The 115,343-nt window shown below is 60.2% G+C and carries 92 protein-coding genes and 8 pseudogenes (2 of these 100 cut by a window edge); 55 read left to right on the top strand and 45 right to left on the bottom strand.

The window, feature by feature from the left end:
* Together DWB23_RS14505 and DWB23_RS23050 are read right to left on the bottom strand one after the other, a co-directional pair.
* Positions 1 to 703, bottom strand: the 5' portion of a protein-coding gene (locus DWB23_RS14505) for a ParA family protein (RefSeq protein WP_238717451.1). It extends 188 nt beyond the left edge of the window; the window shows 703 of its 891 coding nt (coding positions 1–703); the start codon lies at positions 701 to 703; the stop codon falls past the left edge of the window.
* An 84-nt stretch (positions 704 to 787) separates the two neighbouring features.
* Positions 788 to 1,393, bottom strand: a complete 606-nt coding sequence (locus tag DWB23_RS23050; protein WP_162989835.1) for a hypothetical protein — start codon at positions 1,391 to 1,393, stop codon at positions 788 to 790.
* A gap of 40 nt (positions 1,394 to 1,433) precedes the next feature.
* On the opposite strand from DWB23_RS23050, the gene DWB23_RS14500 reads away from it, so the two are divergent.
* Entirely contained in the window at positions 1,434 to 1,805 is a 372-nt protein-coding gene (locus tag DWB23_RS14500; RefSeq protein WP_238717450.1) for a hypothetical protein, read from the top strand.
* A gap of 120 nt (positions 1,806 to 1,925) precedes the next feature.
* On the opposite strand, the pseudogene DWB23_RS14495 reads toward DWB23_RS14500, so the two are convergent.
* From DWB23_RS14495 to DWB23_RS14460, 9 genes and pseudogenes are all read right to left on the bottom strand, one after another.
* Positions 1,926 to 2,153: pseudogene (locus DWB23_RS14495) on the bottom strand (DNA glycosylase AlkZ-like family protein); the annotation flags it as partial.
* 17 nt (positions 2,154 to 2,170) lie between these two features.
* Positions 2,171 to 2,449 (bottom strand): annotated as a pseudogene (gene tnpA, locus DWB23_RS14490) (IS200/IS605 family transposase); the annotation flags it as partial.
* Positions 2,450 to 2,644: 195 nt separating this feature from the next.
* Complete coding sequence (locus DWB23_RS14485; RefSeq protein ID WP_121743685.1) at positions 2,645 to 3,082, bottom strand: DUF6653 family protein; 438 nt, start codon at positions 3,080 to 3,082, stop codon at positions 2,645 to 2,647.
* 314 nt (positions 3,083 to 3,396) lie between these two features.
* Positions 3,397 to 3,822, bottom strand: coding sequence for an EamA family transporter (locus DWB23_RS14480; protein WP_121743684.1), 426 nt, complete (start codon positions 3,820 to 3,822; stop codon positions 3,397 to 3,399).
* A gap of 344 nt (positions 3,823 to 4,166) precedes the next feature.
* Positions 4,167 to 4,811, bottom strand: a complete 645-nt coding sequence (locus DWB23_RS14475) for a dihydrofolate reductase family protein (RefSeq protein ID WP_121743516.1) — start codon at positions 4,809 to 4,811, stop codon at positions 4,167 to 4,169.
* A complete protein-coding gene (locus DWB23_RS14470) occupies positions 4,808 to 5,317 on the bottom strand; it encodes an SRPBCC family protein (protein WP_121743515.1) in 510 nt (169 codons plus the stop codon). The genes DWB23_RS14475 and DWB23_RS14470 overlap by 4 nt, the downstream gene beginning before the upstream one ends.
* A complete protein-coding gene (locus DWB23_RS14465) occupies positions 5,314 to 5,652 on the bottom strand; it encodes an ArsR/SmtB family transcription factor (RefSeq protein WP_121743514.1) in 339 nt (112 codons plus the stop codon). The genes DWB23_RS14470 and DWB23_RS14465 overlap by 4 nt, the downstream gene beginning before the upstream one ends.
* A gap of 410 nt (positions 5,653 to 6,062) precedes the next feature.
* Positions 6,063 to 6,251 (bottom strand): helix-turn-helix domain-containing protein, encoded by a 189-nt coding sequence (locus DWB23_RS23515; protein ID WP_238717448.1) that lies wholly within the window; start codon positions 6,249 to 6,251, stop codon positions 6,063 to 6,065.
* A 12-nt stretch (positions 6,252 to 6,263) separates the two neighbouring features.
* Positions 6,264 to 6,698 (bottom strand): bacterio-opsin activator domain-containing protein, encoded by a 435-nt coding sequence (locus DWB23_RS14460; RefSeq protein ID WP_238717447.1) that lies wholly within the window; start codon positions 6,696 to 6,698, stop codon positions 6,264 to 6,266.
* Positions 6,699 to 6,874: 176 nt separating this feature from the next.
* Between DWB23_RS14460 and DWB23_RS14455 the strand changes: the two genes are divergently transcribed.
* The 6 genes and pseudogenes from DWB23_RS14455 (at position 6,875) to DWB23_RS14430 (ending at position 11,479) form a co-directional block, all read left to right on the top strand.
* Positions 6,875 to 7,648 (top strand): SDR family NAD(P)-dependent oxidoreductase, encoded by a 774-nt coding sequence (locus DWB23_RS14455; RefSeq protein ID WP_121743513.1) that lies wholly within the window; start codon positions 6,875 to 6,877, stop codon positions 7,646 to 7,648.
* A gap of 201 nt (positions 7,649 to 7,849) precedes the next feature.
* Complete coding sequence (locus tag DWB23_RS14450) at positions 7,850 to 8,056, top strand: hypothetical protein (RefSeq protein WP_121743512.1); 207 nt, start codon at positions 7,850 to 7,852, stop codon at positions 8,054 to 8,056.
* A gap of 272 nt (positions 8,057 to 8,328) precedes the next feature.
* Complete coding sequence (locus tag DWB23_RS23045; protein WP_162989834.1) at positions 8,329 to 8,772, top strand: hypothetical protein; 444 nt, start codon at positions 8,329 to 8,331, stop codon at positions 8,770 to 8,772.
* Positions 8,773 to 8,855: 83 nt separating this feature from the next.
* Positions 8,856 to 9,034, top strand: a pseudogene (locus DWB23_RS23510) (transposase); the annotation flags it as partial.
* A gap of 469 nt (positions 9,035 to 9,503) precedes the next feature.
* Positions 9,504 to 10,646, top strand: coding sequence for an ATP-binding cassette domain-containing protein (locus DWB23_RS14435; RefSeq protein WP_238717446.1), 1,143 nt, complete (start codon positions 9,504 to 9,506; stop codon positions 10,644 to 10,646).
* A complete protein-coding gene (locus DWB23_RS14430) occupies positions 10,643 to 11,479 on the top strand; it encodes an ABC transporter permease (protein WP_162989833.1) in 837 nt (278 codons plus the stop codon). The genes DWB23_RS14435 and DWB23_RS14430 overlap by 4 nt, the downstream gene beginning before the upstream one ends.
* A 181-nt stretch (positions 11,480 to 11,660) precedes the next feature.
* Here the strand turns inward: DWB23_RS14430 and DWB23_RS14425 are convergent, their stop codons facing one another.
* The 4 genes from DWB23_RS14425 to DWB23_RS14410 all read right to left on the bottom strand — a co-directional run bounded on the left by DWB23_RS14425 (position 11,661) and on the right by DWB23_RS14410 (position 15,087).
* Positions 11,661 to 12,683, bottom strand: a complete 1,023-nt coding sequence (locus DWB23_RS14425) for a lysylphosphatidylglycerol synthase domain-containing protein (protein WP_121743510.1) — start codon at positions 12,681 to 12,683, stop codon at positions 11,661 to 11,663.
* A gap of 96 nt (positions 12,684 to 12,779) precedes the next feature.
* The gene (locus DWB23_RS14420; protein WP_121743509.1) at positions 12,780 to 13,043 is read right to left on the bottom strand and encodes a lipoyl domain-containing protein; all 264 of its coding nucleotides are present in this window, start codon (positions 13,041 to 13,043) and stop codon (positions 12,780 to 12,782) included.
* On the bottom strand, positions 13,040 to 14,074 hold the full coding sequence (locus DWB23_RS14415) for an alpha-ketoacid dehydrogenase subunit beta (RefSeq protein ID WP_121743508.1): 1,035 nt from the start codon (positions 14,072 to 14,074) through the stop codon (positions 13,040 to 13,042). The genes DWB23_RS14420 and DWB23_RS14415 overlap by 4 nt, the downstream gene beginning before the upstream one ends.
* Positions 14,074 to 15,087, bottom strand: a complete 1,014-nt coding sequence (locus DWB23_RS14410) for a thiamine pyrophosphate-dependent dehydrogenase E1 component subunit alpha (RefSeq protein ID WP_121743507.1) — start codon at positions 15,085 to 15,087, stop codon at positions 14,074 to 14,076. The genes DWB23_RS14415 and DWB23_RS14410 overlap by 1 nt, the downstream gene beginning before the upstream one ends.
* A 613-nt stretch (positions 15,088 to 15,700) precedes the next feature.
* Between DWB23_RS14410 and DWB23_RS14405 the strand changes: the two genes are divergently transcribed.
* Positions 15,701 to 16,120 (top strand): hypothetical protein, encoded by a 420-nt coding sequence (locus DWB23_RS14405; RefSeq protein WP_121743506.1) that lies wholly within the window; start codon positions 15,701 to 15,703, stop codon positions 16,118 to 16,120.
* A gap of 107 nt (positions 16,121 to 16,227) precedes the next feature.
* Here the strand turns inward: DWB23_RS14405 and DWB23_RS14400 are convergent, their stop codons facing one another.
* A complete protein-coding gene (locus tag DWB23_RS14400) occupies positions 16,228 to 16,521 on the bottom strand; it encodes a PadR family transcriptional regulator (protein WP_121743505.1) in 294 nt (97 codons plus the stop codon).
* A gap of 624 nt (positions 16,522 to 17,145) precedes the next feature.
* On the opposite strand from DWB23_RS14400, the gene DWB23_RS14395 reads away from it, so the two are divergent.
* From DWB23_RS14395 to DWB23_RS14380, 4 genes are all read left to right on the top strand, one after another.
* A complete protein-coding gene (locus DWB23_RS14395; protein ID WP_121743504.1) occupies positions 17,146 to 18,921 on the top strand; it encodes a multicopper oxidase family protein in 1,776 nt (591 codons plus the stop codon).
* Between the two features lie 399 nt (positions 18,922 to 19,320).
* Entirely contained in the window at positions 19,321 to 19,686 is a 366-nt protein-coding gene (locus DWB23_RS14390) for a hypothetical protein (protein WP_162989832.1), read from the top strand.
* Between the two features lie 127 nt (positions 19,687 to 19,813).
* A complete protein-coding gene (locus tag DWB23_RS14385) occupies positions 19,814 to 20,266 on the top strand; it encodes an ester cyclase (RefSeq protein ID WP_121743502.1) in 453 nt (150 codons plus the stop codon).
* A 4-nt stretch (positions 20,267 to 20,270) separates the two neighbouring features.
* Entirely contained in the window at positions 20,271 to 20,900 is a 630-nt protein-coding gene (locus tag DWB23_RS14380; RefSeq protein WP_121743501.1) for a dihydrofolate reductase family protein, read from the top strand.
* Positions 20,901 to 21,335: 435 nt separating this feature from the next.
* Here the strand turns inward: DWB23_RS14380 and DWB23_RS14375 are convergent, their stop codons facing one another.
* Positions 21,336 to 21,986, bottom strand: coding sequence for a helix-turn-helix domain-containing protein (locus DWB23_RS14375; RefSeq protein ID WP_121743500.1), 651 nt, complete (start codon positions 21,984 to 21,986; stop codon positions 21,336 to 21,338).
* Between the two features lie 145 nt (positions 21,987 to 22,131).
* On the opposite strand from DWB23_RS14375, the gene DWB23_RS14370 reads away from it, so the two are divergent.
* Positions 22,132 to 22,575, top strand: coding sequence for an ester cyclase (locus DWB23_RS14370; protein ID WP_121743499.1), 444 nt, complete (start codon positions 22,132 to 22,134; stop codon positions 22,573 to 22,575).
* A gap of 432 nt (positions 22,576 to 23,007) precedes the next feature.
* On the opposite strand, the gene DWB23_RS14365 is transcribed toward DWB23_RS14370, so the two are convergent.
* Positions 23,008 to 24,378 (bottom strand): DUF389 domain-containing protein, encoded by a 1,371-nt coding sequence (locus DWB23_RS14365; protein WP_162989831.1) that lies wholly within the window; start codon positions 24,376 to 24,378, stop codon positions 23,008 to 23,010.
* Positions 24,379 to 24,654: 276 nt separating this feature from the next.
* Here DWB23_RS14365 and DWB23_RS14360 point away from each other — a divergent pair, with 276 nt between their 5' ends.
* The 3 genes from DWB23_RS14360 to DWB23_RS14350 all read left to right on the top strand — a co-directional run bounded on the left by DWB23_RS14360 (position 24,655) and on the right by DWB23_RS14350 (position 26,163).
* The gene (locus tag DWB23_RS14360; RefSeq protein WP_121743497.1) at positions 24,655 to 24,933 is read left to right on the top strand and encodes an amphi-Trp domain-containing protein; all 279 of its coding nucleotides are present in this window, start codon (positions 24,655 to 24,657) and stop codon (positions 24,931 to 24,933) included.
* Positions 24,934 to 25,172: 239 nt separating this feature from the next.
* On the top strand, positions 25,173 to 25,415 hold the full coding sequence (locus tag DWB23_RS14355; RefSeq protein ID WP_121743496.1) for a hypothetical protein: 243 nt from the start codon (positions 25,173 to 25,175) through the stop codon (positions 25,413 to 25,415).
* A gap of 295 nt (positions 25,416 to 25,710) precedes the next feature.
* A complete protein-coding gene (locus tag DWB23_RS14350) occupies positions 25,711 to 26,163 on the top strand; it encodes a pyridoxamine 5'-phosphate oxidase family protein (protein WP_121743495.1) in 453 nt (150 codons plus the stop codon).
* A gap of 710 nt (positions 26,164 to 26,873) precedes the next feature.
* Here the strand turns inward: DWB23_RS14350 and DWB23_RS14345 are convergent.
* Positions 26,874 to 27,317 carry an ester cyclase gene (locus tag DWB23_RS14345; RefSeq protein WP_162989830.1) on the bottom strand — a complete coding sequence of 148 codons (444 nt, stop codon included), beginning with the start codon at positions 27,315 to 27,317 and terminating at the stop codon, positions 26,874 to 26,876.
* Positions 27,318 to 28,677: 1,360 nt separating this feature from the next.
* Between DWB23_RS14345 and DWB23_RS14340 the strand changes: the two genes are divergently transcribed.
* From DWB23_RS14340 to DWB23_RS14320, 5 genes are all read left to right on the top strand, one after another.
* Complete coding sequence (locus tag DWB23_RS14340) at positions 28,678 to 31,314, top strand: glycosyl hydrolase (protein ID WP_121743493.1); 2,637 nt, start codon at positions 28,678 to 28,680, stop codon at positions 31,312 to 31,314.
* A gap of 171 nt (positions 31,315 to 31,485) precedes the next feature.
* Complete coding sequence (locus DWB23_RS14335) at positions 31,486 to 32,619, top strand: TrmB family transcriptional regulator (protein ID WP_121743492.1); 1,134 nt, start codon at positions 31,486 to 31,488, stop codon at positions 32,617 to 32,619.
* A 144-nt stretch (positions 32,620 to 32,763) separates the two neighbouring features.
* On the top strand, positions 32,764 to 33,003 hold the full coding sequence (locus DWB23_RS14330) for a hypothetical protein (protein ID WP_121743491.1): 240 nt from the start codon (positions 32,764 to 32,766) through the stop codon (positions 33,001 to 33,003).
* A 324-nt stretch (positions 33,004 to 33,327) separates the two neighbouring features.
* On the top strand, positions 33,328 to 34,641 hold the full coding sequence (locus tag DWB23_RS14325; RefSeq protein ID WP_238717444.1) for a malectin domain-containing carbohydrate-binding protein: 1,314 nt from the start codon (positions 33,328 to 33,330) through the stop codon (positions 34,639 to 34,641).
* Between the two features lie 266 nt (positions 34,642 to 34,907).
* Entirely contained in the window at positions 34,908 to 37,742 is a 2,835-nt protein-coding gene (locus tag DWB23_RS14320; protein WP_121743489.1) for a malectin domain-containing carbohydrate-binding protein, read from the top strand.
* 153 nt (positions 37,743 to 37,895) lie between these two features.
* Here the strand turns inward: DWB23_RS14320 and DWB23_RS23895 are convergent, their stop codons facing one another.
* Genes DWB23_RS23895 through DWB23_RS14295 form a run of 5 tightly spaced genes read right to left on the bottom strand, consistent with a single transcriptional unit; the run spans position 37,896 to position 43,901 of the window.
* Positions 37,896 to 38,978: an oligopeptide/dipeptide ABC transporter ATP-binding protein gene (locus tag DWB23_RS23895; protein ID WP_121743488.1), complete on the bottom strand. Its 1,083-nt coding sequence runs from the start codon at positions 38,976 to 38,978 to the stop codon at positions 37,896 to 37,898.
* Positions 38,975 to 40,030, bottom strand: a complete 1,056-nt coding sequence (locus DWB23_RS23890) for an oligopeptide/dipeptide ABC transporter ATP-binding protein (RefSeq protein WP_121743487.1) — start codon at positions 40,028 to 40,030, stop codon at positions 38,975 to 38,977. Before DWB23_RS23890 ends, DWB23_RS23895 begins: the two co-directional genes overlap by 4 nt.
* The gene (locus DWB23_RS14305) at positions 40,027 to 41,067 is read right to left on the bottom strand and encodes an ABC transporter permease (protein ID WP_121743486.1); all 1,041 of its coding nucleotides are present in this window, start codon (positions 41,065 to 41,067) and stop codon (positions 40,027 to 40,029) included. The genes DWB23_RS23890 and DWB23_RS14305 overlap by 4 nt, the downstream gene beginning before the upstream one ends.
* Entirely contained in the window at positions 41,064 to 42,092 is a 1,029-nt protein-coding gene (locus tag DWB23_RS14300) for an ABC transporter permease (protein WP_121743485.1), read from the bottom strand. The genes DWB23_RS14305 and DWB23_RS14300 overlap by 4 nt, the downstream gene beginning before the upstream one ends.
* 21 nt (positions 42,093 to 42,113) lie before the next feature.
* Entirely contained in the window at positions 42,114 to 43,901 is a 1,788-nt protein-coding gene (locus tag DWB23_RS14295) for an ABC transporter substrate-binding protein (RefSeq protein WP_121743484.1), read from the bottom strand.
* 198 nt (positions 43,902 to 44,099) lie between these two features.
* Between DWB23_RS14295 and DWB23_RS14290 the strand changes: the two genes are divergently transcribed.
* Complete coding sequence (locus DWB23_RS14290) at positions 44,100 to 46,340, top strand: glycoside hydrolase family 3 N-terminal domain-containing protein (protein ID WP_121743483.1); 2,241 nt, start codon at positions 44,100 to 44,102, stop codon at positions 46,338 to 46,340.
* Between the two features lie 970 nt (positions 46,341 to 47,310).
* On the opposite strand, the gene DWB23_RS14285 is transcribed toward DWB23_RS14290, so the two are convergent.
* On the bottom strand, positions 47,311 to 48,111 hold the full coding sequence (locus DWB23_RS14285) for an IclR family transcriptional regulator (RefSeq protein ID WP_121743482.1): 801 nt from the start codon (positions 48,109 to 48,111) through the stop codon (positions 47,311 to 47,313).
* 416 nt (positions 48,112 to 48,527) lie between these two features.
* Here DWB23_RS14285 and DWB23_RS14280 point away from each other — a divergent pair, with 416 nt between their 5' ends.
* From DWB23_RS14280 to DWB23_RS14255, 6 genes are all read left to right on the top strand, one after another.
* On the top strand, positions 48,528 to 49,778 hold the full coding sequence (locus DWB23_RS14280; protein WP_121743481.1) for a M20 family metallo-hydrolase: 1,251 nt from the start codon (positions 48,528 to 48,530) through the stop codon (positions 49,776 to 49,778).
* Between the two features lie 182 nt (positions 49,779 to 49,960).
* Positions 49,961 to 51,529, top strand: coding sequence for an ABC transporter substrate-binding protein (locus tag DWB23_RS14275; RefSeq protein ID WP_121743480.1), 1,569 nt, complete (start codon positions 49,961 to 49,963; stop codon positions 51,527 to 51,529).
* 68 nt (positions 51,530 to 51,597) lie between these two features.
* The gene (locus tag DWB23_RS14270) at positions 51,598 to 52,557 is read left to right on the top strand and encodes an ABC transporter permease (RefSeq protein ID WP_121743479.1); all 960 of its coding nucleotides are present in this window, start codon (positions 51,598 to 51,600) and stop codon (positions 52,555 to 52,557) included.
* Complete coding sequence (locus tag DWB23_RS14265; RefSeq protein WP_121743478.1) at positions 52,557 to 53,480, top strand: ABC transporter permease; 924 nt, start codon at positions 52,557 to 52,559, stop codon at positions 53,478 to 53,480. Before DWB23_RS14270 ends, DWB23_RS14265 begins: the two co-directional genes overlap by 1 nt.
* The gene (locus tag DWB23_RS14260; RefSeq protein ID WP_121743477.1) at positions 53,477 to 55,609 is read left to right on the top strand and encodes an ABC transporter ATP-binding protein; all 2,133 of its coding nucleotides are present in this window, start codon (positions 53,477 to 53,479) and stop codon (positions 55,607 to 55,609) included. Before DWB23_RS14265 ends, DWB23_RS14260 begins: the two co-directional genes overlap by 4 nt.
* On the top strand, positions 55,606 to 56,265 hold the full coding sequence (locus tag DWB23_RS14255) for a DUF1028 domain-containing protein (RefSeq protein WP_121743476.1): 660 nt from the start codon (positions 55,606 to 55,608) through the stop codon (positions 56,263 to 56,265). Before DWB23_RS14260 ends, DWB23_RS14255 begins: the two co-directional genes overlap by 4 nt.
* Positions 56,266 to 56,828: 563 nt before the next feature.
* Here the strand turns inward: DWB23_RS14255 and DWB23_RS14250 are convergent.
* Both DWB23_RS14250 and DWB23_RS14245 read right to left on the bottom strand, forming a co-directional pair.
* A pseudogene (locus DWB23_RS14250) lies at positions 56,829 to 57,029 on the bottom strand (hypothetical protein); the annotation flags it as partial.
* Positions 57,030 to 57,144: 115 nt separating this feature from the next.
* Complete coding sequence (locus DWB23_RS14245; RefSeq protein ID WP_121743475.1) at positions 57,145 to 58,140, bottom strand: DMT family transporter; 996 nt, start codon at positions 58,138 to 58,140, stop codon at positions 57,145 to 57,147.
* Positions 58,141 to 58,472: 332 nt separating this feature from the next.
* Between DWB23_RS14245 and DWB23_RS14240 the strand changes: the two genes are divergently transcribed.
* The 7 genes and pseudogenes from DWB23_RS14240 (at position 58,473) to DWB23_RS14210 (ending at position 63,849) form a co-directional block, all read left to right on the top strand.
* Positions 58,473 to 59,675 carry a hypothetical protein gene (locus tag DWB23_RS14240; protein WP_121743474.1) on the top strand — a complete coding sequence of 401 codons (1,203 nt, stop codon included), beginning with the start codon at positions 58,473 to 58,475 and terminating at the stop codon, positions 59,673 to 59,675.
* 441 nt (positions 59,676 to 60,116) lie between these two features.
* A pseudogene (locus tag DWB23_RS14235) lies at positions 60,117 to 60,452 on the top strand (zinc ribbon domain-containing protein); the annotation flags it as partial.
* 178 nt (positions 60,453 to 60,630) lie between these two features.
* Positions 60,631 to 61,410: an endonuclease/exonuclease/phosphatase family protein gene (locus DWB23_RS14230; protein WP_121743473.1), complete on the top strand. Its 780-nt coding sequence runs from the start codon at positions 60,631 to 60,633 to the stop codon at positions 61,408 to 61,410.
* Between the two features lie 66 nt (positions 61,411 to 61,476).
* Positions 61,477 to 62,133 carry a phospholipase D family protein gene (locus DWB23_RS14225; RefSeq protein ID WP_121743472.1) on the top strand — a complete coding sequence of 219 codons (657 nt, stop codon included), beginning with the start codon at positions 61,477 to 61,479 and terminating at the stop codon, positions 62,131 to 62,133.
* Positions 62,134 to 62,286: 153 nt separating this feature from the next.
* Positions 62,287 to 62,934, top strand: coding sequence for a helix-turn-helix domain-containing protein (locus DWB23_RS14220; RefSeq protein WP_121743471.1), 648 nt, complete (start codon positions 62,287 to 62,289; stop codon positions 62,932 to 62,934).
* Between the two features lie 88 nt (positions 62,935 to 63,022).
* Positions 63,023 to 63,382, top strand: a complete 360-nt coding sequence (locus DWB23_RS14215) for a DUF7344 domain-containing protein (RefSeq protein WP_121743470.1) — start codon at positions 63,023 to 63,025, stop codon at positions 63,380 to 63,382.
* Between the two features lie 65 nt (positions 63,383 to 63,447).
* Complete coding sequence (locus tag DWB23_RS14210) at positions 63,448 to 63,849, top strand: DUF7344 domain-containing protein (protein ID WP_121743469.1); 402 nt, start codon at positions 63,448 to 63,450, stop codon at positions 63,847 to 63,849.
* A 642-nt stretch (positions 63,850 to 64,491) separates the two neighbouring features.
* Here the strand turns inward: DWB23_RS14210 and DWB23_RS14200 are convergent.
* Positions 64,492 to 66,174: a sensor histidine kinase gene (locus tag DWB23_RS14200; protein WP_121743682.1), complete on the bottom strand. Its 1,683-nt coding sequence runs from the start codon at positions 66,172 to 66,174 to the stop codon at positions 64,492 to 64,494.
* Between the two features lie 1,625 nt (positions 66,175 to 67,799).
* On the opposite strand from DWB23_RS14200, the gene DWB23_RS14195 reads away from it, so the two are divergent.
* A complete protein-coding gene (locus tag DWB23_RS14195) occupies positions 67,800 to 69,164 on the top strand; it encodes an aspartate aminotransferase family protein (RefSeq protein ID WP_121743468.1) in 1,365 nt (454 codons plus the stop codon).
* A 66-nt stretch (positions 69,165 to 69,230) separates the two neighbouring features.
* Here the strand turns inward: DWB23_RS14195 and DWB23_RS14190 are convergent, their stop codons facing one another.
* The 6 genes from DWB23_RS14190 to DWB23_RS14165 form a co-directional block, all read right to left on the bottom strand.
* Entirely contained in the window at positions 69,231 to 69,743 is a 513-nt protein-coding gene (locus DWB23_RS14190; RefSeq protein WP_121743467.1) for an Lrp/AsnC family transcriptional regulator, read from the bottom strand.
* Positions 69,744 to 69,907: 164 nt separating this feature from the next.
* Positions 69,908 to 70,378 carry a GNAT family N-acetyltransferase gene (locus tag DWB23_RS14185; protein WP_121743466.1) on the bottom strand — a complete coding sequence of 157 codons (471 nt, stop codon included), beginning with the start codon at positions 70,376 to 70,378 and terminating at the stop codon, positions 69,908 to 69,910.
* 690 nt (positions 70,379 to 71,068) lie between these two features.
* A complete protein-coding gene (locus DWB23_RS14180; protein ID WP_121743465.1) occupies positions 71,069 to 73,039 on the bottom strand; it encodes a hydantoinase B/oxoprolinase family protein in 1,971 nt (656 codons plus the stop codon).
* Positions 73,040 to 73,041: 2 nt separating this feature from the next.
* Entirely contained in the window at positions 73,042 to 75,066 is a 2,025-nt protein-coding gene (locus DWB23_RS14175) for a hydantoinase/oxoprolinase family protein (RefSeq protein WP_121743464.1), read from the bottom strand.
* A 776-nt stretch (positions 75,067 to 75,842) separates the two neighbouring features.
* Positions 75,843 to 76,979 carry an NAD(P)/FAD-dependent oxidoreductase gene (locus tag DWB23_RS14170; protein WP_121743463.1) on the bottom strand — a complete coding sequence of 379 codons (1,137 nt, stop codon included), beginning with the start codon at positions 76,977 to 76,979 and terminating at the stop codon, positions 75,843 to 75,845.
* Positions 76,980 to 77,102: 123 nt separating this feature from the next.
* Positions 77,103 to 77,960 carry a VOC family protein gene (locus tag DWB23_RS14165; RefSeq protein ID WP_121743462.1) on the bottom strand — a complete coding sequence of 286 codons (858 nt, stop codon included), beginning with the start codon at positions 77,958 to 77,960 and terminating at the stop codon, positions 77,103 to 77,105.
* Between the two features lie 115 nt (positions 77,961 to 78,075).
* On the opposite strand from DWB23_RS14165, the gene DWB23_RS14160 reads away from it, so the two are divergent.
* Both DWB23_RS14160 and DWB23_RS14155 read left to right on the top strand, forming a co-directional pair.
* Complete coding sequence (locus DWB23_RS14160; protein WP_121743461.1) at positions 78,076 to 79,167, top strand: phosphotriesterase family protein; 1,092 nt, start codon at positions 78,076 to 78,078, stop codon at positions 79,165 to 79,167.
* A 151-nt stretch (positions 79,168 to 79,318) separates the two neighbouring features.
* The gene (locus DWB23_RS14155; RefSeq protein WP_121743460.1) at positions 79,319 to 80,143 is read left to right on the top strand and encodes a polysaccharide deacetylase family protein; all 825 of its coding nucleotides are present in this window, start codon (positions 79,319 to 79,321) and stop codon (positions 80,141 to 80,143) included.
* A 47-nt stretch (positions 80,144 to 80,190) separates the two neighbouring features.
* Here DWB23_RS14155 and DWB23_RS14150 read toward each other — a convergent pair whose 3' ends face one another.
* From DWB23_RS14150 to DWB23_RS14130, 5 genes are read right to left on the bottom strand one after another with little or no spacing between them, the layout of a single operon-like run.
* Positions 80,191 to 81,546 (bottom strand): ABC transporter ATP-binding protein, encoded by a 1,356-nt coding sequence (locus tag DWB23_RS14150; RefSeq protein WP_121743459.1) that lies wholly within the window; start codon positions 81,544 to 81,546, stop codon positions 80,191 to 80,193.
* Positions 81,546 to 82,661: an ABC transporter ATP-binding protein gene (locus tag DWB23_RS14145; protein ID WP_121743458.1), complete on the bottom strand. Its 1,116-nt coding sequence runs from the start codon at positions 82,659 to 82,661 to the stop codon at positions 81,546 to 81,548. The genes DWB23_RS14150 and DWB23_RS14145 overlap by 1 nt, the downstream gene beginning before the upstream one ends.
* Positions 82,662 to 82,663: 2 nt before the next feature.
* On the bottom strand, positions 82,664 to 83,647 hold the full coding sequence (locus DWB23_RS14140; protein WP_121743457.1) for an ABC transporter permease: 984 nt from the start codon (positions 83,645 to 83,647) through the stop codon (positions 82,664 to 82,666).
* On the bottom strand, positions 83,647 to 84,651 hold the full coding sequence (locus tag DWB23_RS14135; RefSeq protein ID WP_170972410.1) for an ABC transporter permease: 1,005 nt from the start codon (positions 84,649 to 84,651) through the stop codon (positions 83,647 to 83,649). The genes DWB23_RS14140 and DWB23_RS14135 overlap by 1 nt, the downstream gene beginning before the upstream one ends.
* Positions 84,652 to 84,672: 21 nt before the next feature.
* Positions 84,673 to 86,244: an ABC transporter substrate-binding protein gene (locus DWB23_RS14130; protein ID WP_121743456.1), complete on the bottom strand. Its 1,572-nt coding sequence runs from the start codon at positions 86,242 to 86,244 to the stop codon at positions 84,673 to 84,675.
* A gap of 255 nt (positions 86,245 to 86,499) precedes the next feature.
* On the opposite strand from DWB23_RS14130, the gene DWB23_RS14125 reads away from it, so the two are divergent.
* Together DWB23_RS14125 and DWB23_RS14120 are read left to right on the top strand one after the other, a co-directional pair.
* Entirely contained in the window at positions 86,500 to 87,273 is a 774-nt protein-coding gene (locus DWB23_RS14125; RefSeq protein ID WP_121743455.1) for a creatininase family protein, read from the top strand.
* A 399-nt stretch (positions 87,274 to 87,672) separates the two neighbouring features.
* Entirely contained in the window at positions 87,673 to 88,425 is a 753-nt protein-coding gene (locus DWB23_RS14120; RefSeq protein WP_121743454.1) for an IclR family transcriptional regulator, read from the top strand.
* 75 nt (positions 88,426 to 88,500) lie between these two features.
* On the opposite strand, the gene DWB23_RS14115 is transcribed toward DWB23_RS14120, so the two are convergent.
* Entirely contained in the window at positions 88,501 to 89,784 is a 1,284-nt protein-coding gene (locus DWB23_RS14115; RefSeq protein ID WP_162989829.1) for an amidohydrolase, read from the bottom strand.
* 336 nt (positions 89,785 to 90,120) lie between these two features.
* Entirely contained in the window at positions 90,121 to 90,879 is a 759-nt protein-coding gene (locus tag DWB23_RS14110) for an IclR family transcriptional regulator (RefSeq protein WP_121743453.1), read from the bottom strand.
* A gap of 481 nt (positions 90,880 to 91,360) precedes the next feature.
* Between DWB23_RS14110 and ilvA the strand changes: the two genes are divergently transcribed.
* The 12 genes from ilvA (at position 91,361) to DWB23_RS14045 (ending at position 107,772) form a co-directional block, all read left to right on the top strand.
* On the top strand, positions 91,361 to 92,578 hold the full coding sequence (gene ilvA / locus DWB23_RS14105) for a threonine ammonia-lyase (protein ID WP_121743452.1): 1,218 nt from the start codon (positions 91,361 to 91,363) through the stop codon (positions 92,576 to 92,578).
* Positions 92,579 to 92,664: 86 nt separating this feature from the next.
* Complete coding sequence (gcvT, locus tag DWB23_RS14100; protein ID WP_121743451.1) at positions 92,665 to 93,777, top strand: glycine cleavage system aminomethyltransferase GcvT; 1,113 nt, start codon at positions 92,665 to 92,667, stop codon at positions 93,775 to 93,777.
* A gap of 1 nt (position 93,778) precedes the next feature.
* Complete coding sequence (gene gcvH / locus DWB23_RS14095) at positions 93,779 to 94,153, top strand: glycine cleavage system protein GcvH (RefSeq protein ID WP_121743450.1); 375 nt, start codon at positions 93,779 to 93,781, stop codon at positions 94,151 to 94,153.
* Between the two features lie 6 nt (positions 94,154 to 94,159).
* Positions 94,160 to 95,536 (top strand): aminomethyl-transferring glycine dehydrogenase subunit GcvPA, encoded by a 1,377-nt coding sequence (gene gcvPA, locus DWB23_RS14090; protein ID WP_121743449.1) that lies wholly within the window; start codon positions 94,160 to 94,162, stop codon positions 95,534 to 95,536.
* Positions 95,536 to 96,966, top strand: coding sequence for an aminomethyl-transferring glycine dehydrogenase subunit GcvPB (gene gcvPB, locus DWB23_RS14085; RefSeq protein ID WP_121743448.1), 1,431 nt, complete (start codon positions 95,536 to 95,538; stop codon positions 96,964 to 96,966). Before gcvPA ends, gcvPB begins: the two co-directional genes overlap by 1 nt.
* Before the next feature lie 1,211 nt (positions 96,967 to 98,177).
* Positions 98,178 to 98,945 (top strand): IclR family transcriptional regulator, encoded by a 768-nt coding sequence (locus DWB23_RS14075; protein WP_162989828.1) that lies wholly within the window; start codon positions 98,178 to 98,180, stop codon positions 98,943 to 98,945.
* A gap of 560 nt (positions 98,946 to 99,505) precedes the next feature.
* A complete protein-coding gene (locus DWB23_RS14070) occupies positions 99,506 to 100,798 on the top strand; it encodes a GntT/GntP/DsdX family permease (protein WP_121743445.1) in 1,293 nt (430 codons plus the stop codon).
* A 44-nt stretch (positions 100,799 to 100,842) separates the two neighbouring features.
* Complete coding sequence (locus DWB23_RS14065; RefSeq protein WP_121743444.1) at positions 100,843 to 102,987, top strand: hydantoinase/oxoprolinase family protein; 2,145 nt, start codon at positions 100,843 to 100,845, stop codon at positions 102,985 to 102,987.
* Positions 102,987 to 103,511: a hypothetical protein gene (locus DWB23_RS14060; protein ID WP_121743443.1), complete on the top strand. Its 525-nt coding sequence runs from the start codon at positions 102,987 to 102,989 to the stop codon at positions 103,509 to 103,511. Before DWB23_RS14065 ends, DWB23_RS14060 begins: the two co-directional genes overlap by 1 nt.
* A gap of 382 nt (positions 103,512 to 103,893) precedes the next feature.
* Positions 103,894 to 105,846, top strand: coding sequence for an FAD-dependent oxidoreductase (locus DWB23_RS14055; protein WP_121743442.1), 1,953 nt, complete (start codon positions 103,894 to 103,896; stop codon positions 105,844 to 105,846).
* A 56-nt stretch (positions 105,847 to 105,902) separates the two neighbouring features.
* Positions 105,903 to 106,847, top strand: a complete 945-nt coding sequence (locus DWB23_RS14050) for a mannonate dehydratase (RefSeq protein WP_238717441.1) — start codon at positions 105,903 to 105,905, stop codon at positions 106,845 to 106,847.
* Positions 106,848 to 106,872: 25 nt separating this feature from the next.
* A complete protein-coding gene (locus DWB23_RS14045; RefSeq protein WP_121743440.1) occupies positions 106,873 to 107,772 on the top strand; it encodes an NAD-dependent epimerase/dehydratase family protein in 900 nt (299 codons plus the stop codon).
* Here the strand turns inward: DWB23_RS14045 and DWB23_RS23040 are convergent.
* Positions 107,769 to 109,028, bottom strand: coding sequence for an RNA-guided endonuclease InsQ/TnpB family protein (locus DWB23_RS23040; protein ID WP_162989827.1), 1,260 nt, complete (start codon positions 109,026 to 109,028; stop codon positions 107,769 to 107,771). The genes DWB23_RS14045 and DWB23_RS23040 overlap by 4 nt on opposite strands.
* A gap of 1,073 nt (positions 109,029 to 110,101) precedes the next feature.
* Positions 110,102 to 110,775: pseudogene (locus DWB23_RS24015) on the bottom strand (transposase); the annotation flags it as partial.
* 159 nt (positions 110,776 to 110,934) lie between these two features.
* Between DWB23_RS24015 and DWB23_RS14025 the strand changes: the two are divergent.
* Both DWB23_RS14025 and DWB23_RS14020 read left to right on the top strand, forming a co-directional pair.
* Positions 110,935 to 111,152 (top strand): annotated as a pseudogene (locus DWB23_RS14025) (aminotransferase class III-fold pyridoxal phosphate-dependent enzyme); the annotation flags it as partial.
* A gap of 379 nt (positions 111,153 to 111,531) precedes the next feature.
* A complete protein-coding gene (locus tag DWB23_RS14020; protein WP_121743438.1) occupies positions 111,532 to 113,154 on the top strand; it encodes a Na+/H+ antiporter NhaC family protein in 1,623 nt (540 codons plus the stop codon).
* Between the two features lie 53 nt (positions 113,155 to 113,207).
* Here DWB23_RS14020 and DWB23_RS14015 read toward each other — a convergent pair.
* Together DWB23_RS14015 and DWB23_RS14010 are read right to left on the bottom strand one after the other, a co-directional pair.
* A pseudogene (locus DWB23_RS14015) lies at positions 113,208 to 113,856 on the bottom strand (IS6 family transposase); the annotation flags it as partial.
* Positions 113,857 to 113,922: 66 nt separating this feature from the next.
* A complete protein-coding gene (locus DWB23_RS14010; protein WP_121743437.1) occupies positions 113,923 to 114,339 on the bottom strand; it encodes a CopG family ribbon-helix-helix protein in 417 nt (138 codons plus the stop codon).
* Between the two features lie 175 nt (positions 114,340 to 114,514).
* Between DWB23_RS14010 and nikB the strand changes: the two genes are divergently transcribed.
* Positions 114,515 to 115,343: the 5' portion of a nickel ABC transporter permease gene (nikB, locus tag DWB23_RS14005; protein ID WP_121743678.1), read on the top strand. Its footprint extends 113 nt past the window's final position; only the first 829 of its 942 coding nucleotides appear in the window; it begins with the start codon at positions 114,515 to 114,517; its stop codon lies beyond the right edge, outside the window.

The raw sequence follows: 115,343 nt of genomic DNA, 5'->3' as shown, positions 1-115,343 counted from the left end.
CCGTAATCCGAGCGAAGTCCGGAACCGCTTCCTGCAGCGGTTGGCCGGGGTTTACCTCGTAGGTCGCCGTGTTCAGGTTCTCGAGCAGTTCCCGATCCTCCGTCTGTTGATCGATTCGGTCGGCGAGTTTGTTCGGAACGACCGCGAGGACGTCGACGTCGATGTACTCCCGCGCCGGTTCGATCAGTCGTTCCATCGTTCGCTTGTAGCCGCCGATCGCGCTCGATCCCGGTTCGATCGGGATGATAACGTTCCCCGTCGCGACGAGGGCGTTGTTGTTGAGCATCCCCGGGTACGCCGGGCAATCGAAAACCAGGTACTCGTATTCGGTTCCGAGCAGCGGATCGACGATTTTCGTTTTGATCCGCGCCGACCCCTGCATCGCGCCGGCGAGATCTTTTTCGACGTCCTCGAGCGTATCCGACGACGGAAGCAGATCGAATCCGTGCTCGGTCGTCCGAATGAGATCGTGGGGCGTTGCGTCGCCCTCGAGGATGACGTCCCCGAGATTGATGTCGCCCTGGTACGCCGCTTCGAAACCGAGCCCGTTCGTCGCGTGACCGTTCGGGTCGAGGTCGGCGTAGAGGGTCTCACCGCGCTCGGCGAGCTGGCGCGCGAGATTCATCGAGGTTGTTGATTTACCGACACCGCCTTTCAAGATGACCACGCTAACGGCACGTGGTTCGGTTGTTGTGGCTTCCATTGGTGAGCTTCACCCGATCCGGGCAAGGTACGATAGGCACCTATTGTTCCGATATCTTCTATTTCAGCTGTCAAAGACTACATCTTATTCTATCGTCTTAGTTCTACCTACTGGAGCTGTAATAGGTCGAGTAGGTACAATAGGTAAGTAGCGTGGGCCAGGTGTGGTGGATGAGGCGCCTATTGCACCTATCGCACCTATTTCACCTATCGCACCTATTGCACCCATCTCACCTATTCCATCTATTACACCTATAGCATCTATTTTAGCTATACCATCTATTGGTCCTACCCACCCCACAGAACCTATCACAACTGCCCCGTCTGAAACGTCGCGTATAGCTATTCTACCTATTGTGCCTGAGCTACCTGTTACAGTTATTCGTCCTATTCGAGCCATACCACCTATTGTACCTTCTCCAACTATTTCCCCTAACGCGTTTACTTTGGCTACTTCATCTATTTGATCGCCTACTTCGGCGAATCCTCTCCAATCGATTGTACTTATTGCACCTATCCTACCTATTTCAAACGTTGTACCTATTGTAGTCGGGGCCCTCTCCGATAGACGGCGCGCGTTCAGAGCCCCGGTACACGTTACTGGTGCTTGCTTCCTCGGTTCGCAGCCGAGTTGGACGCGAACGAGGCGACGGCGAACCGGACTTTCTCCCGAGCCGTGTTCATCGAACATAGCTATATCGGCTGGCTCGGTGTCCTTCCTCTCGAGAAAGATGTCACAGACCGATACGTTCAATGGCGTTCCGAGGTGGAAACGGCGTGTGGCGTCCGGGCTGTTAGTACTTACCGCACTCGGCGCGGTACTCTCGTTCGCGGCCGCCGCAGCATCCATCCAATCGACCAGGGCGGACGCCGCCGTCGCTGCTACCTGGCAGATGTTCGGGTTTCTGGTTTTCGCCGGGCTCTTCGTGTTGCTCGCGTATCGACCGCACCAGTATCCCGGCGTCTGGGAGCTGGTAATCTTTCACAAAGCCGCGACTGCGCTCTACCTCGCCATCTTCGCGAGCGACGCAGCGGGAGCGACGGTGACGGTCGCCGTCGACGCGCACTCACGATCGCCCTCGTCGTCGCCTACCTGCTCGTGAGAGGGTATACGAGTTGGGATCAACTTCGACGAACGACCGGCACGGCTCAGAACTGACCTCGAGACAGTACAAGGTCGTCCCTCGATACGATTCCCGACAAAGTACGTCGGGGACGGACGGTCACGTCAGGTCGGAGAATTCGACGCCCTCTGTTTCCACGTCGCCAGCGACGAAGGGGAGCAGTCGGCTTCCCTCCTCGGCCAGAGCGATACGGTCCTCGTCGGACAGCGATTCGAACGGCTCGACGACCAGCGCGGCGCGACCGCGCTCCTCGTGGACGCTCCAGAATCCGGCGAGGAAGCCGTCGACCAGCACGCTCCTCGTGGCGAAGCGCTCGTCGATAAACCGCTGACGGTACTCGGCGGGTTCGGGGCGAGAGTTGGGTCGCCCGTAATGAACAAGTGTACGTGATCGGGGCGAATCGCCAACTCCAAGATTTCGAGGTTGAGTTCATCGACTTTCGCCTCGATGAGTTCTTCCAGACGGTCACGTACCTCGCCTTCGAGTACCGACTTGCGGTACTGAGCGGGATCGAAGATCCCGCGAGGTACGCAAAGCTACGCTTTGCTTGACTTCGGGCACCAGATGAAGTGGTACTGGAGTTTGTCGACATTTGTACGTTCCCTGTCGAACCCACGAGGCATTGTCAGTATATAGAAACGATCCACCTAAAGATGTTACGCAATCATCAACCACCAGCCGTGGCTACGAACGTGGATAGATTCCCAGTTGTCGGCTTCATCCCACACGTAAACGGGTGGCTTTCGCCACGCTACCGCTGTAAGACGCCCGTGCAAGATACAGAGGGTGTAGTCAGCAAGTCTCTTCGAAGGTATTCATCAGTTTTTGTTCTCGGCTTCATACTCGCGCACAAGTTCGGCTACGTACCAGAATTTTAGGAACATAGACGCCCCTCCAGCAAGTGCTAACTGAACTGGTTTCTTGCGGTATGCCGCTACGATTGCGTAGATTGTCGTTGGAATGTTCACTACAGTAAGAACGTTTGGATACGAAAGACCTATGAATCCATGACCTTCTTTCTTCCACCATTGCTCAGCGAGGACAACACGAGTCATCCACGCGTCGTTGTCCTTAGGGGGATCGAACAGTAGTGGATTAATTACGGTGAATATCACGGCTGCTATCGCTACCTTCCAACTGCGATGATAAATCGCGTATAGGATGGCTGGGAGTAGTATGGTCCGACTCCATCCGCTCTTTGGATTCGAATGACGCTTCCAGAACGTTTCCTCAAATCCGGTTACTCGTGATGACATACCAGTCATAATAGAGGCGAACTGGTATAAACACTGACTCTGTACCGGTCGATGATACCGACGATATCTCGTGCGAGATACGCGCCCAGGATCTCATACGCCGTTCAAAACATCATTTCGAACTGATAGGGATCTCGTCGGTCAATGAGCATACGCAGTTGCCGCGGAAGTCAACAAAAAACCACTTTGAAAATACCTTCACTACTAAGAACAACGTTTTGAGGGGAACTCGTTTATTCTTCCGAACGGAAGGCACGCCTTGACTCACGTTTTTGGGAGTACTATCCCATGCCCAACAATTGCGTCGGGCAGATCTATCGGGTAACCAAGACGACCCCAATAACTGCGAACGCTATCCCGGCAAGTCTCGTTATCGTAACGTCGTCTCCGAGGACGACCATACCGATGATGGCCGCGATAACAAAGTACATCGCACCGAGAGTAGAGACGATTGTTGTTGACCCTCCGGAGAGGCCGACGTACATCGAAATAAGTCCTATTCCGGTGAACAATCCGGCCGTGCCAGCGAGCAGTCCTCCCCTCGCAGTAACGGCGAGCGATGCGTCTGAAACGAGGATGAATCCGAGCGCGAGAGGTCCCGCAACGAGATAGGAGATCGCGGCGGCCGTCCTCGGGTCGATGGACTCCGACGCAGCGTTGCCCAAGACTACCCAGATACCCCACGTGACCATTGTAACCGTACCAAAGAAAACAGCCGAATCTGTCTCGGGGAAACCCATCAGTGTACAATTTGCATCACCACTGAAAAACATCTCTCTTCATTACCTGTGATTCTTAAATAGCCTCTATTCAAGAAGAGAGCGCGCTAGCGCGCTGTATATGCAGCACGGCTCAACGAACATCATCGATAACTGATAGAGATTCCGCCGTTCACTTCTCACGTATAGTGAGCGTGTGTTTCACGCTAAAACACAGCCGAAGAATAGGATTTCAATAACGCCGTTGGGTGGTGCCTCGAGCACGCGACTCGCGGTCGTACGTCGCTCGTCGTGGTGTCCGTCACCGGCTCCACCCCTCGGTCGGCGTTTCTATCGATCACCTTCGTCGTACTGCGTTCATGCTATTACTCCGTGATTCGGTACCGGAGGTGGGTGACGTTCGGGGACTCGACTACCCTCGTGCGTTCCAGTTCTCGTTGCTCGCCATCCGATCGTTCGAACAGGCGGATTCCGTCGCCCAGTAACACGGGTACTAGGTGTAGCTGTAGCTCGTCGAGCAACCCCGCCTCGAGAGTCTGCTGGATGGTGCGTGCCCCACCCGCCACCGAGACGTCCCGGTCGCCCGCAGCCTCCATCGCGTGCGCTACGGCGCTCTCGATACCGTCGGTTACGAAGGTAAACGTGGTTCCGCCGTCCATCTCGAGCGGCTCTCGAGCGTGGTGAGTGAGGACGAACACCGGCACGCCGAAGGGCGGATCCTCGCCCCAGTGCCCCTCGAACGGGTCGTCACCCCACGGACCGTCGTCGTTGCTGAACATCCGCCGCCCCATCACGACGGCACCCACGTTTTCGGTCGACTCCTCGAGTATCTCGTCATCCCGACCGGATTCGCCGCCGTCGAGATCGTGGACCTCGCGCCAACTCTCGAGGCCGTAGACCCACTCGTGGAGTCGCTCTCCGGCGTCTCCAAGCGGATTCTCGGGACCGTCGTTCGGTCCGGCGACGTAGCCGTCCAGCGACGTCGAGATGTTCGCCGTGATGGCCGTCACTTCGCATCACTCGCCGACTGGCCGACGTACGCCTCGAGCTTGTCTAGGCTCTCGCTCCATCCCTGCTCCATCCCGTCGATCGCCTCGGCCACTTCGGGCGTGGCCGTGAGGACCTCCGCCTCGAGTGTGAGTTCCGTCGCGCCGTCGCGGTCAGCGAAGGTGACAGTCTGGCGAACCTCGAGCTGGAAGTCGCCGTCGTCGTCCTCGAATGCGCGGCTGGTGACGACGAGTCGCTCGGGTTCGTCGACCTCGTGGAAGACCCCTTCGTCCGGGTAGATGGTCCCGTCGGGGGCTTCCATGTCGATACTGAAGGATCCGCCCGGCCGCACGTCCATCTCGCAGTTGGGTACGGTGAACCCCTTCGGACCCCACCACTGAGCCACCTGCTCGGGGTCGGTCCAAGCCTCCCAGACGCGCTCGCGCGGCGCGTCGAACGTTCGCTCGATGGTCAGGTCGTACTCGCTCGGTTCGAACTCGGTTTCGTCGGCCGTCTCGTGGTCTGTCATTGGTCTTCGTCCTCCAGATGGTCTGCGAGCGCGTCGAATCGATCCTCCCAGAACACGCGGTACCGGGTCAGCCAGTCGAAGGCGTCGGAAAGCGGCGCGCCGTCCAGGTGACAGCGGCGTACGCGACCGTCCTTCTCGACCTCGATGAGGTTCGCGTCCTCGAGCACTTGCAGGTGCTTCGACACCGCCGCCAAGGACATGTCGTGAGGCTCGGCTAGATCGCCGACGCTCTCGGGACCGCCGGCCAGTTGCTCGATGAGCGCCCGTCGAGTCGGGTGGGCCAGCGCCCCGAAAATCGCGTCGAGGTCCGGATCGTTCGGTAGTCGTTCAACCATCCGGTTGAATGTATGTCGCTATCTTATTTAACCCTTTAGTCAAACATACGCGAATGACCGCATAGCTGCCTGAAAGGAGTGTCTCGGTACAGTTTCGGTTCGATCGCCTGCTGGATTTTCGATGGACCGTCGAGTTCCGGCATCGATCGGAACAAAGGTGCGAGCGTCAGCCGAACCGGTGGACCTGACTGTTACCGATCTCGAGGCGCTCGACTGATCGCCTCCCACGCCCGAGAGATCAGCTGTTCGGCCGGCGTTCACCGATCACCACGGGCCCCGCGTTGTCGACCGACTTTATCGAATTCGAGCGCCAAGTTCTGGCCCCTACCCGGTCGACGACGGGCTGTTCGTTCTGATGGCAGGAGAGGCGAGGGACGGCGATTCGACTTTGGCGTCGTGGGTTGTCCGAGCTACGGGGCCGCCTCGGTGACGAACTTCTTGACGAGGCGGCGTTCGGCCCGCTGGAGCAATTTGCTCACCGCCGATTTATCGACGTCGAACGTCTCCGCGAGCTCGGCGAGCGTACACTCCCGAGGAGTGTCGTAGTACCCGCGCGCAACCGCTTCGGTAACGACCTGCCATTGACGCTCCGTGAGCACTTCACTCGAGTCTTACGAGTGGACCAACGACACGATCTCGTACGGAATACCGATCTCCGAGAGCGTCTCGACGTACTCCGACAGCTGCTCTTGCGAAGCCGTCAGTTGAGCGGAAAACCACCCGTCTTGAAGAGCCACGGGGTACTGCGGGACGGTTTCCGATGTGAGAAGCACCTCGTATGACTCCGTCATTTCGCTCCTGAATTGGAATAAGACCACCTGATCGTCGGCGTGAATCACTTCGCAGGAGTGCACCTGCGGTGTCTCTTCGATGGAGCGAACGAGGGATTCGCCATCCGGCGTCCGTACTTCGACGATCCCGAGCAGATCCTCGTTCGTCGGAACGGTCGCCAAGACGTTAAACGTGGTTTCCGAAAGCGTAGCCGAGAGATCGGCCAACCAGTCCGTCGACGCCGAAGCGTCGAGTTTCAATTGGACGTGAGCCATATCACGTCGACGTTGGCTGCGGAGCGGCTTAAATGCGGAAACCGGTTTCCGCGCGTCGTTATCCCGTTTGCAGGACTACTACGGACACCGACAATGAAGCCGAAAAACGAGGCGTATGAGGGGGCGAGAACCCGCCGACGTATCGTCCCTATCAGATCGGATACGGAGGGGCGTAGATGAGCCGACGATCCAGCGTCGACGGGACGACTGCCGTCGTCACGGGAGCTTCGAGTGGAATCGGTGAAGTGATCGCTACTCGGTTCGCCGACGACGGGGCGAACGTCGTAGTCTGCTCCCGCGACCGGACGAACGTCGATCCCGTCGCCGAGCGAATCGAGGAATCGGGCGGCACCGCACTCGCCGTCGAGTGTGACGTGACCGATCGCGAGGCCGTCGACGAACTCGTCACGGCGACGGCCGGAGCGTTCGGCTCGATCGATACGCTGGTAAACAACGCGGGCACGAGGTTCATAACGGAGTTCGATGACATCCCGGAGGAGGAGTGGAAGGCGGTCATCGACGTCAACCTCCACGGCACGTACCACTGTACGCAAGCCGCCGGCGATCTCCTCAAGGAGGGCGGTGGAACGGTGATCAACCTCGGACTCTCGAGCGCCGCAAACCGGCGGGGAACGCCGCAGCTGAGCCACTACAGCGCCGCGAAGGCGGCCGTGATCAACCTCACGACGACGCTCGCCGACGAGTGGGCGAGCGACGATGTCCGGGTCAACTGCATCGCTCCGGGGTTCGTCGCCGTACCAGCCGTCGAGTCCTACCTGGGCGTCTCCGCGGCGGAGATCGACCGCGATTTGGTCGATCGCTCGATCGCGCACCCGTCGGAGATCGCCGACGTCGCGCAGTTCCTCGCGAGCCCCTCCTCGTCGCACATCGTTGGCGAAACGATCATCGTCGATGGCGTGCCTCGGATCGAGGAGACGCCCGGAATCTGACCGTATACCCGAGACAGTGTGTATCTCGGGGCCGAGGGGTGCTCGAGATGGTCGCGTTCAGACTCATCCAATGACTCCGTTGAAGCCCCATTTTTCAGATGTGTTTTTGCGTGAAAACCACGTTCACTACGGCTGCTTATCGTCTGCTTCAATAGTTCTACAAGCAGAAGTTCTATTTATCATCAATGCGTTATGTGAAGTGTGGCTGACATTGGTAACCCGTTCGGGTTCGACGTTGCAACAGTTCTCACCGGGTCGGGGCTGACACTCTTGGTATCTGCGGGGATAATGAGATATGGCGATCAACTCGAGTACACCTCGGGAGAGCTCTATGGGATAAGCGGTGGTGTGTTTATCATACTCGGTATCCTCTATGGACTCTTCCTCATCGTCGGTGGATACCGGTGAGCGCCCAAGCCAACACGTAGAACTCTGTGCCAGCCGATCTTTCTATTCCTTGTACTTCCGGACGAACTCTCCTCATTAGAATGGGGTATTAATCTCCAGGATACCAGTTATCGGCCCCCAACATCACAGGATGAAGCTTACGGAGTCAAGATGAACATCGATATATCTAAAAGAACTTCAGAATGTTTTTGGTTCGCACGAAATCCCATTTCTCGCATGGTACATCTGTACTGACGAGAATTATATTTACGTGGACACGCCAACAAACGATTATGATACGTGCCATATTACAGCGGGCTCCTAAGAAGATCATATTACGACGCCAATATCTCAAGATAAGCGGGATAAGCGTTGCTGGATCGCTTAGTGGCTGTTTAGATATCATCCAAAATAGGGATACTGGCGTCGATATTACTGTTATTAATCGAACAGACGCTAAGCAAAATGTAGAGATCATAGTAGAATCTGATGGAGAATCTGTATTTGGGCAAGACTTTGAACTATCTGCGCCTCAAGAGGGGTCTGTAACGTCGATCACTGAAGAAGACGCTCTCAACCCAGGAGAGTACTCTGTAACGGCTTCAAATGAGGCAATAGAGCAAGAATATCGTTACAAGAATACTTGCAGTTCGGTCTCAGAGATGGAAGATGAAATATATATTACCATGCGTGGTAAAGATATGATTGAAATTAGCAGTACTTATTGCGGAAAATGAGTGTTCGTTGACTAAGATCGCGTGACCACTCAGATATATCTTGTGTGATTGACATTTCGGCGTATCGAACCAACGTGGAGAGATCGTTGGATCGTGTGGGTGGCTATGAGATGCACGAAAACGCCTACTGGGACTTACAGACAGATCTCGGACCTCACAAAATCTGGCTGTTAACGAGGGCGCTCGCAGCTTCATTCACGCGTCGGTCCGTGACCGGACACCGTTGGGTCACGCCTACTACGAGCATCTTCGTGACCTCTCGAGAGCTCAATCGTAACGCGGCTGAAGTCGATATTCATCTTGCAGACAAGAGATACAATGATCAGCGGATTTGGGTAGAGGCCCGTGAGAACGGGATTCGTCCGTTCATCAAACACCGTGCGGAGAATGACATCCGCTGACACCCCGAACTCCGCCTCGCGTATCGAGCGAGTCGAGACCACGATACCGACGAGCGCGCGGGGATGGTCGGACGCACTGACCGCCGGTCGCGAGCCGTTTACCGACGGTGAGTGAAAGTGGCTCGAGAGGTCCCGTACCGAGTTATTTCGGCTGTCTCGAGGCACCAGTTGACCACTTTCACTCCGGGTGTGGATCGAGTATATACGCTCTGGAAGCGTATGAAACAATGAGGAGAGAACGATGATCAACTGTACCCCAATCGAGACGCTGACGGCGTGTCATCCCGCTTGCGACCGGCCGCGATCCACACCCGTGGAGGCGAGCGCACGATGAGCTCCCCGCTCTCGAGAAACGTCAGCGGTTTCGACGGGCTATCGAGACTTTCGGAGCCGTTCTCGAGAGAGACGAGTCGCCGGGATCCCCCGGCAGTCGGTGGCGATCGCGATCGAACCGACGGAACGGTAATCGACGAGAGCGGCGACACCGAACCGATGCTCGCCATCGAAACCGAAGGACTCGTCAAACACTTCGGAGACACGAAAGCCGTCGACGGGGTCGATCTGACGATCCCGGCGGGCGGCATCTACGGCCTCCTCGGACCGAACGGTGCCGGGAAGACCACCACCATCCGCATGCTCGCGACGCTGTTGCGTCCCGACGCGGGCTCGGCACGGGTACTCGGCCACGACGTGGTGAGCGACGCCGACGAGGTGCGAAGCCGGATGAGCATGACCGGCCAGTTCGCGTCGGTTGACGAGGACCTCACCGGACGCGAGAACCTCGTCTTGCTGGCCCGGTTGCTCGGCTACTCGCGAACGCAGGCCAAAGCGCGCACGAACGAACTCCTCGAGGCCTTCGGCCTGACGGAGGCGGGGACGCGGCAGGTGAAGACGTACTCGGGCGGAATGCGACGCCGACTCGATATCGCGGCGAGCATCGTCGTCACGCCGGAGCTCCTGTTCCTCGACGAGCCGACCACCGGGCTCGATCCGCGGAACCGATCCCAGGTCTGGGACATCATCCGAGCCCTCGTCGCCGACGGAACGACGGTGCTCCTGACCACGCAGTACCTGGACGAGGCCGACCACCTAGCCGACCGGATCGCCGTCATCGACGACGGGCGGATCATCGCCGAGGGAACGCCGAGCGAACTCAAATCCTCGGTCGGTTCGGGTGTCCTGAACGTTCGAGTTCGCGATCCCGAGCAGCGCGAGGAGGCCAGACGGGCGCTGACCCGGATACTCGACGTGCCCGTAGATCTCGAGTCCGACCCGGTGGCGCTGTCGGCTCGAGTCGCCGAGACCGATCGCATCGCTCACGCGTTCGTGGAACTGTCTCGAGCCGATATCGCGATCACCGATTTCGCACTCGGACAGCCGAGTCTCGACGAGGTCTTCCTCGCGCTGACCGATCATCCGGCTCACGACGACGGCGGCGGCTCCGAGAGCGACCGATGGGAGGAGACGCCATGACTACCGAGAGTTTACCCGACGAGCCCGACGTCGAAACCCTGCGTTCGGCGGTCGCGACCGGCGATCGGCCGACCCCTCCGAGCGCCCTGTCCGCGTCGCTCACGTTCGGCTGGCGGGCGCTGCTGAAGATCAAGCACGTCCCCGAACAGCTGTTCGACGTTACCGTCTTTCCGATCATGTTCCTGGTGATGTTCACCTACCTGTTCGGCGGTGCCCTCGCCGGCTCGACGGGAGAGTATCTGCAGGCGCTCTTACCCGGCATCCTGGCGATGACCGTCGTGTTCATCACCATCTACACCGGCGTCACGTTGAACAACGACATCGACAAGGGCGTCTTCGACCGCTTCCGAACGGTTCCGGTGTGGCAACCGTCGGTCATCGTCGGCGCGCTGCTCGGCGACGCCGTCCGATACACGATCGCCTCGACGATCGTCATCGTGCTCGGCCTGATACTCGGATTCCGTCCGGACGGCGGGATCGCCGGAGTACTGGCCGCGGTCGCGCTCCTGTTGGTGTTCTCGTTTAGCCTGTCGTGGGTCTGGACCGCGCTCGGATTCGTCATGCGAACGCCCGAATCGCTCATGGCCGCGAGCATGATGGTCCTGTTTCCGCTCACGTTCGTCAGCAACGTCTTCGTCGATCCGCGGACGATGCCCGGCTGGCTCGAGGCGTTCGTCGATATCAACCCGGTCAGTCACCTCGTCACCGCGATGCGCGGACTGATGCATGGCACCGCGACGGTCGGCGACGTCGGCGTCGTGTTGCTCATGTCTGCGGTGCTCGTCGTCGTGTTCGGGCCCGTGACGATGTATCTCTTCCGCGCGCAGCAGTAGCGGATGCGGCGAGGATTTGCCGATCGAGATCGGCCCGACTCGAGGACGAATCCCGCCGTATCGGTGCCGACGACGCTCTCAAAACGGGCGGAGTACGAGAGCGTCCGTGACGGATTCGTGGCCGATTTCTTCTTCTCGCTCGATAAGCTTGGTTTTCCGACGGGCCGAACGGGAGCGCCGCTCAGGTTTCGAGTGCGCTATCGGTCGGCCGCCAACCGCGCAGGTACGCGACGCAGATACCGCCGGCGATCGCGCCGAACGGAAGGGTGACCGTTCGAACGACCAGAACCGCCGCAGTAGCGGCGGTCGCCGCGGCCCCGGTCACCAGAACGAGCGCACCACCGAGCAACACATCGTACGCTCCGAGGCTTCCCGGAATGGGAACGACGCTGGCGATCTGTGGAAGCGGCACGATGACGAGGATCGGCAGGAACGCGGCATCGACTCCGACGCCGGTGAGCGCCACCCAGAGGGCAGCCCCCGTGAGGACTTGCTCGAGGACACCGCCGAGCGCGATGAGGAGGACTAACTCCGGGGTCTCGCGAAAGCCGACGACTCGTTCCCAGTATCGGTTGACGGCCGCCACCACGACGGAACGGTCGTAGGGCTGTTCTCGGTACAGGCCGGAAACCCGGGTCACGATCGGTGCGAACACCGCGACGATACCGTGGGAAACGTAGCTCCGTGACGCCAAAACGACGCCGCCGAACACCACCAGGCCGGCGATCGACAATCCAAGCGTCGAGAGCAACGCGGTGGCGTCCGGCGCTCCGAAGAGGACGACGAGGCCGAGCACGCCGGCGAGACTCAGCTGCGCCCCGGACTTTACGTACTTCGCCACCGAGCGGACGCCGAGCGCGTCCGAGTACCCCGTGTCCGTCGAAACGCTGATGAACCGGGCCATGATCGGCTCCGAGCTTACGGGACCGGCCGGGCTGAGGATGTCGAAAAAGTCGCCGGCGAGCGCGAACTGAACGCTCTGTTGGCCCGATACGCCGCCGTTCAGCGGCGATAGCGAGGCCCAGACGCCGATCGAATCCGCGACCCCCTCCAGCACCACGAGCGCGACCACGACGCCGAACGCCCACGGCGCGATCGCGGTCGCTCGAGCGAGAACGGTATCGGCTCCGACCGTGTACAGGTAGCCCGCAAAGACGGCCGTCCCGGCCGCGACGCCCGCGAAGAACCGAAGCGATCGTCTCACAGTCTGCGGTTCAGTTCGACCGAGCAAAAGCGTGCCGAAGGACGGTCGCCGTAGACGCCTGGTGGAGGGTCTGATGCGTTGGCGGTCGGGAGGCGTCTAGTCCGAACGAATCCAGGCGAGCGTGTCCCCGCGCTCGAACTCGTCGTCTTCCTCGAGCACGATTTCGTCGAGCGTTCCCGTTACCGGGGCCGGAACGTCGACGCTCACCTTTTCGACCTGGAACTCACAGATCGAGTCGCCGTCCTCGAGGTGACCGCCCTCGCTCATGAACCAGTTGACGACGACTCCGGCGTCCTCGTCGGCGTCCTCGGGCCACGCGTCGGCCGTGGTGACGGCGACGCGATCATCGTCCGAACTCATTCGTTCGATCGAACGTTCCGCACGGCGGCCGCGATATCCGCCGCGTCCGGAATCACTTCGGTTTCCATCGCCCGCGCGTACGGGATCGGGACGTCCGGAACCGCAACCCGCTCGACGGCCTCGAGATCGGCGAGTCCGTCTTCGGCCACCCGAGCGATGATCTCGCCGGTAACGCCGTACGAGCGGTAGTCCTCGTCGACGACGACGAGCCGTCCGGTCTTCGCCACCGATTCGCGAACGGTGTCGATGTCGAGCGGAACGAGCGTCCGGAGGTCGATGACCTCCGCGTCGATGCCGTCGTCGGCGAGCGACTCGGCGGCCTCGAGCGCGCGGTGGACGTGGAGGCCGAGCGTAACGACGGTCGCGTCAGCGCCCTCGCGCTTGACGTCGGCCTCGCCGAACGGAATCGTATACGGCTCTTCGGGAACGCCCGTTTTCGGGCCGTCCGGCGCGGGCAGCCAGCCGATTCCCATCAACCGCTTGTGGAACAGGTAGACGACCGGATCGTCGTCGCGAATCGCGCTGTGCATCAGCCCCTTCGCGTCGTAGGCGGTCGACGGGACGACCACCTTCATGCCCGGAAGATGGGCGAACGTACCGTAGAGGGTCTGGGAATGCTGGGCGGCGTCGTTGTACGTCCCGCCGACGGCGGCGGTGAGCACCATCGGGACGCTCACGTTCCCGCCGCTCATGTAGGTGTTCTTCGCCATCTGGTTGTAGATCTGATCCATTCCGACTCCGAAGAAGTCGACGAACATGAGCTCCGCAATCGGTCGCATTCCCGCCTGCGCCGCCCCGACAGCGGCGCCAATGTACGCCGTTTCGCTGATCGGAACGTCCATGATGCGGTCGTGACCGAACTCCTCGAGGAGACCCGCCGTGCTGTCGAAGATACCGCCGTAGTCCGCGACGTCTTCGCCCATGTAGAAGACATCGTCGTCCTCGCGCATCTCGTGGGCGATCGCTTCGACTATCGCCCGACTCATCGTTAGCGATCGATCCGTCTGTCGTTCTCGCTCCTGTTGCGCCATTAGTCATCACCCCCCGTCTCCGCAACCGAGCGGTCGCCCTCGGTCGCTCCGGACGGCGGGTCCGAAAACACGTCCTCGTAGGCGTCCGCCGGATCGGGTTCGGGTTGCTCTTTGGCCCACTCGATAGCTGCTTCAACGCGCTCGTGGGCGCGAGACCGGAGTTCCTCGATGGTCTCGTCGTCGACATCGTGCGCGCGAAGGTCCGCCGCGAGTCGCTCGATCGAATCCCGTTTCGCGGCCGCGTTCTTGTCCGCGTCGGGACGATATCCCTCGGCGTCGCCCATGAAGTGTCCCATCCGCCGGTGGACCTGCACTTCCAGGAGCGTCGGTCCGTTTCCGTCGCGGGCGCGCCTGACGGCTTCCCCGGCGGCGTCGTAGATCGCGATGGCGTCGTCGGCATCCACGCGAGCGCCCGGAAGGTCGAAGCCGTCCGCGCGTTGTGCGCCGTTTTCGACATCGGTGACGCGCTCTTTTGGCATACTGATCGCCCAGTCGTTGTCCTCGATGACGAAGACGACGGGGAGGTTCTGGACGCTCGCCAGGTTGAGCGATTCGAGGAACGCGCCCTGATCGATCGCACCTTCTCCGAGGAAGGCGACGGCGACGGCGTCGCTGTGGCGTTTCTTTGCGGCCAGTCCGGCACCGACCGCGGGGGGACAGCCTTCAGCGATAATCCCGCTACAGGCGAAGTTGACGTCAGGATCGAAGAGGTGCATGTGACCGCCTTTTCCGCCGCTAAGGCCGGTTTCCCGGCCGAATATCTCGGCCGTCATTCGCTCGAGGTCGACGCCCTTCGCGATAGCGATGTGGTGGGGGCGGTGCGGAGCCGTGACCGTATCGTCGTCCCGTAAGTGCTGACAGACGCCCGCGCCGGACGCCTCGTGGCCCGCGGCGAGGTGCAACTCGCCGGGAATGGGCCCGGCGGAGATATCGAACGCCGGCTGTTTTCCCTCGAGGTACTCCTCCTGCAGGCGCTCCTCGTAGTGACGCGCTGTCACCATATTCTCATACATCTCTTGTAATTTGCTAACAGCCACCATGGTTGTCTGTAAACGTAACGTCACGAGCGGATAAATAGCTATGTGCGCGAGGGGGCATCAGATTCTTCGCACGCCGTCGTAACCGTCCGTTCCGGGACGTCTCCACGTTCGTAGTCGGCGAGTGGAATGAGGCTACGAAGGTACTCCGGAAATTCACTGGCAAACGACCGCTGGAATCCGACTGACAAGCCGACGTTGGACCGAACACGCCGACGGCTACGCCCATGGACACTCAGTTCACATGCTGGGGATGGAGAGTCGTCGTCGGCCTCGCCTGCGCTAGCGCAGCAACTCTTTCGCCGGCGGCGTGTGCTTCGGCAGCGGTTGCGTCAGGCGCGTTCAATCTGTAGGCAGGTGCGTCAGTGTCAGTCTTCTGGCCGTGCATCGTCTCGAACGCAGGCACGCAGAGTTGTACCATCGGAACTGCACTATCTGTCCCAGTGTCTCGGCGATTGTAACTTCTTGGTGTAAGGGTATCGGGACTCTATTTTATAACTGACTGCCACGTATATACATCTAACCAAAAATGGCAGCGAGAATAACAGGGATCAGGAACGGTGCAGCGTTCGGAAAGCTAGCTGGCCGCGTGACTGCAGTCGCCCTCGCGCTGTACGTCGTCAGTCTCGTCTATCGGTCGAACGAGGAACTGGCAGCGGTCGCACTCGGAGGCGTCGTCGCGCTGTACGCGGTCGCGTCGCTCGTTCGGGACGTTCAGTACGGCTACTCTCCATGGGATCCCGTCAGTTGGACGACGGTCGCGCCTCGCGAGCTCGGTGCGGAAGCGCGTCAGCGTGCGTTCCGCTGGACGATCACGCTGAAGCTCATCCTCGTCGTCGGGGCCGTCAGTGGCTTCGCCGTCGTCTTCGCTGCCGGCCTCGAGACGCTGGGATACGTACTGCTCATCGGTGGTCTCCCCGCCCTCGTCGTCAAGCTGTACAAACACTATTCGGGCGGAACGAGACCGTGGTACCCGTCCGTGCCGTCCCAACTGGAACCTGAACGATAACTGACGCCAACCGAATCAGGCGAGTGTGTTATTGAGTTCCCGCCCAACGGGCTCAACCGCCTCGAGCGCCTGTGAACCCACAACTCGACGGTTGACTCCGGCGAGGCTCACTCGGAGTCCGACAACATCTCGCCGACGTACTGATCTTCCCACTCGCGCCGGGCCTCGAGTTCACGCTTCCCGCGAGCCGTGATCGTGTAGTAGTTGGTCCGGCGGTCGACTTCCCCTTTCTCGACGAGACCCTTGTCGACGATTTCGTCGAGGTTCGGGTACAGTCGTCCGTGGTGGATCTCTTTCTCGTAGTAGTCCTCGAGTTCCTCTTTGATCGCGAGTCCGTGTGGTTCGTCTTGTCCGGCGATCGTGTACAGGAGATCACGCTGGAATCCCGTGAGATCGTACATATTGGTGCTTCAGTCCATCGCTGTATAAAGATTCCGAGAGCAGTTGAGAGAAAGGATATAGCGTATGGTACGTACGTCCGGTGACGACTCCGACGATTTTACTCGTGTGCCTTCTCCCGATTAGACGGCGTCACTGTTATCGGGGACTTCGTTGCTAACGACAGTATTCGGACATGCCAGCCATCGTGTGTTGACGCACTTGTAATCAGCACCCACGTTCTGAGTGCGGTCGCACGCGCTCTCGCGCGTCTCGTTATACCATTCTCGAACTTCTCGACAGTTCTTACTGAACCGCTTGTAGATACTATACCTATTGAGCCTATTATACCTATTGCAAATATCGTATCTACTGTATATATTGTGGATCTTGTACCCACTACGTCCGTTGTAGCACCTCCCTACAGCACCGGCAACTCAGCACGTATCATTCTCGAGGACGATTCCGAAATACGTGAGGAGAGTATCCCAATGCGGACACGAAATGGGGTGAAAAGAGAGACGTCCCCCACGAAGTAGCGGGTGCACAGATATAGGGCTGGTCGCGAACACGTTCACTCCGCTTCCCACGCGCTAAGAACCGGCTTGACCCGCTATCTGCCGGGAGTTCGTACGCTCACGTGTACTATGGGAGACCACGTTGAGACGCTCAAAACGGGTGTATCGCGCCGAGAGGTTCTCCTGGCAACCGGTGCCACGGGTATCTCGGTTCTCGCAGGTTGTTCAGCGGGTCGTACGACCTCCGGGCTCGAGAAGTGGGTCGACGAGGTCCCGCGTCCGAATGTCATGGACCCGACCGGAACGAAGGACGGACAACCCTATTACGAGATGGAGATACGTGAGGTCGAGCAGAAGATACACCGCGACCTCCCGGCGACGACCGTCTGGGGGTACGACGGCCAGTATCCCGGCCCGACGATCGAAGCCGAGCAGGGTGAACCGATCTACGTTCGGTGGCAAAACGAACTGCCGGACGACCACCTCCTCCCCGAGGACACGACGGTTCACAGCGATCTGGTTCCGTACGATGCGCCGGGCGTGCGGGTCGTACCTCACCTTCACGGAGGGAACGTCGAAGCCGAGAGCGACGGCAAGGCCCAGGCTTGGTTCACCCGGAACTTCCAGGAAACGGGGCCTGCGTTCGAGAAAAAGGACTACTACTACGTGAACGACCAGCCGCCGGCGACCCTGTGGTACCACGACCACTCGCTCGGTATCACGCGGCTAAACGTGTACGCTGGCCTCGCGGGCTTCTATCTCCTTCGGAACGACCACGAACGGAATCTCGACCTGCCCGAAGGCGAGTACGAGATCCCGCTCGTCCTTCAGGACCGAAGCTTCAACGAGGACGGGTCGTTGTTCTACCCGACGGCCGTCCCGGAGGAGCAAGGCGGTGACGACAGTTCACACCCCGAACCGAGCATCGTTCCGCAGTTCTACGGGGATACGTCGGTCGTCAACGGGAAAGCCTGGCCTCGGCTATCCGTCGAGCCGCGGAAATACCGGTTCCGGCTCCTCAACGGTGCCAACAGCCGCTTTTACAACCTCAAGCTGCTCGAGTACGACGAGTCGTCGGGCGAGACCGGCAGTGACGGCCCACCGTTCGTCCAGATCGGAACCGACGGCGGTCTGCTCTCGGAACCGGTCGAGATCGACGACCGCCTCGAGCTCGGCTCGAGTCACCGTGCCGACGTCGTCGTCGATTTCGACGACTACGCGGGCGAGACGTTGCTCCTCCACAACGACGCGCCGACGATGTATCGCGGGACGGTCGGGGAGGATGAGACGGATACCGAACCGCTTCCCGAGATCATGCTCGTGGACGTGAGTGGCTCGGGAGACGAACGGGACGCCAGTCGACTTCCGGGCGACCTGACCCAGGTTCCGGAGATCCCCGTCGATTCGGTCGATACCGAGCGGTATCTCACGCTCGTTCCAGGGGTCGACGACTACGGACGGATGTTACATCTGCTCGGAACCGAGGAATCGCAGTCCGGCCTCAGGTTGGACGATCCCGTCACCGAGGAGCCCACGCTCGGCGATACCGAGATCTGGAGTTTCGCCAACCTCACCTCGATGTCCCATCCGATGCACATCCACCTCGTGCACTTTCAGGTGCTGGGGCGACAACCGGTCAGCGACTACAATCCGGCTGAGGACGATATCGAACTGGACGCGCTCGAGCCCCCGAAGCCGTACGAACTGGGGTGGAACGACGTGGTCGCCGTCCACCCAGCCGAAGTCGTCCACGTGATCGTCCACTTTGGAGAGTACGACGGGCTATTCAACGATCAGACGGGCGAGTACATGTGGCACTGCCACATGATCGAGCACGAAGACCACGATATGATGCGTCCCTTCAACGTGCTACCGAATTCCGATGACGACGACGGCGCTGAATAGCAGGACTCCGCTGGTATTCGCGTGGCGTCCGTCCAGCCCGCGATCGTTCAATTTTTGACGCTATTGAAATCCCACTTTTCAGATGTCGTTGCGTAAAACACACGTTCACTACAGCTGTCGGTCTTTTTCATCGAAGTTTTTGCGCCGAGTGGTTCGTCGGAGACGAACCCGAGGCGGAAAAAGTTCGTTCTCTGTACTTATCGAATAACACTCTAAACTCATCACTATCAGAGGGTTTTAACAGAGCCGTCGTATAGTAATTCGAGGCGCTGTTGAGATCCTATTCTTCAGCCGTATTTTAGCGTGAAACACACGCTCACTACACGTCGAACAGAACGGTGGGCACAGCACGACGCCAATAGTAAGATTATTTAACAAGAAACGTTGTCATCTCAAGGTATGGCTGCCCAAACAAATCTCTCTGTGGGAGTCCTCAATTCAGTTGAATCCATCGCTGCATGGACCGATAGGTGGTGGTATCTTCCAGCGTTATCTGGTGTGAGTGCCGCTGTTCTTATCTTTCTGGTTTATTTCACGGCTACTCCAGAATGGGCACTGGAGACAGTTGCTGTACTATCTGTGCTTCCAGCAACGGTTCTTGCCGGCCCGGCTATTGTGTTCGATATACTCAACAAATACGATGATACCTTGCCGCCCGGGTTGTTCATATACCCGCCCGCCCTGTTAGTCGCGATGATCGTCGGGATGATTCCACTGATCACGGTCGTCACTGTTTATCTCATAACGTGGGTTATTCGAGTATAATGACTAGTTGGACTGCCCACCGAGTCGGTATCGAGACGGAAAGTCAGGGGACTCGGATAGCATACTATTCGTTATAAGCAACTGCTGGTGTTGTTCTCTAACGCCCAGTATCGGGTACGTGAGCAGCATGAGCACACAAGAAGACACCGAGGCGATCGCCCGGCAGATTTTCGAAGAAATATGGCAAAACCATAACTACGACATCATCGACGAACTCGTCGCCGAGGACTACGTCCTCCACGATCCGTCCATGCCGGAAGAGACTGAGTGGCCCGCCGGCCGCGATGGCTATCGCCAGATGGCCGAGATGGGTTCCGAGATTATCGACGGACCGCTCGAGATCGAACAGCTACTTCCAGCGGGCGACCACGTGGTGATCCGCTGGAAGCAGACGGGCACGCACGTCGGGGAGATGGAGGAGATCGATCCCACGAACGAGGAGGTGACCGTCACGGGTATCGAAATCGACCGCTTCGAGAACGGACAACTCGTCGAAACGTGGCAGGAGGTCGGTATGATCCCGATGCTCACACAAATCGGGATACTCTCGGAGGACCTGTTCTCCCCGGAGGCATCGTGAGGCCATGAGCGATCTCGTCGTTGGAACGTTCCTCACGGCCGATGGCGTGATGCAGGCACCGGGTGGTCCAGACGAGGACCGCGACGCTGGTTTCGAGCACGGCGGGTGGACGGTCACCTACTGGGACGAGGGGATGGGCGAGATCATGGACGACCAGTTCGACGAGGCCGACGCGCTGTTGCTCGGCCGGAGGACGTACGAGATTTTCGCCGCGCACTGGCCCCACGTCGATGGGGAGGACGATCCCGTGGCGGCGAAGCTGAACAGCATGCCCAAGTACGTCGCCTCGAGATCCCTCGACGCGGTGGAATGGAACAATTCGACGCTCCTCTCGGGGGATGTCGCAGCGGCCGTCGAGGACCTCAAGAACGAGCGCGGGGACGCGATCATGGTGCAGGGGAGCCACGATCTGATCCAGACGTTGCTCGCACACGACCTCGTCGACGAGTTCTGGCTCTGGGTCTTCCCCCTGGTCCTGGGGGAGGGGAAGCGGCTGTTTGGCGACGGTACGATTCCCGCGGCCCTCGAATTGACGGCTGTCGAGACGTCGAGTACGGGAGTCCAAATGCTCCGATACGAGCGGGCGGGGGAGATCGAGTACGGGTCGTTCGCGTTGGATGATGCGGGGGAGTAAGTAGCGACACTCTCGCATCTGTAGCGTGCAGCCGTTCCGCCAGAACGGCCGTCCGAAAAGGCGAATTTCGACAGGGCCGGTTTTTTCGACGGTCAGTACGGAAACTGACCGTGGCCCACTACGACGCGCTGGGTGGGACTGCATCGTCGGTTCTGGCGAACCAGCAGACGCGACGGCCGCGCGGCGCTTTCGGCTACCTCTTCAAAGGCACAGGACGATTTCGAGCGACTGGGAATCGGGTAGAAGTTGATAACAGTTGCGCCAGATGTGTTACTTGTCGCGCGACCCACCGTGCGCGACAGACCGCAACCCAAATCAGCCCCACTGACACCCTACCGTGGTCTCCGGCGGCGAGGCTGCCCCTCTCGTCGTCGGACCTGTCGCTTTTCGATTTTCGAAAGCCACCGTCTTACACGAATTCGAGCACCCACGATTTCACTCGCGAGCGTCGCCACTCACTCCGTCGTCGACGAACGCCCTGATGATCCTGCTCTCGGCGCGATGGAGCAATCTGCTCGCCGCCGATTTGTGGATCCCCAGGAGCGCTGATAGCTCCGTGACCGTACAGCTCCGAGGCGTCTCGTAATAGCCGCATTCGACCGCCCTGGAGATGATCTCCGATTGACGATCCGTCAGAAGTTCGCTCGAGTCGTACGATTGGGCCAGCGACAGAACTCGATACGGAATTTCGGCCGCGGCTAACTCGTCCGTGTACTTCGACAGCCGTTCGTGTGACGCGATCAACGTCACGGTAAACCAACCGTCCCGAAGCGTAGTCGGGTACACCGAGATGTTCTTCGACCTGGAGAGCGGGTCAAACGATTTCGTACTCGAAGTTGAAAACCGGATCAGCACCATCCGATCATCGCTGTGTAGTCTCTCGAACGAGTCCACTTCGGGCGTGCTCTCGAATCGAGCGGCGAGGTCACCGGGCGACGATGTCCTCGCTTCGAGGATGACAAGCGCGTCCACGTCGCGTACCTGAGTCGCCAAAATTCTGAGTTCGGAGTCCGGAAACTCGGTGGAGATCTCCGCTAACCATCCGTCTACTGCCATCCCGTTGAGTTTCACCGTGATCTGTGGCATCCGTTCGGAGCGTTGGCTTCGAGTCGACTTATACGTAGAAACATGTTGCTGTGTGAACTCACGGCGATCAATCGCCTCCGTTCTACACGGTTGCAATGAATCCACGAACCGACGCGTCGACCGACACCAGGGGAGTATATCACGCATGACTGACGCATCACTCACGCCACAGGAGGAGCGAAACAAGCAACTTGCCCGGCGTATCCCGGAGGACGTCTTCGGGGACGGGAACCTCGACCTGCTCGAAGAACTGTACGCGGCGGACGCCGTCGACCGTAACGCGTTTGGCGATCAGCAGGGTCGACGGGCGATCAGAGCGTCGTATGAAGCCTTTCTCGATGCGTTTCCCGACGTTTCCCAGACCGTCGTGGACATCATCGTGGAAGGCGATACAGTTGCTATGTTTCTCGTGAGTCGCGGGACGCACACGGGAGAGCTCTGGGGGATCGAACCGACCGGAAGGGAGATCGAGGTCCAACAGATGGCCTTCGTCCGCATCGAAGACGGGATGATCGCCGAGCGGTGGTTCCTCCCGGATAACCTAAGTCTTCTCCACCAAATCGGGGTCATCGAGTTCCCGCCGGCGTAGCCTCCCCGACTCGACTCGGCCACGACAGAACAGAAGTATCCGCCCTCTCAGAACGACCTCCTACGGGGTTGCTACCGAGCCGAAGCGGTGTCTCTTCCCGAACTTCGAACAGCGCCACCTCGTCAGTGGCAGTCAGTACCTCGAACAACGGTTCGACCCTGCTCGACCCCCTTCCTGGCGTTCAGGTCACCTCGAGTCACAGACACTCGTGGCTCCTATCGAGATCCGAAGCGGGATTGATATCGATGCACACCGTCGCATCCTGTCCCGTCATTTCAGACACTGTCTGACTTTGTGCAACGAGAGATAAACGAATGGAGCCCCATCGAATTGCGCGTTGAACGGTGCAACAGCGCTCGAGCGCGTCAGTGAGGTTCAATCCACGTCCGGTGGTCGCCTACCGTCGAAAGACGACCGTCACGCGGACCCGCCTCATCCGAACGCGATCGGAGCGCTGGCTCCTGCCGGCGTCGATGCCGTCGTTTCCTGATACTCGAAGAATCGGACGCGGACGGTGACCGAGCGATCGGATCGGGTCTCGATCTCAGCCGCAATTTCGCCGGCGAGGTCCGACGGCGGCGCTTCGCCGGGGGCGGTATCGCTAAGCACCACCGTGACCGTTTGGGGCCCGGTGAACGGTGAGGGATCGGCGTACTCGCTGCGGACCGCTACGGCCGTTAGGTTTTCGTGCTCGGAATCGTCGATGACGTCGTGAACTGCGCCGTTGGCGTTTTGCTCGAACGCGATCTGTTGTGCCGAGGCACCGACGGTCCCGGCAACGATCACCGCAAGGACGGCAAGCGCCGCACAAACGAGCGCCGCCTCTCGCAGGGACTGGAACGCGAGGACGCCACCGTCCGTGAAAGGATTCGGGCGGTAAATCGCCCACAGCGCCGCGAAGCAGGCGATGTTGATCACGACTATCGTGACGAGCAACAGGGCGAGCGTTCCGATCCAGACGAGCGGGCGATTCCAGATCACTCCAATCCCGGCGGCAGCAGCGGTTGGGATCAGTGCCGCGGCGACCATGACCCCGATCAGCGACATCGGTCCTTTCGTCGTCAACCCGATTCCGCCCGCTGCTCCCGCAGCCAGGCCGACGATCAGCGCGAGCATGTTCGGTGCAAGTCGCACGCCGATCAGTTCGATCGTACTCAGGTCGAGTACCGGCGGCACGAACTGAAACGTTTGCAAGACGAGGCCGAACGCCATCGCGGCGAGCACCGCAACCGCGAGCCCGAACGCCTGCATTCGGAGGCTGTCGATTACCATTCGCCGGTCGTCGGTGATCGCACCGACGCTCGTTGTCAACACCGGTCCGACCACCGGTGCGATCACCATCGATCCGACGACGATCGCCGGCGAGTCCGCGAGCAGCCCGGCGGTTGCGATCAGCGCGCTGAGGACCATCAGCGCGTAGTACGAGCCGGGATCCTGACTGAGGTTCATCGACTTCGATCGAAGTTCGGGAAACGTGAGGGGGTCGAAATCTCTCGCGTATCGCTTCAACAGTGTGTCCCACGTCGATGTCATCGCGGTTTCGCCGCTGGAGATGATCGTGTACTCTCGAGTATCGACGCCAGCGTCTTCGAGAGCGTCCAGCACCGGTCCGACGGCGTCGGCTGGAAGCGGAATCTGAAGCAGAACCGTCTCGTCGTCCGACCCAGCAACTGACTCGACCGCGTCGGGGATATTTGCCAACGATCCAGTACCTAGTACTGCATACTCGATGTCCAGTTCGGTAAGCGCCACGAGCGCCTCATCGCGACAGCGTTCCGGAACTCGCACATAGAGAGTCCTCACACAGGGACGACCACGACCAACCCAAAATACGCTCGGGTTCGTACACGACGGGGGTCGTCGCGGTCGGTTATCCGGTAGGAACCGATCCGTCGCAGTTCGCCCACGAGATCCAGGAACGTGAGAGCGTCCACGCCGAGTCGGCGATCCACCTGCCAACCGGGCCGCTCGTCGAATCTCACCGTGCCGAAGTGATCGTGTCTTACACCGAAAGAGGATAGTCGCGACTGCTTACGGCTGCCTGATCCAATTATCACTCTCGTCGTCGTCTCGATCGGTATGGGAGCATTCGAGACGAAAGCGCAACGATCACGGGCGAAAATAGCCGACGATCTTCGGAAACTGGCCGACCAACTCGGCGGTGGCGGCGACGTGACGCTCGAGCTCGGCGGGAAGGAAGTGCTGTTGAACCCGTCCGATCCCGTCACCTTCACACTGGAGGCCGAATCCGATTGGTCCGACGGGGATACAAAAGCGAAACAGCGCATCGAATTCGAACTGGTCTGGCGGCGCGAGGCACGGACCGCCGAGGATGCCGCGTTATCCATCCGGGAGTGAATCGCAGCGGATTCTCGAACAGCAGTCGTTAGCCGCGCTTGACTACTTGAAATCGAGGACACCCATATAATATATCTGCCATATTTGAGTGTCCATAGTATTGCACCAACAGAACAACTACGGGACAGTAGTACGGTTTTTCTTCGGAACTTCCTGCGAAACTCGCGGGATGTACAGAGCGTGCAGTGTGAACATCATCTCACGGAACGGTTAAGTTCAGATACAGGAACGCCCACCCAATGGAATCGCTTCTCATCTCGGTCGGGATTGGTCTGCTGTGGGGTGGGTTATTGCTCGCCGTCAATCGAGTGCTCGGAGACCGACATGCTCGGGCGTTCATTCTGCTTCTCATCGTGGTTCACGTACTACTGACGATGGGAGCGGTGTATGCGCCCCTCTCGACCGACGCCTCGCTCGTGCCAGTCGCTGTAACGACGATGAGTATACTTGCACTTGACCACCTCTCAAACGAACTGGACTGACGACCTAATCCGGTCACCTGTCCTCCACGGTCGGTACGTTCGCATCTGCAGTTACCAAATCGGACAGATCAGTTTCGCGTCCGAGTCTGAATGAAGAAGTCGTATTACCGGCTTTGTTGAAATCCTCAACGGTTGATACAAACAGCGTGCTGAATACACAGCTCGAATACAACATTCTCCGAAGGTCGATTAGCGAAGGCTGGTGATCGGTCAGTGCAGAGGTGTATGTCTCGCTGGTGGTCAGTGTTTCATGCCCCAAGCGATTCATGCATTGGCGTTGTATCCTACGGGAGAGATGCCACCAGAAAGCCTTGCTGAACTCCAGGGAATTCAGATGGATGAACAAGAAATTGACGATTTCTTGCGTAATCAAGGGTTTGGAGTTCTTTCACTAACCGACGGGGAGGAAGCGTACGGAGTCCCAGTTTCATTTGGCTATGATGGGGAATCACGGCTGTTCTTCGTGTTTCTGCGCGTTGGTGAGCAGAGTAAAAAGGAGAAGTTCGCTAAGAAAACCGAGAAGGCCAGTTTCACCACCTATAACGTAGTTTCAAAGCATAACTGGCAAAGCGTCATTGCGACGGGGACGCTTCGACAGGTTGCTGAGGATGAATGGACTGACGTGGTCGATGCGATTGGGGACAATGCATGGTATCCAAGCCTGTTCTCTGAGGCTGAACCGATGCAGGACATTCAAGGGTGGGAACTTCAAATTGAGGAAATATCGGGCCAGCTGAGCGAACAATAAGCACATTCTCTTCCGGATAGTTCAAGAATAGAAAGACAACTATCGTGCTGAACTCATGCTCTGTATTCAGCACGACTTCGAATACCTATCATCGATTGAGGATTTCAACAGAGCAATCGAGATAGGTTCTGTATCCTCTGTGGTCAGTATAGGTAAGTTTCCATTGTATCAGTGAACGAAGTCAGCAGTCTGATTGCGAACATCGTATCCGAGAATCGTCAGGTTGTTGTGTTGGATTTTCTCGTTTTTGGTAAGAGACACCGGATGGGTGCCTCCCTTGTTGAATATACTTGATGTAGACGATAGCGTATGGAAGACGAGCCTAAAACTCGCATCGACAACCCGGAATAACTCTGCGATACGATAGTTGAAATTGTAGACGTACTTGAAGCGAGTGAGACGATTGGAGAAGAGCAAACATCTAAATTACGATCGAAGATCTACCGCTCGATCGACATTCCTGAAGAATAGGTCGAATAAAAAGGTCACTTCGGTTCTGTTGAAATGCACGCGGAATGATATATTCAGCACCCTCTGCGGTAAGTATAGCACGTAGACAGAGCACCAGCTTCAGTTCAACCTGACCGGAACAGATGCCGCTTTCACAGCTAGCGTGCAGTCGCTTCACCACGACATCCTCGCTCTCGCCATATCTTTCAGGATAAACGGAAGCGGGCACGAACCAGTTCGCTATGGTGCCCGCTCGTCGTCTATTCAGATTGTTCGTCAGGGACGACGCCGAGCTGTCGAAATAGACTATAGGAGTCGAACAGTTCCTGTACTTCGGTGAATTTGCCGTCTTCGAGGCGATTAAATTCCATCCCTTCGACGGTGACGCGAGCCCCCGTTGGTTTGATTCCTGCTAATTTACCCTCGTGCGTCCCGGTCACCGTCCACCGGGCGCTGACGCGATCCTCGTTCACGACGACATCTTCGACCTCGAGGTGAAGGTCAGGGAAAGCGCCACGGTACGTCTGAATATACGCTTTCAGCCCGTCTTGCCCTTGGATCGGTTCTGATTCGCCTGCGACAGACATGACGAACTCATCGGCGACGAGTTCGTCGATGGTCTCCATCTTCCCCTCATTTACTGCCTCTTCCATGAGACGGCGATAGCGCTCCTCGCTGTCAGTACGGTGTTCAGTTGCGGCCACAATTATTCACCATCTATAATTACGTTTCAGAACAATATATAGATGATCTCTCGATTCACGGTGTGTCAGATATATCGATAGGTGTTCAGTTCGCACGTAAGTGAGCGTGTGTTTCACGCTAAAACATCTCTGAAAAACACCATTTCAACAAAGCCGTATTACCAACTACTGCAATAGCCACGGCGGCAAAGGGACTTCACCGTCACTGTATTTGGACGACTGGCACCGGTCCAGTCGTTACGTTTCTGTATTAACTGACCGAGAAACGCGGTTTTAGAGCCCATGTTTCTCGAGAACGCCCGTGTCTATCTGATCGCCCTCGCTCGAGCAAGATCGTGCTGCCAACTTGACACGCGAGAAAAATCCGATCGGACAGTGGTTCCCATCCACAAGAGACGAGTCGATCCCTTCCAGAATTCGGAGGTCGTGGCCGGAAAAATGCCAGGTCGTATTGTGAATATCGCACATTGGCATATTCAATGTTATTTGACGGCTACATCTACATTCGAGATTTCTAAACACCCAAATGCTCGACCCAGCCCTCGTTCTCGAGTCGCTTCGGTAACGCTCACGCAGAATCTGCCGATCAGTAGCTCCGTTCGTCCGCCTCGCATCGAACCGTCCGCGGATCACCTCTCGAGAGTGCGCGTTTTACAATAATATGGTTGTAAAACAAGGGCGGCGCGCTGCGTCCAGTGTGACGCTCCGGCCGGAATCGTTCGTCGTCCGAGCCGTTAGCTATCAGAAATCTGTTTTTTGTACCAGTATATGAAAGAATATTGCCACTAGAAGGCTGTTTCCGGCTGTCGTTTCCCACGCTATCGATCGGAAATAATGAATCACCACTTTCGGATAATGAACGACGAGAGCGTATCATTGGGGTGGATCGAGAACCGCATCATTTGGACGCCGCTACCAGTAGACCGCTGAATGTCACCGCGCACCCGATCGCACAACTTTCGTGTGATCGGTGTGTGGCTAGTTGCTGCCCGAATTCTCGAGGTCCGTCTCCGGCCGGGTCAGTCGGGCTTTCCGCCCCTCGAGGTATCCGATCGGGCTCAGGAAGGCGGAACGAGGGGTCATCGAGTAGTCGGCTCAAACCGCGCTATCTGATTCGCACACTCATTCATCAGTTCTATTCTAATCTGTGTAGCTCGAACTATAGCTATACTGGTAAAAAACTATAATAGATGGTGCCGATAACATTCTGGTGGTAGCGTGCAATAACGTGACAATCGCTTCGGCAACGCCACGACCTCAGGGGCGTCCGGAACGCGACGCGGCGGTAACTGAAACAAATCGGCCGAAGAGACCGTCTTGCCGCCGCGGAGACATCACGCTCGCGCTATCGGTAGCAATCATGAGTGACGAACGACCTTCGAACGACGACAAAATCGACAGTAACGCGCGCTCGAGCGACGTCTCGCGCAGGAACTACTGCAAACTGCTTGGCGCTGCATCGGCAGTCGGGACGGTCGGTGCGGTCGGCACTGCCAGCGCGAGCGACCACGTACCCGTCGGCAACGGTAGTTACACGACGGCGTTACCGGCGGGTGCGGAAGCGCCCCAGGACGCCATCTGGACGACCACCGGGTTCGGCGACGGACCGGTTCCGACCAACGACTGGTGGTCGAGTCTGGTCTGGAACGCGTTCTCGGAGAACATGTTCTCCCAACCGCTGATGCTCCGGGCGGAGAGCGGCGGACTCCTCGTCAAGAACCCGACCGAATGGGTCGACGGCTCGACGACGGTCATGGACAACAGCGGTCGTGACCTGACCATCGGGCATGCGGGAGCGGACAGTTTCGCCGATGCGCGCCTGGACGACCACGGCGACTGGTCGGTCGAGGCGCTCTGGGGCGAGGGAAGCGCCACGACGCTTCGCACGACGTTCGCACAGGGATCACCCTTCGTCTTCTGCGAGTACGAGGGCGGCGGTGCCGAGATCGGCTTCGACGACGCTCCGGAAGTCTGGGCCGAGGAGGGGAACGTCCTCGGTATCACCGTCGACGGACACCACTACGGACTGTTCGCTCCGTCCGGAACGACCTGGGCGGGCGTCGGCACCGACACGCTCACCAACGACCTCAGCGGTGCCGGATACTGTTCGATAGCCGCTCTCCCCGAGACCGCCTTCCTCGATACGTTCGAGGACTACGCGTACAACTTCGTCACCGACACCCGGATCGACTGGGAGTACGATCAGGCTGACGCCGCGGTCCACACCACGTACAACTTCGAGACGAACGACAGGCCCGAAAGCGCGGCCGCGGGGACGATTACCGCCTTACACCCACACCAGTGGAAGTACAGCGATGACGGCACGCTGGGAACGACCTACACGTCGCCGCGCGGAGAGATGCGCGTCGTCGCCGGCCCGTCGTTCTCGACGACCTACGACTACGGCGGCATGCTTCCGTTCCTGCCCGACGAAGGCGGGTACGACACCGCGGAGCTTCAGGGGTACATCGACGAGATCGACACCTCGATCGAAGGGCCCGACACGTACAACGTCGGCAAGGACTACGGCCGACTGGTCGAGAGCAAAGCGCTGGCCGAGCAGTTCGGCCTAACCGGCAAGCGCGACGATATCGTCGGCTCGTTGCGGGATCACATAGAGCGGTGGCTCCAGGCCGAGAGCGGTTCGGAGGAACTGTTCTACTACGACGATAACTGGGGGTCGCTGCTGGGATATCCCGAGAGCCACGGCTCGGCATCGGCGCTGTCCGATCACCACTTCCACTACGGCTACTACGTGCGCGCCGCCGCCGAAATCGCACGCACCGACCCCGGGTGGGGCGCTCAAGATCATTGGGGCGGCATGATCGAACACCTGATCCGCGACTACGCCAACCCCGAACGCGGGGACGACATGTTCCCGTTCGCACGCAACTTCAGCCCGTACTGCGGGCACTCCTGGGCGGAGGGCGGCGGCGCCGAGTTCGCCGACGGCAACAATCAGGAATCGTCTTCCGAGGCGCTCAACGCGTACGCGGCGATCATCGAGTGGGGCGAGTACACGGACAACGAGGAACTGCGCGATTTCGGCGTCTTCCTGTACACGACCGAACTCCACGCGGTCCACGAGTACTGGTTCGACGCCGACGACGAGAATCACCCCGACTCGTGGGACTACGGGACCGCCGGAATGGTGTGGGGCAACGGGTACGCCTACGCCACCTGGTGGACCGACGACGAAGAGGCGATCCACGGCATCAACTGGCTGCCCCTGGCCGGCTACTCGCTGCACCTCGGCTGGGACGACGCGGTGCCGGAAGTGAACTACGACGAACTCGTCGCGAACAAGGGCACCGACGAGTTCGACTACTGGCCCGATCTCATGTGGATGTACCGGGCGTTCTCCGACGGACAGGACGCCGTCGACAAGTTCGAGGCGCGGAAAGACAGCTATGAGGTCGAGGCCGGCCACACTCGCGCTCAGACGTATCACTGGATCTACAATCTCCACGAGATGGGTGCACCCGACGGCGACGTCACCGCCGACACGCCGTTCTACCAGGTGTTCAGCGACGGCAGCCAGCGAACCTACGTGGCTTACAACGCCGGCGACTCCGCCGCGACCGTGACGTTCTCCGACGGCACGCAACTCGACGTCCCCGCGAACTCGCTGGCCACGTCCACCGGCGAGGACACCGGTGACGGCGGTGATGACGGCGGCGATGGAGGAGACGGCGGAGACGGTGGCGATGGCGGTAACGGCGAGAACACCTATTCCGGTGACGGCTGGACTGCAACCGTCACCGACGACGGCGACGCCAGCCACTGGGAGTTCGATCCGGACAACGACGCCGACTGGGCCGACATCCAGTTCGACGGCGGTGGCGGCTGGATAGGCTACCGCATGGAGTCCGACGGAGGGACTCACACTCACACGCGCGACGCCTCCGGCGACGGCGCCTCGATCGACGTCCGCTTCGTCTGGGGCGACGGCGCCGACGGACAGTACGTCTCCGACGCGTTCACTCACGAGTACTGACCGGGACCCGCGGACCGTCCCGGCTGAGCCGTTCGAGTCCCGACGGACGGTGCTGTCGATCACGGCGAGGGACTCGCGTCTGGCTCGGGTACGAGCGAAAACGTCGACGAACGGAAGCGCTCCGCCCCGGTTTTGCAAAAGACTGATTACTGGTTGTTGTCGTTATGGTGCATGGACAGGGACCCTCTCCGAGACGCGCTCCAGAACGCGGGGTTGACCTCGTATCAGGCCGACGCCTACATCACGCTGCTCGAGCGAGGAATGCTGCCGGCAGTGGAGGTCGCAAACCAGTGTTCCGTCCCGGTGTCCCAGATCTACGACGTGCTTCGCGCTCTCGAGCGAACGGACTATGTCGAGACGTTCGACCAGGACCAACTCCACGCCCGTCCCAAGGAGCCGATCGGCGTCCTCCGCGACCTTCGATCCCGGGGACAGCTGATGAACGAGGCGGCCGACGCGATTGAGGACCGGTGGGAGCGGCCGGCGGTCAGCGATCACACGGTCAGCGTCGTCAAGCACGAGGAGACGGTCATCGACCGGACGCGGGACCTGATCCGAGACGCGGAGAGCTTCATCGAACTGTCCGCGACCGTCGATCAGTTTCGAGCGCTGACGAACGCGCTCGAGGACGCCCACGATCGCGGCGTCGTCTCGAAGGTGGCCGTCTACGGCGAGGATCTGGAGGACCGACTCGCGGACATCGACCTCGCGGGGACGGTGACGGAGCTTCGCGCCTGCCGGATTCCGGGGCCGTTCCTGTTCGTGGCGGACCGCACGCGGACGTGTTTCACGCCGAACGACTGGGCCAACAGGCCGTTCGGCGTCCTGATCGACGACTACATCCTCTCGCTGATCTTCCACTGGTACTTCCAGACGGGCGTCTGGGCCCTCTGGGAGACGATCTGCGAGGACACCGACCCGCCGTACGTCTACATGACCCTCGAGGAGTTCGTCCGCGACGTGGCACCGCTGAGGGCGGAGGGGGCGAACGTCGCGGTGACGATCGAGGGCACGTTGGTCGAGACGAACGAACCCTGCGAGATCACCGGAATCGTCACTCACATCGAGTATCCGGGCGCGTACCGCTCCGAGGGGCGGCCGTCGTTCGAGCAACTGGCCGGGTTCTTGCAACTGGAACTCGTCGCCGACGACGAACGGTACAGCGTCGGCGGCTGGGGTGCGGTCTACGAGGATATCGAAGCGGTCCGGATCGTCCTCGAGCACATCGAGTTCGACGATCCGACGGGGACGGATGTGGTCGATCTCGGCGCGCCGGATGCCAGCCGCGCGGCGGAAGACGACTGATCGGGTTTTCGGTCGCCCCGTGTAGACGCTCGAGCGTCCGGCCGAAGGGAGCCACGAGCCGATCGGAACGATCGCTGATCGCATTCGCTCGAGGAACGGATACGACCGGTGGAGCCAAGTACCAGCGCCAGAGCAGTGTTACCAATGGCCGATACGTACTCGGATCGGTTCTGGAAGACGGTTTGCCAGTATCGCTCCGCCGTCGTCTTGCTACTCGGGATCGAAGCCGTCCTGTTGGTACTCCTCGTGATCGCGTTATGGTTGCAGCCGACGGGATCCGGAACGAGAACCGTACTCGCCGTCGATTTCGTCCTCGTCGGTACGGGCTTTCTCGCCGCGGGCTACGTCCTGTCTCGCTGCCGGCAGCGTCGCGCCGGTAACTGACCGGATGCGGATAGCGCGGCGACGTCGAACCTGATTCTCCGGGAGTTACGCTCGACGTCGTGCGTTATCTATACGCCGAAATACATATAGATGAACGAACAATAGTGAGAACATTTATCACGACATACGTGGACGAATGTCTCGTGCCGCAAGCGGCAGGAGAACGGACGTTGCGTCGCGATAACGGACGACACTCGGATGGCGTCCAGTCCGTCAACGGAAAGAAGTGGCACGACAGAAGCCGGCAGACACCGGCTTCGCTGAGAACCTATGACAGATAGCCAACGGTCGGTACGGAGAACGGACGAATCGAGCGATACGAGTATGTTACGCAGACGGTTCATGGGTGCGGCCGCGGCGGCCGCAGCCACAGCCGGCCTCGCGAGTCCGACCGCGAGCGCGGCCCCGGGCGATGTCGTCTTCGCGGTTAACGCTGGCGGCGGCGCGTACACCGCTGCCGACGGCACCGACTACCGAGCCGATACCGGGTACAGCGGCGGTACTGCCGCGAGTACGGGCGACCCGATCGCCGGTACCGACGACGACACGCTGTACCAGTCCGAACGGTACGGCGATTTCAGCTACGAGATTCCGGTCGCCAACAGAACCTACGACATCGAGTTACACTTCGCCGAGACGTACTGGACCGCCGACGGCGACCGCGTGTTCGACGTCTCCGCGGAAGGTGCCGCGAGGATCTCCGATCTCGACGTCCACGGCGCGGTCGGGCACGATTCGGCGCTGGTGCGGACGATCTCCGGGGTCGACGTCTCGGACGGCACACTGAACGTCTCGTTCAGCACCGACGTCGATAACGCGACGATCGGCGCGATCAAGGTCGTCGAGGCTGGCGGCAGCGCGAGCTACCCCGGCGATCCGGGGGACCTCGACGGCCGGTCGTGGAACCAGGTCTTCGCCGATCACTTCGACGGTGATTCGCTCGATACGTCCGTCTGGGCGGACCAGGAGGGCAACGGCCACGACTACGGCGTCCCCGGCTGGGGGAACGCAGAGGAGCAGTACTACAGCCAGGACAACCGATGGGTCGAGAACAGCAACCTGGTCGTCGAAATCCGCGAGGAGACGGTCTCCGACGAGCACGGAACCTACGACTACACGTCGGCGAAGCTGGTGACCGAAGGCAATCTGGACTTTCAGTACGGCCGCGTGGACTTCCGTTCGAAACTCGTCGAGGATCAGGGGATGTGGCCGGCACACTGGATGCTGCCGGCCGGCGATACGGCCTGGCCCGACGACGGCGAGATCGACATCATGGAACTGGTCGGCGACCAGCCGTCGGCGGTCCACGGTACCGTCCACGGACCCGGCTACTCCGGCGGCGGCTCCATCGGCGGGGACTACCACCTGGACGTCGGCACCTTCGCCGACGAATTCCACGTGTTCTCCGTCGTGTGGGATCCCGGCGTGATCAAGTGGTACGTCGACGGCGAGCACTTCTTTACGGTCACCCGCGAAGACGTCGAGAGCCAGGGCAACGAGTGGGTCTTCGACGACGGGCCGTTCTGGTTGCTCCTCAACTGCGCCGTCGGCGGCGAGTGGCCCGGATCGCCCGACGCAACGACGACGTTCCCCCAGCGGATGGAGATCGACTACGTCCGGCTGTTCGAGGAGGCGTAGGCTCGACGGAGGACCGACCTCACCACCCGGTCGCACTCACTGGCCCGCTTCCAACACCATCGCCGTCTGACCGATCGCACGCGGCGGTCTCGTCACCCGACGTACGCACGAATCGCTATCCCTGTGACGATCGGTCATACCCACGAACGGGTCTGCGCACCCGGCGCAGTACTCCGCAAGGCACCGACAGCTGCAGGTTCCGAAAGTATAACCTTTTAAAATATATTAAAATAAATTTAAATGGGTATTATACAATATAGAATCTGATGTCGGAAGAAAGCAACAGCGGAGACGGGGACGGACAGCCAGTAGGAATACCACGCCTCTCGCGTCGGCGGTTGTTACAGACCACGGGGACACTCGCTGCGTTGTCGGGGCTCGGTTCGACGGCAGTCGCGTCGGAACACGACACGGACGACCATCACGTCGCCGACCTCGTACCGACGTCGGATGCGACGCACAGCGCGACGACGAGCGGCCCGTGGACCGACTCGGCAACTTGGGACAACGGAGTTCCGAACGACGGCGCGCGCGTCCACGTTCCATCCGGCGTCACGGTGACGGTCGACGCGAATCCCAGCGCGCGCCTGCACTGGGTCCGAATCGACGGGACGCTCAGGGCCGCGACGAGCCAGACGGCCGAACTGCAGGTCGACACGCTGATCACGACCCAGGACAGCGCGATTCAGCTCGGCACGGAGAGCGATCCAGTCGGCCCCTCGAGCGAGCTAACCATCACCTTCATCGACCGCGGACCGATCGACGAGAGCTGGGACCCGGAGCGGAAGACCCGGGGGCTGGTGGCGGCCGGCACCGTCGAGGTCCACGGCGCGGCGAAGACGCCACACGCGACACTGGCGCACCATCCAATGGCGGGTGACTCCGCCCTCGAGCTCGACGCGACGCCGACGAACTGGCGGGCCGGCGATGCGCTGGTCGTCCCGGGCGTCTCGCCGCAGGAGAACCACGACGAGGAAGTGACCGTTGCGAGCGTCACCGGCTCGACGGTCCAGTTGGAGGAGACGCTCCAGTACGACCACGTGCCGCCGGCGGGCGGCCTCGATTCGTACGCGCTCAACCTCGAGCGACACGTCCGATTGCGGTCCGAGAGCACCGAGATGAAGCGCCGCGGCCACGTGATGATCATGTCGCCGGGCTCGACGATCCGGTATGCGGGCCTCTACGAACTCGGCCGGACCGACAAGAGCATCCCGTTCTCGAACCCGGCGTACAAGGAGAGCGAGATCCGGAATGACGGCGTGTTCGACCTGGACGTCAACGACAACCGGCGGGCCCGATACGCGCTGCACTACCACAAGACCGGTCCCCGAACGGACGTGGAACCCCACGACGCGACCGGCTGCGTGGTCGCGCCGCGGACCCGCGGGAACGGCTGGAAGGGCAGCCCCGGGTGGGGCTTCGTCAACCACCAGAGCTCCGCTCACGTCCACGACTGTGTGAGCTACAAGGTGCTCGGTTCGCACTTCCAGACCGAGACGGGCGTCGAACTCGGCAGCTTCGTGAACAACTTCGCGCTGCGATCGGCGGGCAGCGGAGACGACCCCGATTTCCGCGAAGTCGTCGCCTGGGCCGATCACGCCAACCGGCCGCTGATCGACGACTACGGCCACAACGGGATCGGCTTCTGGCTTCACGGGCCGCTCGTGTTGAACAGGGACAACGTCGCGGCGGGCCAACGCAACCACGGGTTCGCCTACTGGAACCGGGCGATCGGCGATTACGTGCCCGACGAAGTCGACGATCCCGCGATCCCGCCCTCCGAACTCGAGCGCGAGATCGAGGAGTCCGACATCGGCAGACACCGGGGGACGATCCCGAACGTGCCCGCCCCGTACGCCGACGACCGACCGTCAGAACAGTACAACGTGGCGCCGGGGTCAGCCGGCCCGAACGTCGCGGAGTTCGCTCACGCGACCGACACTGCCGACGACGGCACGGTCTTCGTCGACGAGGGGTCGATCCCGATCCGAGATATCGGCAACACGGCCTTCGCCTGCGGGAGCGGCATGGAGGTCATGAACCACATGCGCGGCGCCGGCTCGCAGATGGATCGGCAGACCGATTACTACGGGCTCATCAAGGACTACACCGCGTGGAACATCGGCCAACGCGACGGCGAGAGCGACCTTCCAGACACCCAAATTTACCAGAACGGCGATCTCAGCTTCGAGTTCCCGCGGGGGACCGGCATCGGCCTCGCGATGCGGTACGCCAGCCACCTCAAGGTCGTGAACCCGCGGCTCATCGGCGTGGGCGAGGGCGTCGGCATCACCCACAACATGCGAGCCGAGGGGATGGTGATCGAGGACGCGACCATCGAGAACTGGAGTAGCGGCATCGGCGCGCTGACGGACGGGCTCATGGAGATCCGAAATCCGACGTTCAGCAACATCCAGAACTACGAGATCAACATCCGTGGCGAGCAGATCCTCGCGGGCAACCCCACCACCAAGATGTGGGACGTCGACGACGGGTACGAGATCTACATGAACCCGTCGGACGATATCCACACCGACTGGGACCGTGAGTACTGGCTCGACGACAGACGGGTCTACTTCGAGGATGTCGCGCCTGGTGATGCAGAAACCGATCCGCGGCTCGTCGGCGGACGGATCGAGCCCGGTTCGAGCGACACCGCCGCGGTCGAGACAGCGATCAACGTCGGTGGATCGAGCTACACCGTCGGCGACGGGACGGAGTTCCAGGCTGATACCGGGTACAGCGGCGGTACTACCGCGAGTACGGGCGATCCGATCGCCGGCACCGACGACGACGCGCTGTATCAGTCCGAACGGTACGGTGATTTCAGCTACGATATCTCGGTCGCCGACGGCACCTACGACGTCGTGTTGCACTTCGCCGAGACGTACTGGACCGCCGACGGCGACCGCGTGTTCGACGTCTTGGTGAACGGTGACGAAGCGATTACCGACCTCGACGTTCACGGTGCGGTCGGCCACGGCGCAGCGCTGGTTCGGACGATCTCCGGGGTCGACGCCTCGGACGGCACGCTGACGGTCTCGTTCAACACCGACGCCGACAACGCCTTGCTCAATGGGATCGAGGTAGTTACCGCCTGAAGCGGCGGTGACGCCCAGCAGGGCGAGAGCGGGCCTTCGACGACGGCCCGTTCTATCCGCTCTACAACGGTACAGTCGGCGGCGAGGAACGGTGGGTGCCGATCAGCGGAGCCGTCCGCGACTGGCGAACCGACGGAACCGGGATCGACCCGGCTATTCGTCCGCGTCGATACTGGCACCCTCAAGCGGTTCGCTGTGCCAGTAGTCGCCGTCCTCCTCGAGGCGGAAACAGGATGCCCGGTGCGTACCATCGCCGACCGAACGCCGGTCAGGTGCCTCCGTCCGGCAGTGGTCCGTCGCGTACGGACACCGCGTGTGGAACCGACAGCCCGACGGCGGGTCGACCGGATCGGGAATGTCGATCTCCCGAACCGGCGGCTCCGCAGCGCCTTCTTCCAGACTGAGCGACGGCGTCGCCCACTTCAACACCTTCGTGTAGGGGTGTTGGGGATCGCGGAGCACCTCGTCCGCGTCGCCGAGTTCGACGAGTTCACCCAGATACATCACGCCGAGTCGTCCGCCGGCGTGCTCGGCCAGGTAGCGCGCGTTCGAGAGGTCGTGCGAGATGAACAGGAACGACGTGTCGAACTGGGCTTGCAGGTCGAGCATCAGGTCCATCACTTCGACGCGCAGCGAGACGTCGAGCGCGCTCACGGCCTCGTCGGCCAGGATGAGATCCGGGTTCATCAGCAACGCCCGGACCAGCGCGACGCGCTGTTTCTCCCCGCCGGAAAGCTGGTGGGGATAGCGCCGCGCGTAGTCGTGGGGCGGCGTCATTCCCACGCGTTCGAGCATCGCGAGGATCCGAGCCTCGCGGTCCTCCGGCCCCAGTTCCGACTGGTACTTCTTCAGCGGCGCGGCGAGCGACGACTCGACGGTCTGGTGGGGGTTCAGCGACGATCCCGGATCCTGGTGGATGATCTGCAGCGACCGACGGATCTCGGAGTAGGCGATCGTCGGGTTCGAGAAGCGCTTTTTGGCCGTCCAGACGTCCTGTCCGCGGAAGCTGACGGTGCCGGCGCTCGGTCGCTGGAGGCCGACCGCCGCCTTGCCGAGCGTCGTCTTCCCGCTGCCGGACTCGCCGACGATCGCGACGACGTCGTTTTCGGGGATGTCGAGGTCGACGCCGTCGACGGCCCGGACCGTCTTCGATTCGGCGAAGGGGTTGAGGCCGCCGTCGTCCTCGAAGTGGATGTCGACGTCCCGCATCGAGACGACGGGGTCGTCGGCGCTCATCGGTCCACCCCCGTGGTCAGTTCGATCTCGTCGACTCGCTCCCGGTGATGACAGGCGACGTCGTGCGTTTCGCTGGCCGCCTCCATCGGGGGCTTGATCGTCGCGCAGTCGTCCGTCGCGATCGGACACCGCTCGTGGTACGGACAGCCCGGTGGAACGTTGACCGGGTCGGGCGCCGCCCCGTCGATCGGGCGCATCTCCTCGAGGGGCGACTCGATGTCGGGCGTCGAGTTCAACAGCGCCCGCGTGTAGGGATGAGTTGGTGCGGTGAGCACCTCCTCGGTGGTCCCGACCTCCGCGAGTTCGAACGCGTAGAGGACGCCGATCCGGTCCGCCAGCTTCGTCACGAGCGGCAGATCGTGGGTGATAAACACCATCGTCAGGTCGTACTTGTCTCGGAGATCCGAGAGCAGGCTGACGATCGACCGCTGCATGAGCAGATCCAGCGCGGCCGTCGGTTCGTCCATCACGAGCACGTCCGGGTCGAGGACGAGCGAGAGCGCGATCAACGCGCGCTGTTTCATCCCGCCGGAGAGTTCGTGCGGATAGCTGCCCAACACGCGCTCGGGGTCGAGGTAGAGATCGGAGAGGAGTTCGCGCGTTCGTTCCATCCCCCGCTCGACGTCGTAGTCGTGAGCCTCGAGCGTCTCAACGAAGTGGCCGCGGAGCTTCAGCGTCGGGTTGAACGACGAGAGCGCCCCCTGGAACACCATCGAGATCTCCTCCCAGCGAAGTCGGCGAAGCCGATCGTCCGAGAGGTCGAGGACGTCGACCGCCGGACCGTCCGTCGGCCGGTAGGAAATCGTCCCCGACGTGACGCCGGGTTCGACGACGGCGTCCAGCAGCGCGGAGGCGAACATCGACTTTCCGGAGCCGGATTCGCCGACGATACCGATGATCTCGTTGCGCTCGATGTCGATATCCAGCCCGTTGAGGACCGTCGACGTGCCGCGATCCATGTGGAACGCCACGGAGAGATCGCGACAGCTGAGGACGGTCTCGAGCCGAGAATCGGTCCCGACGACGGACACCGCGTCGGCGGGTTCGCTCATCGGACGCCACCCCCGGTCGTCGCGGTCGCACCGTCGTCCGTCGGTTCGTCGTTCGAGCGGGTCGTCGAGGAGTGTCGGGCGCGAACGCGGGGGTTGAACATCCTGTCGGTCCCCTGTGAGAACAGGATCAGTCCGAACGACAGGAGCGTGATCGTCGCCAGCGGCGCGATCAGCCAGTGGGCCATCGACATGACGTGCATCGCGCCGCCGCTGACCGCCTGGTCGATCATGACGCCCCAGTTGACGACGCTGTCGTAGGGCAACACGCCGAGGAAGTACAGTCCGATCGATGCGAAGATAACCTGTCTCGCCGCGTTGACGAACGTGATCAGTACGTAGGGCATGATGTTCGGAAGGATGTCTCTGAGGATGATCGTCGGCGTCGACAGTCCCATCGCCTGGGACGCTTCCACGTAGGAGTGGCGGCTGATCGAGAGGACCTGCGAGCGGATCTCTCGAGCGAGGCCCGCCCAGACGTTGATCGTCAGAATGAGTCCCGTGACGATCGGATCCTGGGGCTCGAGTAGCGCGGCCAGGATGACGATGAGGGGCAGCCCCGGAATGGTCATCACGATGTCCGTGATCAGCGAGAGGAACCGGTCGGTCCGTCCGCCGGCGAACCCCGCGGTCGTGCCCACGGTGACGCCCATAACCGTCACGAACAGGCCGCCGGCCGTAATCATCTGCAGCATCGACGGCGTCGCATGGACGAGTTGAGCGAGGATGTCGCGGCCGAGGTTGTCGGTCCCGAGGGGGTAAGTCAGTCCCTCGGCGAGCGGCGTGAGCGACCGCGGCCCCTGGTTGACCTTCGGTTCCTTGTAGACGGCCGGTCCGAACAGGCCGACGAGCACGTACAGCAGGAGGATCGACGCTCCGACGCGGGCGCGGACGTCGTCCCAGATGATTCGACCCGGAGCGAGCACCCAGCGGTCGAACAGTCGGCGGTAGCGCTCCCCGCGGCCCATCGTGTTCTCCGCCACGGCTTCGAACGCCTCGTCGTCGTCGAGGACGCGAACCTGCTCCGTGCGTTCGCTCATCGGTGGTCACCTCCCCGCGTCTGGGCGCGGGGATCGATGAGTCCGTACGTGAGGTCGGCAACGTAGACGCCGAGAACGACCGCGACCGTCATGACGAGGAAGACGCCCATCATGAGCGGATAGTCGCGCGCCTCTAACCCCTCGATCATGTAGTAGCCCACGCCGGGATACGTAAACACCTGCTCGAGGATGACGCTGCCGCCGAGCGCGAAGCCGATCGCGATCAGGAGCGCCGTGTACAGCGGCAACACCGCATTGCGCCCGACGTAGCGCGTCGCGATCCGTCGCTCCGAGAGCCCGCGAAGCCGCGCGACCCGCAGGTAATCCTCGCCGAGTACCTGGATGCTGTTGCCCCGCATCCGCAGCGCCCAGCCGCCGGCTGCGACGACCGCGTACGACAGGATCAGCAACGAGGCATGCCAAAGCGCGTCGCCGAGGAAGGCGAGCGTTTGAACGGGCTCTAGGAGCCCCACCGTCGGCTCCATCTCCGTCGAGTACCGACCGCCCGTGGGGAACAGCTCGAACTGGTAGCCCAGGAACCAGATCGCCAGAATGCCGACGATGTAGTTCGGGACCGAGTTACACAGGATCGAGAGCACGGAGAACCCGCTGTCGAAGGAGCTCCCTTCCTTGTACGCCATCACGGCACCGAGCGAGATGCCGATGGCGAACGAGAGCAACAGCGCGATGGACATCGTAAAGATCGTCCAGGGGAGCGCCTCCGCGATGATCTCCGACACGGGGACGCCCTCGTTGATCGACTCGCCGAGGTCGCCTCGCAGCAATCCGAGCACGTAGTTACCGTACTGTTCGTGGAGCGGCGCGTCCGGGAGCACGTTGAGCTTCTGTTCGACGCGGTGGTCGATCTCGGCCTGTGACAGTTGCGGGTTGTTCTGGATGAGTTCGGCCCGGTAGGCGTCCGCGGGGTTGCCGGGCATCAGTCGCAGGAGGAAAAACGCGAGGCTCATCACCGAGACGACCGTGACGACCGCCTGAAGCGTGCGTTCGATGTAATATCGTTGCATAGGGTGTGCTGTTCGTCCGGGCTATTCGTCGGCCTTTGCGACGAGCTTTCCGACGCGGGGAAGGTACGTCGTCGGATACTGGACGGACGTCGCCGGGTGCGAGTTCTCGACGACTTTGAAGTTCTCGACGGAGACGAAACACTGATCGATCTTCTCCTGGATCGGTAGCTGCGGGAGATCGTAGTTGAAGATCCACGCCAGCTTCTGAATTTTCTGGCGCGCGTCGTCGCCGTCGGCGTCCATGCCGACGAGCGCTTCGAGTTCGGGCGCGAGTTCGACCGTCTCGGCCTCGCCGTCGGGATCGCCCACCGGCGGCACGTCGACCGACGTGGGGTAGTTGTAGACGTTCTGGGCGTCCCAGCTGTTGAGGTTCCAATCGAGGGAGTGGTACGGGTACGTCCAGCCGTCGGACCACCAAAATCCGGCCGCGTCGAAGCCCGCGTCGCCGTAGAGGTCCTGCCCGAAATAGACGCTATCGTCTCTGGTGACGAGGTTGGTCTCGATGCCGAAGTCCTGCAAGTGCTCGTTGAACGTGATCGAGGCGTCGACCCACTCGTTCCAGGCGGCGGGCACCTTGAACTCGAAAGATAGCGTCTCGCCGTCCTCGTCGACCCAGGTGTCTCCCTCCTTCGAGAAGCCGGCCGACTCGAGCAGTTCGGTGGCCCTGTCGGTGTTCCGTCCGGCGTAATCCTCGAAGGCGTCCGGTTCGTCGAGCCAGTCGTCGGCCGACCCGTCGAAATTCCCGACGATGCCCGTCGGCGTCCGCACGGGCGCTTTCGCGTCGCCGCCGCCCGAGGAGTTCTCCGCGACGATCTCGCGATCGATCACGTGGGCGATCGCCTTGCGGACCTCCCGCTGCCCGAAGTGTTCGTGGTCGTGGTCGAACGCGATCGACAGCCCCCAGTTGGCCGGTTGCTGGATCTCGAGGACGTGATCCGGGAACGAGGCCATGATGTCCGGCGACGTGAAGATGTTGTGCAGGGCGTCGACCGATCCGCCGCGAATCGCCTGCCAGGCCGTCTCGTTTCCGTCGATGAATCGAAATCGATACTCGGCGAAATTAACGTTGTCTGCCCAGTACGAGTCCTCGAATTTCGTGGTGATGAGTTCCTGTTCGCCGGCGCTGTCGTACTGGAACGGACCGGTTCCGATCGGCTCCTCGGGTGCGAACTCCGAGAGGACCGTCGACTCGGAATCGTCCTCCATTTCCGCGAGGATGTCATCGTACTGCTCGGCCGGTGTGTCAAGCTCCAGGCTCTTGATCGAGTTGAGGAAGACCGGTTCGGAGACGGACGCCTCGAGTCCGACTTCGACGGTCGTGTCGTCGACGGACGTGACGTTCTCGACCGAGGTGAAGTTCCCGATCGGGTGATTGTCGTACAGCGAGATGTGAAGCTTCCGGACGAGGTCCGCCGCCGTGGCGTCCTCGCCGTCGTGCCAGGTCAGGTCGTTCTGGAGGGTGAGCGTCGCCGTGTCCTCGCCGATCTCCCAGTCAGCGAGGGCGCCCTCGACGAACTCGCCGCTCGTCGCCCGGAAGTACACTAGCCGGTCGTAAACCACGAACCCGGGTCGGTCCGGGTAGTTGCTTTCGTTCGCGGCGTTCCACTGCATGTCGCCGGGGAGGACCGACGTCGGTGCGGTGAACGTCCGGTCGGTCATCGGCTCGTCGCCGGTGATCTCCTCGTTGCCCGAACTGTTGTCGTCGCCGAAACAACCCGCGAGTGCCGTTGCACCCGTTAAGCCGGTCACCTGCAAGAATCGGCGGCGTGATGCCTCTGCGTCTCCGGGGAGCGCATCGTCTGGTAGCATGGTGCTACCCTACCTTGAGTGTTCGATTGTAAATAATTTTTGGAGTTTATAACTATCTTTTGCAAAGTTTCATCGCGTGTACGTACGGTCAGCGACGGACGGGTCCGACCGCGCGTACTCGTCGATTATTCGCCCGAGCGTCGCCGCTCGACTGCCGAGGGATACACTTATTTGTCACCTCGAGAGATGGGTAGATCCATGACAGGCCTAGAGGACAGCGAGCCGTACCTAGATCCGTCGCTGCCGATCGAAGCGCGCGTTGCGGACCTCCTCGATCGGATGACGACCGAAGAGAAGATCGGCCAGCTGGCCGGTTCCTACGTCGGAGTGCTCGACGAGGGGCTCCACGGAGTCGACGACGTTATCGACGAAATCGACGAGTATCACATCGGATCCGTCGCCCCCTTCGGCTGGGGCGGCTCTCCCAACGAGTCGGTCGAGGACGCCGTCGACGCGGCTCGCCGACTGCAAGAGCACGCCGTCGAAGCGACGCGCCTCGGTATCCCGTTGCTGTTCGCAGCCGACGCGGTTCACGGTCACGCCTACATCGCGGAGTCGACCGTCTTTCCGAACAACCTGGGTGCGGCGGCGACGTGGAGCCCCGACCTCGTCGAACGCGCCGCCGAAATCACCGCGAAAGAGATGCGGGCGACCGGTTCCGCCCAGAACTACGGTCCGACGTGCGACGTCGTACGCGATCCGCGATGGGGACGAACCGGAGAGACGTTCGGCGAGAGCCCCTACCTCGTCGGAACGCTGGCCGCCAGCGAAGTTCGCGGGTACCAGGGCGACGAACTCGACGCCAACTCGGTGCTCGCGACGGCGAAGCACTTCCCGGCCTACGGGGTGCCCACGCGCGGGGAGGACGCCGCGCCGGTCGACGTGTCCTCGCACACGCTCCGTAACGTACTCCTTCCGCCGTTCGAGGCGGCGATCGACGAGGGCGTCGGCGCGGTGATGCCGTGTTACAACTCGATCGACGGCGAACCGGCTCACGGGTCGCGCCGGTTCCTGACGGGACTCCTCCGCGAAGAACTGGATTTCGACGGCGTCGTCGTCTCCGACTGGAACGGGATCACGCAGTTACACGAGGAGCACCGGACGGCGGGAAGCCCGATCGAAGCGGCGCGCCAGACACACCGTGCGGGCCTCGACATCGGTTCGGTCGCCGGGGCCGACCACGCACAGCACGTTCGGGACCTGCTCGAGCAGCGCGAGCTATCCGAACGCCTGCTCGAAGACAGCGTCGGGCGAGTGCTGCGGGCGAAGTTCGCTCTCGGCCTCTTCGAGGATCCGTATCCGGACCCCGAAGCCGCGGCGACACTGGGCTCCGACGAGAGCCTCGATACGGCGCGGGAGGCCGTCCGGAAGTCGCTCACGCTGTTACAAAACGACGACGACCTCCTCCCCCTCGGCGATGGTGTCGACGAGGTGTTCGTGACCGGCCCGAACGCCGACGAGATGGTCCACCAGAACGGCGGGTGGAGCTGCAACGCGGACGCCGGCATCCCGGGAACGACGATCCTCGAGGGAGTCGACGACACGGTGGACGACGAGACAACCGTCACCCACGAACCCGGCAGCGCTATCGGCGCCCCCGTCGACGTCGAGGCCGCTGCGGAGCGAGCGGCAAAAGCGGACGTCGCCGTGGTCGCACTCGGCGAGGATTGGTACCTTCACGAGTTCGGCCCCTCCGCGAAGACCGCCAGCGAGACGGGCGAGTTCCCGACGCGCGGCAAGCTTTCGCTCCCCGACGCCCAGCGCGACCTCGTCGAGGCGGTGTCGGAGACGGGGACGCCCGTCGTTGCGGTCCTGGTCACCGGGCGGCCGCTGGCCGTCGAGTGGCTGGCGGAGACGGTGCCGTCGATCCTCATGGCGTACTACCCCGGCCGTGTCGGCGGCGAGGTAATCGCGGAGACGCTGTTCGGCGAGTCCGAACCCGGCGGACGGCTCCCGATCTCGATCCCGCGGTCGGCGGAGACGCTCCCGACGTACTTCAACCACATGCCACACCCGCACCCGATCGGACCCGACGAGCACCCGGCATCGTACGATCCGCTCTTCGAGTTCGGCCACGGCCTGAGCTACACTACCCTCGAGTACGAGTCGATCGAACTATCGGAGAACACGATTCGTCCGGACGAGGACGTCACGGTCCGAGTCACGGTGGCCAACACGGGCAATCGACGCGGGAGCGAGGTCGTCCAGGTGTTCGGCCGAGACGAGTTCAGTTCGGTCGTAACGCCCGTCCGCGAACTGTGGGCGTTCGAGCGCGTCGAACTCGAGCGCGGAGCGCGAGCGGATGTGACGCTCCGAATCGACGCGGACGAGATCGGGCTCTTCGAACGATCGCGCGACGGGCGGATCGACGACGGGAGCCTTCGACTCTCCGTCGGGGATCGAACGTTCGACCTCGACGTCCGTCCGCGTAGCGACTGAGACAGCCGCGCCGTCCTACGGACTCGTTTTCGTCGTCGACCGCTCGGTTCGCGATCGGGATCGCCGCGCCTTTCTCCCATCGGCCGTCGTCGCTGACCGGAAGTCACCTGCCGGTGGATTCACCGTCCGAACAGGGAGCCCTGTTCCTGATCTCACGGAAAGATACTCTCTCTATCATATATTCGTTTCTCCGATATAACTCGAGAATCGACGGACGAGCCCCAATCGAATATCTAATAAATCTGTTTGATAGCGGACTAAGAGACAGAAGTAGGACATAAACTGCCCGAGGTCAGTATTCGGCTCTGACGGTACTCGGCTGACAGCCATACGGTGTGTAGATGTGTGATTCGGCGTATCGGTACTAGAATGCCGCGTCGTCGTCCGGTCTGTTCGGTAGCAGCAGTTCGAACAAGGATTCTGCGAGTACCGCTCCAGAGCACCGAATCTCTTGCTCGAGAGACTTGGTGGCCGATGTAATGACATGAGTACGAATGTAAATATGCCGCGTTCCGAAATCGTCCGTCGGAGCGTGCCGTGACACAGGTATCGTGTTAGCAGTTCGCCCACAGCACAGTTCGTAATACGTGTCGGCGACGACGACCTGATTGTCGTCCTTCCGATAGTTCCCGCAATCCGGGCCAACGCACTCGCTGTCTACGTTCTCGAAATGCAAACGCTACGCCGGCAGGTGTTCTCAACGATCGTTCGAATCCGCATCGATTACCACGATATTGGGTAATCGAGTCTCTATTCGCTAGTAGTTCGGTGATTTGTTCATCGAGACGACCGACCGAATCTGTCGTGTTCATACTGCCACCGGAGTCGGTTTCGGTTCATCGATACGTACACGTCGTGTCCGGGTCTCTACGAAGTTGGGTATCGATCGCTCCGAATCGGTGATCCGCGATTTCTCTCGATTTTTCCATAACATTACAGCCGTATGGTTGTAATAACATACGCCTCGCACTCAAAGCGACCGACTGGCGCTCGAGAGATTGATACTCGCCTCCGTGATGTTCGCGCGTTCCATGACGTTCATCGGCAGGGTCTCGTGGTACCGATCGCCGTTGATTCGGCTCGTCGGCCCGGAAACGCTGATCGCTCCGAGAACGGTTCCATCGTCGCTGCGAATCGGTGCGCCGACCGCGCGAATCCCCTTGATCTCTTCTTCGTCGTTTACCGCGTACCCCTGCGCTCGGACGGACCGAAGTTCCTCGAAGAGCGCCTCCCTGTCCGTGATCGTATTTTCGGTCTTTCGGACGAGACCGTGCTCGTCGATTATTTCCTCGACGCGGCTTTCCGGGAGGTATGCGAGGACGGCTTTTCCCGTCGCGGTGAAGTGGAGATAGTCCGTTTTCCGTTCTTTGGCCGTATGATACGTATCACCGACTGCGTTTTCGCCTGCGACCTTGTGGATGTTCCGCTCGAGGCCGTGTTGTTCGCACATGAGATGGACGTACTCCCCGGTTTCGTCGGCGAGCGCTTCGACCTGTTCCTTGCCGTGTCCGAAGAGAACGTGCCGGTGACGGACCGTTTTTCCGAGATACAAAAATTCGAGGCTGAGTCGGTACGTCTGATCGGTTTTGACGACGAGTCGCTTCTCGCGGAGCGTAGCGAGATACGAGTACGCCGAACTTTTCGAGAGATCGAGGTAGTTGGCCAGTTCCGTTACGCCTGCTCCGTCCAGTTCCTCGAGCGCTTCGATGACGTCGCACGACCGCGCGACGGTTTCCAACTGCCGAGGGGATCGATCGTTGGCGTCGGGCATACGATACCGTTGCCGGCCAGGACGATAGTTGTTCGCTTTTCGAAAACGCAGCATCTGGTCGATCCGCTAACCCGGCTACGGCGTGCCGGCAGGGTCGCGCTCTGCGGTCGTTCGAATTCGTATTTCGGTAGCGAAGAGTCACGTCACGCGCGGTACCCGTCCGGTCGAGATCCCCGTTCGGTAGCGCGAACAGTCGCTCATTTCGGCAGCTACCGATCCGATCCCGCCGACTCGGCTTCGTCCGTTCCGCCGGTCGCTCCCCAACCAGTTTCTATTCGGGAAACGGGAACGATTATCGACGGTGTGATCGCTCACGACGGGGTCCCTTCGGTGTCGGTGGACATCCGGTGGGTGGAAGGATAGTTACGAAGAACGCAAACACTTAACACAGAGTACTTCAGATCAAGCAGTGACTCATGAAGGTCTCCGAGGGGAAGCTTCGGCGAGAAATCGAAGCTAACGCCCAGTTTGGCGCGTTGCCCGACGCCGAGGGACAGGGGCGAACTGCGCTCACCGGAACGGACGCTAACCGCCGAGCACGCGAACGATTCGTTGATCGACTCGAGGCGGGCGGATTCGACGTTCGTATCGATGCCGTCGGGAACATCGTGGGCCGATGGGTGCCGCCCAGCGCGGACCCGACCGCGCCGCCGGTCGTGACCGGCAGCCACCTCGACTCGGTCCCGGTCGGCGGAATCTTCGACGGCCCGCTGGGCGTCTACGGCGGGCTCGAGGCGGTTCGGGCGATACGGAAGTCGGATCGGTCGCTCGAGCGGCCGTTACACGTCGTGTGTTTCACCGAAGAGGAGGGACAACGATTCGGCAACGGAATCCTCGGTTCGTCCGTCGCAACCGGCCAGCAGTCGGTCGACGACGCGCTCGCGTTCGAGGACGAATCCGGAACGACGCTCGAGGAGGCGCTCGACCGAATCGGCTTTCACGGGAGCGGACGAATCGACGCCTCCGAGTGGGATTCGTGGCTCGAACTCCACGTCGAGCAAGGCACGCGGCTCGAGCAGGACGGTGCTTCCGCGGGAATCGTCACGAATATTACGGGAATCACCCACTGCTATCTCGAGGTGACCGGCGAAGCGGACCACGCGGGATCGACGCCGATGACCGACCGAACCGATGCGCTGGCTGCAGCGAGCGAAGTCGTCCTGGACGTCGAGGCGGCCGCGAATCGCATCGTCGCCGACGCGTCGCCGTCGGCGGTCGGAACGGTCGGAAAATCGGTCGTCGAACCGAACGCGACGAACGTGATTCCGGGACAGGTCCGCCTCGGGATCGATATTCGGGACGTCTCGAGCGATTCGATCGCGAAACTCGTCAACGCACTCGAGGCGAGCGCGCGACGGATCGAGCGGGAGCGAAACGTCGAGGCGAGCGTTTCCCGTCCGTACGACGTGCCGCCCGAGCCCATGACGGATCGGTGCCGTGAGACGCTGATCGAAGCAGCCGCTGCGACGAACGTTCGTGCGTCTCTCATGCACTCGGGGGCCGCTCACGATACGATGAACGTCGCTCGAGTGACCGATGCAGGACTGCTGTTCGCACCGTCCCGCGGCGGAATCTCGCACAACCCTCGAGAGTGGACCGAGTGGGAGGACTGCGCTGCAGCGACTACCGTTCTCGCCGAAGCGCTCGCACGACTCGCCGAGGCGTGACTCGAGATGATGGGCGGTGGTGGCTGTCGAGCTCGGAGGAACGACGAGAGGGGCGATTGTGGAACGTACAGTCTTAGCGCTTGGAACGGCGGAACATGATCGCGTTTCCGGCGTTCGGACGACAGATGTTTGCCCCCTATGCAAAGATTTATTATACAATACTTTCAATGCTGCACAACGACATGGCAAGTCCTGACAATCCAGCGATCGAACTGTCATCAGACGGTCCGAGCCGCCGTCTCTTCATGAAAACCGCTGCAGCCAGTGTTCCGCTCGCCCTCGCAGGGTGTGCCGGCGACGTCGACGATGGTCGACCCGACGGCGAACTTCTGTGGGGTGGGAGCGTCCCCGTCCAGAGCCTCGACCCACACTTTGAGAGCGCAGCGGCCACCGCACGCGTCCTCGAGAACATCACGCAGGGACTCGTCAGAGTCAACTGGGATTACGAACTCGAGCCGCTGCTGGCGGAGTCCTGGGAGACCTCCGAGGACAACCTGGAGATCACGTTCTCGCTTCGCGAGGGCGTCCTCTTTCACGACGGTACGGAGCTCACCGCCGACGACGTGCTCGCGTCGTTCACCCGCATCGAAGAGCAGGAGGGGCTCGCGGCGGATTACATGGCGCTGGTCGACTCGATGGACGCGGCGGACGAGTACACGTTCGAGATGGTGCTAACCGAGCCGTTCGCGCCGTTACTGTCGCGAATGGCGACGTCTCACATGCACGTTCTTCCGGCCCATCAGGCCGAACAGAGCCAAGACGAGTTCACCGAGCCGATCGGAACCGGTCCCTTCGAATTCGAGAGCATGGAGATCGACTCCGAGTTCGTCATGGTGAAATACGACGACTACTGGGACGACGGCCTTCCGCACCTCGAGCGAGTCACGAAGAACGAAATTCCCGACAACGACAATCGCCTCAATACGTTCAGAGCCGGCGAAGTGGATTTCATCAACGACGTGCCGCCACGACACGCGTCGGACCTCGAGGACGATTCGGAGGTCGACTTCATCAATCGGTTCCCGAAATCGCTCGTCTACCTCGGCGTGAACTGCAACGAGGAACCGTTTGACAGCCGCGACGCGCGACTCGCACTCGAGTATGCGATCGACAAGAACGAAGTCATGGAAGCGGCGCTGTACGGTCAGGGACAGGTCGCCGCGAGTCCCGCCGCACCCGACAGCGAGTGGGAGCATCCCGACCTCCAGCCGCGGCAACAGGATTACGAACTGGCGCAGGAACACCTGGATGCGGCGGGGTATTCCGACGGCTTCGAGGCGACGTTCCAGATCCCACAACAGTACAACGATCAGGTGAGCGCGGCGCAGATCATCGAATCCCAGGCGTCGGAGGTCGGCATCGAACTCGATATCCAGATGATCACGTGGAGTAACTGGCTCAGCGACGTCTACACGGATCAGAACTTCCAGGCGACGACCAGTTCCTACCTGGGCCTCTGGTTCCCCGATGCCGGATTCCACCGTCCGCTCCACTCCGACGGCGCGTTCTTCTTTACCGGATGGGAGGACGAAGAGTACAACGACCTCGTCGACGAAGCGCGGCAACTCTACGACATCGAGGAACGCGCGCCGCTGTATCACGACGCCGCCGAACTACTCAAAGAGCGTCGTTCGGGCCACATCCTGCTGTACTGGATGCCGACGCTGATGGCTCGCACGAACGACTTCACGGGCGAGGTCATGGCACCGGACGGCTCGACGTTTCGATTCGAAGACACGCAACTCGAGTAATGCTCGTCGTAGACACTCGAACGCATTCCGCACACATGAACCACACAGACTCGCACATTCCGTCATAAATGGCATTCGCTAGTTACCTGTTCAAGCGGCTCGGATTCACCCTCGTCACGTTGTTTCTCGTGTCGCTCATCACGTTCGGGCTCACCAACGTGTTGCCGGGCAACGTGGCGCTTTTGATTCTCGGACCGAACGCCACCGAGCAATCGATCGCGCAACTCGAAGCACAGCTCGGACTCGACCAGCCGCTGTACGTTCAGTACTTCCAGTGGATCACCGGCTTGCTCACCGGAGATATGGGTACCTCGCTGCGGTACAACACGCCGGTTGCCGATCAGATCGCGCTGCGCTTACCGCGTTCGCTGTTGCTCGCGATCTCCGCGACGATCATCTCGGTGAGTCTCTCGATCCCGCTGGGGATCATCGCAGCGGTGAAAAAGAACACGCCCGCCGACCTCACCGCGTCGATGCTCGCGTTCGTCGGCCTCTCGCTTCCCATCTTCCTGTGGGGGCTCGTCTTCATCTACGTGTTCGCGCTCACATTGGGTGGGTTCCCGACTCGAGGCTACGTCTCACCGCTGGTCGATCCGCTCGCGTCGCTTCACTTCCTCGCGCTCCCGGCGAGCGCGATGGGCGTCGCGCTGACGGCGTACATCATGCGAATGACGCGCTCGAGCATGATCGACGAACTCAGCGAAGACTACGTCGAGTTCGCCCGATCGAAGGGGCTCAGCGAACGCTCGGTCGTCCTCCGACACGCGTTGAAAAACGCCGCGATCCCGATCATCACGGTGGTCGCGTTCCAGTTTAGCTACGCGTTCGGCGGCGTCGTCGTCCTCGAGGAAGTGTTCTCCTGGCCCGGCATCGGCCAGCTGACGCTGACGGCGATCGAAAACCGAGATATCCCGCTCTTACAGGGCTGTATTATCGTGATCGCGCTCATCTACATGGTATCGAATTTTCTCGCCGACACGTTCTACGCGTACGTCGATCCGCGAATTCGATACGGAGGGTCCGAATAATGTCGACGAATCGATTCCGGCTGACGGACGAACGCAAGGCCCACTACGGGCGATTCATCCGCCAGTTCCGCGGCAACCAGAAGGCGATGATCGGGCTCGGCATCATCGTCGCGCTCTTTTTCGTGGCCATCTTCGCACAGAAGATCACCGTTCCGTACATCGACGTGACGGTACAGCCGTTCTCGTTCGTGCCACACGATCCCGAGGCCACGAACGTCCAGAATCGAGAACAGGGCCCATCGATGGAGCATCTGATGGGAACCGACAATCTCGGTCGTGACATCTTCAGCCGCGTCCTTGCGGGAGCACGAATCTCGGTGTTGGTCGGCTTCACATCGATCAGCATTGCGATGATCTTCGGGACGACGATCGGCATCGTCGCCGGCTACTATCAGGGGCTGGTCGACGAGGGATTGATGCGAGCGATGGACGCGATGATGTCGTTCCCGCCGATCCTGCTCGCGCTGACGATCGTCGCCGTAATGGAGCCGAATCTATTCAACCTGATCCTCGCGCTGGCGTTCGTCTACACGCCCTTCATCGCCAGGGTCGCGCGCAGCGCCGCGCTGTCCGTTCGCAACGAATCGTTCGTCGAAGCGGCCGTCGCCCGCGGCGAGAGCGACTCCTACATTATCTTCAGGGAAGTGTTGCCCAACTGCGTCGGCCCGCTGCTCGTACAGGGGTCGATCAACGTCGCGTTCACGATGTTGCTGGAAGCGAGTCTCTCGTTTCTCGGACTGGGCGTTCAGCCGCCGACGCCGTCGTGGGGGCTGATGATCAACCAGGGGTGGGCGTTCATGGGCGATGCCCCGTGGCTCGTCTTCTTCCCGGCGTTCGCCATCGCCATGGCGGTGATCGGGTTCAACCTACTCGGCGACGGTCTCCGTGACGTCCTCGATCCGAAGGGGGAGATTATCGAATGACGACCACCAACACAACCACTCCGACGACCGATCCGCTGCTCTCAGTCGAAGCGCTCCGCACCCAGTTTCAGACCGAAGACGGAACCGTCACCGCAGTCGACGACGTCTCGTTCGCCCTCGAGCGAGGGGAAGTGATGGGAATCGTCGGCGAGTCGGGTGCCGGAAAGAGCGTCACGGCGAAATCGATCATGCGCCTCGTTCCGTATCCGGGCGAGATCGTGTCGGGTTCGATCAGGTTCGACGGCGAGGACCTCCTCGAGCGCTCGGAAAAGGAGATGCAACGCGTTCGCGGAAACGAGATCGCGCTTATCCCACAGGACCCGATGACGTCGCTCAACCCCGTTCTCACGGTCGGTCAGCAGATCATCGAGACCGTCCGTCTCCACCAGGACGTCAGCGAATCCGAAGCTCGCGAGGTCGCGATCGACGCGATGGAAGAAGTCGAGATTCCGGATCCCGAATCGCGTATCGACGAGTATCCCCACGAGTTCTCCGGCGGCATGCGACAGCGCGTCCTCATCGCGATCGGACTCGCCTGCGAGCCGGACCTCATCATCGCGGACGAGCCGACGACGGCGCTCGACGTGACGACGCAGGCGAAAATCCTCGAGTTGCTCAACGACCTGCGCGAAACGCACGACGTCGCGATCCTGATGATCACCCACAACCTCGGCGTCGTCGCCCAGACCTGCGACCGCGTCGGGGTCATGTACGCCGGAAACCTCGTCGAAACGGGGCCAGTCACGGATATCTTCGATCGGCCGAGACATCCCTACACCCGGACGCTCATCGACGCGATTCCGGAAGTCGGCGCGAACCGGAATCGACTGTACGCGCTCGACGGGTCGATGCCCGATCTGCAGGCGCTGCCGGACGGCTGTAACTTCGCCGACCGCTGTCCGCACGCGACCGACGACTGTCGCGTCGGCCCCGATCCAGAACTCGAGGCCGTACCGGGCGCACCCGGCGCTCACGCCGCGTGTATCCGGACCGACGAACTCGACCTTTCGGAACCCGCCGTCGGGGACGATACCGGACACCGTCGCCGAGAGGAACACACCGAACCGCTGCTGGAGGTTCGAAACCTCGAGAAGCACTTCTCGGCGGGCGACGGCCTGTTCGGAAACCTCTCGCTTACGCGAACCGACGGTGGCAGCCTGACGCTCGAGCGTCGGTACGTCAAAGCGGTCGACGGCGTGAGTTTTACCATCAACCGCGGCGAAACGGTCGGGCTGGTCGGGGAGAGCGGCTGCGGGAAGTCGACGGTCGCGAGGACCGTCATGCAGTTGCTCGAACCGACCGGTGGCGAGGTGTACTTCGACGGCCATCCGCTTCACGACCTCGGGAAGTCGGAGATCCGAAGCCTCCGTCAGGAGATGCAGATCATCTTCCAGGACCCGAAGAGTTCGCTTAATCCGCGCAAAACCGTCGGCCAGATCATCGGTCGCGGCATGGAAAAACACGGTATCGCGACCGGGGACGAAAAACGCGAGCGGATCGAGACCCTGCTCGAGCGCGTCGGATTGCAGGCGGGCGACATCGACAAGTACCCCCACCAGTTCTCGGGCGGTCAGCAACAGCGGATCGCCATCGCGAACGCGCTCGCCGTCGAACCGGATCTCATCGTCTGTGACGAACCGGTGTCGGCGCTGGACGTGAGCGTTCAGGCCCAGATCCTCAACCTGCTCGACGACATCCAGGACGAGTTCGGCCTCTCGTACCTCTTCATCTCACACAACATCAGCGTCGTCCAGCACCTCTGTGACCGCGTCGCCGTCATGTACCTCGGCAAGATCGCCGAGTTCGGATCGGTCGAGCAGGTGTTCGAACCGCCGTACCACCCCTACACGGAAAGCCTCCTGTCGGCCGTTCCCCACGCGAACCCGGACGCACGGACGGAACGGATTCTCCTCGAGGGAACGGTTCCCAGCCCGCTCGATCCGCCGTCGGGCTGTCCGTTCCACACCCGGTGTCCGAAGAAAATCGGTCCGGAGTGCGAACGCGACGAACCACGTCCCGAGCCGGTCGGCGAGAACGACGACCACACGATCGCCTGTCACCTCTCGTGTGAGGCGATGAGCGAGCCACTCGTCGGGCGGTCGTCCGAATCGGAGGCGAAACAGCTGTGACGTTCTCCATCTGTGCGACGGTCGACGGCCGCCACGGCGTCGCGATAGCGACGAAGGCGATCGCCGTCGGATCGACCGCCTCCTTCGTCTGCCACGACGGCGCGGTCTGTACGCAGGCGACCACGAACACCCCGATCGGCGTTCGGACGACTCGGCAACTTGAGGACGGAGTGCCGATCGACGACGCCGTCCGGACGCAGCTCGAGGCGGATCCGAACGCGGACCGTCGACAGGTCCACGGGGTCGACGGCACGGGGACGACCGTCACAGCGACGGGCGACGCGTGCGAGTCGTGGGCCGGACACCTCGACGGTGACGGCTACACGGTCGCCGGTAACATGCTCACCGGCGAGAGCGTCCTCGAGGCGGTCGGCGACGCGTTCGAGCGCGACGCCGATCGGTCGCTCGACGAACGACTCCTCGTCGCACTCCGTGCCGGCGAGGACGCCGGTGGCGACAAACGAGGCGATCACGCCCAGAGCGCGGCACTCTCCGTGTTCGATCCGGAGACGCCACGACTCGAACACGACGTCCGCGTCGACGAACACCACGACGCCGTCACCGAACTCGAGCGAGTGTACGAGGTCGCGCGTACGACGGGTGAAGACTGGACGGAACGGTATCCGGCGGTCGATCTCCAGCGACATCCGTCGTAACTCGTAGGCTGTTGGCGTGGTCCGTCGTGACGAAAGTACCTATTTTCGTCATATACCGACGTGTTATCACCCAATCGGGTGATGTCTTACGAGTGACTTGTTTGAGTATTGTAGAGGACAGTAATGTGTATATCGAACAGGACCATCCAACGTTCGACCGACCGCAACTCGAGCGTGGTGGCCGAATCAATTCTCGTTCTCGGGCGTGTGACTCACGTTTGCTGTAGTTTCGATCGACGCGGTCGAACTCGTCCTTTCAGCTCTAATCGAAAGAAGGAGATGTGCAATTCGCTGTCATCGCCTCGAGAATATTGTGCTCCTCGGCGTCTGTTAGTACGGAGAGGCAACGTCTGATTCGATGTCCTCCCGTACGCAACACTGTCGAAATGCGTTCCGCATATCTATTGCAAAATTTATACAAGACTGTCTTTCGGAAGTTATGGCAATATACGAGATAGGTGGGAAATTACATCCGTGTTGTTTCAGACCGCGCTGTGAGAACGGTCGACGCCGGGTGGTAAACGATATCCCGACTCACGTCCCGACCGATTCACTGGTGAAGAGCTTTGTCGCATAACGAGCCAGGACATCGGCAGACTCGCGACGAGAAGGCCGTAGACACCACCCATTAGCGGCTCAACGCCCAGGGAGGGAGCGAGCAGGTAGCCAGCGGCAAATCCGATCGGATCGAGAACAACCGCGAGGATGATGATCTGCTGTTGGAACGGCTTCGTCTCAAACCAGCGGGAAAGGTTGTACACCATACGAATGTCGTGGGGCTGTTACGTCTTTACTGTTGATGTTTTCGGAGAGACATCCCCCGTCCTCAAGGTACGAATGACGTCAGGCGTAAGCGAATCGGGTAGTGTACTCGGTCGGCTACAGGTAGTTCTGCGAGTCGGCCTTCGTCTTGTACACGTTACCTTGGACGCGGACTTCATTGCGCTCGAGCGACCGATTACGTACGGCCGGGCTCTGCATGGTCCGAGTCACCCGCCAGAGCGGTCGGATATTGCAAAGCGCGAATCCGGCAACGATGAGTGCGAATCCCGCAACGGTCGCTGTGGTGATTTGCTCACCGAGGAGCGTCGCACCGAAGATCGTCGCGACAACGGGTGATGCGTAGTTGATAAGACCGGCGTTCGTTGCGCCGATCCGGTTCAGCAAGGTGAAGTAGAGAAGGAACCCTCCCGCTGTAGCGAAGATACCAAGATACGTGAGCGCGGCGGCGGCTGACGGCGTCCACGTCACGTCCCGTATCGACGCCCCTGAATAAGCGTAGGCGATAGCGTGGAGGAACAGCGCACCGGTAACCATCGACCACGTGTGGAGCGACATTGTCGGGAGGACCGGCGTCCAACGTTCCGTCAGCACGGAGCCGAGCGCGAAGACGACTGCGGACGCGAGGAGCAGTCCGATGCCGAGGAGTTGTCCGTCGAATGACCCGCCGGCGATCGCGATCGCGATCACGCCGACGAGCCCGGTACAGAGACCGATAACGTCGGTCGCGTAGATGCGTTCTGCTGGAAGGAGACGGATCGCGATGACGGGAGTGATGATCGGTGTGAAACTGAGGACGATCGCGGCGACACCACTCGAGACGTAACTCTGGCCGATGAAGGAAAACGCGAAGTGCGCTCCGATGACGAGGATGCCGTTCGAGAGGATGAGCGCCAGGTCCGCGCTAGTCCGAGGTACCCACTTGATTCGGCTGAGTAGAACAACGCCGGTGAAGATGAACGCAGCGATGTCTAAGCGAGCCGCTGCGAAGAGGAGTGGCGGCAGGGTTTCCAGCCCAATTTCGATCGCTGTGAAGGCTGTTCCCCAGACGAATGCGAGCGCACCGAATAGCAACATGTCTTCTGTTTTTGTCATGTTATCATTGCATAGTATGTGACCGTTTCAAAGTCGTTGTAGTGCCTATCAGAGGCTCAATTAAACTGTTTGCGGGAATCGTGATAACACGAACCAACAGACGGATGGCCGTGTTAGTCATTCATCAGACACGGTTATCCGGTCGGTAGTGAGTAGCAGGCATCTTGCACGAACGACCGTACAACGATGTTCAGAACCCGATCAAGTAATTTGTACAGACAGTACGCGGTTTAGTGATTAACTCGGCCCTCGGATTCGCCCAGAACAAATGTCTGCACCCCATGAGATCCGGAATTCGGTACTGTTATTCATCCCGTATAGAATACCTACTCATGCGACGACGAGCGATACTTGGCGGTGCCGGAACGGCGCTCTCGGTAACGCTAGCCGGATGCGGGGACTTCATCGAATCAACTGATGACGAAACCGGGGAGAATCCCGAACAGGACAACGGGCCCGACGAGAACAGCGAGAACGACACTGAAAACGACGATGAACAGGACAAGGGGACTGACGAGAACGACACTGAAAACGACGATGAACAGGACAACGAATCGAGCGACTCAGATGATGACGATCAGGTATATGAGGACACGTCCATAGAGGGCGAAGTGATTATCTCTGAGGCCGTAAGTGAGGCTCTCTCGGCCCCGAGACATGCCTACTCCTGGAACGACGACCCGCCGGGAGACGGATGTAATGTCCACGTTGAGCTCGAGAACGCCGACGACGACGAAATCGTCGTCAACATGGAAGCACGAATCTACAACGCGGACGGCGCCAAACTCGCGAGTACGTACTACGCCGACGAACCTGGTCCCTCACCGAACGACACCGCCATCTACTCGTTCCCGCTCAGTAACTGCAAGGACGCCGCTGCATACGAACTCGAGATCGACGATCCCAGCAACGAGAGTGACGAACCCGACGATTTAGCTGCGCTGATGATCGACGACTTCGAGGACTACGACAGCGGCGGTCAGTTGGGTCCGTGGACGCTTGACGGGACTGGCAACGCCAACGTCTCCTCGAGTGCGGCCCTACACGAGGACTCGAGTCAGGGTATTCGGCAACGCGGCGACTCGAACGTTCGTTCCTTCCCCGGTCAGGGACTACCGAATTATCCCGAAGACGGCCGCGAGATCTCCGTACTTATGCGTCCCAGCTCGAACACCGTCCAGCCCTGGATTCTTCTCGGGATGGAGGACGACGTTTGGTCCACAGAAACCCCGGGGTGGCGGCTCATTATTGACCCGAACGGTGGAATTCGGATCGGTCGAGAGACGGGGAGTGGTGTTGAAATCCATGATATGAACTCGAGACTTCCGAATTTGGTCGACAAGACTATCGACTGTCGGTTTATCGCTGACAGTTCTAAGGGGGTCGCGTTTCGGATCCAAGAGCTCGACGGCACTATACTCGGCACCGTCAGCACGAGTGTGACGGATGGCATCGCAGACGAAATGAGTATTGGCTTCCGGTCGACACAGGGCGTCGACTGGGATTGGCTTCGATTCGCCGAGAGCGACGACTGAACGACGCGATCGGCCTTGAGTACACAAGGCATCGAACGGTTTGGGGCGGTCGGTGCGCTCGAACAACGGAGTACGAGTGACGGACAGGGAGTGTCTATAGTAACAACTGAAACTATTTACACACCGATCGCACAGCTGTCGTGCGATCGGGTGTGCACTGACTTTCAGTTGTTACTATAGTTAGGCCAGTTTGAGAACCGAGTAGGCCGTGGAGTTAGTTTAGCTGAATTGAGGCGCTAAGCCCCCTTCCTCAGCGAGCGCCGACCGAAGGGAAGGCGCGAGCAGGGAGGGGATACAGCGTCCCCAGAAATCGAAGATTTCTGGTGTGCGAACGAGACGCGAAGTGTCTCGTCAACGCCGCACGATTCTCATACACGGTTCGGTGGTAGGCCCATAGGCCCGCGCAGCCGCAACGTTTTTGCAGTAGAGTAGCATAGAAGAACGACGAAAGAGTGCGCGGCGTGCGGCGTTTCGACGAAGAAGCCGCTGTGGGTCCGTGAACACGCCTGTCCTGCCTGCGGGTTTGAGGCGGACAGGGACGCGAACGCGGCGTGGAACATCCTTTCTCGCGGTCTACAAGATATAGGAGTGGGACACTCCGAATCAACGTCCTCAGAATCGCTCCCCGATTCTGATGGGCTGCGAAAATCGCACAGCGATTTTCGAACGCCTGTGGAGACTGCGCTCCCTGTGGATACGTCCGTATCTGCAAAGCGCGTCGTGGAAACAGGAAGCCCTACCCTCAAGGAGCGAACGGCGTCAGCCGTAAGCGAGTAGGGTAGGGTAGTTCACAATGAAGCTCACAGATCTTCTCACGAAGCGTCGACCGGCGGGACAATTGCTATATGCTTAATATCTCGGACGCCATACGGGGATCAGTGTTCATAACGCAGAGATACGGTCCACCCGGCAAAGATCGAACGAGTAGCCGAGACGTCCTCCACCCTGATACGCTATGAAGATCCTCTCTTGTAACGCCGGCTACCTGCTCGGATACCAGAACATTCTCGGCGGGTACGTTCCGCCACCGGTCGGCTCGCTGCTCGGCGACGCCGAGACGGAACGGCGGAAACTCGAGCAGCTCGTCGGGGTTATCGAGCGTGAGAGCCCCGATGTGGTTTCGCTCCTCGAGGTCGACCGAGGGTCCCACCGGACGATCACCGGCGGGCAGTTTCGAACGCTCGTCGAGTCGCTCCGAGAGCGAGGCCTGTCCTACGGAGGCGACGTCGCCAACAAGTACGGCGACGGCGGGATCGTCGAGTTGCTGCCGTTCTTCGGCCACCTCGCGAACGCCGTTCTCTCGCGCACGGACCGTCTGGCGACCACACACTACCTGTCGGCCGGTCGGAAACGGCTCGTCATCGAGATGGAACTCACAGCCGACACGGTCCTGTTCGTCGTCCACCTCTCGTTGGGTGCTCGGAGCAGGGGACGCCAGCTCCGCCAGCTCGCCGAACTGATCGCCAAGCGAACCGACGGACGGGACGTTATCGTGACCGGCGATTTCAACACCTTCGCCGAGACCGACGAACTGGACGCCTTCTCCGACCGAACGGGACTCGAGACGCGAGTCCCCGGTGAGACCGTTCCGTCGCGACCGCTCGACGACCTGCTGGTCACCTCGCGCAGTCTCGACCTGTTCCTTTGCTCGCCGTCCATCGACGTCGAACGATGCGACGTTCTCGATGTCCAGTTGTCCGACCACCGGCCGATCGTACTGGAAACGGGCCGGTAAGCGACTCGCGGGCCGCCCGGAACGTAACACCCAGAATTCAATACCCTCGCCACTAGAGGTGAGTCGATGAACGAGACTGAGGATGAATCGACCGTCGGGCTACTGGGAACGAACGACTCCGACCGTCGGGTCCAGGAGGCGTTGACCGACCTGTTTGCCGGCGACGGGACGATCTACCTTGTCAGCGGCTATTTCACATACCAGGGCTATCTCGCGATACGTGCCGACATCGTCTCGTTTCTCGAGCGCTCTCGAGAAAACAAACTGATTGTGGTCGTCGGCCCCGCCTCCGATCAGTTCTCGGCCCGGATCGCCTACGACCTCTGGGCGCTCGACGACTCCGATCGAGTGGAACTATACAAGCAATCGCGGGGGCTCCACGCCAAGCTCTACATCCGCGACGGCCCGAATCCGCGGTGTATCATCGGCTCCGCGAACATCACGCAGGTCGCCTTCGAGTACAACATCGAACTGGGTCTCGAGATGACGCGGGAGAGTACGGCACATCCGGATCTGCAGCCGTTTCTCGAGTGGGCCGACGAGACTGTGGCGGCGTCCAAGCTGTTGCGACGGCGCGATATCTTCGGTCCCGTTCAGGTCTGTAGCTCCGTTATCAACTGGTCGAACAAGGCGCGGTTGCTGCCGATGCGCAACGTGGCACTCAGAGTGACCCCCGTGTTGCTACTACTCGTTTTGCTTGCAGGCCTGTTCCGCATCGTCTGATCCGTCACCCGTCTGCAGGAGACCACGCGTCCCGAGAGTGCGGCGGATTGCAGTGCGACCGTCTTCCTGGCGAATTGAACGCTCGTATCGACTTCGTGGCACTGTATAGAACGATCCCGCCACTTTTTCTCGGCTGGCGAGACACGATCCGGTATGAGCTTGTTCGGAGAGTTCACCATTCCGGCGGAGAAACTCGCGCTCCAGTACACGTTGGAAGAGCTACCCGAGATGGTCATCGAAATCGAACGCGTCGTCGCCACCGACGAGTTCCTCACGCCGTATTTTTGGGCAAGCGGCGATGACCTCGAGGAGTTCGAGGCCGTAAGCGAGAGCGACCCGACGGTTCACAATCTTCGTCGATTGGATGACTTCGAGCGGTCCACGCTGTTCCGAGCCGATTGGACCGAAAACATCGAAACCATCGTGTACGCCTATACCCAGGTCGGAGCGACCATCCTCGAGGCCACCGGACAGTACGACGAGTGGAACCTCTGCATGCGCTTCGACGAGCACGAAGACCTGCACCAGTTTCAACACTACTGTGACGAACAAGAGATTTCGTTTCAGCTTACCCGTCTTCACGAACTCACACAGCCCCGGACGGGGAGTCAGTACGGGTTGACGGCAAAACAGTACGACGCGTTGGTGACTGCATACGAGATGGAGTACTTCAGTTCCGGGGACATGACCCTTGCGGACGTCGCTGCCGAACTCGACATTACTCCACAGTCCCTCTCAAAGCTGTTACATCGGGCCTATCAGACGCTGGTAGAACAGACCCTCGTTGTGAACTCACAGTAAGACCGAGAGGATCGTTTGATCTCGAAGCCTTGAAACCCTTCTATAGAAGGACTGAATCTCAAGATGCACAGCCATCTACCTGTTGGCAATGGATACTGATCCGGGTGAGTTCGAGACGACCCTCAAATTATGTAGTAGTAAGCACCGTCGGATCATCCTTGGAATTCTCGTGCGGGAACAACGGGCGCTCACGCTGAACGACCTGATGAAAGAGATCGTAAAACGGAACCATCACGCGGCGATCACTGACGTTCCCAGTCGGACCGTGAATCAGATCTACCTGTCGTTATGCCATCAACACGTCCCAAAATTAGCGGATGCGAACGTGGTCACGTACGAGAACGATCGTCAGCTACTGGAACCGACGGAGCGACTCGAGCGGATGCAACCGTATCTCTCGGCTATCTTCGAAATCGATCCTGAGCTGGATAGGACGGACACTGACTGATCACTGCGAGAGAATCCCACCAGTCGTGTTAGAATCTCCGTTTTCCGAACCTGGCGGGGGCATCGATGACCGGCGATATCAACACAAATACTTTTGTTGGAATCTGGACATTCCCCTCTATGGCGAGTACGTTAGTCATTGAGGCCGCTGTTGCGATCGTTTCACTGGTCGATGAGGGCTATGTATTCGGGTTGCAATCCAGTGGAGTGCTCGCTCATCCACTGCGCCATCGTATCGTTTCAATACTTCTCGACCGGGACACTATTCAGCGGGACGAGTTAGCTGCAGTACTTGCTGCTGACGAAACGCTTCCCCGGGATGATTCAGAGCGAACGGAAATTGCACTGCATCACGACCATCTTCCGAGACTCGCTGATAAATTGCTTATCGAGTACGATCAGCGAAACGGGGATATCCGCCTCTGGAAAGACCCGGAGTCTGCGGCCGATCTGCTCGAGTCAAGTTAATCGCTCTGTTGAAACCCTTAGAAAGAGATAGATCTGTATCCTATGTGGTCAGTACAGAACAAGTGCTTATTATCGGTATCGTTCGATTAGACGACTAATGACTGACTGGGAGCGTGTGAGGCAGGAACTCCGAGAGGCCGACTATTCTGGATTCGAGTTCAATAGTGGGGAGACGGCTGTGCCGGGATTGTTCGGGGGTGGTTGGTGAGATTATGCGTGAGGGGAGATTAAAACGGGAGAATCAACCGCTTTTAATACGGATTCTTGACGCTTTACCGGGCAGTGGTGGTGCCGTAGCTACTGACCCGGAGCATGCTCCAAGAACCATACGGAAGATCGCTAATCGACATGGGTTAGAAGTCGTAATAATCACTGTTGCCAACGATGAGGTGCGTATTGCGCTCTGTGAATCTTCAGAGTGAAATACGTCCCGGAACGGTACGTTCACAGTCTTCAGCGATCCGCTGTTTCATTCGAAATTATATCTGAAGAAGAGGGTTTGAATAGAAACAGAATATCCGGCCATGCAACAGGCGGTGAATTGTTGCATCAATCGGCGGCGCGTATCCACGCCCTAAAGAGCGTGATATTGCGCCTGTTCAGCGTATAACTTAGAGACCCTGTTCGAATCCAAAAGCGGGACTAAGAGTTACTTGTAGTACCTAACTCTGTGGATTCACATATTGGAAGTTCCACGACGAATACTGACCCTGTAGGGTCGTTGTTTTCGGCCCAGACAGTGCCATTATACTGGTTCATTAACGTATGAACAAGGTATAATCCGATCCCAGAGCCTGGGCTATCAATTCCTTTCTCGCCTTTCCCGAAGATAGATTCTTTCTGTTCATCCGGAATCCCCGGGCCATTGTCGGCAACCCGTACCTGCACTGTGTCCTCATGGATACTCCCAGAGATTGTGATCTCTGGAGTTGCTTTGTCGTTGTGTCGGACGGCGTTCTCTAGGAGATTCCTAAACACTGATGACAGCATCTCATTTGCCCGAACCGTAACCTGCGGAATCTCACCAGCGACCTCGAAGTGTGCATCTGAATGTGATTCCCGGACTTTGACGAGTTCCGTATCGACGGTGTTGCGTAAGTCAACCAACCGTACTTCCGCAGCATCACTATCTGTGAGTGATTCGACGAATTCTCGTGCAGTATCAGTCAGATCAACTACATGGTTAGAACTTTGAAGGACATGTTCGAGTGCTGCTTCGCCATCTTCGTCCACATGGTCTCGCAAGGATTCTGCCCACCCGAGAACTACGGCCATATCGTTCCGAATGTCGTGTCGGACAACCCGATTTAATGCTTCGAGCTGCTCGGTTTTCTGTTCGAGTTGCTTGCGGTAGGATTCCCGATCAGTGACATCCGTGATTGTCACTAATTGGCCGGTCTGTACTTCCCCAGATACGAATGCGGTCGTTGAGACCTCGTAATAGCGTGTCCCACCGTTCTCTGTAACAGCCACGACACCTGGATCGGAGATGTGGCCCGCAAGCGTGGAACTCACGACATCGATTGAGTCTCCAACCGCGTCAGTGAGCGCGGGGAAAGTCGTTTCTGCAGCTTGGTTATAGTCTCGAATTCGGTTCGATTGGTCGAGATAGATCGCCGGTTCAGTCGTTCCAGCGGTCAGCTGGATCGCTTCAAAACGGTTAAAATACACAAATAGTGTACCTACAGCGAATACCGCCACACCCGGTGGCTCATACATGAGGGGGAGCAGCGGTTCCATCTGGTGGCTAAGGATCGTAGCGAGTGCTGGAACCCCCGTGATTCCAAGAAGGATGATGAGTGGACGGCTATCTGCCCCAGTATAGTACAGTCGTTCAGCAAGCATGAAGAACCCGACCATAATGACGGCGTAGGAAAACCCAAGGACAACCCAGTACAGTAACTGGTGATTGATCGCAAGATGCGGGAAGGGCTGTGTTGTCCACTCCGACGTGAAGTAGAGGTTGTGAAGCGGGTTCGTGATCTTGAGTGCGATGATGAAGAGAAAGACAGCTAGTGCCGGGTAGCGGAACGGCGTGTTCTGTAGTGACCGCCCGGTATACTCCGCACAAAAACACACCCACGCACCGACCGCGACAAACGCGAAGACAAACCCAATGATGTACAACATGAGTTTACTCGTCGTCGTCGGCGCAAGCAAGTAGCCAAGATATCCACCACACCAGAGAGCGACCGAACCAAGAAAAACAACGAGCCAGTTCCGTGTCCCAGGATGTTGGATCATACGTGCTCGGAGGATACTAGCAAGGCAAGCGACACCAGAGATAGCAAAGAGAAGGACATGCGCAAGAAGACTGATCTCCATATTGAATAGCATGACCTCCCAGTCTCCCTTAGTCGTTTTGGTGGTAGTTGAGGAAGACTTGGAACAGTTCGAATGCCCTTTTCTACTACCAATGAGCGATAAATACAGGTGGAAACGTATTTGTTTAAATATCCAGAGAGTTACATGTGACTCTGTTGAAACCCTCTTGTATCTTGCGGTTTCGTATAGAGGCTGGTTTCTACGGCTTTCGTCGTGAGTGGCTAGGAGAGCACCTTTACCGAATATCAGCGACCCAGGGTTTCAACAAGGCCCTTCAGTGGTGTCGGAATGGAGGTGTGGTCAATAAGCACGTGTAGTGTGTAGTAGCTTCACGAGGACAAGTATCTAAAGAAGAGGATTTCAACAGAGCCAAGTTAATGTACTTCACCGCGACCGAGCGCTGGATTCGACAGTTCGGTTCCATACCGATCCGCTAGTCAGGACGCACGCAGTGAATCGCCCCGGGGTCAAGCCCCAGGGCATTCTCCTATCTCGCTTGTAAACAGACCGCTATCAGTGGTTTCGAAACGGACGTAGTAGTACGTTGACATTCAGTCTCCGTCACAGTTTCGTGGCCGTTGGTTTGTGTGGTAAATAGTTTGAAACGGAACAGAGGTCTGTTCTATATGGAATCAATCAGGTAATCGAGTTCCAGTTTTCACGTCGGTCCCAGCAAAACCTGTATCGAAATCGTCGGTGTGGTGCCCGAAACGATTGCTAGTCAGTATCAAGAAATGTAGCATCCTCGAGATCGCGTCCCTCACACGGTTTCGAACGGAGACGCGCACAACCGGCTCGAACCCGTACGGGTGACCGTCGGAAAGCGTGAATCGAACGATTCGATACCGGTGACGGCCATAGTCAGTACGGTTCCTTCGGAATTGGACCTGCGTTCATCAGTTCGACTGGAATCTACGCGTCGATCGACGTCGGGTCAGAGCGTCGCTCTGTGATCCCCACTTTGAACCGTCGAATAGGGGCTCTTGAATGTTCGAGCTATCAAATTGGCATATTACATCGTATATTGTTGTTTTAGAAGGAGACGAGGATTCGAGTCCGAGAAACAGTCGCCGTGCCGGTCTCTGTCACGGAGTAGATAGCCGTTCAGTCGCCGTTCTCACCGAAGCGAACGCTCTCGAACGGAGATCAGCCAGAACGGTGTTTCTATTCCACGATCAGCTCGGATCGTAGGCGACCATCTAGTGATACCGAGTTGTATAATATCCAAACCACTAGTTGTGTAGTTATCGCAGAATTTCTTCGCACGATCGATTTCAGATTTCGAAAGTGTGAGTGATATATCCGATTACGCGCTAGAAAAAGTCGTCTTCGGCAAATCCGTTCCTGTCGAGAATTTACGATCATATGAGTGTAAAAATGCAATCTTGATGGAGAGGTGACATTCCGCCGATCACCGCTCATGTGTACCAATCCTCGGCAGTCGACCGTTGAACACCGTTACCGGCTCTTCACGGCGATCGATCGAGTCGCCGACCAAATCGACACGAGCCCGGAACGATCGTACTAGTTGCCTGTGACTCCCAATATCTTGGATATTATCCAATATAGAATTCGAGAGTCGGGTGAAGAACAAAGACTATATCCTCCACTGGAGACCAGAGACTATGCCTGTAGGGCCATCGATAGAAGAGCTACACTTCGCCGACGCGCCGTCGGTCGACTCCGTTCCGGGACCGGACTCCAAACGCTTACTCGAGCGTCAACAGGAGATCGAAAGTAACGCCGTTGCGTACCCGAGACGGGTTCCGATCGCACTCGATGAAGCCCGCGGAGCGACGGTTCGCGACGTCGACGGAAACACGTTCCTCGACTTCTTCGCCGGCATCGGCGTCTTGAACGTGGGTCACTCGAACCCGTACGTGCTCGAGGGAGTCCAGGAGCAGATAGCGACGTACACGCACACGATCGACTTCCCGACGGAAGCGCGACTCGACCTCATCGAGCGGCTTCGCGAGATCGCACCCGGTGACCTCCAGGGTAACAGCAACGTCGTTTTCGGCGGTCCGACCGGGAGCGATGCGATCGAGGGATCGATCAAACTCGCGAAACACAACACCGGGCGGCACGGACTGCTCGCGTTCGAGGGATCGTATCACGGAACGACGGCCGGTGCCCTCAGTCTGACCGCCGGCAAAGCGTACAAAGACGGATACGGACCCCTCCTTCCTGACGTCGTCCATCTCCCCTATCCATCCGCGAGCGACGAGACGGCGGTGGACTGTGCGGACGCGCTCGAGGCCGTGAAACGAAAGTTCGAGAACCCCTACGGCGGGCACGAAACGCCCGCCGGAATCTGGCTCGAAGCGATCCAGGGCGAAGGCGGTGTGGTCGTCCCGCCGGCGGAGTTTCTTCGGGGGTTGCGAGACATCGCCGACGACAACAGCGCGCTGTTGATCGTCGACGAGATTCAGACCGGTATCGGACGCACGGGCGAATGGTTCGCCTCCGATCACTTCGATGTGACGCCCGACGCGATTACGATGGCGAAGGCGCTCGGCGGTACCGGACTGCCGATCGGTGCGATGCTCTATCACGAAAAATTCGACACGTGGGGTCCCGGGGGCCACGTCGGAACGTTCCGCGGGAACGTTCCCGCCATGGTCGGCGGTATTCGAGCGATCGAGTACATCGAATCGCACGATCTCCTGTCGCACGCGACCGAACTCGGTGCGTACCTCCGAGACCGGTTCGCGGAGACCGCGGCGACGACGCCCGAGATCGCGTCTGTACGCGGGAAGGGATTGTTTATCGGAATCGAGTTCGTCGATGCCGACGGGCGACCGGATGCGGACCTCGTAACGGAGATCCAGCAACGCTGCTACGAGAACGGTGTGCTGGTCTGGAACGCCGGCCGGTACAAAAACGTTCTTCGCCTGATTCCGCCGCTGGTGCTGACCGAACAACAGGCCGAGATCGGAGCCGACGTGATCTGTCGCGCCATCGAAACCAGTACGGGCGATTCGAAGTAGGGTCACCGCTATCGATTTGTTGAATCGGGTCGAGTCGGGCGTTCGTTCACGGTCGAGCGAGACCGATTACCGGTCCGCGAGTCCGAATCCCGAAAACAATGTCTCCTCGCTGTAGTCACGAAGCATCCCGATACTGGTGCCTTCTTTGAGCGTCGAAATCGCGAACTTCGAACTCGTGCGGCGAATCTCGTCGATCGACTCGTAGTCCTCGACGAGCCGTTCGACCATATCTCGAGAGGTGAGCCGCGAGATGACGATAAAATCGGTATCGCCCATCGTAAAGTAGACCTGGTTGACGCCCTCGATCTCGCCGAGTTTCCGCCCGATCTCTTCGTGATACCCTTCGCCGAACTCCGCCCAGACTTCCGAGATCACGGTGATCTCGAGTCCGAGTTTCTCTCGGTCGAGTTCGAATAGATCGTTCGTAATCACGCCGTTTTCCTTTAGCTTCTGTATCCGGTAGTGAACTGTTGATTTGGGGACGCCCGTCGCTTCGTGGACGGTTTCGGTGTTGAACGACTCACACTCCGCGATCGCACAGAGGATCTTGAGGTCCCGTTTGTCTACTATTTCGCTCATCGGTAGCTACTGTCGGAACGTACGTACTTGATTGTGCCCGTCAGTAGCACGGAGGACGAGTCCGGTTTGGGTACACCCCTCTCGAGGCATCGCGCGCAGTAGTCGCGGCCGGTTTCTCGTCCGCCCCCCTCGCTACGCCGTCTTCGGTTCCGTCGCCCTCGTCGTTACGTGTCGTTCTCCGCGAGGTCGTACTTGAACGAGTAGCAGTACTTCTCGTACCCCAACTCCTCGTAGAAGCGGTGGGCCTCGTCTCTCCAGAGCCCGGACTCGAGTTCGACGGTCTCGCAATCCCGGTCGGCGGCCCACTCGTGGATGTGAGTGAGCAGCGCTTTCCCGTGTCCCTCGGAGCGTCGCTCCGCCGTCGTTACCAGGTCGTAAACGAAGACGTGCCGTCCGAGATAGAAATTGGTTCCCACGGAGAGTCCGGCCACGGCGACGAGTTCGGAATCGGCGTCGTGGCGGCCGAACAACCGATAGCCCTCCTGGCGCATCTGCTCGTAGAGCGCGCTCATCTCATCGCGGTCGAGGTGAGCGCGAAGCTCGCGAAGGATCGGAAACGCCTCCCGCAGATCCGTCTCAGACGTGAGTTCTCGAACGGTCGCGGGTCGGTCGTGGTCGCTGTCGTGATCGGTCATGGGATAAATCGAGGGCGGGTACGGCGCCCGGATAGTGTCAGGTGGGTGAGTAAACCGGGAGTGGGGTCGCGCAGTAACTGCGCTCTTCCCGGTCCGCCTCTGTACTGTGCCCAGTTACGGCAGTCATCGCTGTGCCATCGATGTGGATGCCAACTGAGAGCTGGCCATCGATGGGGTCCAAGTGATCTGGTGGTTTGGTGGTTTGCTTGGTTGACGAGACGTTCGATGCTGTCCGGGAGTGGGGCACGTTCGAGGATGGGTCAACCCGCACGTTGAGACTGGCCTCCCGGGATTCGTCCGGACCAGTCCGTTATGTATTACCATCCCATTATCACCATATCCGCCATTGGTTAAAAATCTTCCCATCCGTGGAGTTAAATCGGGACTCGTTTTCACGCTACTCGTATCTCTTATACAATGTGCAACGTGGCCCAGACGGATCGACTCGAGCGAAGTCGTTCGCTGCCGTATGCACGATCCGAATCGGAAGCCGCCGACGCGCCACTTCAGTGGGATGTCTACTCCGATCGCCGTCTGCCTCAAGAACCAGTGCGAAGAGAACGATGCTGTCAGTCCCCTCGAAGCGACGATAGTATCCGATGCGCTACTCGGAGAACACCCGCTCGAGGTCCGACTACGCCGATAGCGGACACCGGCGTCAAAACGACGAAAACAGCGTTCAGTCGCTCGTTACCACTCGCCGACGGCGCGTTCCTCGAGCATCTCCCGGAACTGCGCAGTCGTGTTCTCGAGTAACTCGCCGGTCGACCAGTCGAGAATGACGCCGTACTGCCGGATGAGGTCGAGTTTGTCGAGCTCACCGTCGTGGTAGCGCTCGGCGACGGCTTCCGGATCCTCGTGCAGCCACCCGTCACGGTTTTCGCGAATGTGCGCTCGTTTCCGTTCCGTGGCTTCGCTGTCAATCTCGTACTCGCAGAGCTCCGGATCGATCGGATCGATGACGACGCCGTAGTCCGTGGCCGCTCGCTCGATTGAGACGTAGTCGTCTTTTACGTCTTCGAGGACGGCTTCGGGGTCACGCTCGAGCGGATCGCCGAACCCGCCGCCGCCGGAGGACGGACGGACGAACGTGTCGCCTTCCTCAATCGGGACGCTCGAGAACACCGTGCCCATCTCCTCTGGCTCGTGACCGTCCCGATCGAGCGTCACGCCGTGTGGAACGCCCGGAAGTCCGCCGTTGATACCCCAGGTGATCGACCGGGCGCGATCCGAGCAGTAGGAGATGACGCTGTTTTCGCAGGCGAGCATTCGCCCTCCCTTTCGAAGCCCACACCCGCCGCGGTGCTCGCCCGGCCCCGCCGAGTCGGTGACGATCGAATGCTCGGTCGTCACGAGCGGCGCGTCGCGCTCTTGGCCTTCCAGCGACTGGACGGCGAGGCCGGCACCGAAGACCGGCGCAGTCGCGTTGGCCCCGTCCTTCCCGTCTCGCCCGCCCCAGCCACCGGCCATCCAGTCGTACCAGGCGAACTCTCGCCCGTCGCGACCGGAACGCTGATCCCGTCCGCCGGCGAGCAGGTACTCGAGATTGAACGCACACGCCATCGCGCGTTCGGGCAGCACCTCCGACCAGAGTTCGAAGATGGCGTTCATCACCTTCTCGTAGGCACCGGCGACCGAGCCGGTGACGGGAACCGGCTCCGGCGCGTTCACCACCGTTCCCTCGGGAAGGTCGGCGCTGACGACGCGGTACATCCCCGAGTTCAGCGGCACGTCGGGGAAGAACATCTTCGTACCCGCGATAACGGCCGAGAAGGACGTTCCGAACGTCGAGTTCAGGAAGTTCCCGATGTAGCCGTCGGATCCGGAGAGATCGTAGTGAACCTCGTCGTCGTCGATCGTCATCTCGACGTCGACCGTCACGAGCCCTTCCGCCCCGTTGGGGTCGGCGTCGATGTAGTCCTGGGTCTTCCACGTTCCGTTCGGAAGCGCTCGGATTTTCTCCCGCATCATGCGCTCGACGTAATCTTTTGACTCGTCGAACGCGGTAAGAACCGTCTCGACGCCGTACTTGTCGGCGAGTTCGATCAGTCGTTCCTCGGCGATGCGGGTCGCTTCGGTCTGGGCCCGCATGTCGCCGATTCGGTCCTCGGAGAGACGCATGTTGGTCGTCAAGAGGTTGGCGACGTCCTCGCGGTACTCGCCGGCGTCCCAGATCTTCACCGGCGGAATGCGAAGCCCCTCCGCGAAGTACTCGTTCGCGTCGATGTTGAACGAGCCGGGTGCCGGGCCGCCGACGTCGGCCCAGTGACCGTTGGACTGGGTGACGGCGATGAGTTCGTCGTCGTAGAACACCGGACGCATGATCCGGACGTCGTTGATGTGCGTCCCGCCGGCGTAGGGATCGTTCACGATGTACACGTCGCCGGGGTTGATATCGCCCTCGAAGTACTCCAGGGTCTCCTTGCAGGTGTAGTGGAGCGTCCCGACGTGGACGGCGATATCCTGCGATCCCTGCATGATCGTGTTTCCTTGCGCGTCGTTCAGACAGTTGCTGAAGTCGCGGTTGTAGATAACGAACGAGTAGCAGGTCCGCTGGATCTGTTCGGCCATTCGATCGACGAGGTTCCGGTAGGAACTCCGGAGCACCTCGAACGTCACCGGGTCGAGGTCGATATCTGCCTGTGGTTGTGTGTCTGCCATGATTACACCGTAATACGGATATTTCCGATTTCGTCCATCGCTGCCGTTGCGTGTGGCGGGATCACGATCGTCGAATCCATCTGATTGACGATCGCCGGCCCGTCTATCGTCGCCCCCGCGCCGAGCGCCTCCCGGTCGTAGATATCCGTCTCCACGTACGCACCGCTCTCCTTGAAGTACGCCTCTCGAGTCCCTCGATGGGCGTCGGCTGCGTCGCCGGCATCGATCGTCGGGAAGGACGGTTTGTCGACGACGCCACTTCCGGTGACGTGCAGTCCGTATATCTCGACCGGCTGTGCGTCGTCCGAGTAGGCATAGGTCTGCTCGTGTCGGCGGTGGAACCGCCGGCGGATCGACTCGACGTCGTCGATGGGGCGCGAGCACGGAACCTCGAGCGATCGCCACTGACCGGTGTACCGCATCTTCACCTCGTGGTCCATCCGTATCTCGTCGTCGTCGATATCCTCCCCTGCGAGTCGCTCGCGGATCTCACCCTCCATCTCCGCGAAGGCCGCCTCGAGGTCGTCGGCGACGTCGGGGGTCGCATCGGCGATGAACGTCCGGGAGAGGTCGTGTTCGACGTCGACGAGGAGACAGCCGAGCGCCGAGTTGATGCCCGGGTACGGCGGGACGATGACCGTCGGAATGTTCATCTCGGTGGCGACGTTGGCGGCGTGGACCGGCCCCGCGCCGCCGAAGGCGATCAGGGCGAAGTCTCGTGGGTCGTACCCCTTGCTCGTCGAGACGAGACGAACGGTGTTCGACATGTTGGCGACGGCGATCTGTTCGACGGCCGAGGCGGCCTCGGTGAGGTCGAGTCCGAGCGGATCGGCGATATCGCGCTGGATAACCCGTTCGGCCGGTTCGGCGGTCGCGTCCATGTCTCCGCCGAGGAACTCGTCCGGGTCGATCCATCCGAGGACGACGTTGGCGTCGGTCGTCGTCGGCTTGTCGCCGCCGCGGAGGTAACAGGCCGGGCCGGGGTCCGCACCTTGGCTCTTGGGGCCGACGCGGAGGGATCCGCCGTCGTCGATCCACGCGACGGAACCGCCGCCGGCACCGATCGTTTCGATGTCCGTCGACGGGAACATGATCGGGTAGCCGTATTCGACCGCCCACTCGTCGGTCATCTCGATGTCGCCCTGATAGGTGAGCGACGCATCGGCGCTCGTTCCGCCCATGTCGAATCCGATGGCGTTCTCGAACCCGCACTGCTGTGCGATGTACTGACTGGCGATCGCACCGGCGGTCGGGCCGGAGTTGGCGATTCGAGCGGCGTAGTAGGCGATCGCCTTGGTGGTCATCACACCGCCGCCGGAGTGCATCGCGAGGACGTCCCCGTCGTAACCCCGGTCGGACAACTGCGTCGAGAGATCGGTCAGGTACTCGCGGACGACCGGCACCAGCGCGGCGTTGATAACGGTGGTACTGGTCCGTTCGTGTTCGAACATCTCCGGAAGGATCTCGTTCGACGTACAGACGAACGCGTCCGGGTGTTCCTCCGCGACGATTTCCGCGACGCGCTGCTCGTGTTCGCCGTTTGCGTAGGCGTTGACGAGCGAGACGGCGACGGTGTCGATCCCCCGTTTTCGGAGGAGACGGGCCACCGTTCGGGTCGCCGCTTCGTCGAGCGGTTCGACGATCTCACCCGCGGCGTCGACCCGCTCGGGCACCTCCAGTCGGTCGCGGCGCTGAACGTAGGGCTCCGCGACGTCCTCGTACGCGTCCCAGAGTTCGCTCTTCGTCGCGTCACGGATTTCGTGAACGTCGCGGAACCCCTCGGTCGTTATCAACCCGATACGGGGCAACTCGCGCTCGATGAGGGCGTTCGTCCCGACCGTCGATCCGTGGGAAAAGAAGTCCAGATCGGCGATCTCCGTATCCGCCTTCAGCAGTCCGTTGATGACGCCCTCCGCCGGGTTCGAGGGCGTCGACGGCGTCTTCGTGATTTCTATCTCGCCTGTACGCTCGTTGAAAACGATGACGTCAGTGAACGTTCCACCGATATCTACTCCTGTTCGGGTCATTGTGCCTACACAGCAACCAACATACGCCGCGTATATTAACACTCTGCTATTATCCGTAGAAATTCTGATATCTATCCGGCAAATCCGGTACTACAACTGCGAATGTGGCCTGGAACGATAGATTGCTGAACGGAAGGGCAAGTTTCGTTCTCAGTTGGCACGCCGATGCAACCCGTCGCGACGTAAACACGGAAAACAACAGGAGCGACGGTTCCAGTCACGAAACGGCGTCTTCGGACTCCTCGAGTGCGTTAGCCCCGTCTCCCGTGACGCTTCACCGGCACCTATCAGTTACGCGTCCAATTCGATCGTAGCGTGTGCTAGTTGTGCACGTATCGAACACGTTACCCGCGGATACGTACCCGGTCGCCGACTCTCGAGTCGTGGAACCGATCCGCTCTCGCTTCGACGGTCCCAACCGCGGTTCGGTCGGGGTTCGCCCAGCGTCGTCGAATCGTTCGTTCGAAAGGTGGAAGTCGGATCGCCCCAACCGACGACGAGAAACGCGGTCTCGGAGAGATCGTTTCACGCAGTCAAAGGGTATCAAAACGTACCAACTGATCAGTACTCGCACTTCAGTCCCTCCGCCATCGAGAACGCGTTTCGATCCGCCGACTATTGCCGCGTCCGTCCAAGACCGATCGCCGTTAGTCGTGACGGATATCCACCAACTCTCGGTTCGATACGACCGCGTCGCCCGCTCGAGAGTGATGGACGCCGAACGGACGAGTCGTCGTGCCGACCGACAGCGGGTGCGCTCGCGGCAGTCGAGCGGGTCACCGATCGAATCGTCTCGGCGAGAACGGCTCGAGGTCGAGGTCCGACCACGTTTCGGTCGTAACGTAGTCGCTGAGCGCACGACCGATCGCCGGGGCGAGCATGAACCCGTGACCGTTGAATCCCGTCGCGACGAGCAGCCCCTCGTCGTCGGAAACGGGTCCGACGAGCGGGAGCCCGTCGGGCGTCACGCCCTTGAGCCCCGCCCATCCGTTCGCGACCTCGAGGTCGCCGAGTCCGACGGTCCGATCGAGCAGGAATTCCGACACCGCCACGCTGAACGCGTAATCGTGAGCCGTTTCGTAGTTTCGGACATCCACCGGCTCGTCACCTGTCGGGAGCTGCCCGCTCACGAGCAACGAGGAGCCGGCTTCCGGACGGAAGAACATCCGTCGCTCGAGGTCGACGACGAACGGATCGTCGCCGTCGATTTTGGGGTGTCGTTCCGTCACGATAATCTGGATTCGCGTCGGATCGACCGGGAGCGAGACGCCCGCCGTCGAGAGCAACTGCTCCGACCAGACGCCGCCGGCAACGACGACCGTCCCGGCGACGAACTCGTCGTTCCCCGCCGTCACAGTCATCGTACCCGTATTGCTCGTTCGAACGTCGGTAACCGGCGTTCGTTCGCGCACGGTGACGCCCGCTTCCCGCGCACGGCCGGCCAACCACGTCGTCACCGAGTGGGGATCGACGACGCCATCGGTCGGACAGTAGTTCGCCGAGACGATATCGTCGGTTCGGAGGTAGGAGACGTACTCCGCGAGCGTCTCGGGTGCCAGTTCCCTCACGTCGAGGCCGAGCCGGCGTTGGAGCGTCGCGTCCACTCGGAGCCGCGTCGCCTCGTCGTCCGTCCGCGCGAGGAGCACGTAGCCGTTCCGCGAAAACGTAACGCGGTCCGTTTCCCGCGCGAAGCGCTCGAATCGCTCGACGCTCTCCATCGCGAGGCGCACCTCGAGTTCGTTCGAGAACTGCTGTCTGATGCCGCCGGCGGAGCGGCCGGTCGAGCGTCCGCCGATCCGGTCGGCCTCGAACAGCGCGACGTCGAGATCCGTCCGCGTCGAAAGGTAGTAGGCGGTACTGACGCCGACGATTCCGCCGCCGACGAGTATCACGTCGTGCGTGTTGCGGGTCATCGTACTCGGTTCGTCGTCGAATGGAGTCGTCGTCGGTTCGTCGTCGAACGGGGTCGTCGGACGGTTCCCGTCCGGACGACTGAACGCAACGTTCGCCCGTCTCCCCCGGGCGGGACGATTCGATCACGCACGTTCGACCACCCCGAGTCTGCCGTCGACGCCGAACGGCGCGTCGATCCACCCGGCCCGTCCCGAAGACGGCCGCTCCCACCGGCGGATGGGGAACCGGGCCGCCGTCCGATCGAAGTCCGTCGTCTCGAGGAGGAATCCCCACGGGAGGGCTCCGAACCGTTCGAGGCGCTCGGTCAACCACTCGTTCTCCGGGAGCGGTGCCGTGATGATTATCGGCGACCCCTCGAACGTCCCGACCTCGAGACCCAGGTCGTCGTCGACCCACCGACCGTCGGACTCGAGTCCGAAGAAGCGCTCGTACTCGGCCACCGCTCGATCGAGTTCGGCGACGCCGAGCAACACCGTCCGGACGCCGGTCAGTTCCGTCCCGCGGACGGATTCGCTCGAGCGGACGCGTCGCGACCGCGGCGTTCGGTCGGCGATGAGAAACGGATACCGGGTTCCGGGGACGCAGTCGCCGAGGAACGCACACGCCCATTTCGCGAGTTCGCCGTCGTCCGTCCGGCGTTCCATCTCGATCGGTCCGTCGACCGTCAACCCGAGGTCGGCGAACCGCTCGATCGCCGCCTCGAGGGCCGTCGTTCCCACGGCCCACCCGCAGGGACCCGCCGTCTCGCGGATCAACCGGGCGCGCCGCGGCGGCGTCTCGTCCGGGTCGACGGTCGAGAGCAGTTCGAGGTAGCTTCCGTCGTCGAATCCGACGAGCGCGTTGTGCGTGACACCGTTCGCGTGTAGGCCGCCGTACTCCGGAACGAGTCCGCGGGAGGCGAGCCGTTCGCTCATCGGCTCGAGTTCCCGACTCGCGAGGATCGCGTGATCGAACCGGAACGCACCGAGTCCGCCGTTCATACGTGGTCGTGCAACCGACGGAACATAAATCCGCTAGATCGCGGATCCGGCGTCGAAAGGGCAACACCGCGCGTCGAACGGTACGTATACGTTGACGGGGTTCGTCTCGGTAGTCATGTCGAGAACGGATAGGGGCTCCGTCGTTACCGTAACCGGGCGTATCGATCCGGGCGATCTCGGAGTGACGCTCCCACACGAACACGTCTTCTTCGACGGGGTCGACCCGCTGTTCGTCGAACCGGAGTCGGCGGCCGAGCGAGCGATCGCTCGGCGGCCGGTTTCGATCGAACACCTCTCGTGGCTCCGACGGCATCCGGCCGGCAGTCGCGACAATCTTCGCGCGAACTCCGCCGCGGAACTCGTCGACGAACTCCGCCAGTTCTCGCGAGCGGGCGGCGACGCCCTCGTCGACGTGACGCCCAAAGGGCTCGGTGAGAATCCCGCTGGCGTCAGGGCGATCTCGCGGGAGACCGGCCTCACGATCGTTCACGGGACGGGGTACTACGTTCAGGGGGCGCACCCGGACTCCCTCGCGGACCGTTCCGCGGACGCGATCGCCGACGAGTTCGTTCGGGACGTGCGCGACGGGATCGACGACACCGACGTTCGGGCGGGAATCATCGGCGAGATCGGCGTGAGCGGTCGGATCCACGACGACGAGGAGACGGTGCTCCGCGCGGCCGCTCGAGCGGCGACGCGAACCGGCGCACCGCTGACGGTTCACCCGCCGGGAAAGACCCGGTACAGCCAGAGAGACCGCACCTATCCGACGTCGAGGTGGGGACTGGAGATCCTGGACATTATCGAGGAGGAAGGACTCGCGCCCGAACGGGTCGTGATCGGGCACGTCGATCGGTCGCTCTACGCGGATCTCGGGTACCAAAAACGGGTCGCGGCTCGCGGCGCGTACCTCGAGTACGACCTCTTCGGTCGGCACGCCTATCTCGAGGCGATCGAAGACGGGTACCCCTCGGACTCGTGGCGCGTCGATTCGATCCGCGAACTGATCGACGCCGGCTACCTCGAGAACGTCCTGCTCTCCCAGGACGTCGCGACGAAGACGACCAGGAGCACCTACGGCGGGGAGGGGTACGCCCACGTGCTAGAGACGATCGTTCCGATGATGCGCCACCGCGGGATCGGCGACGGGGAGATTTCGACGATGCTCGAGACGAACCCGAAGCGACTGTTGACGTTCGCGGAGTGATCTCGAGGGCGCGACCGAACCGTCATCGGCTCCCGACCCGTCGTGTCGACTCAGTTTCGAGGAGGCGAAAACAATCGATCGGTTGCAACGGACGACGCACGCACGCGCCCGGGATACCAATGTTTAGGTTGCCGCCGCCGGTACGCTCCGTATGTCCAGATCGACGGTTTGCATCACCTGTGACTTCGATGCGGTATCGGCGTGGCTCCACCTCTTCGACGCGGGAGAGAGTCCGACGAAGTTGTCGCGAGGCCTCTTCGGCGTCGATCACGGCACGCCGAGACTCCTAGACCTGTTCGACCGCCACGATATCGAGACGACGTGGTTCGTTCCGGGGCACACGATAGAGAGTTTCCCCGACGTCTGCGAGACGGTCTGGTCGCGGGGACACGAGGTCCAACACCACGGATGGACCCACCGGCCGCTGTCGAGTTACGAGACCGAAGCCGAAGAACGGGCGGACATCGAACGCGGGATCGAGAGCATCGAAGCCCTCACGGGCCGCCGTCCGGTCGGCTTTCGCTCGCCGTCGTGGGACTTCTCGCCGCGGACGCTGTCCATCCTTCGCGACCTCGAGTTCGAGTGGGATTCGAGTCAGATGGGATCGGACTTCCTCCCGTACAGACTCCACGACGACTGGGAGGCGCCGCTCGACGGGCCGTTCGACAGGGGCGTCCCGACCGAAATCGTCGAACTTCCGGTCTCGTGGCAGCGCGACGACTTTCCGCCGTTCGCCTACCGGCGCGGTCAGGGGTTCGTCACCGAACGGTCGGTGTTCGACCAGTGGCAGACGCAGTTCGAGTGGATGCACGAGCACGTCGACGACGGCGTGTTCGTCCTCACGATCCACCCGCAGGTCAGCGGACAATCGCACCGACTGGCGAACCTCGAACGACTGCTCGAGTCCATGCGCGCGCGCTCCGACGTCGAGTTCCGGACGCTCTCGAGCGTCGTCGACGCGTTCGTCGATCGCTGATCGCGACCAACGGAGACAGCAATCGGAGAGGACGGGACGGCCGGCGATCAGCCGCTGTGCGCGTTCTCGGCGCACCGATGACACGCGACGGAGTGCGTACCGGTTCCGACGACCGAATCGATCTCGTAACTCGGCATCTCTCGAGCACAGACGCTGGGTGTCACGAACGCTTCGGTGAGGAGTTCGGCGGCCCGCTCGGACTCCTCGTCGGCGAAGCGCTCGAGGGCCCGTTCGACGACCTCGTCGGCGTCCGGGGGCAGGTCCACGCCGTCCAGATATCGACTCCTGAGCGCCGCCGGCGGCGACGGCTCGACTAGCTGTCGATCGATCACGCGGACGAGTTCTCGCAGCGCGTCCCACTCCGCGTCCTCGAGGTCGTACGTCTCGGGCGCGATCAGTTCGGGGCAGCGCGTTCGAAATCGGCACCCGCTGGGCGGGTTCACGGGACTCGGAAGGTCGCCGCTGAGCGTCTTCCGCTCGTTTCGTTTCCGCGGGTCCGGCACCGGAATCGAATCGAGTAGCGCCTTCGTGTACGGGTGTTTCGGGTTCTCGTACACCTCTTCTTTGTCGCCCAACTCGACGATCTTCCCGAGGTACATGACGGCGACGCGGTCGCTGATCTGGCGGATCACGCTCAGGTCGTGGGCGATGAACAGGTAGGTGAGTCCGAACTCCGCTTGAAGCTCTTTCATCGTGTTCAGCACCTGCGCCTGGATCGAGACGTCGAGCGAGGCGACGGGTTCGTCACAGATGATGAGATCGGGGTCGAGTGCGAGCGCTCTGGCCAGATTGACGCGCTGTCGTTGGCCGCCGGAGAACTCGTGTGGGTAGCGGTTGTAGTGGTCCGCGTCGAGTCCGACCCGCTCGAGGAGTTCCCGCGCCCTGACCTCCCTACCGTCCCCGTCGAGCAATCCGTGCGTCTTCAGCGGCTCCTCGACGATCCGTCCGATCTTCATTCGCGGATTCAGCGAGGACTGGGGGTCCTGAAACACCATCTGCATGTCCCGCCGTCGCTGCCGGAGGTCCTCCCCGCCGAGCGTCGTGATATCGGTCCCCTCGAACTCGATCGTTCCGCTCGTGGGCTCGAGCAGCCGAAGGATCGTTCGAGCGAGCGTACTTTTCCCGCAGCCGGATTCGCCGACCAGACCGAGCGTCTCTCCCCGCCGGATATCGAACGAGACGTCGTCGACCGCCTTGAGGGATGCTCGATCGAACTCGACGGACGGAACGGGTCCGTCCCACGAGACGTTCAGCCCGGATAACAACCCGCTCTCGACCGGGAAGTGTTTGCTCAGACCGCTCACCCTGAGCAGGACCTCGTCGTCGTCCGTCGCGGTTGCTTCGTCAGTCGCGCCGGAGCGGCGGTTCGGACTGTCCGTTTCGAACGCTTCGCTCGTCGTCATCAGTCGTCACCCCCGACGGACTCCGTCCGATCCGCAAGCACCCGTTCGCCGTCCTCCCCCTCCTCGAGCAGCGGGCTGTCGGCGTAGTTCGCGTCGAAGACGTCGTGTTTCAGGCACGCGGATTTCTGGCCGTCGGCGACCGTTCTGATGGTGGGATGGGCGGTCGTACAGACCTCTCGGGCCTCGGGACAGCGCGGATGAAACCGGCATCCGCTGGGTGCGTGCATCGCGTCCGGCATGATTCCTCGAATCGGCTCGAAGAGTCCCGTCGTCTCGTGTGGCTTCGGGATCGATCTGAGCAGCGCTTCCGTGTACGGGTGTTTCGTCTCGTGGAAGAGTTCGTCGACGGGGGCCTGCTCGATCAGTTCGCCGAGGTACATGACGTTCACTCGATCGCAGATTTCGGCGACGACGCCCATGTCGTGGGTGACCCAGATAAAGCTCGTCTCGTACTCCGTTTTCAACCGCTCGATCAGGTCGAGTATCTGCCCTTCGACGGTCACGTCGAGCGCCGTCGTCGGCTCGTCCGCGACGATGAGGTCCGGCTGACAGGCCAGGGCCATCGCGATGAGGACGCGCTGTCGCATGCCGCCGGAGAACTGGTGCGGATACTCGTCGTATCGCGACTCCGCTTCCGGGATGCCGACCTCCCGGAGCAATCGGACGGCTTCCCGCTTCGCCGCGGCGTTCGAAAGATCCCGGTTGAGTTCGATGAACTCCCGGAGCTGGCTTCCGATCGTAAACACGGGATTCAGGCTCTCCATCGGGTCCTGAAAGATGAGCGCGATCTCACGACCCCGTATCTTCGAGCGCATCTCCGCCTCCGTAAGCATCGACTCGCCGTCGCGGACGTCGCCGTCGGGACCCTGCGTCCGGTCGAGAACGACGTGATCTTTGTACGTGATCGTGCCGGAGACGATTTCGCCGGGCGACGAGATGAGCCGCATAATCGACCGGATCGCGACGCTCTTTCCGGCACCCGACTCGCCGACGATACCGACGGTCTCTCCCCTGTGAACGTCGAAGGAGAGATCCTCGACGGCTCGAACGATACCTTCGTCTGTGACGAACTGCGTCGTCAAGTTCTGGACGCTGAGAAGTGGATCTTGAGTCATAGTTATCCGTTATTTCGCGGGTCGAGTGCGTCTCGAAGCCCGTCTCCGAGGAGGTTGAACCCCATGACGGTCACGAGGATCGCGATCCCCGGGAAGATGCTAAACCACGGATTCGGGAGCATATAGCCCCGCGAATCAGCCAGGATCTGTCCCCAGGACGGCGTCGGCGGTTGGACTCCGAACCCGAGAAACGAGAGCCCCGCGACGATGAGAATGTTTACACCGATCTGTAGCGTTCCCTGTACCAACACCGGCGCGAAACTGTTCGGAATGACGTGTCGCGCCAGGATGTGGCGGTCTTTGACGCCGATCGCTTTCGCGGCTTCGATGTACTCTTCCTCCCGTACCTTCAGCACCTCCGATCGAATGAGCCGTGCGAAGATCGGAATCGTCACCACGCCCACGCCGACGATGGCGATCCAGAGGTGACGCCCGAACGCGGACATGATCGCGATGACGAGGATGAGAAACGGAATCGCGTACACCGTTTCGACGGTTCGCTGGAGGACGTCGTCGATCCAGCCACCGTAGTATCCGGAAATCGCGCCGATGATCGTCCCCGCGACCACGCCGAGTCCCGTGGCAACGACGCCGACCTGAATCGCGATCCGCGTTCCGTAGACGATACGAACGAGCAGATCCCGCCCGCGTTGGTCGGTCCCGAGCGGATGGGACCACGTCCCGGAGCCGTAACTGTTTTCGATCCCGACAGGGGGAAGCAACGCGGTCACGTCGGAGTCGCGCTCCGGGTGGTGCCAGAACGTGTCCGCGAAATAGTAGTTCAGGAGCTGCGAATCGATGTAGGCGAAGACGGCAACGATGGTGACGATGCCGATGATGTACCAGCCGAGGCGCGCCGTCGAGTCGCGTTTGACCTGCGCCAGCGTGTAGCGCCAGCCGCTGAGATCCCGGATGGTTTCGCCCCCCTCGCGCTTCGACGACGGGACGTTTTGTTCGTCTATCGGGGTCTCCGGTTGCGTCGCCATCAGTGCTCACCTCCACCGTACGTGATTCGCGGATCGAGGTAGGCATAGAGCAGGTCGGTGATCAGGACGCCGACGACGAAGATGACGCCGAATACCAGCGTGACTCCCATGATGAGCGGATAGTCTTGACTGTTCACGGCCGTAATTATCAACGTTCCCATTCCGCTGATGCTGAAGACGGTTTCCGTGAGTACGGCCCCGCCGAGCGCCGTCGTCAACTGTATCCCGATGATCGTCACGACCGGCAACTGTGCGTTTCGGAGCGCGTGTTTTCGCAGCACGGTCCGACTCGAGACGCCGTACGCCTGCGCGAGGGTGATGTAGTCGCGATTGAGGACTTCGAGCATTGAGGATCGTTGAATGCGCATAATCGCCGCGGTCTGGAGCGTTCCGAGCGTGATCGTCGGTAACACGAGGTGGTACACCGCCGCCCCGAGGACGTCGATCCGATTCGTTGCTTGCGGGACGTCGCTCGGGCTGGCCCACGGCATGATCAACCCGGACGAGGGGAAGACGTCGAGCTGGTAGGCGAAGACGATGATGAGCATGAGACCGATCCAGAACGAGGGCGTGCTGACGCCGACCAGGGCGATGACGCGAGAGACGTGATCGGTCGCCTTGTTCTGTCGTTTCGCGGCGATCGCTCCGAGCGGGACGGCCATGCTGATCGCCAGCGTAAAACTCGAGGCGACGAGGAGGAGCGTCACCGGGAGCCGTTCGAGGATCTTCTCGGTGACCGGGACCCCGTTGTAGTGAATGCTGTTGCCGAGATCGCCTTGTGCGACGCCCGCCATGTAGTTGAAATACCGTTCGTACAGCGGTCGATCCAGTCCGTACCTGGACTGAACGGCGTCGATGGTCGCCTGATCGGTCCCGGGACCGAGCATGATTCGAACGGGATCGCCGGGCATCGCGTTGACGAGAAGAAACGTGATCGTGGCGATTCCAGCCAGCATGAACACTGACTGCAGGAGCCGGCGAGCGCTGTAGCGAATGAGACTCATGATGCGAGTAGCGTGTAGCTCTTATTCGAGGTAGACATTATTGTACGACGTCAGCAGACGCGGATTGACGGGACCGATCGGGTGCGTCTGGAACTCCTTGACGTAGTTTTTCGCCGCGTAGACGTTGTAGTAGTTGTACGACGGCAAGTGAACCCGTTCCTCGAGGAGCGTGGTAATCGCGTCGATATACAGTTCGCGACGGCGGTCAACGTCAACCGTCTCCCTCGCCTGGGCGATCTGGTCCTGAACGTCCGGGTCGCGGTAGAAGACGCCCTGGTTGACCTCCTCCGCCTCTTCGTGAAACAGGTTGAACATGAAGTCGTCGGGATCGGCGTAGCGGATCCACCCGAGGACGTAGATGTTGTAATCGTCCGCGTTTCCGGTGTACGCGCGGTCGAGCAGCGCTCCCCACTCGAGTCGTTCGACGTTCGCATCGTATCCCGCTTCCTGGATCCCGTTGGCGATCGTGAGACCGATCTCCTCGCGATTGTCGTCCGGCGGAACGAGAATCGTCGCGACCCAGTCGTCGGGAACGCCGGCTTCGTCGAACAGTTCCTGAGCCATATCCATATCCGTGTCGTGTGGGATCTCGGCCCATTCGTCGACAGGCATGTCCCACTCCTCGGCTAATCCCGTCGGCATCGGACTGTACTGTCGCTCCCCGGCGGGTTCGATGTACCGTTCGACGGCCTGATCCATCGAGAACGTATAATCGATGGCTTCGCGAACGCGGACGTCGGCGGTCGGCCCCTCGTTGCAGTTGAACGCGACGTAGAAGTACCCGACGCTGGGCGACTCGTGGATCGTCGTGTCGTCCATCCCCTCCACCGTCGACCAGAGTTGCGGCGGCACCGTCTCGATGACGTCTTTCGCTCCCGTTTCGATCTCCGTGATCCGAGTGGTCGACTCGCCGATCGGCTCGAATCGAACCCGCTCCAGTTCCGGCAGTTCGTCGCCCCAGTAGTCGTCCCACCGCTCGAGTTCGACGTAGTCCCCCTCCTCCCAATCGACGAACTGGAACGGGCCGGAGCCGATCGGCTCGCTCGTTCCGAACGCCTCGGAATCCGCCTCGCGGACCGCCTTCGGGACAACGTGATGGGTCAAGACCTCCTCGAACATCGCAAAGGGGTTCTCGAGGTCGATTTGAATCGTGTTCTCGTCGATGAGTTCGGTCGTGTCGATCGGCGAGAACAGCGACGCGAGGGGCGTTCCCTCCTCCACCGGTGCCGTGATCGAGTACGCGACGTCCTCGGCGGTCACCGGATCGCCGTTGTGGAACTGAGCGTCATCTCTCAGTTCGATCGTGTATCTGGTGTTGTCCCGTTCGATCTCGGGAGCGGCGGTCGCCAGTTCCGGCTCAACGTCGTACCCCTCCGTATACGTGTAAATCGAGCTGTAAATTCGGTTCCCGACGATCGCGTCGGGATTCGAGAACTGTTCGATAGGGTCGAAGTGAACTGGACTCAACGCCTGCCCGACGTTTAGCGTCGTGGTGTCCCCCGAACCGCTGTCGGTCCCCGTACATCCAGCGATCGCGAGGGATGCCGAAGCACCCGCTGTCGCCAGAAATACTCTCCTGTTAATGTTTGGCATACGAACTACTGTTGTGAGTTGCATGTATATATAGTTATTGGGTGTCGCCGGTCGTAGAACTGCATAAACACGCGTACCCGGCCCACAGGCGAATCGGAACGGAGGCCAAATAGGGGGTTATTCTCAAAATATTCAAATTCCGCAGCCGGCGGTCACGCGGCGGCGCTGTCGTCTCGAGTCTCGCGAGTGGACGAAAATACGAACAGGTTGACAGTGATCCAAGCATTTAATACCTGTTCATCAATAGGGCCTGTCATGGCTGACCCAGCCGATACCTACTGGTTAGAGAATCTAACGTGGGAAGAAACAGAAGACGCGTTCCAGACGGTCGATATCGTCGCGCTCCCGTGCGGAAGCACCGAACAGCATTCGACACATCTGCCGCTTTCCGTCGATTCGATTCGCGCCGAACGTCTCACGAACGAGATTCTCGAGCGCGCACCGGCGTACGACCTCGAGTTGCTCGGGTTACCGACGCTGTCCTACGGCTACTCCGAACACCACATCGACTACCCGGGAACGATGACGTTCTCGTCCGAAACGTACATTCAAATGATCGTCGAGCTCGGACGCTGTGTCGCCCACCACGGCGTGTCCACGCTTCTCATCGTGAACTGTCACGGCGGGAACAGGGAACCGCACAAACTGGCGATCGACCGACTGCAGCGGGAGTACGATCTCGACGTGTTCTACGTTCACTGGACGGATTTCGCCAGAGAAAAACTCGAGGAACGGTTCGGGACGGAGTGGGGCCACGCGGGCGAGTACGAGACCAGCCAGATCGAACACTACTACCCGGAACGGGTTCGCAAAGAGAAGAAGGTCCCCCAGACGAGGCGTGGACGGTTCGAAGCGCACCCGTTCAGTTACTTCCACGAACTCACGGAGGAAGGAGGGCTCGGCGATCCGACCGAGTCCGATCCGGTGTTCATGGAACGGCTCATCGACGAGACGACCGACGCGATCCTGGACGCGATCAGCGCGGATCTGCTCACGCTAACCGCAACCTCGGCACCCACTAACCAGTAGTCGAAGGGACCGTACCACGTCGCTCCGGATGGTTCTCGGAAACCACACGGGATACCAGCAGCCGAACCGGCGTCGGTGACGGGCACGAGCCACCGCCAACGAACGGCGCTGCACGGGCGTATCCGCTATGCGAACGGCCGATCTCCTCACCAGCGACGAACGCCTCTCGAGCGATCGCCGCGGTTCGCGTTTGTCCGTCGCCATAACCAGACGCCCCGACTGCGTTTGACGCGAATCGTCGTGACGCCGCCCCTCTCCGTCCGTTCCGGACGGAAGAATCATCGCTCCCAGACCAATTGAGCCACGAGAACACCCCACACCCTCGAGACTGCTTCCCACCATCGCTGCACAGTTTTCCGGAAAGCGGAATGCTAATTGCTTTCACAAGAATACCGTGGTATGAGTGACCAACGTTCCGGCGGGCTACAAACGTCGGAAATCACGCTCGACGTGATCGAGGCGCTTCACGAACTCGACGGAGCGGGCGTTTCGGAACTGGCGGCGCACATCGACGTCGCGCCGAGTACGGTGCATCGACACCTCTCGACGCTTTCCGAGAACGGGTACGTCGAGCGGGAACAGGACAGGTACTACCTCGGACTCCGATTTCTCCGGCTGGGCGAGTACGTCCACACGAGAAAGGGATTGTACGACAACGCGAAGCGATACACCGAAATGCTCGCCGAAGAGACCAACTGCCGATCCGTGTTCCTCGTCGCCGAACACGATGTCGGCGTCTATATCCACACTGCCGCCGGAAAACACGGACTCTGGACGAAATCGACGATCGGGAAGCGGGTCCCGCTCCACGCGACCGCAGCCGGGAAAGTCGTCCTCGCGTACGACGACTCGCTGGACGTTTCGGACATCGAACTCGAGGAGTTTACTCCACAGACGATAACCTCAGTCGAGGAGTTGCGGACGGAACTGGAAACGATCCGCGACCAGAACTACGCGCTCAACATCGAAGAACAGATCGCCGGCGTCAAAGCCGTCGGCGCTCCCGTCTTCGACGCGGACGATACGGTGGTCGGCGCGTTCAGCGTCTCGGGACCGGCGAATCAGATGCACGAGGACTGGTTCGAAGAGTCGCTTCCGCAGACGATACTGGGGATCGCGAACGAGTTCGAACTCCAGATGAAGCTCTCGTAGCGCTCGGTTTTAGCAGGCGGCTAACGGTCGATCGAAATCGCTCGCTGCAGACTCCGTCGAGCAGGCGAATACCCGTTACACGCCGGCCTCGCCTATCTCGAGTACGGTCCCGGTGAGGATGTCGATGCCGATCTCGAGGCTCGCCTCGTCGATGCCGAACGTCGACGTATGATGGCCGGTCGGGTGATCGGTCCCGATCCCGACGTAGGCCGCGATCCCGCCTCGATCCTGGACTTCCGTCATTAGGTGCGCAGCGTCTTCGCTTCCGGCGAGGCGCTCGGACTCGAGGATGCGGTCGACGGACGGGTGGTCGTCGGCAACCGTCGCGACCACGTCAGAGAGGCGATCGTCGCTCTCGATGCTGGGCGCGCTGCCCTGCGGTTCGATCTCGAACTCGCAGTCGTGCATCTCGGCCGCCGACTGGATGATCCGCCTGGTGTTCGCGTACATGTACTCCATGAGCTCGGTCGTCCCACCGCGTACCTCCGCTTCCATGTACGCCTGCTCCGAAACGACGTTTACGGCCGTCCCGCCTTCGATCACGCCGACGTTGACTCGGGTGATTCCGTCCGAGTGGTGGGCGATCCCGTGGAGATTCGTCGTCGCCGTCGCGAGCGCCTGATTCGCGTTTCGCCCCTCGTTCGGTCGCGCGCCGGCGTGGGCCGGCGCTCCGGCGAACGTGACGGCCATCTGGCGAACCGCCAGCGATCCCTCGATACCCGCGACCACCGTTCCAGTCGGGTAGTTCAGCCCGACGTGGACCGCCAGTAGCGCGTCGACGTCGTCGAGGTGACCGCTCTTCGCGACGGGTTCGCCGCCCGCGATCCGCTCCTCGGACGGCTGGAAGATCACCTTGAACGTGCCGTCGAAATCGCTCTCCGCGACCGCCTCGAGCACGCCGAGACCGATGGTCGCGTGCGCGTCGTGTCCACACGCGTGCATCGTCCCCTCGTGACGAGACCGGAATCCCTCCGCCGCGGGTGCGTGATCGTCGTCCGTGGACTCCTCGATGGGCAGGCCGTCGATATCCACGCGAAGGGCGACGGTCGGACCGTCCCCGCGCTCGAGTACGGCAACCGCACCCGTGTTACCGCCTTCGAGTCGCTCGAGCGTCGATTCGCGAGCGCCGGCCGATCTCGCCCGTTCGAACCAGAACTCGAGTTCCTCCGCGTCGGGAACGGCCGCCCGCCGCTCCGTCGCGAGCGCGTCCGGCCCGACGTGAATCTCGGTGACGTCGAGGCGCTCGAGTTCGTCGACGATTCGGCAGGTCGTCCAGAACTCCCGCCACGCCGGTTCGGGTCGCTGGTGGAATTCCCGTCGAAGGTCGACGAGTCGCTCCGCGTCGATAGAGTGGTCCATGCGCGTCGGTTCGAACAGTATCGATAAAGTCGTTGTTATTCCATTGTTGACGGGTGTGAGTCGAGCGAACCATCGCGGGAGGATGAAACGCATCGCCGTTCGCTCGAGTTAGAACGACTATCCAGTGCGAGTTCAAACTACGCGTCTCGCTAGCGCGCCTTTCCCCTCTGCGGAACGCACGCTTCTCGACGACGAATTCCGTTCCGAAGCCGGCGCTCGAGTCTCGCGTTCCGTACGTCCCATCGCACTTTCGACGTCGCGTCGCCGGTATTTCGGATTCGTAGCGACGCGCCGAAATCCGCAACCGGCTGAGAATTACAGCTGTACCGGTGTAATTTACACCGGCGGCGAGAGCTCCGATTCTAACTCCCGAACGACCGGTCGAAGCTGGTCCGCGATGTCGCTATCGTCGGGCAGTCGGTACGGCGGACCGGAAACGTCCAGGGACCCGAAGACGGTCCCGTCGGGTTCCTTGACGACCATCGCGACCGAGTGGAGTCCCTCTAACTCCTCTTGGCGATTGACCGCGTACCCCTGTTCTCGAATCTCGTCGAGTTCCGCGAGCAGGTCGTCGGCGGTCGTGATCGTATTCGCCGTGTGCTCCGGAAGCCCCCACTTGTCGATGATTTCGTGCACTCGCGGCTCCGAAAACTCGGCCAGCATCGCCTTCCCGCTGGCAGAACTGTGCATGTGGAAGTACCGCCCGACCTGAAAGCCGTCGTCGGACGGCGACGGCGTTTCGTCGAACAGCATTATCGATCGGCCGTACTCCTCGACGGCGAAGTTCACCTCTTCGTTAACTCGATTCGCCAGTTCGAACGCCTTCGCTTTTGCCGACGCGTATCTGTCGTCTCGCCGACGGGCGTTTTCCCCAAGATAGAAAAGCTTCAATCCGAGTTCGTACGTCCCGTCGATTCGAGTCACGTACTCGGTTTCTTCTAACGTCCGGAGGTGCGTGTGCAGCGTGCTGGTGGCGAGCCCGGAGTGTGCTGCGAGTTCGGACAGCGTCGCTCCGTCGAGTTCGTTGATCGCCTCGACCACGGCGAGCGAGGTTTCGGTCGTTTTTCGAGTGCTCCTGTCGTCGGCCCCGTTCATGGACACACTGTGGGGGATCCAACGTATAAATCCACCCGTGACTGCGGGAATCACCGTTCCCTACTCTCGATCCGGTGTGACCTTCGACAACAACCCTCATTCCGTTCTTGGGAAAACGGTTTTCGTCGAAGTTGTGGTTTTGCGTCCGCTTGCACAATGTTCTCGAATTGCGAGTGGGTTTCGTGAAATATCGGTCAGTTAGTCAGCGGCTGACGTGAGACAGCGCTCACACGCTGTCGATCCTCGCAGTTCGGGCCTCACCCGCTGGCTGTTTTCCCCAGTACGGGGAACCACTGTGGCGGTGTGGCCGAGAGAGTTGCTCCGAGAATCCGACCGCGTTGTGATTCGTATCGCGTCGGACCTAGAAGTTCGATCGAACGGTACAGCCTGTCGGACCCGTAGCTATAAGACGACCGACCCACATCTTCCAGCAAAGCGAACTCACGAAAGAGTCTCGCGATCGACACCAGCCATGTCAGCCATGAACGTAACGGTCTCCGATATTCAGGACGCCCGCGACCGATTCGACGACGACATCGTTCAAGTGACGCCGATCGAAACGAGTCGAACGCTCGAGAAAGCGGTCGGAGCGACGGTTCGACTCAAGATGGAGCATCTCCAACGAACCGGGTCGTTCAAGACTCGAGGAGCGTACAACAAACTCGCGAAGTGTGCGCGTTCGTCGACCGAGTACACGAACGCGGTCGCGGCGAGTGCGGGAAATCACGCGCAGGGCGTCGCCCTTGCGGCGGCGAAGACAGGACTCGATTCGACGATCGTGATGCCGACGAACGCGCCTCAGGCGAAGATCGACGCGACGGAAGGCTACGGTGCCGAAGTCGTCCTCCGCGGCCAGACCTTCCGTAGCGCCATGGAGTACGCGAAGTCGATCGTCGACGACGACAGCGTGTTCGTGCACGCGTACGACGATCCGGATATCGTCGCCGGTCAGGGGACGCTCGGGTTGGAAATCCTCGAGCAGGTGCCCTCGGTGGATACGGTGATCGTCCCGATCGGCGGCGGCGGACTCATCGGCGGAATCGCGACGGCGATCGGCGAACGTTCACCCGACACGCGGATCGTCGGCGTCCAGGCTGACGGTGCGGCGACCGTCCCCCAGAGCCTACAGGCGGGCGAGCCCCGAACGCGAGACTCGGTCCAGACGATCGCCGACGGGATCGCGACCGGCGGCATCTCCGACCTCACCTACGACCTGATTTCCGAGTACGTCGACGAGGTGGTCACGGTCTCTGACACCGAGATCGCAGAGAGCGTCCTGTTCCTGTTGGAGCGAACTAAACAGATGGTCGAGGGTGCGGGTGCGGTCTCTGTCGCGGCGATGCGAAGCGATCGACTGGACGTCCGCGACGAGGTCGTCGTCCCGCTCCTCTGTGGCGGGAATCTGAGTATGACCGACCTCCAGACGGTTCTCACCCACGGACTCACCCACCGCGAACAGGTCGTTCGATTGCGCGTCCGGATCGTCGATCAGCCGGGAGAGATGAGCCACATCTCGAGTATCATCGCCGACTGTGGCGCGAACATCCGCGACGTGAACCACGAGCGCTCGGCGATGGATCTGGACGTCGGGAACGCGTACCTGCAGTTTCGGATCGAGACGAGCGGCGCGAGTCAGACGACTCGAATCGTCGAATCGATACGCGACGCGGGATACGCCGTCGAGAACCTCGGCCGGTGAAACGCTGTTGAACACCCTCAGCCGGCAAAATCGGCCGCGGCGCGCACAGGGAAATCTATTTATTCGGTTACTGGAATGGAGAAGACGTGTCGTCACACAAGCCACCACTGTACCAGATACATCACGCCGCCGGTGCGGACTTCACCGACTTCGGCGGGTGGAAGATGCCCGTCTCGTTCGACTCGATCCGAACCGAACACGCGGCGGTACGGGAGTCGGTTGGCGTGTTCGACGTCAGCCACATGAGCGAGGTGTCCGTCCGTGGACCGGACGCGACCGAACTGATGAACGTGCTCACGACGAACGACGTTCGGGCGCTCGAGCCCGGAGATGCACAGTACTCGTGCGTTCTCGACGATCGGGGAGTGATCCTCGACGATATCGTCGTCTATCGCGATCCGGATCAGGATGGCTATCTGTTCGTGCCCAACGCGGGCCACGGCGGGCAGCTAACCGATCGATGGATCACCCGCGCCGCCGAGCGCGGACTTACCGTCTCCGTCGAGGACGTGTCGACGGAGTTCGGATTGCTCGCGGTACAGGGGCCGGACGCCGTCGAAACGGTCGAATCGGTCTCGTCGGATTCGATCGCGAACCTCTCCCGGTTTACGACGACGCGCACCGAGATCGCCGGCTCGAACTGCCTGGTCGCGAGGACCGGATACACCGGCGAGGACGGGTTCGAGATCTTCGTCCCGTCGAACGACTCGGCCTCGGTCTGGAACGCCTTCGACGGCGTCCAGCCCTGCGGCCTCGGCGCGCGGGACACGCTTCGCCTCGAGGCCGGATTGTTGTTGTCGGGGCAGGATTTCGATCCGAACGCCGAACCGCGGACGCCGCTCGAGGCGGGTCTCGGTTTCGTCGTCGATTTTTCGAAACCGGACTTCATCGGACGGGAGCCCCTCTGCGATCTCGAGACCGAAGGCCCCGACGAGACGCTGGTCGGACTTCGGATCGAGGGACGAGCGATCGCCCGGCACGGCTACTCCCTGCACGCGGACGGCGACCGGGTCGGTCGCGTCACGAGCGGAACGATGAGCCCGACGCTCGAGGTTCCGATCGCGCTGGGGTACGTCGACGCGGCGTACGCCGACGAGGGGACGGAACTCGCCGTCAACGTTCGGGACCGAGACGTCGATGCGACGGTGGTCGGCTCCAGATTCCTGACGTCGATCGGCACCGAGACCACGGAGAAGTAACATGACATTCACCACATCAGACGGATTGCTGTACGCGGAATCGCACGAATGGGTCGACGACCGAGCCGATGTCGTTCGTATCGGCATCACGGACTTCGCCCAGGACGAACTCGGAGACATCGTCTTCGTCGAACTGCCAGCCGAAGGGGTCGCGCTCGAGCGCGGCGAACCGTTCGCCGTCGTCGAGAGCATTAAAGCGGTCTCGGACATCTACGCACCGGTCTCCGGAACGGTGACCGCCGTCAACGAGACGGTATCTGACCGGCCCGAACTCGTCAACGAACACCCGTTCGAACGCGGGTGGTTGATCGAACTCGAGACGACCGACGAACTCGGCCACCTTCTGGAACCGGACGAGTACCGAGAGCAGATCTGAATCACGATGAGTGGGACACCTGAACGATCCACGAGAGACGCCGAGGAACAGCACGCGACGAATCGGGGAACGCCGTACGCGCCACACACCGACGTCGAGGTCGACGCGATGCTCGAGTCGATCGGCGCCGGGGATATCGACGCGCTGTTCGACATCCCGGACTCGGTCCAGTTCGACGGCGAACTGGCGATTTCGGGCGCGTCCGAACAGGCGGTTATCCGACGGCTCACCGAGACGCTGGCGCAGAACGCCGACGACACCGAGTTCCTCGGTCGAGGCCACTACTCGCACTACGTCCCCTCGATCGTGGATCACCTCTCGTTCCGGTCGGAGTTCATCACGTCGTACACGCAGTACCAACCGGAGATCACGCAGGGATTCCTCCAGGCGCTGTTCGAGTACCAGTCGCTGCTCGTCGAGCTGACCGGCCTCGAGGTCGCGAACTGCTCGATGTACGACGCGGCGACGGCGCTCGGTGAAGCCGCGACGCTCGCCGCTCGCGTCCGGGGGACGTCCGGATCTCGCGTGCTCGTTCCGGACTACGTACGCGCGGAGCGACGGGCGGTGCTCGAGAACTACGTGACCGGCGTCGGCCTCGTCGTCGAGGAATTCCCGACCGAAGACGGCGTGACGACGCCCGAAGCGGTCGGTCGCGTACTCGACGACGACGTCGTGATGGTCTATGTCGAGAGTCCGACGACGGAGGGAATCATCGAAGAACACCTCGCGGAGATCGGGGACCTCGTCGCCGAACGCGACGCGCTGTTCTGTCTCGGATCCGACCCGGTAGCCCTGGCGCTCTTGCGGTCGCCAGCATCGCTCGGCGTCGACATCGTGACCGGCGATGCGAGCGTGCTCGGCCTCTCGGCGTCGTACGGGATGGGGCTCGGGCTGTTTGCCTGTCGGGAAGAGTACCTCCGGCAGGTTCCGGGGCGATTGATCGGCGCGTCCGAGGACGCCGACGGCAACCGCGCGTTTACCCTCACGCTACAGACGCGCGAACAGCACATTCGCCGCGAACGGGCGACGAGTAACATCTGTACGAATCAGGCCTGGATCGCGCTGCGAGCGGCGATCCACGCCGCGTCTCTCGGTCCGTCCGGTCTCGTTTCCCTGGCGAAACGGTGTCACGCGCTGGCAGAACGGACCGCGGCCCGCCTCGACGAGATCGACGGGGTATCCGCTCCCGTCCACGACCGGTACCACTTCAGGGAGTTCGCGGCGCGCACCGACGGCGACGCTCGGGCTATCGGGGCGGCGATGCGCGACGACGGCTTCGCCGTTCACGTCCTCGACGGGGAGACGATACAGATCTGCGTCACGGACGTCAACGAGCACCGAGTAGACGAGTTCGTTCGATCGCTCGAGGAGGCGACACACTGATGCAACGACACACGCAAGCGGTCTGGGACGATACCGAATCGGACGGGTACGAACCGCTCCTCTCGGAAAAGGGGCTCGAGACGGCCGAGGTGGGTGAGACGGGTCTTCCCGACGAACTCACGCGCGACTCGCTCGAGTTACCCGCGCTGTCGGAGCCCGAACTGGCGCGCCACTACACGCGTCTCTCGCAGATGAACTACGGGATCGACAGCGGTCCGTATCCGCTGGGGTCGTGTACGATGAAGTACAATCCGAAGTTCACCGAGGAGATCGCCGGGCTCTCGGCCGCGTCGGTCCATCCGGACCGAGACGCCGAGAGCGTCCAGGGGACGCTCGAGATCTACCACGAACTCCAGGGGTATCTCGCCGAGATCGGCGGCATGGATGCGGTTTCGCTCCAGCCGCCGGCCGGATCCGCTGGCGAGTTCGCCGGCATTCTCGTCGCGAAAGCCTACCACGAAGCCAACGGCGAGGGAGACGAGCGGACCGAGGTGATCGTACCGACGAGCGCTCACGGGACGAACTTCGCGAGCGCGGCGCTCGCCGGCTACGACGTCGTCGAACTGCCCGACGACGCCGACGGGCGAGTCGACCTCAACGCGTTGTCGGCCGCCGTCGGCGACTCGACTGCCGCGCTCATGCTGACGAATCCGAACACGCTCGGGTTGTTCGAGCGAAATATCGAGGAGATCGCGGCGATGATACACGAGGCGGGCGGCCTCCTGTACTACGACGGGGCGAACTTGAACGCCCTGCTCGGACGCGCCCGGCCCGGAGATATGGGGTTCGACATCATGCACTACAACGTCCACAAGACGTTCGCGACGCCCCACGGCGGCGGCGGCCCAGGAGCGGGACCGATCGGCGTGAACGAGGACCTGGCACCGTTCCTTCCGACGCCGCAGGTCCGCGAGGAAGACGGTGCGTACGAGCTGTTCGAACCCGCTCGGTCGGTCGGAAAAGTTCACGGCGCGATGGGGAACTGGCTCGTCTTGCTCAAAGCCCACGCCTACATCAGCCGGCTGGGCGGCGCGGGGCTCCGCGACGCGAGCGCCAAGGCCGTGCTCAACGCGAACTACCTGGCGTCGCAGATCGACCTCGAGATCCCGTTCGGGCCGTTCCACCACGAATTCGTCGCGAGCGCGGGCGAACAGGACGCCGCCGACTTCGCGAAGCGAATGCTCGACTACGGCGTCCACCCACCCACGACCAAGTGGCCCGAAATCGTCTCCGAAGCACTCATGACCGAACCGACCGAAGCCGAGAGCAAGAAGACGCTCGAACAGGTAGCGGACGCGTTCGACGCCGTTCGCGGCGACGCCGAAAGCAGCGATTCGTCGTCGCCGGAACGGATCGCTGCGGGGAGAATCGATCAGACCAGTGCGGCGCGAACCCCGCGGCTCTCGTGGCAACGGATCCACGAGGAGTGACGGGGCCATCGGCGTTCTCGAGGAACCGTCCTCGAGGGCCGAACAGAATTATCGACTCCGGTGCTGGCTCCGCCACAGACCGTAATGATAATTGTTCTGTTAGGATTGGAAGTAGCTAGTATTGAGATAATATTGCAATAGCAGCGAGACGAATGCAGTTCTGCTGTTGCTTTCCTTGAACGGTCTAGCGGTGATCCGGCCGCCGCAGTTCTACGCTGACTGACCGAAAAACGTGGGTTTGCGTGAAAAACATGCTGATTACAGCTGTGTACGGAACACTGCCTACGGTAGTCTTTGAGCGAGAGAACATACAAAATATGCGATGAAGAGATGCAAATGAGTAGCTAGGAACGAAAGGACGATGAAGGAGAGAGTCGCGACAAGAAATATAATCGATAGTCGTAGCGGGACCGATTTTGCGACCATCTCTGCAACAATCGCTCCTGAAAGCCCAGAGATCCCACCGATAACCGCTCTACTCCAAGGAGACTTGACCTGTATCGCTGAGTGTAGTCGTTGAGAAGATTTGAATAAACGTTTGACTACGCTCATGGATATCCCATAATATCTGCCACTATAAACATATGTCCAACCGGGGGGGGTAATTCGATTAGTCCACCATTTGAATTATGATACACACTCTGTACTGAGCGTTCGGTGATTCACCTGTGCGTACCGCAGAGGAGCCCTGAACCGATCACTTATCTGTGGATTTCGACAGAGTCAAATTCGACGATATTCCTCGAGTAGGATCGACCGACCAGTACGACGGCTCCGAACGCGGTTTCGTTGGAACGGAGTTTCACGACGTGTACGGAGGGGAATTTCTCGTACGGTTCGCGGTCGGTAGCCGGGTAAGCGCAGGGTGGTTTTGTTACGTTCCCACACTTCTCTGACGCACATCGATCGCACCGATCACGTGAATGTTATCATATCCTGAGAGACACGACGAGACGACACAGAGAGATTCATCTTTCGGTAGCCCAGTCATCCTTCCGGGGCTCCAGGGTAGCCCCGGATTCGAATACTCTCTGTCGACTCGAGCACCGATAGCTCTCTTCTCACTATCCGGCGATCAGACCCTTGAAAGTGCAGTCACAGGTCGTTAGCGGGGTGGAATTAGCAATGTTACCGAGTGGATCGAAGCGCGGGATTCCAGTTCCGTATTACGGGAAAGGTTTATTTGAGTGCTGGAGAAAGGTAGTATCCTCATGGTAGACCGTTACAAAGACAGGATAAAATCGATCGACACGACACTCGATATTCTCGAAACGATCAGACACAGTGGAAGAGGGAACATCTCCGAGATTTCCGAACGGACGGGGCAGACGAAGAGTACAGTTCACCGACATCTGAACACGCTCCGAGACCGCGGTTACGTGGTCAAAGACGGGAATGAGTACGCAATCAGTCTCAAAATGCTGCGGCTGTCGTCGGGTACGCTGGATCGGCACATCCTCTATTCAGCGACGAAGTCAGTTATCAACGATCTCGCCGAAGAAACGGGAGAATCTGCAGCCACCGCCGTTGAAGAAAACGGGGAAGCCGTATACCTCTACTATAATCGCACGGATCAAGCGATCCGGACTGACGCACGGGTCGGTATTCGGTTGTACTTACACTGTACGGGTGCCGGAAAGGCGCTACTTGCCCACCTTCCCGCGGATCAGGTCGATGCGATCATCGATGACCATGGCCTGCCGGAAAAGACGTCGAATACGATCACAGACCGCGACACGCTAGAGGAAGAATTACAAAAGATACGTAACACGGGAATCGCTTTCGATAATGAAGAGCGCGTTGACGGAATGCGTGGCGTTGCGACGCCGATACAAAACAGGGAGACGGGCGAGTTGCTCGGAGCAATTACGGTTGCAGGCCCGACACGACGGATTTCCGATGATCGATTCCGGGATGAGATTCCAACCCTTTTGAAAGATACGGCGAAAATGGTGGAAGTTAACATTACGTATTCCTGAGCGGCTGCCTGGCCGGTCGTCTCCGTCCCTCATTACGGGAACCTCGAACTACGAGTCCTAGTAGTAGGTTGGCTCTCACACTCCCGCTATTTTCACGCTCCGCAGAATACTCCGGGACCGAGCCCGAGATTACAGTTGTACAGATGTAATTTTGCCATTTATTGTAGGCCAGTATTGCTGTATTTTTGTCCAGGGCTTATGCATATTCGATCGAATTTCGTTCAGTTCCCATTGAGTCATCGCTAAGCCATCCATCCGATATAAATCGGTACTGATCCGAACGGGCTACCTGTCCCTCGATTACATTCATACGACCGTAATTAGAGAGGATCCGCGAAAGTAAACATCTGTTCCGTATTATGGGAATCAGAATCGTGATATCGGAACGAGTCGTCGCACACTATCGGTCCGTTCCGAAAATCCGACTGCTAGAACGGATCACGGATCCGTTTTCTGGATACGCCGTTCGGGCTTTAGTTCACTCGCTGACTACTGTGAAGCTACACAATAAAAAGATACATATACCCCTAGTTGAAACTGTGGGTTGGTGTAACACCACTATGGAATTGCTCGCAGCGACAGGGATAATTATCGTATTCGCGGTATTCGGGGTATTGATGATGACTGAAAATCTCCCGACGTTCGTCGCTCTCGGTGGGATGGCGATTGGGATCGGCCTCGTCGGGGGGATGGGAGTGAACCAGATCGTGGACGTGGTAATTTTTGAGGGCTCTACGGAGCTGGCGACAGCGTTCACAGCCGTGTTCTTCGGCGCCGCTCTTGGAGCGATAATAGAACAAACCGGCATCGCGGAGAACATGGTCAAATCTGCAGCGGAGCTTGGAGGGGATAGTCCGTTCATCGTCGGACTGCTACTGTACCTCGCCGTTGCGGCCATTGCGACCAGCATCTCCGGGCTCGGTGCGTTCATTATGATCGCAACAATCGTGTTCCCGATTATGGTGAGTATCGGGTTCACGCGAAAACTTGCAGCAGGAACCGTGTTGCTCGCGTACGGAAATGGAGTGATGTTCAACCCGGCTAACTGGGTGTTTTACACGGAGGTGACGGGTATCAACCTCGACGACGTGATCATCTGGGCCGTCCCGACGGGGGTCGTCGCACTCCTGCTGGGAGTGAGTTACGTAACCTACTATACGCGGACGTCGAACTTTCAAGAAACGTGGGCAGAGGAGGAAAACGCCGATGAACGGTCGACGATCAACTCGAGGGTACCCACCTATTCGCTTCTGTCCCCAGTTATTCCGGTGGTACTGGTTATCGCTGGTGTCGAAGTGCTTACCGCCTTTATCATCGGAATTCTCTTCGCGGCCATCACGAGTAAGCCGGGAATAGAGGCATTGAAGCAACCGAAGACGCTGTTCAACCAGGTGACGCGAGCCTTTCACGATGGTATCTCAAATGCGGCCCCTGCTATCGCGCTGATGGTGACCATCGGTTGGCTACTGAAGGCGGTCTTCTACGAAGGCGTCTCAGCCACGATGGAACCGCTCCTCTCGATATTGATCCCCGAGAACATGTTGATGTACGCTGTGGTATTCATCGTTCTCGCCCCGTTAGCGCTCTACCGGGGCCCGCTCAATCTCTGGGGGCTAGGGAGCGGAATCATCGGTGTACTCGCAGCTATCGGGATCAATCCAGCCCTGATTACGACCACTGCAGTTAGCGCACTACGCGTTCAGGCGCCTGCTGATCCGACAAACACACACAACGCGTGGGCATCCGATGAATTAGATGTGAACGTCAACGCGCTCACAAAGAGCGTGCTGCCATTCGCCTGGGTTACCGCAGGCGCCGGGGTCGTGTTCTCCGTAGTCATATTCGGCATTTGATAGAAATGTTTTTATCATAGAACTCATCTATAGACAGTATCTGCATGAAACCAATTCGAGTCGGGATAGACGTCGGTGGAACCTTTACTGATGCGGTTGCTATCGATAGCGACGAACTCGAAATTCTTGAACAGGTTAAAGTTCCAACGACGCACGAAGCCGACGAAGGAGTGGCCGCTGGTATCGTAAAAGCGGCTTCCGAGACGCTCGAGTCGATCGACGCCACCGCAGAAGATGTCGTCTTCCTCGCTCATGGTACTACACAGGCGACGAACGCGCTACTAGAAGGAGACGTTTCCAAGGTCGGAGTTATCGGAATGGGGAAAGGGATTAAGGGCCGACGTGGCCGTACCGAAACGAACATCGAGAACATACAATTAGATGACAATCAGGTCATCGAATGTGAGCACGCGTTCGTTGATCTTGCTGACGGCCTTCAACCGGAGGAGATCGAACAGATTCTAGATCAGTTCGCCGATGACGACGTTGAATCGATCGTCGCCAGCCAGGTGTTCGGTGTCGACGATCCTACCGGTGAAGAGGAGGTCTGCGAAATCGCGAGCGACGCTGGGTTTGCGGCGATCGGAGCAAACGCCGTGTCGAAGCGCTATGGACTCAAGGTGCGAACACGAACGGCGGTCGTGAACGCGAGTATACTGCCTCGTATGATTGAAACGTCTCTCTCAACCGAAGAGAGTATCGGGGGACTCGGTATCGATGCCCCGCTCATGATCATGCGATCTGACGGCGGCGTGATGGAGATCTCCGAAATGCGAAGTCGTCCCATCCAGACCATCCTCTCCGGTCCCGCCGCCGGTGTCGCTGGGGCTCTCATGTACGAGAACGTCACCGACGGGATCTTCATCGAAGTCGGTGGTACGAGTAGCGATATCAGTATCATTGAAAAAGGAGAACCGAAGTGGAAGCCCGCTGAAATCGGGAACCACACCACGTTCCTCGAGACGCTCGATATCCGAACCGAAGGGATCGCCGGGGGTTCAATGATTCGTCTCGAAGACGGTGAGGTGGTAGATGTCGGTCCACGAAGCGCACATATCGCGGATCTCGAATATGCCGTCTTCGCCGACCCCGCTGATATCGTGGATCCTACCCTCGTCCGCGTCCGGCCGATGGACTCGGATCCCGAATACGTCGCGATCGAAACAGCGGACGGCTCTCGGTACGCACTGACCCCGAGCGGTGCGGCAAACCTCCTCGGGTTCGTTACGGACGACATGTATGCGGCGGGCAATCCGCAGGCTGCTCGTCGGGCGTTCGAGCCCCTCGCAAGGGAGCTCGATGTCGACGTAGAGACCGCAGCACGCCGTGTTCTGGATGCGAGCGTACAGAAACTCATCCCCGTTATTGAAGAGCTCGTCGAAGAGTACAAACTGAATCCGAACCTGCTGGAACTCGTCGGTGGTGGTGGCGGGAGTGCGGCCCTGCTACCGTACTTAGCGGACGTATCCGACTACGATACCCGGTTGGCGGACAACCACGAGATCATCAGTACGATCGGTGTCGGGCTTGCGATGGTTCGCGACGTCGTCGAACGGAACGTGATGGATCCAACGGAGGAGGATCTCAAGCGCATCCGGCGTGAGGCGATGGACTCGGTCGTCACGATGGGAGCCAATCAGAAGACCGTCGAGACGAAAGTCGAGTTCGACAAATCGAAGAACCTTCTCAGAGCAGAGGCCGAGGGTTCAACCGAACTCCAAACCCGAGATCTTTCACAGGAGACCGTTTCGGAAGAGGACCGCCTCATAGAGGCGGCCACGAGTCTGGACGTAGACGAAGGAGACGTCGAGAAGGAGTACGAGACGTCAGGACTGGACATCTACGAGACGAGCGAAACGACGGAACGGCTCTTCGGACTCCTCTCGAAAACGAGTACTCGAGTGAGCATCGTCAACAAAGCCGGCGTTACGAAATTAAAACTCGACGACGCCGCGATCTACGAGACGAACGGTGAATCGCTGCTCTATACGGTCGATCGCGTCCTCGACTCGGAATCCACCTACAGCAATTCAGCGACGAAATTACCGAACGTGTACATCTGTCACGGAAGTCAGATTCTCGACGTAAGCGGTGTTTCGGATCGCGAGCAAGTAACGTCGCTCGTCGAAATCGAACTGAGCGATGTTCCGGCGGACGAGAAACTCGTTATCGTCGCCGAAAAACCGTGATGAGCGGGGACGTGGAGTCAAACGCGAGGGATTCACCGCCCGTCTCGAAGGCGATTCGGCTCGGACGGAAGCGAGCGAGATCGCTTCGAGACACGCACGAATCCGAGGATCCCCTGACGATCGCGGACGAACTCGGCGTCGAGGTCACGATGGACGACTGGGACGGGTTATCGACCATGTCCCTGTTTGGAACGTACGCGAACGGTCGAATTACGCTCTACGTCAATCAGATCGACGGCTTCGCTGAAACGCACGCGTTATCCCGGACTGCAGCGCTTCGACTGGTCTGTGCCCACGAACTCGGTCACCATCTAATCGAAACGAACGACGTGGTGACGCGCGAACGGTCGTCCGTCTTCCGCGATATTCTGACCGTGTTCGGCGTCACAACCCGACCTTCGAACGGACGGCGGCTGGTAGAAACTGCGACCCACGCGTTTGCACTCGAGCTCACGGGAGTCGACGTCCCACTCGAGTCGCTGGTCGAGACTCCGGAAAGACGGCAGCGGAGGGACTCGCCGTGAGGAATCCACAGATCGAAGTTGCGTTCCACTGGGTCGGTTCGAGAGAGGGTATGGAGAACCGCATGCAAATGCTTATGTGATACTATTCGAATGTAGAAACGAATAGATTCGGCCCCGTCAAGGCTGGTATCAAAACGGCGATGAGAACCGTCGAACCGGCGTCCCGTAGAGGGCTAGACTGACCTGTCGGTTCGACGGTACGGCCGCAACTCGAACGAGAATCTATGATACAGTAATCCATCCCGTGGCAACATACGAGGGTACCGACTAACTCAGCGTGCTGAACAGGACGGTGCTCGTGGTCGTGGCTCAGAACATCACATCGGGTGATCGACTGATACCTGAATTCGGAAGTCATAACGCGGAATAAATCAGATACACAATGACAGAAACGTACGATATTGCAGTTCTCGGAGGAACGCCCGGAGGAATAGCTACTGCGGTTCGCAGCGCACGCGAGGGCCACGACGTCGTTCTCGTGACGTATAACGCCCATCTCGGTGGCATGATGGCCGGTGGGTTGAGTTATACCGATACGCTCACAAAGAAGGCTCGTTCCCCGCTACTGGAGGAATTTCTCGAACGATCTCGGAGCCATTATGCCGACACGTACGGGAAAGATTCGTCTCAGTACGAATATTGCGAGGACGGGTACATATTCGAGCCTCACGTTGCCGAGGAGATTTTTGATTCGCTCGTTGAAGACGCCCAGCTACTCGATATTGCCTGGCAGTACCGACCCAGTAGCGTTCGTCGGAAAGGTCGGGAGATTACGGAAGCGACTTTCGAGTCGATAGACGATGGAGCGGACCTCTCGATCGCCGCTGACGTGTTTGTCGATGCATCGTACGCGGCCGATCTTGCGGCACTCTCTGGTGTTTCCTACAGCGTCGGGCGCGAAGCGCGCGAAGAGTACGATGAACAGTTCGCGGGACGCCTGTTCACACAACTCCGCGGCGATCAGTACTATCCACGAGAAGCAGTCGGAAACGACGATTACTCCGCACCTGTCGATCGAAAGGGTCCGCTTGATGTTCCCGAAGAAAAACAACGGGGCGAACTCGACCTCATTCCCCATCCGGCCGGACTGACGGAGATTTACCCTCAGAGCACAGGAGAAGGCGACGAGCGGATCCAGGCGTACAACTATCGACTGTGTCTAACCCGCGATCCGGAGAACCGACGCTACCCGGAGAAGCCATCTTCTTACGATCGTACCGAGTACGAAACGGCTCTGCGGGAGGTTCGTGAGTCCGGCCTCCGGTCGTATCTACGATTGCGGTATTTACCGAACGACAAGGCTGACATGAACAGCGCCGATCTACCCGGAGAGAACTACGACTATCCGGACGGGGATTGGGAGACGCGGGACGAGATTGCTCGCCGACATCGACAGCACGCGCTGGGATTATTCTATTTCCTCCAAAACGATGAAGCGGTCCCTTCGGACGTTCGGGAACAGGCGCGCGAGTGGGGGCTCGCGAAAGACGAGTTCGTGGAGAACGACAACTTCCCGTGGCAATTATACGTTCGCGAAGCACGGCGAATCCATGGTCGGTACGTCTTCACAGAAAACGATGCTCGACACGCACGCGGGATCGGTCGGACACCGATTACCAATGATTCGATCGCTATCGCCGAATATCCGCTCGATTCGCACGGGTGCCGTAAAGAGTGTCAAACGGGCAGTCAACCAGAAGGGTTCTTCTACGCCTCGCAGGTAACTCGCCCGTCGCAGATACCATATCGGTCGCTTCTCCCTGAAACCGTTGATAATTTGCTCGTTCCAGTTGCGCTCTCGACGACCCACGTAAGCTACGGTACGATCCGTCTCGAGCCGACGTGGATGCACATCGGTGAATCTGCAGGGTTCGCCGCAGCGCAGGCGGTTAGTAACGGAGTCAATCCTGGCGATATCGACGTCTCGAGGCTCCAGACGCGACTCGTTGCGAACGGGATCATGATCTCGTTCTTTAACGAATACGACATGAGTACGGACGAGCCGTGGACCGAGGCGATTCAGTGGCTCGGAGCACATGGATTTTTCGATTCGTACGATGCAAGCCCCGAAGAAGGTCTTGACGCGACAATCGCTCGGAGATGGCTCGAAGTAACGAGGACGATTCTGACGGGCGGGTCGTACGACTGTACTGACGCCGCTCGGTCACTCGATGAAAGCGGAGAGACGATAACCGCAACCGAATTCGATCGACTAGCCGCAGAGATCCTCCCCGAAGCGCGTACGGTGGACACCCCCTTCGAAGGGACGCAAACGCTCACTCGAGGAGCGGCCTGTCAGGCGCTGTACGAAACGATTACTGCATCCCAGTCTTGAACAAGCGATAGGAATTCAGAAATACTAATGAAGATGAGAACCATGGAGACAATCGAATGAATCCAACCGTCATGCTCCCCCCGCGGCCGGACCGCCGCTGGACGATCGCGAAGCAACTCGGACTCGACACGGCCGTCGTCCGGTTCTGGGGCGTCGACGAGTGGTGGGAGTATGAGACACTGATGCGTACGACAGCCCGGTTTGACGATCACGGCTTTTCGCTGGACGTCGTCGAAGATCGCCCGCCGATGGAAAAAACCGTCCTCGGAAAGGAAGGTCGCGACGAAGAGATCGCAGTAGTCAAAGAACTACTCGAGAACATGGGACGACTCGGTATCGATACCTACTGCTGGGTGTGGACCGAGAACCCGCTGGGTGTCATCCGAACCTCCGACTCGCTCCCCGGACGTGGTAACTCCCGTCGCATCGGCTACGACCACGAGTGGATGGAGCACGCACCCCGCCACGAGGCAGCGGATATCACCGAGGACGAGCTGTGGGAGAACCTGCAGTACTTTCTCGACGAGATCGTCCCCGTTGCAGAGGAGGCGGGTGTAAATCTTGCGCTTCACCCCGACGACCCGCCCACTTCACCCGTTCGAGGCGTCCCTCGCATCGTTACGTCCGTCGACGACTATCGACGGATCCTCGACATGTACGATAGCCCGCGCCACGGCGTGACGTTCTGTCAAGGTAACTTCGCTGCAATGGGAGCAGATCTTCAGGAGACGATCCGCGAGTTCGGCGATCGTCTTCACTTCGTCCACTTTCGTGACGTCGAGGGCGACAGCCGGAACTTCGTCGAGACGTGGCACGACGAGGGGCCGACTGATATGAAAGCTACCATCGAGGCCTACCGAGAGGCCGGCTTCGACGGCCCGATTCGTCCTGACCACGTGCCGCGAATGGTCGGCGAGGAAGACCGTGAGGACGCGATGGCCGGCTATACCGACATGGGCCGTCTGTTCGCCATCGGTTATATTAAGGGGCTACTCGAATAACACGATCTAACTCGACAGTACAACAATGACAATCTCCACCATCGCAGTGACAGGCGGCAACGGCAAAATCGGATCGGCAATCCTCGAGCACCTCGCCGACCACGGTTACGAAACGGTCAACATCTCTCGTGGCAAGCGCTGCGAAGGGGTCTCCGATACGTATATTACGGCTAACCTTCTCGATGCGGGCGAGACGTACGGCGCCATCGCAAAGACAGGTACCGACGCTGTGATCCACATGGGAACGATCCCCGATCCGTACAGTGACCCAGACTACCGCGTTTACGAGAGCAACGTGATGTCCGCAAAACACGTTCTCGAGGCGGCCGACTCGCTGGGTCTCGAGACCGTCTGTCTCCCCTCCAGCATCAACGCGATCGGGAGCGAACACCAGGAGCGGAACGCCGACATACGCTATCTCCCGGTCGATGAAGCCCACCCACGCACGCCGGACGATCCCTACGGGATCGCCAAGCACGCGATGGAGGTGACGGCAGACGGGGTCGGCCGACGCCCGTCCACCGATCTCACCATCGCTTCGTTGCGGTACCCGTGGGTGACGACCGAGGAGGAGATGCGCGAACACTTCGTTGAAGCGGACCGATCGCTGGAAGCACTCGCGAAGGTTCACCCGGCGACGGGCCGAGACGTGCTGTTCTCATACCTCGCCGTCGACGATGCGACGTCCATCGCCCGCAAGGCCGTCGAGGCCGATTTCGAGGGTCACGAAGTATTTTGGGCCGTCGCCGGTGACACGACGGCCGCGGCGCGGACGACCGACATCGCCGCGGAGTACTACCCGAACGCAGAGATCGAGACGGAGTTCGGCGAGCACGAAACGCTCGTCGATCTTTCCAAGGCAGCCGAACTGCTCGACTGGGAGCCCCAGCACAGCTGGCGGGACCTGTCAACTACCCGTCTCTAACGCTTGCTGACGCTCGCGTTTGAGGACCGGGCTTGCCCGTGGGACTCCCCTTCTGGCCGAAACTCGGCGGACGAACTATCGTCGCTCAGGTTCACCGTCCCGGACTTCAGAGCCAGTTGACCGTGGCTCAACCCCGAGGGACGTTTGCCCTCGGGTACAGTTAGCAACTTCAGACCGATGTTCTTCGCCGCGTTGTAGTCGCCGTCGTACTCTTGACCACACTCGTTGCACGCGAACCATCCATCCGAGCCTCGGTTCGTGCTCGATTGGTGGCCACACCGCGAGCAGGTCTGAGACGTAAATGCGGGCGGAATGGGTTCGACCGAGATACCGAACTCGGCGCCCTTCCATTCGAGCATTTCTTGTAGCTCGCGGAACGCCCAATCGTGTATCTGACGCTTGGTGCGGTCGTTCCCGTTATCCATGTTCTCACGGATGTGGGTTAGCCGCTCGACGGCGATGTACGAACAGTCGTGGGTTCGAGCCTCTTCAACGAGTCGCCGAGAGATAGTGTGCAGGCGGTCCAAGACGAAGCGGTTTTCTCGGCCCGACAGTCGCGCAAGCGCCTGCTTTGCGGACCGAGTGCCTTTGGCTTGGAGGCTCCGGCGGACTCGGAAGTAGTGGTTCTGACCCCACAGTAGTTCGCCACCATCGGAGAACGCGCCGGTCGAAGTCACGGCGACGTTCTTCAAGTTCACATCAACGCCCATTACGCGGTCTCCCTCCCGCTGTTCGACCTCTTTCAAGAGGACAATATGGAGGTAGAACGCGCCTTCGTCCTCGCGGTAGTGCAAGGTCCCCATCCGTTTTTCGTAGTCGTCATCATCGAGGTACGACTGCTGGTAGTCACCGATGACGTATTCGACGGCTACCCGTCCGTTGACCGTCGAGAGGGTCGCCGAACGGTCCTTGATGGTCAGCGTCCGTTTGTCGTAGACAGTGGACGGTTCGGAGAAGTGGGGGAGTGGACGGCTGTTGCCCTTCTTCCACTCGGCGACCGTCGATTTGAGGGCTTCGACGGCTTTCGAGTAGGCACGAACGCAGAGGTTCGCGGGAAGGTCGGTTCGGTCTCGCAGGTCGTAGTACACGCGGTCGTGTATCTTCGACTTGTTGAGGATGAGGTAGCCGTCGTCTTTGCGCGCGTTCTCGACCGTGTAGTTCGCGGCGTCGTTGAACTGGTCGATAGTGGTATGGAGGTCGTCCCGTCGATCGTCGGGTACGTCAAGTTTGACGGGGACAGTTCGTTTGACCTCCATTGTAACTTCACATACGGGGTAGGGTATTATAGCCGTTCGGGGAAGGTGGTTTGTGTCCTGCTCGTCGGCTTCCTCCGCTCACTTCGTTCGCTTCGTTGAGGAAGGGGCATCAGCCTTAGGCCACTGGTGAACCGCCTCGAGGCCAGACTCACAGGCACTCGACCTGCTGTAAAGTTCGGCAGGTGAGAGATCGGGAACATCGGCCAGTCATCGTCGGCAGGATCGAAGAGATATCGATATCGCGATATGGAGTTTATAGATTGCTTCGTAAGCGAGCTGTCGGACTGGTCCTGCTTCTTCGCGAGGATGGACGCTTGCCGGTTCTCGAGGAAGAGATCCACATTTGAGCCCGACCGACATCGTCGTTCCCTGGCAGCGGCTCTTTCGCGACGTTTCGTTGCGTATGTTCACCTCGAGGAGCCCCTCGTGTACCAGCCTAAACGCTGTGCGTAGTACGTATCGCTCCCGTTCGAGGTCGCAGCCGTGAGCTCGCGAGCGTAACGCCAGCGCGTCCGCTCGTCTAGATCGGTGCTTTCAGCGTCCGAATCCGCTTCGAGCCACACGGAAAAGTCCTCGACACGGCGCTCAAGGTTTGGGAGTTCCCCGCGACACCGCCTTTCAGCTTCGGTCGAAGGGCCTCCTCGAGGAGTGTTGTGGCCGTCGTCGATTCCGGATTTGCGCGCGATCACCCTCGAGAGGGTACTTCTTCGGATTGTTACCGCCGTAATAGGGCACTTATAGCCGGCGCTTGATTACTGTGCGAATCAAGCGTGTTCCCTTTCCAACCCGATTCGTTCGAGTTCGGTGGAGAGAAGCCCGGAAGGTAAAGACAGTACATTCGTATATTGTATTCTGCTATATAGATTTCGATGGCTGTAACTCCCCACAGTTTCGGAGGATGGGGTAGTTTTGGGTTAAATATCCGTTGACTCGTGATGCTTTTCACCGGTCAAAAATCGACTTCCAACGCTCTCGTGCATAACTATCGGGCGAGTGTGAGAAATTGTTCGGATTCTGGGGTGCTGAACAGCGTTACCACTCCTAAGCGGTGGAGTCAGTAGGGGAGCAGTCGGTCAGTCGGGTGGAATCAACGCCGAGACAACTATCTCGACGCACTTACCTGCGGTCAGGACTGGAGCGTAATCCATCTCGCCGTTGACGGCGGCCTTCAGTAGAAAGTCGGTCAGCCGCCAGATATTGTATAGCAGCACGGCGAACACGAAGTAGAACAACCTTACACGGTAATCCTTCGAAGAGGTCTTCGCAAGGAAATCGTTCTTGATGGAGTTGTACTCGTTTTCGATCTGCCAGCGGCGGCTGTAGCGTCGGCAGAATGCCTCGACCTCGTTGGGTTCGATCTGAGATTTGTTGCGAATACAGCCGTTCCATCGCCTTTCGTCGACGGCACGTACAAGAACCGCATTGAGTGGCTTCCCGTCTCAACGTGAATAGAAGCCGATTTCACCGCAACAGCTCGTCCATCACCCTCCATCGTCTCGATAATATCCCGTTCAGTGCTGTTGACCCGCTTCGGGATGAGGTAGTTCACGCCGAGGTTCGAAAGGGTCTGGAATACCCGCTGAGAATCGAACTCTCGATCACAAAGCACCGTCTCGATTGGTACGTGTTCTTTCGCTCGCCTCACCAGCCGTCGAACGACACGATGAATCTGATTGGGTGGGTTCTCGTCCCACGCTGAACTCTCTCGGACTGGTTCGACAGCCAAGATGAGTGGCGTGTCTCGACCGGCTCGGCGCGGCTGAGACTGAGACTCGCAAGCGTGCGCTGCGGGCGGTCCGGGACATCCCGCAGAGCGGCCACGTTCCGTCGAAGAACTCATCGGCCCGCTTTCGGCGTTCTTGACGACGAGGACAGGGCTGTCAGACTGACGACCGCGAAACTATTCGTTACGCCCGGCTTCGGCCGTACCGGCGAGTGGTTCGGCTGCGACGTTTTCGACGTCACGCCCGACATCATGACGATGGCAAAGGGAGTCTTGGGCGCGTACGCACCGCTTGGAGCGACGATCGTCACCCTAGAGATCACCGCCCGCTTCGAGGACGAGATGTTCTGTTGTTCTGTCACAGTCACACCTACGCGGGCCACCCTGTCTCCTGCGCGGCCATCATGTACATGGGTTGATGTCTCTGGGGTCGGGTGAACGATCCGAATAGACATCTATACCGGCTGTTTGCCCACTCCTTCGGATTCTTGCAAGGGACCAGTCAGAGCCTCGTGTTCTTGGACACATGTTGAAAGACGGCCTCCTTCAACCCCAGCGTATTCGTTCACCGACTAGGGACTTAAACAGGATTCTGATAAAGTTAGAGCCATATATTTATATATTCCGAGATAATGTGTGTCACTGTAACATGGTTCTCTCGACGAGAGCTCGTAACCGCCGCATCGATCCGACGAAGTCGACGAAAACCTGTGTCGACACCCGGGAACGTGTGCGACGAGGGTCTCGATCATCCGTCGGGGATCGCTTGAGGGGAGTCGCATGACGGGCGAGACGGTCGGTGCCATCTCGCTCGTTCCGCCGCTTCTGGCGATCGTCCTCGCGATCGTGACGCGGAAACCAGTTCTCTCGCTGTTCCTTGGAATCTGGTCCGGTGGCGTGATCTACACGACGAGCCACGGCGTGGCGCAGACGCTGGACTGGCTCGTCTCCTCGATCGGCGAGAGCACGTTCAACGCGAAGATCATGCTGATCGTGTTGTTCCTCGGGGCGGGGGTCGCGCTTATCTGGCGGCTCGGCGGGGCGAACGCCATCGCCAACTCGGTGACCGCCTATCTCGACACTCCACGGAAGGTCGGCGGGGCGACGTGGATTTTCGGCATGCTGTGGTTCTTCGACGACTACTCGAACACCGCGATCGTCGGAACCACGATGCGCGAGATCTCCGACGAGGTGCGGGTCTCCCGCGAGAAACTCGCGTATATGATCGACTCGACGGCCGCGCCCGTCGCGACGTTTGGCGTCTCGAGTTGGGTCGCCTACCAGTTGAGCATGATCGAAGAGGGGTACAGCGCCGCGGACGTCTCCGTTGAGGCCGGCGAGGTTCCCGGCGCATTCGCGCTGTTCTTACAGAGCATCCCGTTCAACATGTACTGCCTGTTCGCGGTCGCGATGGTCGGGATCATCGTCTTCACCGGCCGTGACTTCGGCGAGATGCTCGACGCCGAGCATCGGTCGGCGACGGAGGGAAAAGTCCTGCGAGACGAGGCCATTCCGATGCAAAGCGCCGAAGACAGCCTCGGAGCAGTGCTCACCGACTCGCCGAAGCTCCGATACTTCGCCGTCCCGACCCTCGCGCTGATGGCGGTCGTGGTCGGCGGCGCCGCCTACACCGGACTTGGAGCCTCGGACCCCGGTGCCGGGCCGTTCGAGATTGCCGGTAACGCCGCGTTCGTCGACGCGCTCCTGTGGGGAACATTCACGATGGTCGGCGTCGCGTTCGCAATGGGCGTTGGGAGCGGTCTCGCCAGCCTTGACGAGGCGATGGAGACCGTGATCGACGGCTTCGGAATGATGCTGACCGCGCTCACGATCCTCGTGATGGCCTGGACGATCGGAACCGTCACCACCGCGCTCGGCACGGGCGTCTACGTCACGAACATCGCGGAGAACTTCGTGACGCCGACGACGCTCCCGGTCGTCGTGCTGATTGCGTCCGCGTTCATCGCGTTCTCGACGGGCACGTCCTGGGGAACGATGGCGATCGTCACGCCGATCGCGATCCCGCTGGCGTGGAGCGTCGGCGGCGCCACGCCGGAGCTACTCCCCGTCGCGATCGGGACCGTGTTCAGCGGTGCCATCTTCGGGGACCACTGCTCACCCATCTCCGACACGACGATCCTCTCGTCGACGTTCACCGGCGCCGACCATATCGACCACGTCCGCACCCAGATGTACTACGCCACGACGGTGATGATCGTGGCCGCGGTGCTGCTGATCGTGTGGGGCGCCACCCGGATCACGCCGCTGGTGCTGCTCCCAATCGGCGTGGTGACCCTCGTTGGTCTGGTGTACGTGTTGTCCGAGTTCGACGCGAACCGGAAGGGCGTGGAGGCGACCCGCACGGTTCGGGTCGGGAGCGGATCCGTCTCCGACGACGACTGAACGGCTCGTCGGCTTCGGCGGTGCGGATTCTTTCGAACCTCGATCTTGTGTAGCACATCCTCGGCTGGAGTATTTCCGTCGAGCGTTTGATGCGGTTGGTTGTAGTAATGCATGGGCTGTTCAAGCCACTCGCGGACGCTCGCCCGACTGCCAACCCACGAGTTATGGAAGCGGTCGACACGCATCTGGAGGGTATGAAACCACTTTTCGATGAGGTTTCGCTCGGTATAGTTGACCCGATCGCTCAGCCCTAAACGAGCGAGGGCAGTCCAGTAGCCGAACTGATCGACGAGAAATACAGCGTCTGAGAGATCGTGTTTCTCGCAAAGTCCATGCAGAAATGCAGCCGCAGGATCAGTGTCACGCCGACCAAATAACGCGACGTCGAGAATCAGCTTTGTCTCAAGGATTATTGCAGCATACAGCCAAGACCACTCTCCGTTAATCTTGATAGCAGTCTCATCGACGGCGACGCCGTCGGCGGGTCGTGTCCGCTGTCAGCCAGCCGATGTACCCAGTTCCAAATCGCCCCGTGAGAGCGTTCAACGCCTAATTCAGCGAGAATTGTTGTTGTTTCCCGAAGCGAATAACCGGTCTGATGGAGGCGGACGGCGAATGCCCTGACGCAATCGCCGTCCACTCGTTCTCCCAAGATTCTTCTAAATCCTCCTCGTAGCTCTCGCTGAGCAGGTCTGCGAGCATTCTAACCAATTTACTCAACGACCTGCTCACTTCTCAAACTGGCTCAACTAGACAGTGCCCGATCTATCAATGCTCCGCATCGACTACAGCGAGTTTGACTTGATGAACGCCTTTTAACGGACGGATGCGAGATAACAACTGCTCGATTCGTTCACCAGTACCGTCAATGGCTATCGACTCCAAGCAGAGGTGGTCACTGAGGTGAACGTGATGTACTGCAATAATCGTCTCAGTGAAATCGTGCTGTAATTCGGTCATTTCATCGCTTACGCCACTGTGATCATGCTCGTAAAGGACGACAATGGATCCGCTCAGCGTTCCTGATAATCCGGTTTGTTGAGTGAATTCCGTAACAAATGCGCGAAGTGCGTCCCTGGTTGCTTCGGATCGACTATCGTACTGACCCATCTCTACAACGTCGTCAAATTCGGCGAGAAGACTTGGTGGAAGGGTGACGCTCATGCGCTCAACATCTTGGGTCATGAAGGGAATTTCTTTAGCGAACAGTTAAGTCTTGACGGACACCCGCCCGGACGACGAAATACGAAACCGATCGTCCGTAGCCAGTATTACGATTATAATGAGAAGTATTATTACTCGAGCGAATTCCAGAACCTAGTGCGATGTATAGGATTCGCGTTTGGCTTTCAAAATGACGGTGTTGATTACCCTCTTGCGGCGTCTCGGATCGACAGCGTTCGTCGTAACGAGCGTCTCCGTGATCACGTACGGACTGATATTTCTCACACCGGGAGATCCAGCACATACGATACTACACGCACAACGCGGGACTCCACCGTCAGAAGCCGAAGCGGCAGCATTTCGAGCCGAGCACGGACTCGATGAGCCATTTCTGGTGCAGTATATCGCGTGGATTACTGACGTATTGCAGGGAAACCTGGGAACCTCGTACGCTCATTCGGAGAACGTATCGGCGCTGTTAGTCGCTCAGTTCCCGCACACCGTAGAGTTAGCGATCGCTGCGATATTCGTCTCACTGGTGCTTGCTGTCCCTATTGGAGTCACAAGTGCCGTCCACCGGAACACATGGATCGACAGGACCAGCCAGATCGGTGCGCTCGTCGGTGTTTCGATGCCGAATTTTTGGTTGGGATACCTGCTGATTCTCGCGGTTTCGCTTCACCTCGGTCTCACACCAACCTCCGGATCGGGCACGATTTCTCATCTCGTCTTGCCAGCGATAACCCTTGGAACCGGCCTCGCCGCGATCGTCACCCGACTCGTTCGAACAGCGATGCTCGAGGTACTCAACGAGAACTACGTAGACACGGCACGCTCGAAAGGCGTTCGCGAGCGGCTCGTGGTCTACAAGCACGCCTTGCGTAACGCACTCATTCCCGTCGTGACGATCGTCGGGCTTCAGTTCGGGTTCGTTCTCAACGGAGCGGTAGTCGTCGAGGCCGTCTTCCAGCGGCCGGGACTCGGGACGTTACTCGTCGACGCTATCTTCGCACGCGATTACCCTG

Origin of the sequence: Natronorubrum halophilum (assembly GCF_003670115.1) — an archaeon.
In the GTDB taxonomy this organism is placed as follows: Archaea; Halobacteriota; Halobacteria; order Halobacteriales; family Natrialbaceae; genus Natronorubrum; species Natronorubrum halophilum.
Note: the sequence above shows the minus strand (reverse complement) of the source record. Positions and strands in the feature narration are given on the sequence as shown.

Coding starts and splice junctions, on each gene's coding strand:
- DWB23_RS23050 (WP_162989835.1), bottom strand. CDS start 1,393: ATGTTCGATGAACACGGCTCGGGAGAAAGTCCGGTTCGCCGTCGCCTC.
- DWB23_RS14500 (WP_238717450.1), top strand. CDS start 1,434: ATGTCACAGACCGATACGTTCAATGGCGTTCCGAGGTGGAAACGGCGT.
- DWB23_RS14485 (WP_121743685.1), bottom strand. CDS start 3,082: ATGTCATCACGAGTAACCGGATTTGAGGAAACGTTCTGGAAGCGTCAT.
- DWB23_RS14480 (WP_121743684.1), bottom strand. CDS start 3,822: ATGGGTTTCCCCGAGACAGATTCGGCTGTTTTCTTTGGTACGGTTACA.
- DWB23_RS14470 (WP_121743515.1), bottom strand. CDS start 5,317: ATGACAGACCACGAGACGGCCGACGAAACCGAGTTCGAACCGAGCGAG.
- DWB23_RS14465 (WP_121743514.1), bottom strand. CDS start 5,652: ATGGTTGAACGACTACCGAACGATCCGGACCTCGACGCGATTTTCGGG.
- DWB23_RS14460 (WP_238717447.1), bottom strand. CDS start 6,698: ATGGCTCACGTCCAATTGAAACTCGACGCTTCGGCGTCGACGGACTGG.
- DWB23_RS14455 (WP_121743513.1), top strand. CDS start 6,875: ATGAGCCGACGATCCAGCGTCGACGGGACGACTGCCGTCGTCACGGGA.
- DWB23_RS23045 (WP_162989834.1), top strand. CDS start 8,329: ATGATACGTGCCATATTACAGCGGGCTCCTAAGAAGATCATATTACGA.
- DWB23_RS14435 (WP_238717446.1), top strand. CDS start 9,504: ATGAGCTCCCCGCTCTCGAGAAACGTCAGCGGTTTCGACGGGCTATCG.
- DWB23_RS14430 (WP_162989833.1), top strand. CDS start 10,643: ATGACTACCGAGAGTTTACCCGACGAGCCCGACGTCGAAACCCTGCGT.
- DWB23_RS14420 (WP_121743509.1), bottom strand. CDS start 13,043: ATGAGTTCGGACGATGATCGCGTCGCCGTCACCACGGCCGACGCGTGG.
- DWB23_RS14415 (WP_121743508.1), bottom strand. CDS start 14,074: ATGGCGCAACAGGAGCGAGAACGACAGACGGATCGATCGCTAACGATG.
- DWB23_RS14410 (WP_121743507.1), bottom strand. CDS start 15,087: ATGTATGAGAATATGGTGACAGCGCGTCACTACGAGGAGCGCCTGCAG.
- DWB23_RS14400 (WP_121743505.1), bottom strand. CDS start 16,521: ATGTACGATCTCACGGGATTCCAGCGTGATCTCCTGTACACGATCGCC.
- DWB23_RS14395 (WP_121743504.1), top strand. CDS start 17,146: ATGGGAGACCACGTTGAGACGCTCAAAACGGGTGTATCGCGCCGAGAG.
- DWB23_RS14390 (WP_162989832.1), top strand. CDS start 19,321: ATGGCTGCCCAAACAAATCTCTCTGTGGGAGTCCTCAATTCAGTTGAA.
- DWB23_RS14385 (WP_121743502.1), top strand. CDS start 19,814: ATGAGCACACAAGAAGACACCGAGGCGATCGCCCGGCAGATTTTCGAA.
- DWB23_RS14380 (WP_121743501.1), top strand. CDS start 20,271: ATGAGCGATCTCGTCGTTGGAACGTTCCTCACGGCCGATGGCGTGATG.
- DWB23_RS14375 (WP_121743500.1), bottom strand. CDS start 21,986: ATGCCACAGATCACGGTGAAACTCAACGGGATGGCAGTAGACGGATGG.
- DWB23_RS14370 (WP_121743499.1), top strand. CDS start 22,132: ATGACTGACGCATCACTCACGCCACAGGAGGAGCGAAACAAGCAACTT.
- DWB23_RS14360 (WP_121743497.1), top strand. CDS start 24,655: ATGGGAGCATTCGAGACGAAAGCGCAACGATCACGGGCGAAAATAGCC.
- DWB23_RS14355 (WP_121743496.1), top strand. CDS start 25,173: ATGGAATCGCTTCTCATCTCGGTCGGGATTGGTCTGCTGTGGGGTGGG.
- DWB23_RS14350 (WP_121743495.1), top strand. CDS start 25,711: ATGCCACCAGAAAGCCTTGCTGAACTCCAGGGAATTCAGATGGATGAA.
- DWB23_RS14340 (WP_121743493.1), top strand. CDS start 28,678: ATGAGTGACGAACGACCTTCGAACGACGACAAAATCGACAGTAACGCG.
- DWB23_RS14335 (WP_121743492.1), top strand. CDS start 31,486: ATGGACAGGGACCCTCTCCGAGACGCGCTCCAGAACGCGGGGTTGACC.
- DWB23_RS14330 (WP_121743491.1), top strand. CDS start 32,764: ATGGCCGATACGTACTCGGATCGGTTCTGGAAGACGGTTTGCCAGTAT.
- DWB23_RS14325 (WP_238717444.1), top strand. CDS start 33,328: ATGTTACGCAGACGGTTCATGGGTGCGGCCGCGGCGGCCGCAGCCACA.
- DWB23_RS14320 (WP_121743489.1), top strand. CDS start 34,908: ATGTCGGAAGAAAGCAACAGCGGAGACGGGGACGGACAGCCAGTAGGA.
- DWB23_RS23895 (WP_121743488.1), bottom strand. CDS start 38,978: ATGAGCGCCGACGACCCCGTCGTCTCGATGCGGGACGTCGACATCCAC.
- DWB23_RS23890 (WP_121743487.1), bottom strand. CDS start 40,030: ATGAGCGAACCCGCCGACGCGGTGTCCGTCGTCGGGACCGATTCTCGG.
- DWB23_RS14305 (WP_121743486.1), bottom strand. CDS start 41,067: ATGAGCGAACGCACGGAGCAGGTTCGCGTCCTCGACGACGACGAGGCG.
- DWB23_RS14300 (WP_121743485.1), bottom strand. CDS start 42,092: ATGCAACGATATTACATCGAACGCACGCTTCAGGCGGTCGTCACGGTC.
- DWB23_RS14295 (WP_121743484.1), bottom strand. CDS start 43,901: ATGCTACCAGACGATGCGCTCCCCGGAGACGCAGAGGCATCACGCCGC.
- DWB23_RS14290 (WP_121743483.1), top strand. CDS start 44,100: ATGACAGGCCTAGAGGACAGCGAGCCGTACCTAGATCCGTCGCTGCCG.
- DWB23_RS14285 (WP_121743482.1), bottom strand. CDS start 48,111: ATGCCCGACGCCAACGATCGATCCCCTCGGCAGTTGGAAACCGTCGCG.
- DWB23_RS14280 (WP_121743481.1), top strand. CDS start 48,528: ATGAAGGTCTCCGAGGGGAAGCTTCGGCGAGAAATCGAAGCTAACGCC.
- DWB23_RS14275 (WP_121743480.1), top strand. CDS start 49,961: ATGGCAAGTCCTGACAATCCAGCGATCGAACTGTCATCAGACGGTCCG.
- DWB23_RS14270 (WP_121743479.1), top strand. CDS start 51,598: ATGGCATTCGCTAGTTACCTGTTCAAGCGGCTCGGATTCACCCTCGTC.
- DWB23_RS14265 (WP_121743478.1), top strand. CDS start 52,557: ATGTCGACGAATCGATTCCGGCTGACGGACGAACGCAAGGCCCACTAC.
- DWB23_RS14260 (WP_121743477.1), top strand. CDS start 53,477: ATGACGACCACCAACACAACCACTCCGACGACCGATCCGCTGCTCTCA.
- DWB23_RS14245 (WP_121743475.1), bottom strand. CDS start 58,140: ATGACAAAAACAGAAGACATGTTGCTATTCGGTGCGCTCGCATTCGTC.
- DWB23_RS14240 (WP_121743474.1), top strand. CDS start 58,473: ATGCGACGACGAGCGATACTTGGCGGTGCCGGAACGGCGCTCTCGGTA.
- DWB23_RS14230 (WP_121743473.1), top strand. CDS start 60,631: ATGAAGATCCTCTCTTGTAACGCCGGCTACCTGCTCGGATACCAGAAC.
- DWB23_RS14225 (WP_121743472.1), top strand. CDS start 61,477: ATGAACGAGACTGAGGATGAATCGACCGTCGGGCTACTGGGAACGAAC.
- DWB23_RS14220 (WP_121743471.1), top strand. CDS start 62,287: ATGAGCTTGTTCGGAGAGTTCACCATTCCGGCGGAGAAACTCGCGCTC.
- DWB23_RS14215 (WP_121743470.1), top strand. CDS start 63,023: ATGGATACTGATCCGGGTGAGTTCGAGACGACCCTCAAATTATGTAGT.
- DWB23_RS14210 (WP_121743469.1), top strand. CDS start 63,448: ATGACCGGCGATATCAACACAAATACTTTTGTTGGAATCTGGACATTC.
- DWB23_RS14200 (WP_121743682.1), bottom strand. CDS start 66,174: ATGGAGATCAGTCTTCTTGCGCATGTCCTTCTCTTTGCTATCTCTGGT.
- DWB23_RS14195 (WP_121743468.1), top strand. CDS start 67,800: ATGCCTGTAGGGCCATCGATAGAAGAGCTACACTTCGCCGACGCGCCG.
- DWB23_RS14190 (WP_121743467.1), bottom strand. CDS start 69,743: ATGAGCGAAATAGTAGACAAACGGGACCTCAAGATCCTCTGTGCGATC.
- DWB23_RS14185 (WP_121743466.1), bottom strand. CDS start 70,378: ATGACCGATCACGACAGCGACCACGACCGACCCGCGACCGTTCGAGAA.
- DWB23_RS14180 (WP_121743465.1), bottom strand. CDS start 73,039: ATGGCAGACACACAACCACAGGCAGATATCGACCTCGACCCGGTGACG.
- DWB23_RS14175 (WP_121743464.1), bottom strand. CDS start 75,066: ATGACCCGAACAGGAGTAGATATCGGTGGAACGTTCACTGACGTCATC.
- DWB23_RS14170 (WP_121743463.1), bottom strand. CDS start 76,979: ATGACCCGCAACACGCACGACGTGATACTCGTCGGCGGCGGAATCGTC.
- DWB23_RS14165 (WP_121743462.1), bottom strand. CDS start 77,960: ATGAACGGCGGACTCGGTGCGTTCCGGTTCGATCACGCGATCCTCGCG.
- DWB23_RS14160 (WP_121743461.1), top strand. CDS start 78,076: ATGTCGAGAACGGATAGGGGCTCCGTCGTTACCGTAACCGGGCGTATC.
- DWB23_RS14155 (WP_121743460.1), top strand. CDS start 79,319: ATGTCCAGATCGACGGTTTGCATCACCTGTGACTTCGATGCGGTATCG.
- DWB23_RS14150 (WP_121743459.1), bottom strand. CDS start 81,546: ATGACGACGAGCGAAGCGTTCGAAACGGACAGTCCGAACCGCCGCTCC.
- DWB23_RS14145 (WP_121743458.1), bottom strand. CDS start 82,661: ATGACTCAAGATCCACTTCTCAGCGTCCAGAACTTGACGACGCAGTTC.
- DWB23_RS14140 (WP_121743457.1), bottom strand. CDS start 83,647: ATGGCGACGCAACCGGAGACCCCGATAGACGAACAAAACGTCCCGTCG.
- DWB23_RS14135 (WP_170972410.1), bottom strand. CDS start 84,651: ATGAGTCTCATTCGCTACAGCGCTCGCCGGCTCCTGCAGTCAGTGTTC.
- DWB23_RS14130 (WP_121743456.1), bottom strand. CDS start 86,244: ATGCCAAACATTAACAGGAGAGTATTTCTGGCGACAGCGGGTGCTTCG.
- DWB23_RS14125 (WP_121743455.1), top strand. CDS start 86,500: ATGGCTGACCCAGCCGATACCTACTGGTTAGAGAATCTAACGTGGGAA.
- DWB23_RS14120 (WP_121743454.1), top strand. CDS start 87,673: ATGAGTGACCAACGTTCCGGCGGGCTACAAACGTCGGAAATCACGCTC.
- DWB23_RS14115 (WP_162989829.1), bottom strand. CDS start 89,784: ATGGACCACTCTATCGACGCGGAGCGACTCGTCGACCTTCGACGGGAA.
- DWB23_RS14110 (WP_121743453.1), bottom strand. CDS start 90,879: ATGAACGGGGCCGACGACAGGAGCACTCGAAAAACGACCGAAACCTCG.
- ilvA (WP_121743452.1), top strand. CDS start 91,361: ATGAACGTAACGGTCTCCGATATTCAGGACGCCCGCGACCGATTCGAC.
- gcvH (WP_121743450.1), top strand. CDS start 93,779: ATGACATTCACCACATCAGACGGATTGCTGTACGCGGAATCGCACGAA.
- gcvPA (WP_121743449.1), top strand. CDS start 94,160: ATGAGTGGGACACCTGAACGATCCACGAGAGACGCCGAGGAACAGCAC.
- gcvPB (WP_121743448.1), top strand. CDS start 95,536: ATGCAACGACACACGCAAGCGGTCTGGGACGATACCGAATCGGACGGG.
- DWB23_RS14075 (WP_162989828.1), top strand. CDS start 98,178: ATGGTAGACCGTTACAAAGACAGGATAAAATCGATCGACACGACACTC.
- DWB23_RS14070 (WP_121743445.1), top strand. CDS start 99,506: ATGGAATTGCTCGCAGCGACAGGGATAATTATCGTATTCGCGGTATTC.
- DWB23_RS14065 (WP_121743444.1), top strand. CDS start 100,843: ATGAAACCAATTCGAGTCGGGATAGACGTCGGTGGAACCTTTACTGAT.
- DWB23_RS14060 (WP_121743443.1), top strand. CDS start 102,987: ATGAGCGGGGACGTGGAGTCAAACGCGAGGGATTCACCGCCCGTCTCG.
- DWB23_RS14055 (WP_121743442.1), top strand. CDS start 103,894: ATGACAGAAACGTACGATATTGCAGTTCTCGGAGGAACGCCCGGAGGA.
- DWB23_RS14050 (WP_238717441.1), top strand. CDS start 105,903: ATGAATCCAACCGTCATGCTCCCCCCGCGGCCGGACCGCCGCTGGACG.
- DWB23_RS14045 (WP_121743440.1), top strand. CDS start 106,873: ATGACAATCTCCACCATCGCAGTGACAGGCGGCAACGGCAAAATCGGA.
- DWB23_RS23040 (WP_162989827.1), bottom strand. CDS start 109,028: ATGGAGGTCAAACGAACTGTCCCCGTCAAACTTGACGTACCCGACGAT.
- DWB23_RS14020 (WP_121743438.1), top strand. CDS start 111,532: ATGACGGGCGAGACGGTCGGTGCCATCTCGCTCGTTCCGCCGCTTCTG.
- DWB23_RS14010 (WP_121743437.1), bottom strand. CDS start 114,339: ATGACCCAAGATGTTGAGCGCATGAGCGTCACCCTTCCACCAAGTCTT.